Genomic DNA, 111,995 nt, shown 5'->3' with positions numbered 1-111,995 from the left:
CAAGATTACGTTTCGTGATTTCCTGCAGTCCCCTGCTATCACTCGGGTGAACAATAACAAGGGGTTGCAGGTTGCCCGTACTCGCCTGAGCCGCCAGCTCGGGGTGCAGCTCTATGACCTCGACCGGATGGATCTGACCGCCGATACCAGCCTCAACATGCCGCTGCAGAACGAAATCTCCCGTTATCTGCAACAGCTGGCCGACCCGACGTTTGCCGCCCAGGTAGGGCTGTTTGGTGAGCGCCTGCTCTCGCCAGAGAAGACCGGCGATGTGCGCTACAGCTTCACCTTGTTCGAGAAATCGCCGGAAGGGTTCAAGGTGCGGGTACAGACCGACAACACCGATCAGCCGTTTGATATCAATGAAGGCTCCAAGCTGGAGTTGGGCTCAACCGCCAAGTTGCGGGTGCTGACTACCTATCTGGAGATCGTAGCCGAGCTGCACGATAACTATGCCGGGATGCCGGTCGAGAATCTGCGTAAATTGGCTGCCGTCTCTCAGGACAACCTCAGCCGCTGGGCCATCTCCTATCTGATGACGGCTCAGGACAAGAGCCTGCCTGTGATGCTGGAAGCGGCGCTGGATCGCAAATACTCCGCCAGCCCCAATGAAGGGTTCTTTACCGGTGGCGGCATGCACACCTTCAACAACTTCCGCCGCGAGGATAACAATCGTATTCCGACGTTGCGTGACTCTCTGCGTGAGTCGATTAACTTGCCCTTTGTGCGGCTGATGCGCGATATCGTGCGCTACAGCCTCTACAAGGAGGGCAACCGTGCCCAGTTGCTGAAGGATGACAAGGATCCCCGCCGTCAGGAGTATCTGGCCAAATTTGCCGACAAAGAGGGCCAGACCTATCTGCTGCGCTTCTGGCGCAAATATCGCGGCAAGACTCCCGAGGAGCAGCTCGATACCTTCCTCGACGGTCTCAAGCCGAGTGCGGTACGTCTGGCGGCGGTTCACCGCTACCTGATGCCGGAAGCCAGCGAAGCGGCTTTTGCTGCCTTCCTGGCGGAGCGGTTGCCGCGGGAGAAGCTGAGTGCGAAGCGGGTCAATCAGCTCTATGTGAGCTATGGCCCGGGCAAGTATTCACTGCCGGATCAGGGCTACATCGCCCGGGTTCACCCGCTGGAGCTGTGGTTGCTGGCCTATCTCAAGGAGTTCGACAAGGCGACCTTTGCCGACGCTGTGGCAGCCAGTCGTGACGAGCGGCAGGAGGTCTACAGCTGGCTGTTCAAGACTCGCCATCGCAGTGCCCGTGACAGCCGGATCCGCACCATGCTGGAGGTTGAAGCCTTCCTCGATATCCATCAGCGCTGGGCCAAGCTCGGTTATCCGTTCGACCATCTGGTGCCTTCGCTGGCGACCGCGTTGGGTAGCTCCGGCGATCGTCCGGCTGCACTGGCCGAGCTGATGGGGATTATCCAGAATGGCGGTGTCCGCTCGCCAACTTTGCGTATCGAGCATCTCTCGTTCGCCAAGGGGACGCCCTTCGAGACTGAGTTTGAGCCGCAGCACACCGAGGGAACCCGGGTGATGCCGGCAGAGGTGGCGGCAGCCCTGCGCAGTGCGCTCTCCAAGGTCGTTGAAGGGGGCACGGCAAGACGTATCGCCGGTGCCTTTACCCTGCCGGATGGCACTGTGCTGCAGATGGGGGGCAAGACCGGGACCGGGGATAACCGGATTGAAACAGTGGGCCGTTATGGCAACGTGACCAGCTCGCTGGCGCGCAACCGCACCGCAACCTTCGTCTTCTATCTGGGTGAGGATCACTTCGGTACCCTGACCGCCTATGTACCGGGTAGCCAGTCTGACAAGTTCCGTTTCACCTCGGCGCTGCCGGTACAGGTGCTCAAGGGGATGGCTCCTCTGCTGACGCCTTACCTGCAACCGGGCTCCCATACCCAGTGTCTGGCGAACCAGTGATACGCACGAATTACCGCTCATCACGCAGATAACTAACCAGAGAAAAAACGGGGAGGCTGACAGCCTCCCCGTTTTTATTTCCTTATCGGACGCAGGGGCGCTCGATTGCGATCAGGCATTCAGTACGAACTGCTCGATCACCTGAGCCACGCCATCTTCATCGTTGCGGGCAGTGGTGTGCTGGGCGAGAGCCTTGATCTCGTCGGTGGCATTGCCCATCGCCACACCGAGGCCAGCGTACTCGATCATGTGGCGATCGTTGCCGGCATCCCCGACGCAGATCACCTGAGCGGCGGTCAGGCCCAGGTGCTCGGCCAGTGCGGCCACGCCTGTTCCCTTGTTGCTCTGCTTGTTCATGAACTCGAGGAAGAAGGGGGCGCTCTGTACCACGGTATAGCGCTCATAGAGCTCAGCAGGCAGTCGCTCGATGGCGCGGGAGAGCTGGGGCGGCTCGTCGATCATCATCACCTTCATGATCTGCTCGTCGGCAGGCAGGGTGGCGAAGTCGATCAGATTGATCGGCATGCCGATCAGGCGAGATTCGTGCTCGGTGTAGGTACTGACACGGGGGCTGATCAGTCCACGGGTGACCGAGAAACCATGGACGTTCACCTCCAGCTCATCAGCCAGTTTGGCGACGGCGCTGGCGTCACTGCCGGTCAGCAGCTGGCTGCGGATGATGCGCTGATCGGCCACCTGTTGCACCAGAGCGCCGTTGTAGCAGATGACGTAGTCATGCTCTGTGGTGAGGCCGAGTTCTTCCAGATAGCGGCTCATCCCTTCCAGCGGGCGGCCGGAGGCCAGCACAACGGTTACCCCTTTGGCGCGCGCGGCGCTGATGGCGGCGTGGGTGCGGGGAGTAATCTGGCCCTGCGGGTTGAGCAGGGTGCCATCCATATCCAATGCGATCAGCTTGTACATCTCTCACTACCTGAGTCTGGGTGGCCCGCCCGGTGGGGCCAAGGAAGTGGCGAGTGTAGCGAAAATCGGCGGCGGGATCACGGACGATACAGCGAGCAGTCCGTGCCGGTTGAGCTATTTGTGTCCCTCGTAAGGGGTCATCTCCAGGGTTTCATCATGGATGGTCAGACGGGTAGGGCCTCGGGTGATGGTAACCTTGCGTTTGAAGCTGGCCATCTCGACCTCGATGCCGGAGTAGAGGTGTTGGGTGGCAATGACCTCCATCTGAGCCATCAAGTTTCGCAGCTCCTCCTGGTTGGCGGTGAGCTGCTCATCGAGCTGGGCCAGTTCGGCCAGCTGATGGTCCCGGATCGGTTTGAGCTTGCGCAGGGTATCCGGATTGCGCTTGTCGCTGGGCAGTTGCAGCAACTTCATGACCAGCTCCTTGATTTTCTCCAGCTGGGCCTGACACGCCTGCTGGCGCAGCTTGAGCTGGTGTTCCTGCTCCTTGTGGGTGAAGTAGCCGCCGAGGATCTGCAGCCGGGTATGGTTGGCGGCCTCGGCCCCCAGGCTGGGGGCCATGATCAGGCGATTGGCAATGCTGGTGCCCCCCAGCAGAGTGCCTTTGCGCATGTTGCTATCACCCACCTTGATATCTTGTCCGCTGCGGGAGTAGCAGTGGCTGAGCTGGCTCTGGATCTGGATATCCCCCCCCGCTTCCAGCTGGGCATACTGGGCGTAGCTGGCGTGGATCTCCCCCTGCGCATTGAGTTGGCAAAGGTACTCCCCCTGCTCGTTGCGGCGGCCAATGATGCCGTGGCGTACCGTAATACTGCCCCCTGCCTCAATCCAGCCCCCTTCGATAAAGCCGCCAATCACGATGTCACCGCTGACCCGGATCTTCATGCCCGGGTTGACGTCGCCGCTGACGATTAAGCCTCCTTCAAAATCAATGTGGCCGTGGCGGGCATCAACCTGTTTGACGCTGAGCACCTCGTCCACCTTCATGCCCGCTTTCTCCTGACAGGGCAGGCCAGCCCGACCGGCAATCAGCAGGTCGGGATCATCGGGGGAGATGAAGGTGCCCTCGCCAGCACTCATCGGGCTGTCTTTGCCATCTTTGGCGGGCAGATCCTGACCGGTCACGGTAAAACCGGGTACCCCGACGGTGGCCGGATGACGGCGCATCAGCGGAGCGCCTGCCTTGACGGTGACGATGGAGCCGAGATCCCGCAGGTCGACCTTGCCATGACCCAGCTCCTGCGGTTTGAGGATCCGTTCGGCCGGGGTCTCCACCAGCCGCTCATAGCGAGTGTCCTGACCATTGACGGCAGGCTGGCCGTTGGCAATCACCAGCTTGAGCTGACTGCCGGGGGCGGCCTCCTTGGCTGACTGGATGGCAGCGGTGAGCAGTTGCTCACTCACCCCCTGTTTGATTTCGCTGATGGCGATCGCCTCTTTCAGCTGTTCCAGCGTCACATACTTGCCACCCCAGTCGGCAGTGATCTGGGCGATGGCGCTCATGCGATCCTTCTCCACTATTACGGCGAGTCGGGCATCCTGACGCTTGCCGATGGGGATGGGGTTGGCAGGGACGGGGGCGGCAGGGTTGGTGAGCAGGGTATTGAGCAGGCTGATGGCCTGTTTGATCCCCTCGGACAGCGGCTGATAGCGGCGACAGTTGGAAGCGAGCAGCAGAGCCTGCACATCCTGTTCCGTGACAGGCTTGGTGAGACCGGCGGCAATCCGCAGGCAGACCAGTTCCATATCGCTTGATAGCAGCAACCACTCTTTGCTTAACACCGCATCTCCTTGCTGGATGAGAACGGAACGATCGGCTCGCTCCTCTACTGTCATTTAATCTCTCAATGATTAATAAAGCGAGTCACCAACCCTGAGAGTGGGCAGTATTCAGATATTTCTTCTGAATGGTCAATGAATTGAAGTCAAATCGGTGATGGCGGCCGGATAAATATGGGTGCTGTTTGGCAACGGCGTGAAAAGGCGGATCGCAGCGCCAGCGACATAGGGTCGCTGGCAGGGGCGGTAGTTATCAGCTGCGCTGGGCTGTTCTGGCCAGGGTGAGGTAATCTCCGAGTACCGGCTCACCCAGCATATGGCGGCGCAGCATGTCGAGGGCGGCAAAGGCGAGGATCTTGCGGCGGCTCTCCGGGTCGGGATGGCTGACCTTGACCGTCTGACCGAGGTGTATGCCATCGGCGCTGAGCAGCAGTGGCACCCCCTCTGTCCCCTCTCGCCCTATGGTCAGTTGCAGGCCCGCATCGGCGGTCGGCAGTTGCGCCAGCTCATCGGCCAGTAGCGTACTGAAGTTGGCCTCCAGCCGGGAATGGCCGTGACAAAGCGCCAGCAGAGCGCCGCCACTCTCTCCCTCCAGCAGAGCCAGCGGTTTGCCTTGCAGCAGCGCGAGGATCTGCTGCGCCGGTTCCGTATCTCCGCTGCCAACCAGCCAAGGGCGGATCGTGTTGAGCAATCTGCTCTCGGCGCTCTCCATGTCAGCGGCGCTGGCGCCGTGGCCGATCAGTTTCAGCTCGATAAGGGGCATGGAGGAGCGGTAACCCAGCTCAATACCAGCTGGCCAGGGGTCGGCATCCAGCATATCGCTGAGCGCCGACTCCGAGACGCCGAAGGTGTAAAAGCGACGCAGCTCGGTATCGATCTGCGCACCGGCCAGCTGTTTGAGGCGCGGCAGAATTTGCTCGCGCACCATCTGCTTGAACTCGAACGGCACGCCCGGGGTGAAGAAGAGCTGACTCTGGCCATTTCGCACCACAAAGCCGCAGGCGGTGCCAACCGGGTTGTCGAGGATCTCACTCCCCTGCGGCAACCAGGCCTGTTTGGCATTGCTTTGTGCCATGGAGCGGCCACGGCTGGCGTAGCGCGCTTCGATGGTAGCGAGCCATTCGGGGAAGAGGGTGAGCGGTTGTTCAAAGGCTTCAGCGGCTGCCTGAGCAGTGAGGTCGTCGGCGGTGGGCCCGAGCCCGCCACACACCAGCACCACCTGGGCGCGGCTGGCACTCTCTTGCAGCACCGTTTTCAGGTCGGCGAGGTTGTCACCCACCGTCAGGCGACGGCGCACCTGCCACCCCTGTTCCAGCAGCAGAGCGCTGAGCCAGGCCGCGTTGGTATCCACCACCAGGCCCGTCACTATTTCGTCTCCGGTACTGATGATCTCGATACGCATGGCAGGCTCCTTGGATTAAACGGGTGGCAACGGTTGGCCTCGAGCCAACACAATCAGGCTTTGTTGTGCTCGAAGTAGTAGCTGATCCGGGTACGCGGATTGAGGTACTCGAACACGGCGGGTGGCAGCCGTTTGGGGTGGATCACCTTGGCGATCGACAGTTCGGCTTGCTGCAGGTCGATGATGGCCGCTTCCTGACGGGGAATGCGCGGATCGTAGACCAGCACCGAGGGGTAGAGCAGGCGGGAAGCGTTGACCGACATCACCAGCCCCACCTGACCGTTGGAGAGTTGCACCACGCTGCCGGGGGGGTAGATCCCCATCAACCGGATCAGCATGCTGAGGTACTCCGGATTGAACTGCGCCTTGCGCTGCTTGTAGAGGCCGCTCAGGGCCGAGTAGGGCACCTTGGCCTGCATGTGGCAGAGGTTATCGTACTCGTTGATCAGCGACACCATCTGGGTCAGCGGATCGAGCTGGCCACCCTTGAGCCCTTCCGGCCCGCTGCCATCGAGATATTCGTGGTGATGGAGCACGATCCCCTTCGCCTCGGCCGGGAAATCTTTGGCCAGATTGAGCAGATCCAGCCCGTAGCGCGGGTGCTGGGCCATCAGGTTCTGCTCCGGCTTGGTCAGAGGCTCGGTCTTGCGCAGGATCTGGCTCGGGATCTTCAGCTTGCCGATATCGTGGAACAGCGCCCCCATGCCGACCTGACGGATCTCGTCAGCCGTCATGCAGCACTCCTTGGCCAGCAGCATGCTGAGAACGCTCACATTGAGGGAGTGGAAGTAGAGGTTGTTGCCATCCTCGCTGTCGGAGACTAGGTGCAGCACCATCTCGTCCACCGAGAGCAGCTGTTCTGTCATTGCATTGACCAGCTCCTGCGCCTCGCCGATGGCATTGAGGGGGCGGGACTGGATCTTGCTCATCACGCTGCGCACCTGCGCCAGCGACTGCTGGAACTGCTTCTCGCACTGCTGTAGGTTGCGGCGATAGAGTTGCAACTGTTCGATGCGGCGATCTTTCTCCTGCTGCATCTGGGCCTGACGCTGGGCGGCGTCTGCGCTCTCTTGTTGCTGAGGCTGTACCTGATTGAGGGGCTTGGGCGGAACGTCGCTCTTGTCGGGAATGATGGTGACCAGTTTCAGGCCGAGACGGCGGATCAGCTCGATCTCTTCTTCACTTTTGATCTTGAAGCTGGAAAACAGGAACGGGTGTTCGCGCCACCCCAGTGGCAGGGATACATAGTTGCCGACTTGCAGTCGATCTACGGAAATCTTGATACCGGTCATTATCTTGGAAGCAGGAGACACACTGAGCCGTATGCTAGTCAAAGGCGGGGGTGAATACAAAAGGTATCTGATGACAGGGCAGGAGCTTTATTATAGGCTTCTGGATGTCCAGACATATTTACCGATGCAGTACAGGGAGTAAGCATGCCGATCAAGATCCCGGATCAGTTACCCGCCGCCGAAGTGCTGGGGCAGGAGAACATCTTCGTGATGACGGAATCCCGGGCCGTCACCCAGAACATCCGTCCGCTGCGGGTGCTCATCCTCAACCTGATGCCAAAGAAGATTGAGACCGAGATCCAGCTGATGCGGATGCTCTCCAACTCGCCGCTGCAGGTGGATGTGGATCTGCTGCGCATCGATGACAGGGAGTCAAAGAACACGCCGCAGGCCCATCTGGAGAACTTCTATCACGACTTCGAGCAGGTGCGTGGCAACAACTATGACGGCATGATCATCACAGGGGCGCCGCTCGGGCTGGTGGAGTTCGAGGAGGTGGTCTACTGGCCGCGCATCGTCGAGATCATCGAGTGGTCCCATCAGCATGTCACTTCCACCCTGTTCCTCTGCTGGGCGGTGCAGGCGGCGCTGAAAGCCTTGTATGGTATGGAGAAGCAGACCCACGGCGAGAAGCTCTCCGGGGTTTACCGCCACCATCGCCTCGATGAGCACGAGCCGTTGCTGCGCGGTTTCGATGACGAGTTCGTCGCCCCGCACTCCCGTTACGCGGCGTTTGATGGCGATCTGATCCGTGCCCAGACCGACTTGCAGATTTTTGCCGAGTCAGAAGAGGCGGGAGTCTATCTGGCGGCGACCAAGGATTGTCGTCAGGTGTTTGTCACCGGGCACCCGGAGTACGATGCCCTGACGCTGGACGGGGAGTATCAGCGGGATCTGGCGGCAGGGCTCGACCCGGCCATTCCGGTCAACTACTACCCGAATAACGATCCGGGCAAGACGCCGCGCGCCAGCTGGCGCAGCCATGGTCATCTGCTGTTTGCCAACTGGCTCAACTACTACGTCTATCAGCTCACCAGCTATCGGGTGGAGGATATCGGCAAGGTCTTCACCTATGACCAAGGAGGCAAGTAGTCAGTCGCCCAGCTCCAGCCGCTCGGCCAGCTGGTCGAGCCATTGGCGGTGGCAGGCCAGGGTAAACGCCTTGGGTCTGTGAGCTTTGACTGCGGTCATCGCCTCTTGCTGCGGCTGGCCGAGGGTCATCAGCAGCGCGACGGCGACCAGACCGGTACGACCGCTGCCCCCTTTGCAGTGGATGACCAGATGTTTGCCATCCCCCAGCAGCTCGCGCAGCTGTGGCAGCGCCTGTTGCCAGGCAGCCTCGAAGTCGGTGTCGGGGGCCAGATCATCCTCGATGGGCAGATGGAACCAGCGCATCCCTTCGTGTTCGACCTGCTGGCCGAGCTGCGCCAGTTCGAGTCGGATCAACTCGGCGCGCGTCATCAGGGTCACCACTCCGTGGGCACCGGCCAACCGCAGTTGATCGAGCGCCAGGGTCAGCGGCACCTGCTGGGTGCCGGGGCAGGGGGTCAGCAGCAGCTGACCGTCGACACGGGGAACCTCAAGGCTCCAGAAGGGGTGATACGGGTGCATGGCGGATCCTCGCGTGGTGGCCGCAGGGCTGCGGCCGGTGAATGGCGCCAAGGATAGGCGGGGCAGGGGGGATGTCAATGGCCGTTGTGTTTGCCCCGGTTTACGGGCAGAGTCTAAAAAATTGAGCGGTTCAAGGAGTTAAGATGAGAAACCTGGATCAACTGGATTTGGATATCCTGGCCCATCTGTTTCGGGATGCGGGCATGACCAACAAGGATCTGGCCGCGCTGGTGGGCGTTGCCCCCTCCACCTGTCTGGAGCGGGTGCGCAAGCTGCAGCAGGATGGCGTGCTCAAGGGGGCGCACTGCGAAGTGGATTATCAGGCCCTCGGTGGCCACATTCAGGCCATGGTCTCCCTGCAGCTGGCCCGCCATAGCCGTCAGATCATCGATGCTTTCCGCGATGCCATTCTGGCGCTGCCCGAAGTGATCAGCCTGTTCCACATGGGGGGCAAGGATGATTTTTTGGTGCACCTCTGTGTCTCCGATACCGAGCACCTGCGCAACTTCGTCTTCGATCACTTCACCTCCCGCGAAGAAGTGGTGCACCTCGAAACCTCGCTGGTATTCGAGCACAAGTTCAGCCGCTCCCTGCCCTGCTTTCCCCAGCCATAACGGCCTGTGGGCCGACGGTATGGATAGATGGAAAAACCGCCAGCTGGCGGTTTTTTCCATTCTGCTATGGGTTGAAGCAGCACGAGCGGCTCAATTGGCGGCGGTGCGTTCATCCTTGGCCGTCTGATAGAGACTCTTCTGATAGGCCATGCTGCCCCACAGGGCAAGACCAAGCGCATCCTCCTTCAAGGCGTCCGGCTGCGCTGCCAGGGTCAGCTTCTCGTTGGCATTGTCGTAGACATAGCCCTCTGCCGCCCGTTCCGGTTGCAGGATCACCACATCCTTGCCGCGCATCAGGGCGAAGTTCTTGTCGTACTGCATGATGGCCCGACCCGGCCAGTCGGCGGGCATGCGGGTCAGATCCTTGCCGAGCATGGGGTAGTCGGCACTGATCCCCATCAGGGAGAGCAGGGTCGGCGCCATGTCGATCTGGCTGACGATGCGCGGATCCTTCCTCGGTGCAATGCCGTCACCCACAATGACGCCGGGGATATGGAAGCGGGGAATGGGCACCAGACTGGCGCCACCGACCCGGCTGTCGTGATCGGCGATGACCAAGAACAGGGTGTCCTTCCAGTATTCGGACTGTTTCGCCTTCTTGAAGAACTCGCCGATGGCGTAATCCGCATACTTGGCCGCGTTGTTGCGGGTCTGCTTGGGCTGCTCGAACAGTTCGATGCGGTTGTCCGGGAATTCAAACGGATCGTGGTTGCTGGAGCTGAACACCAGGCTGAAGAAGGGCTTGCCCTCTTTGTGCAGCGCTTTGAAGGTCTCGTCGGCCTTGGCCATCAGATCCTCATCGGATGCGCCCCAGGAGCCCTTGAACACCGGATTGTCGAAATCCTTCTGCTCGACGATGGTGGTGAAGCCGTTGCCGAGGAAGAAGCTGCGCATGTTGTCGAAGTGGCTCTCGCCGCCATAAATAAAGCTGGTGTCGTAACCCCGCTGTTTGAGCAGATCCGCGATGGTGAAGAAGTTGGTCTGGCTCTTGCCGAGTTTGACCACCGCCTGTGCCGGGGTCGGCGTGAAGCCGGTCAGTACCGCCTCGATACCGCGTACCGAGCGGGTGCCGGTGGCGTAGAGCTGCTCGAACGCCCAGCCCTGCTGCGACAGCGCATCAATGTTGGGGGTGAGCGGCAGGCCACCGAGGGAGCCGACAAACTGGGCGCCCAGGCTCTCCTGCAGCAGGATCACCAGATTCTTCGGTTTGCCCTGGAAGCTTGCCTCGTTGAAGGTCTGGCTGGGCAGCAGATCGGAGTTGAAATCACTGGCCGGACGGCCACTCTCCTTGCGCATGATGTCGAGCACCTTCTGCTCGGACATCTTGCCGTAAAACTGGCTGGCATCCTCCTCGGCACCCATCTGCTTGATGGCAAAGAAGAGGGAGTAGGCGGAGTTGACGGTGAGCGAGTTGACCAACGGATCCTCGGCAAAGGCGACCATGGCCGGGTTCAGGGCGCGGTGGCCGAGACTGGAGCGGGCACCGAGAAAACCGATGGCCAGGATCAGCAGGGCGAAGGCCGGACGCAGATACCAGCGCGGGAAGCTGAGGCCACGCACCAGACGGCCGCTCAGCCACCAGCCACCGGCCAGCACGGCACCACTGAAGAGCACCGCCAGCAGCAGCTCGGCTTTGCGGCCCGCCCACAACATGGAGAGCACCTCTTTCGGATAGATGAGGTACTCCACATAGAGGCGGTTGGGGCGCACGCCATATTCGGTGACAAATGAGGGGGTGGAGATCTCGAGGAACAGCATCAGCCAGAGTCCGACGGTCAGCCACACTCGCATCAATTGCAGCCAGCCGCGACCGATGGCGTGGGGGCCTGCCAGCAGCTGGGTGAGCATGGCGGGGACGCCCCAGACCCAGCAGAGGGTCGCAAAATCGACCCGGATCCCTTGCAGCAGCATCTCCTGCCAACCGGCCACGGCATCCACCCGTTCCAGTTGCCAGACACCGAGGGCAATTCGACTGAAAGAGAGAGAGAAGAGCGCGAGCGCGCAGAAGATGGCGAAGGGCCAAAACGGGCCGAGTCGCTGTTTTAGAGCTGTCATGTTTGTTCCTGATTGGGCCTGTAAGCGTCTGTCCACAGACGCTTTTTTATTTGTTGTGCTTTTATGACAGGCAGATGTGGATAAGGTTGCACTCTATCTTGCCAAAAGAGGCAATTAACATATCGCTTATCTAAAAGTGTGAACTCGACCGGTTACTGAGTGCAGAATAAGCTGCTGGATAAAATGTGAGCCGCAGCGCGAATGGAAGGGGGGACTCCATTTATAATTGCCGCGAATTATCTCAATCGGAGCCGAAGGGATGCCGGTCTTTATCGATGTCGAGTATGTGCAGGGATGGCGCCTGTTTGTGGTGTTATCGGATGGCACCACGGGCGTGCTGGATCTGACCCCCTGGCGAGGTCAGCTGCTGTTTGCAAAGCTGGAGAGCGAACGCCACTGCGCCCGGGTCTTTATCAACCGTCACCACCAGCTGGAGTGGCCCGTCGGATGCACCTTGTCTGCCCACGAGGTTTATCACCTGATCTCCCCCATCGATGAACGGGAAGCCTTCAGCTAATCCGTGCTTTTTGTGAGCCAACGCCAGATTCCTGTTACTGGAATGTTTGTCCGTTTGCCTTTATGAATGAACTTGGGTAAAACCTGCGCAACATTTTGCCAACCTGCCTTCGCTTTCCCCCGACAGAGGCTTGCCGCTTTCACGCCGCAGGCCTTTTTTGCGGCCTGATGGCAAACCTTTCCCCTGCTGAAAGGTTTGATTGGTTGAATGAAAAAAACAAAATAAACAAATACATAAGGAAAATGTATGGCTTGTCATATGCGCACTCCTCTTGCCCTGCTGGTGGGGGGGCTCGCCTGTCACGGCGCCGCCGGTCAGGAGCCGGTTCAACAGCTGGATCCCATGGTGGTGGTAGCAACCCGCCCGGCCAGCACACTTGAAGTGACGCTTGATCCCAAGAAGCCCGGTTCCCCCATGCCCGCTGCCGACGGCGCCGGTTATCTGAAGAATGTCACCGGCATGAGCATGGTGCGCAAAGGGGGGCTTGGCGGCGATCCCGTGCTGCGGGGGATGGGGATGTCCCGCCTCAACGTGCAGATGGATGGCGGCATGCTGGCTGGCGGCTGCGGCGGTCGCATGGATCCACCCACTGCTTACGTCTTCCCCCAATCTTTTGACCGGATCCGGGTGCTGAAGGGGCCGCAATCCCTCGAGCAGGGGGCCACGCTGGCAGGCACTGTGCTGTTCGAACGGGACAGGCCCGAGTTCACCGCGCCGGTTCTCAAGGCCGATGCCTCGGCCCTCTTTGGCAGCTTCGGCCGCGATGATCAGATGGTCGACATGACGGCAGGCTCGACCGATGGTTATCTGCGCGGTCAGTTCACCCACTCCGACAGCGATGATTACCGCGATGGCCACGGTGACAAGGTGCGATCCTTCTATCGCCGCGAGAACGGCACCGCCCAGCTGGGCTGGACGCCGGGGGAGCACACCTGGCTGGAACTGACCGCCGAGCGCAGCAATGCCCGCGCCGCCTATGCGGACCGCACCATGGATGGCCCCATGTTTGATCGCGAATCCTTCGGGCTGAAGCTCAAGCAGGAGCAGATCACCACTCACTGGCAGCGCAGCGAGCTGACCCTGTGGGACAACTACATAGACCACATCATGGACAACTTCAGCCTGCGGCAAAACAGCGGCATGAAGATGCTCTCCAACCCGGATCGCCGCAACACCGGCGGTCGCTGGGCCAACGACATCGTCTTGCCAGCAGACTGGCTGCTGACCGCCGGGCTCGACAGCAACCGGGATCAGCATCGCAGTCGGAGTGGGGTCGACTATGCCACCAAGGATCGTCAGCGCACCCTGCGTTTCGAGCAGCAGGGCGGCTTCGCCGAACTGGGTCGTCAGCAGGGAGCCCACAGCTACAAGGGCGGTTATCGTCAGGATAGGGTCGAGACCACCCGCTATGGCGCCGGTGAACAGACCCTCTACAGCGATACCCTGAGTCTGAACAGCGGGTTTGGTCGCTACGAGTACCAGTGGTCGCCCCGCTGGTCCAGCTATCTGGCCTGGGGGCAGGCGGAGCGGGCGCCGGACTACTGGGAGCGCAGCAAGGACAGCACCCCGTTCACCCTCAACCCGGAGCGCAGTCGCCAGTGGGATGCTGGGTTGGCTCTGCGCAGCCGCGAGCTGGACCTGACCCTCTCCCTCTTTAGCGCCGACATCAAGGACTACCTGCTCTACAACAGCAAGTCGAACAAGGTGCGCAATATCGATGCCCAGACCCGGGGTGGCGAGTTGGAAGGGCGCTGGCAGTTTGCCGAGCAGTGGCGTCTCGATGGTGGTCTGGCGGTGGTCTACGGCGAAAACCGCAGCGACAACAAACCGCTGGCCCAGATGCCACCGCTCGATGGCAAGCTGGCGCTGGGCTGGCAGCCGGACGAAGCGCTGAGTTTCACCCTGCTGGGGCGCGCCGTGGCGGCGCAGGATCGGGTGGATGTGGGCTCCGGCACGGTCGCCGGTCAGGATCAGGGCGAGACCCCTGGCTTCTTCACCATGAACCTGAGCGGCGCCTGGCAGTTTGCCAAAGGGTGGCAGCTCTCGGCCGGAGTGGACAACCTGTTCGACACCTTCTACTACGAGCACCTCTCCAAGTCGGTGCACAGCAGTCAGGCCGGGCTGGGCTACGAGCAGAGCGGCCGCATCCCCGAGCCGGGCCGTTCCTACTGGCTCTCGCTCAACTACCGTTTTGCCTCGGCAGGGGTGCTCTAACCAGTTGAGTCAGATAACGTTTTCAGTCACAGACACCGCTGTGTGAGCATCGCTATCATGGTGAAAAACAGGCGTATCAGACGCCTGCTCTCACAGCGGGAACATAACAATGAAACAGGGAACGTTACGCTATGGCGGCCTGCTCGGGGCCGCCCTGTTACTTGCGGCTTGCGGCGGCAGCGGTAGTTCAGGTGGGGAGAGCGCTCCCCCCGTCGTCAATCCGCCGGTCACTCACCCTCCGGTCGCTACGGCCAGTCGTGCCTGCTATGGCGACGATCAACCCGCCTGCAACCTGCGCATCTATCAGGTAATGGTGGAGTCGTTTGCCGATGGTGACGGCAGTGCCAACTACGGCGTCGGCTATGGCCCCTCCCAGCACAACGGCGATCTGCAGGGGATCATCGACAGTCTCGACCACATCAAGAGTCTCAACGTCAACGCCATCTGGCTCACCCCGGTGTTCGACTCCTGCGCGGGGCAAGGCGGCGATAACAAGCTCGATGCCACCGGCTACTTCGCCTGCGACTTTTTTACCGTGGATCCCAACTTTGGCAGCAATGCCAAGCTCAAGCAGCTGGTGGACGGGGCGCACCAGCGCGGCCTCTACGTCTTCCTCGACGGGGTGTTTGGCCACGTCAACAAGGTGGGGGTGAGCAAGCCCTCGCCAGAGGGGCGTCTGCCAGCCCTCACCAGCGGCGGTGCGGGTTATCCCGGCCAGCTGGTGGATTACAGCAAGCCGGAGAGCCTCGCCTACTTCAAGGAGGTGGCCCGCTATTGGGTCGAGCAGTACGGCATCGACGGCTGGCGCCTCGATCAGGCCTATCAGCTTGGGCTGGATGATTGGCGCGCCATTCGCAGCGAGGTGGAGCAGGCCAGCGCAGCGCGCAAGGCCGCCGGTCAGCAGTGGGGCACCCTCGGCTACATGGTGGCCGAGGTGTGGAAGGGGGCTGACGATATTCGCGCTCAGGCTTATGGCAGCAGCGACAATCCGGCGCTCTCCTCGGCGTTCGACTTCCCGTTGCGCTACGGCATCGTGCAGGCACTGGCGGTGGAGGAGTCCGGCAAGGGCGGCCAGGGGGCCAGCGTGCTTGACGCCAGCTGGAACAAGGTGGAGAACTACCCGAATCATGCCATGCCGAACCTGATGCTGGGCAACCACGATCTGGTGCGTTTCGGTGATCTGCTGGAGCGTGGCAACTTCAAGTCGACCGAGTACTGGCAGCGCCACAAGGCAGCCTTCAGCTTTATGGCGGCCCGCTCCGGCCCCATCACCTTCTACTATGGCGAGGAGTTTGGCGACGAGGTGCCGGGCTTTGCCGCCAAGGTCGGTGGTGACTGTGCGGCGCAGGGCTTGTGCGACGATCATGTGGCCCGCAGCGACGGCAAGGTGCCCGCTGTCACCGGCTTTGTGCCAAGTAGCGAACAAGCCGAGCTGAAAGAGTGGCTGGCCCAGTTACTGGCGATGCGTGCCGCCCACCCCGCTCTCTATCAGGGAGAGCGAGTCAAACTGGTGGCCGAGGGCAGTCTCTATGGTGACATCAAGCAGACGGCGGGGGAGCAGATAGTCTACCTGCTCAACCTCTCCACCACGGCGCTCAGCTACAACCTGCCGACGGGCAAACTGCGCAGCGGCAGTGCGCTGGTGGATCTGCAAAGCGGCGAGAGTCTGGCCATCGGCGGCAGCAGCGTAACGGTGGAGATACCGCCCTTGAGCGGGCGTTTCCTGCGTCTGCAATAAGACAGCCGCAGCACGCTTTGATATGAGAGAGGGCCCCTTCGCGGGGCCCTCTCTGTCATTGTGGGTGACAAAGTTATGGTGGTTATACGGTGCTCTGGCCCCGGTTTTCCAGCCGCTGGCGGAAGGCGCGGGCCAGTCGCTCGTAGAGATCCTGCGCCTCCTTGTCTTCGATATCACCGCGGATCCAGGGGTTGTCGACGATCTCCAGCAGCACGCAGTCACGCCCTTGCTGGCGCAAATCGAGCCCGTAGAGGCCATTGCCGAGCTGATGCACGGCGCGGCGGGCGGTCTGCAGTACCCGTTCCGGCACCTCGTTGAGTGGAAGCGCCTCGATGCGGCTCATGTCGAGGGGGTGCTTGCGGCGGCGAATGCGGTTGCCCGGTTCGGGCCGGTAGCGGCGGCAGGCAAACAGCGGCGAGCCGTCGAGAAAGCCGATGCGCCAGTCGAACTCGGCGGGGATCCGGCTCTGCACCAGCAGCAGGGCGGAGCGGCCCAGCCCCTCGTCCAGCAGGCGGGCCAGCTGTTGCTCGTCGCTGGCCATGGCGAGATCGCGCCCCTGTGCCCCGTCGGGCACCTTCACCATCAGCGGCAGGCCGAGCCGTTGTACCAGTTCGTCCACGTGGTGGCGGCCGCGGCGGGTCACCACCATGGTGGGCGGCATGGGCACGCCGCTACGCACCATCAGCTCGTAGAGGTAGAGTTTGTTGCTGCAGGCGAGGATAGCGCGGGAGCTGTCGATCACCGGCATCTTCAGCTGCTCGGCACGGTGGGCAAATTCGAAGGTGTAGTGGCCGACTGCGGTTTCGGCACGCAGCCAGAGGGTGTCGAACTCCTGCAGCCGCTCGATGGCTGACGGTGGCAGGATCTCGGCCCGGATGCCCTGGACGGCTGCAGCACGGATAAAGCGCTCCAGCGCCAGCCCGTCACTGCTGGCACGGCCATCATCGGGGTCGACCAGAATGGCGAGCTGGTAGAGCGGCGCCGCCTGCTCCTCATCACCGGTCCCCACCAGCGCCTGAGCGTGGTGCAGCATTAACTCTTTCTCGCTTTGGCTCAGTTCCAGCGGTGACCGGCTCTGCTGCTGGCGGACCGACCAGCCGTGGCGGCCGCGCTTGAGGGTCAGCTCCTGCAGCGGCAGCTGGCTCAGGCCGTAGTAGTAGCGGGCCAGCCCCGCCAGTTCGCTCTGTTCACACTGGCCGAAGATGGCACGTACCCGGATCCGATCCTCGCTCTGCTGGGCCAGCCACCCTTGTGCCTTGCGCCACAGCTTGGCCGGTGGCTGCTGGGGTTGCAGTCGGCTGATGGCCTGCAGACCCGGCAGACAGTGGTGGCCGCGTGCCTGGGCCAGCAGCGAGCAGTAGTAGCCTGCGCTAAGGTGTTCCAGATTGCGGCAGAGGTTGATGATGCGGGGTCGGCCGCCGGTGGTCGGCACGCCATGTTGCAGATAGGTGCGGGCGGTCAGCAGATAATCGGCATGGCAAGGCCAGTCGCCCAGCTCTTCGACGATGACATAGGTACTCATATTTTCGGCTCCACAGATCAGACTGCCTGAACAGGCAGGATCCCCAGTGGGCTTCGATGCACCGACAAGCACGACAATGGCGCGAGGGGAAACAAGAGGTTACAGTGCCTAATATGACGCCTTGGTAACTTGTGATACAAGTCGCATTTTTGGTGCTGAGGATAAATAACCGAACAAGGACTCCCCGTGTTGACCGTACGTGCTGCCCGAACCGATGATCTGGGCGCCATCGTTAATCTGGAACGCTACTGTTTTCCCCCTGAAGTCGCCTTTGGCCGCAGCCGCTGGCACTATCTGCTGGCCCACGCCAAGGGGCGCACCCTGTTGCTGCTGGACGAGAAACATCAGCTGATGGGCTATCTCTGCCTGCTGGAGCACAGAGGCTGGGATCGGCTGGTCATTCAGGCGCTGGCCATCCGCTGGACGGTGCGCCGTCTGGGCTGGGCCCGTCGTCTGCTGGAGCAGGTGATCCGCGAGGGCAAGGTCGCTGGCTGGGGGGCGATTCGCCTCGAAGTGGGGGACGCCAACGAAGAGGCGCTGGCGCTCTATCAGGGATTGGGATTTCGTCCCCAGCAGCGGCTGGCGGACTACTATGGCCGCGACCAGCACGCCCACCGGCTGGTGCTGCCGCTGGTGAGCGACGAGGAGCGTGAGCGGCGCAGAGTGGCTCGCACTCAGGCTCGTAAGCCGTCTTCACGGGCCAACTGATCATGTTGCACGAGCAGAATCGAGGAGCAGGATGAGCTGCGACAACTGTCTTGCCACCGCCATCAGGGCCAAGCTGGGGCGCTGTCCGGTCTGCGCCATCCAGACTTTCATCATCGGTCTGAGTGGCTGGCTGGTCTGGTGGTGGTGTGGTGCCGACACCTCGGTCAACGCCCTCACCGGCCTGCTGTTTGCGCTGGGTGGCTCGGGTCTGCTGCTGCTCCATCTGGTGGTATTTGTCTGGCGCAAGGCGACCGGACGTGAATTGAGCGATGAATAAATCAGATTGCTTTCAACAACATAAATAACAATATCGGTTGAGATAATGGAGGTTCAGATGATTGCAATGGTAACGGGCGCCTCGTCCGGTTTTGGTGAGTCCATCAGCCGCCAGCTGGTGCAGGCGGGCTACAAGGTGATCGGTACCGGTCGCCGCGCCGAGCGGCTGGCCGCGCTGGCTGACGAGCTGGGTGCGCAGTTCCTGCCGCTGGCGTTTGACGTGCAGGACAAGGCGGCCACCCGCGCCGCCATCGCCGCTCTGCCAGCCGAGTGGAGCGAGGTGGAGCTGCTGGTCAACAACGCCGGTCTGGCGCTGGGGCTGGAGCCGGCCCACAAGGCGGATCTGGAAGATTGGGAGCAGATGATTGCCACCAACATCAGCGGCCTGACCCTGCTCACCCGCTTGCTGCTGCCGGGCATGGTGGCGCGCAATCGCGGCCATGTCATCAACATCGGCTCCATCGCGGGTACCTACCCCTATCCGGGCGGCAACGTCTACGGCGCCACCAAGGCGTTTGTGAAGCAGTTCAGCCTCAACCTGCGCGCCGATCTGGCTGGCACCGCCATCCGCGTCACCAACGTGGAACCGGGCCTGTGCGGCGGCACCGAGTTCTCCAACGTGCGCTTCCACGGTGACGATGCCAAGGCGGCCTCCGTCTATCAGGGGGTGGAGGCGATCCAGCCGGAAGATATCGCCAATACCGTGCTCTGGGTGAGCCAGCAACCGGCCCACGTCAACATCAACAGCATCGAGATCATGCCGGTGGCGCAGACCTTCGGCCCGCTCAATATCAGCCGTCGCTGATCGCTGCATTGGTTGAAACAAAAGAGGCTCCCTTGGGAGCCTCTTTGTGTTGGCGAGCCGATTACAGGCTCATGATCTTCTTGAACTGCTCCTCCGAGTACTTCTTCTCGCTGCTCTTGGTCAGATCCGTCATCAGCTTGTAGCGCAGATCTTTGGCCATCTGGTAGGTCTTCTCTAATTGGCCATAGGAGTAGTCGGCGGCCAGCCCGATGGCGGTAGCCTTGTCGTTGGCATAGGCCTGCTTAAGGCTCTTGTCGAGCAGCGCCACCTCCTTGTAGAGCTTGGTGCTCTCCTTACTCCAGACGTTTCGCAGCAGCGGCAGGTACTTGTCCGGATCGGCGCTGGCCAGCGCGGTCAGGCTGCGGAACTGCCAGTAGGCAGAGTCATCGGAGTAGCTGTCGCTGCCGGTGCGATAGGGCAGGGGATAGTTTTCCAGCGTGTTGTAGAGCGGCACCATCACAGATTCGGCCAGCACGCCGTAGCTCTGCCAGATCAATCCCTGCAGCTCTTTGGGCATCTCCTTGCGCAGCTGGATGACGTGGGATTCCAGCTGGCGATCGATGCGGATCGGCCGCTCCGCCTTGCCCGCCAGCGGCGTGCCCTCATAGGTGGCGCTCAGCAGCCTGGCCACGTCCGGCACGGCGATGGGGGCATCCGGCTTCATAAAGAGCGGATATTGCGCCTGCCGGGTCGGCTGCGGGTGGCTGGCGGTCAGCATTTTCTGGCCGAGCCACTCCCGATCCACGTTATACGGGTCAGCGATGACCCCGAACGCCTTGGCGAAGTTGAACTCTTTCGGGTCGGCGTTATCCAGCAGTTTGTGTTCGCGTACAAACTCCAGCAGCTTGGGCGAGTGCAGCACATCGGCGCTGTCGAGATTGACGCCGTGGATGCGCAGGCCGTTGGCCACCATGGCGTAGTTGTCGTCCGGCACCCGCACTGCGATCCAGTGGTGGCCGGAGCCAATCTCCATCAGCCAGGCCTCGTTCACATCAGCTAGATAGAGGCTGTTGCCCTCACCGGCGCCATATTGCTCCACATAACGGCCGAGCAGTGCGACCCCCTCTTTGGCCGTTTTGGCCTGCGGCAGGATCAGGGTGGGGATGATGGCCTCGATGACCCCCTTCTCGATCAGCGGATCGGCTTTTTGGGCCTTGTCGTTGACCTCGGCACTGGTGGTGGCCGAAATGGCGACGTTGAACTCGTTGATGCCGCGCTCCTCGTAATACTTGCCGTCCGGGTCGCTGGCTGTGGCATCCCAGTCACGAATGGCTGAGTAGGCGAAAAACGCCTTTGGCATCGGCACTTCCAGTCCGTTGCCCAGTTTCCAGAGTTTGCCCTCGTTCTGCTGCGCAGGCCGGAAGGCGAGGTATTTGTTCCAGTTGTTGACGCCAAAATCCTCGTTTCTGGCGATCATCACGCTGCCATCGGCACTGGCCCCCTTGCCGACGATAAGGCCGGTACAGGCGTCGGCACTGGTGCCAAGCAGGGTGAGCAGGGTGGCGGAGAGAAGACTCAAGGTGTGTTTTTTCATAGTTATGCCCGAAAGGTTGCGGTGAGTGAGAGTCAGACGAGGGGATGAGGTGTGGGGAGGCCGCAACTCCGAACTGGCAGCGGAGCGAGCACGGCAGATTGGTCTGCCTGTTATTGGTTTGACGAACAGATCATCCATGACACGGCTGGCTGGTTGTGATGTGCGCCAAAATTGTATTCCCGAGTGGTTGTTTATTTTGTGATCGAACGACTGTTCCTGACTTTTCTCTGGCATCGTGGCGCGTGGACGGCAAAATGTGCCAAAACAGCGTGAGCTGGCAGCAGATGAGTCATGATTCTGACGCCTGCTTGCGTGGGATGCGTGGTGAGATCCGCCATATCTCTGGATCTCGCACTATCTGACAAGTTGGCCTGTAACTTGCTGGTTTAATTGATAATGGTGGGGCCTGACGCCCCATGTGATCGGATCAGCCTGTGCCCATTGCCGCAGATGCGCACTGAATTGGAGCCCCCCATGGATATCAAACCCTACAGCCAGCAGCTTGCCCAGAGCGCATCCAACAACCGCGCCCTCGCTACCCTCAACAGTGCCAGTAGCGGCGGTCAGGGTGGTGGCTGGGAGGAGATGGTCAGCCTCTCCACCCAGCGCATGACCGGCCAAGCCCAGCAGGTGCTGACCTACGAACATCTGGCCAAGAACAACAAGCTGCCGCCGGCGCTGGATATGAGCTCTGACAAGGGGGGCGTGGTGCAGCAGCTGGTGGACAAGGCGCTTGGTTTCGATCGCAAGAAGTTCAACGAGATCGAAGAGAAGCTCAAGACCATCGCCGATAACAAGAAGCTGACGCCGGAAGAGCGGGCGGAGCAGAGCAAGCCGCTCAACGAACAGCGAGAGGCGATGCTCAAGGAGGCGATGGATCGCCTGACCGGTAAGAAGAGCTCATCCAAAGATGAGGCCAAAACTGCCTGATCCTGCCGCTGTTCTGAGATCTACCCGGTCGGCACCGATGGGCCAGTGTCGACCGCCGATGGGCAAGCTTCTGCCACCTCTTTTGACCTCACCTCCCCACAGGCGCACAATGTCCGCGCATTGAGCCAGTCGAGGAGTCCGCCGTGTACAACTTCCAATATGCCAATCCGACCCGCATCTGTTTCGGTGAGGGGCAGATCGCCAGCCTGCCCGACCTGATCCCGCCCGGCAGCCGGCTGCTGGTGCTCTACGGCGGTGGCAGCATCAAGCAAAACGGCGTCTATGAGCAGCTGACCCGGGCGCTGGAAGGGGTGACGTGGCAGGAGTTTTCCGGCATCGGCGCCAACCCCAGATTCGAGCTGTTGATGGAGGCGGTGGCGCTGGTGAAGCGCGAGCGCATCGACTTCCTGCTGGCGGTCGGCGGTGGCTCGGTAGTCGATGGCACCAAGTTTGTTGCGGCGGCCGCCTGCTATGAGGGGGATGATCCCTGGGATATCTGCGGTAAACAGGCGAGCGTGCACAAGGCGCTGCCGATGGGCTGTGTGCTGACCCTGCCGGCGACCGGCTCCGAGAGCAATCCCACCTCGGTGGTGAGCCGGGGGGATGTGAAGATCTCCTTCAGAAGTCCGCTGGTGCAGCCGCAGTTTGCGGTGCTCGACCCGACCACCACCTACAGCCTGCCTGCCCGCCAGACCGGCAATGGGGTGGTGGATGCCTTCGTCCATATCGCCGAGCAGTACCTCACCTTTCCGGTGGGAGGCGAGGTACAGGATCGGCTGGCGGAAGGTTTGCTGCAGGTGCTGGTGGAGAACGGCCCCAAGGCGCTGGTGGAGCCGACCAACTATCAGGTGCGGGCCAATCTGATGTGGGCCGCCAGTCTGGCGCTCAACGGCCTTATCGGTTGCGGGGTGCCACAGGATTGGGCCTCTCACGCCATCGGCCATCAGTTGACGGCGCTCTACGGGTTGGATCACGGCCAGAGCTTGGCTGTGGTACTCCCCTCACTGCTGCGTGAGCGGGCGAGCCAGAAGCAGGACAAGCTGGCCCAGTTTGCCGAACGGGTGTGGCATTCGACCCGCGAGGACAAGGCCCTGCGCATCGAGGAGGCGATCATCCGCACCGAGCAGTTCTTCCAGAAGATGGGACTGGGTACCCGGCTGGCCGACTATGGCCTCAGCGAAAGTTGCATTCCGGCGGTCTGCTCCAATCTCAAGCGGGTGGGGCGCACCGCGCTCGGTGAGCAGCAGGATATCGACCCTGATCGGGTGGCGCGCATTCTCGCCCGGGCGCTATAAGCCGGCATCGGTTTGTTTCCTAATAAAGAGAGCCGCTTGTTGCGGCCCTCTTGCATGACGGGTTAGCCGATCACTCGGTACGCGCCTTCAGATAACCGGCGTAATCCGGGATCTGTACGCTGAACGCTTGCCGCATATGGGGGCTGTCCATGATGAAGTCGGCGGTCGCTTCGTTGGTGGCGACCGGGATGTTCCAGACTGCCGCGAGGCGGAGCAGCGCCTTCACGTCCGGATCGTGGGGCACCGCATTGAGGGGATCCCAGAAGAAGATCAGCACATCGATCTTCCCTTCGGCGATCAGGGCGCCGAGCTGCTGGTCGCCCCCCATGGGGCCGGAGAAGAGGCAGGTGATGGGCAGTTGCGCCTTCTTGCCGAGCATGGTGCCGGTGGTGCCGGTCGCATAGAGATGGTGGAGCTTGAGCTCCTCCTTGCGGCGCATTACCCAGTTCAGCAGAGGGGTCTTCATGTTGTCGTGAGCCACCAGTGCCACCCGTTTGTGGGGTGCCATCTCGCGTGCAATCTGTTCCATGGAAATCGTCCGTAGCATTGTTATTGGAAGAGAGTCGTATCCTAATCGAAAGCCATGACAGATGCTGTGTCGGGCGTATTAACTGTGATCCTGTCGAAAAGTTTTCGGGTCATGGCTGCTCAAATGAAGAGACCCGCGCTGGCGGGTCTCTTTGCTTGCTGGCCTGCTGGCTCAGGAGCCGTGGTGCAGTTGCGACTGCTGGTAGTTCTCCAGCCCGATGCGATCGATAAGGTCTAGCTGGGTCTCCAGCCAGTCCACATGCTCCTCCTCATCCTCCAGGATCTCCTGGAACAGGTCGCGGCTGATGTAGTCTTGCACCGACTCGGCGTAGGCGATGGCCACTTTCAGGTCGGGAATGGCATCCATCTCCAGCGACAGGTCGCAGCGCAGCATCTCTTCGACGGTCTCGCCGATGCGCAGCTTGCCCAGATCCTGCAAATTGGGCAGCCCTTCGAGAAACAGCACGCGCTTGACCAGCTCGTCGGCGTGTTTCATCTCATCGATAGACTCGTGATACTCCTTGTGCCCGAGTGCCTTGAGGCCCCAGTCATCGTAGATGCGGGCGTGCAGGAAGTATTGGTTGATGGCAATCAGTTCATTGGCCAGCACCTTGTTGAGGTGGGCAATGATCTTGGGATCTCCTTTCATCGACAGTGCTCCTTGGTTCGTGCCTGAGGCTCCGATCGTTAGAGCTTAGTCCAGAAAAGTGACAACAAGAGGTCTGGCGAGCCAGCTCGCCTGAGAAAAGGGGTGACCCTGTTGGCGGGTCGCATCAGAAAAGAGGTGTCCGGATCAGGCCACCTCGTAGTAGAGCGCGGGTTGCTCCTGCTCCATCTTGTCGAGTTCGGCGGCGATGATCTCCATGGTCATGCGCACGCATTTGCCACATTGGGCGCCCACCTCGAGCGACTGCTTGAGCTGGCGGAATTCGCTTTTACCTGACTGCACCGCTTTGCGGATCTGGGTATCTGTGATGCCGCGGCACAAACAGACGTACATGATGGTCACCTCTTGTGGAATGAGATGAAATCTAAATGAGAATGGTTCGTAGTGCAAATAACCATTGGTAATAAGATCCCCTGCTTGCCACTGTGTAACCCCTTGGGGACAATGCTGGCAACCAGAGGAGATCACCATGCTCAAGAAACTGTTCAGCGCCCTGTTCGGGGGCGAGCCGACCAAGGCGCCGGAAGTCACTCCCACCGAATATGCCGGCTATCTCATCTATCCGGAACCCATGGCCGAAGGTGGCCAGTACCGACTGGCAGGGCGGATCACCAAGGAGCTGGACGGCGTGTTGCAAACTCACCGTTTCATCCGCTCCGATCTGTTTGTCAATCCGGCCGATGCCGAGCGTTTCATGGTGCAGAAGGCTCACACCTTTATCGATCAGATGGGAGATCGCATGTTCGAGCCCCGCAAACCGGCTGACAGCCAAGCTTCATGACACAGCAAGAGGTCACCCTGCTGCGCGAGGCGCTGGCCCGCGCCGGTGAGCGGCGCATGATCTGGCTGGAGGGGGAGGAGTCCGAGTGCATTGCCCGCGCCCAATCCCTGCTCGGCGAGACCGTCTTCTGGCTGGGTGCCGGGCCCGAGAGTTATGCCCCGCAACCCGCCGCCAAGGCGCTGCAGCGGCTCGGTCAGGAGTGCGACACGCTGGTGTTCAACGCCTTCAGCGGCTTTCATCCCGACGCCTTCGGGGCGCTGGCGGGCACTCTATGCGCCGGTGGCTTGCTGTTGCTGCTGACGCCGCCCAGAGTAGAGTGGCCTTCATGGCCGGATCCTGACCGGATCCGGCTGGTGGCCCAGCCGGAGGAGGCGGGCCGGGCCGGCCACGGCTTTATCGCCCGGCTGGTACGGTTGCTGGAAGGTGATCCTGCCCTCTCTCTGGATCCGCCGGTTTGCTCGCAGCCGTGGCAACCGATTGGGCCGGAGCGCAGGCTGAGCAGCGATCAGACACGGGCACTGCCCGCTATACACAAGGTGTTGCACGGCCATCGTCGTCGGCCGCTGGTGCTGAGCGCCGACCGCGGTCGTGGCAAGAGTGCGCTGCTGGGGCTGGCTGCCGCCGAGCTGCTGCGCCAGCAACCCGCGCTGAACATAGTGGTGACGGCCCCCTCGCAGGCAACGGTAGCGACCCTGTTTGCCCACGCAGCTCGCGGGCTAGATACCACGCCTGAACAGCTGACCGGACTGAGCTACTGCTCGCCGGATCGGCTGGTGCACGAGGCGATGAATCCCGATCTGCTGCTGGTGGATGAAGCGGCTGCCATTCCGACCCCGCTGCTTGAGGCTATGCTGGCCCGCCACAGCCGCATTGTGTTTGCCACCACCGAGCACGGTTACGAAGGGACGGGGCGCGGTTTTCACCTGCGTTTCAAGCGGGTGCTCGATAGCCAGACCCCGGAGTGGCAGGAGATCCACCTCTCTGAGCCCATTCGCTGGAGTAAGCGCGATCCGCTGGAGCCGCTGATTTTCCGCCTGCTCGGCCTCAATGCCGAAGTGGCAACTCCCTTGCCGCCGACCAGCCCGAGCTGGCGTCTGGTCAGTCAGGAGGCGCTGGCGAGCGACGAGGAGCTGCTCAACCAGCTGTTCGGCCTGCTGGTGCTGGCTCACTACCAGACTACGCCGAGCGATCTCAGATCCCTGCTGGAGAGCCCGGATCTCGACATCCATCTGCTGGAGCAGGATGAGAGCCTGCTGGGTGTGGCGCTGGTGGCGCGGGAAGGGGAGATAGAGCCCGAACTGGCCGAGGAGATCTGGGCCGGTCGCCGCCGTCCGCGCGGCCATCTGCTGCCCCAGTCGCTGCTGGCCCACGCTGGTTTTAAAACGGCGGGGGGGCGCAGCTACGCCCGGGTGATGCGTATCGCCATCCACCCCGAGCTGCACCGGCACGGACTGGGTTCGCTGCTGCTTGGCAAGCTTGAGGAGCACTATCGTCAGATTGGCATCGACTACCTCGGCTCGGCCTTTTCGGCCAGCGCCGACCTGCTCCCTTTCTGGCGCAAGGCTGGATTGACGGTACTGCGCATCGGCCTGCAGCGGGATGCCGCCAGCGGCTGCCACGCAGCCCTGCTGCTAAAGGCGCTGAAACCCGAACATGAGCCCGAGTTGGATCAGTGGCAGCAGCGTTTCATTCGCCAGTTGCCGACCTTGCTGGCGGGTGAACTGAAAGGATTGGATCCCGAGTTGGTATGGCAATGTTTGCAAGGCAGCACCGTCACCGCGGCTGAGCTTGGCGAGTTCGAGCGTGATGAGGTTGAGTGCTTTGCCCTGCATCACAAGCCGTTTGAACTGAGCCAGTCGAGCCTGCAGTTGTGGCTGGCGCGCAATCTGGATGTGCTGGCTTCGCTGACTCCTGACGAGCGTTATCTGCTGATCGCCACCATCTGGCAATATGCTGACTGGGGAAGACTGGCTGCGAGGTTGCAACTGGCGGGCAAGCCCGCCGTGATCAAGAGGTTGCGGGCGCTGCTGGCGCGTCTCTTGAGTTCCTCTACCACTCGATAGGTTTACCCTGCCAGTCGAGAAAGCTCAGCTCGCCATCCGGTTGCAGCCGGTTCATCAGGTTAATCAGATGGTCGGCTACCAGCTCGGGACTCTGCATATTTCCTGGCGGTACATTGGCGTGAAACGGGCGGGAGAGTTGGGTATCCACTGTGCCGGGATGGAAGGCCAGCAATTTGATGCCTGGGGCCCGCCGGGCCAGCTCGATGGCGGCACACCTGAGCAGCATGTTGAGGGCGGCCTTGGATGCACGATAGCCATACCAGCCGCCCGCTCGGTTGTCGCCAATGCTGCCGACACGAGCGCTGAGAACGGCCAGAGTGCAAGGCTCGCGGCCAAACAGCGGTAACAACTGGCTGATCCAGCGCAGTGGCAGCAAGGCATTGGTCTGGTAGAGGCGGGTCATGGCATCGAGATTGATTGCTTCGAGTCGCTTCTCTGGCTGGATCTCCCCCTGATGCAGGATGCCATTGCAGATCACCACCCGATGCGGTCTTGGTGCTAACTCCGCGATGCGGGCCACCACTTCAGTCATCTGCTCATCGCTGTAATCACAACATAGCCAGTGCAGACCCGGCGATGAGAGGCCCGCAGGTGCGTGCTGACGACTGATGGCAATCACTGGCCCGACACCCGCCGCCAACCAGTGTGTCACCAGAGCCGCCCCGATACCGCCAGAAGCGCCAATCACGACGATACCTTCACTCATCTCAGGCTCCTTGTGAGTTCATGATGGATTTCACCATCCGCCAATGCTGTCCTGATTGGCAGATACGCTCCCGCCAGTCTGCGGGATCAAGCGGTTAACGCTGCAATCTTGCCGAGATCCGAGCCGCTGGGTGAATTCCATTCCTATACTGAGGGAAAACCGCAGCGGTCTGCTGCCCGCGCAACCAGAATGAGAGTCACCATGATGTCCAAAGATGGGGAAGAGCGTAAATCTATCCTGACCGAAAGTGGCACCAACGAGCTTGAGATCATCGAGTTTCACCTCAAGAAGCAGCTACCGGACGGTCGTGAAAAAACCGCTTATTACGGGATAAACGTCGCCAAGGTGCGCGAGGTGATCCGGGTGCCGGAGACCACAGATTACCCCAATGCCCAGCGTCATATGGTGGGGGTATTCTCCCTGCGGGATCGGCTCATCCCGCTGGTGGATCTGGCGGGCTGGCTCGGCATCAAAACCAACCCTGACCCCAGCCACAAGGTGGTGATCGTCACCGACTTCAACAAGATGGCCAACGGCTTTTTGATCGATAGCGTCAGCAGGATCCACCGGGTCTCCTGGGAGGATGTGGAATCCCCCAGCCAGTTTCTGGAGGCGGGGGAGAACGACTGCGTGGTGGCCGTGGTCAGGCGCGATGGCAACCTCATCATGATCCTCGATTTCGAGAAGATCATCGCCGATATCAACCCCGAGCTCAGCATGGAGAAGTACGACGTCACCCAGGATCGCAAGGTGCTCATCGACGATCGCATGATGGCGCTACGCCAGGGTAAGACCATTCTGGTGGTGGACGACTCGGCCTTTATCCGCAAGATGATCGAGACCACCCTGCGCACAGCTGGCTACAACGTGATCACGGCCAAGGACGGGGGAGAGGGGCTGGAGATGATGACGGATTTCGATCGTCTGGCCCAGGAGGAGAGAATGCCGGTGACCGGCTTCGTCAATGCGGTGATCACCGATGTGGAGATGCCGCGCATGGATGGCATGCACCTGCTCAAGCGGCTGCGGGACACCCCCTCCTACAAGGAGATGCCCATCGTGATGTTCTCCTCCCTGATGAGCGATGATAACCGCCAGAAAGCACTGCAACTGGGGGCCAACGATACCATCACCAAGCCCGAGATAGGGCGCATGGTGGGGATGATGGATCATATGCTGCTGGGGATTGCCCCGCCTTCGCCCGCCAACAACATCTGACCTGCCATTAACTTCCAATTGGTCGGTCGAATTCACTGACCGGTTACCTCAAGCGGCCACTCCTTGCCAAGGAGTGGCCGCGCTGTTTTGGCTGTTTACTGCGATCCCGACACCCCTTGTCTCCCGGATATGATTCATGTAATGATAATTATTATCATTCGTTGGTGTGAAGCATATGACAGCAACCTGGGTGAAGGGGTGGGTCGAGTCGACCGAAGGTGGCAGCAGCATGAGTCACTGGAAACAGCAGACCCGAGAGGGCAACCGGCTGTTTGACTGCGGCGAGTATCATCAGGCGTTGGCCCATTATCAGCAGGCGCTCTGGCTGGCTCGTCAGCAATTGGTGCAGTGGCACGACGCCGATGAGGCGGTGGCTGCGCTGGTTGTGGCTCACCACAATCTGGCTGATCTGCTGGTGGCCATGACTCTGCCCGATCGCGCCGCCGACCTGCTCTGCTATGTGCACGACTGCCTGCTGGCGACCTGTCATTCCCCCGCTTGCTCCTCTCGCCTGCGAGAAGCCGCGTTGCGCCATACCCGTACAACCCGTGCCGAGTTGCTGACGTTCGTACAGCGCCACGGCAGCCACGCCGGGATCATGCGTTCGCTCGGTCACTGCCTGTGTCAGAGTGAGCCCTCATCCCGGCTCCATTAATCCGAACAGAGGTCATCATGAGCCATACCCTGCCAGCCCTGAACTATGCCTACGACGCACTGGAACCCCATATCGATGCCTTGACCATGGAGATCCACCATAGCCGTCATCACCAGACCTATATCAACAACCTCAACGCCGCACTGGAAGGAGCGCCCGAGCTGGCCGCACTGCCGGTTGAGGAGTTGCTGCGCCGCTTCGATACCCTGCCTGCCACCTTGCAGGGGGCGGTACGCAACCATGGCGGCGGCCATGCCAATCACTCCCTGTTCTGGCTGGTGATGAGCCCGCAGGGGGGCGGTGAGCCGGGTGGTGAGCTGGCGCTGGCCATCGAGCGGGAATTGGGGGGATTCGATGCCTTCAAGCAGGCCTTCACTCAGGCGGCCCTGAGCCGCTTTGGTAGCGGCTGGGCCTGGCTGGTGGTGGACAAGGCGGGCAGATTGCAGGTGGAGAGCAGTGCCAATCAGGATAGTCCCCTGATGCATGGCCATACCCCGATCCTGGGGCTGGATGTGTGGGAGCACGCCTACTATCTCAAGTACCAGAACAAGCGTCCTGACTATATCGCTGCCTTCTATCAGGTGGTGGATTGGGCCGAAGTGGCCCGCCGCTATCAGGCGGCGCGAGGCTGACCTGTCGCTGGGTATGGGTGTGCAGGCTCACCGCCACAACCCGCGCTGTAATACCAAGACCCGCCAGTTGGCGGGTCGTCTGTTTATGGTGTGGCTGTGCTGGCGCTGGCGGTTGAAGAGGACACCGGCAACGTGGGCAAGGCCGCGCTGGGCATCTCGGCGGCGGTTTCTGCCGCGGATTTGGCGGGAGTGACCGGCTCAGTCGTTGCCGCTGCGGATAAAGCAGGAGTGACTTGTTCAGTCGTGGCCGAGGCAGACGAAGTTGCTGACTCGGTGGCAACCGCGGCAGAGACTGCCGCTGGCTTGGCCTCATCCACCGCCGGTTTGGGTTGTTTGAGGCAGGGTTGCAGACTGCCGATGGTACTTAGTGATTGGCAAGGCACAGGCAGACCGATGGGCACAGGAGCGCCGAGGAACTTGGGCCCCTTGTCCAGTACATAGAGGTCGAGCAACCCCATCAGGCGGGCAAAGACTTCCCTCACCCGGGTGCGGATCCCCTGATAGGCGCTGGGATCCTCGGCATTGAAGCCGACCGCATCGATACCGAAATGGCGGGCGATGAAAATGGCCCGCTCGTTATGAAAGCCCTGGGAGACCACGGTAAAGCGCTCCTGGCCGAACACCTCCTTGGCGCGAACCACAGAGTCGAGGGTGCGGAATCCGGCAAAATCCATATAGATGGCGGAGGCGGGGATACCCGCCTTGATCAGGGCGCGGCGCATCTGGCGCGGCTCGTTGTACTGCACGGTGGCGTTGTCACCGGAGACGATGATGAAGTCCACCTTGGCATTGTTGTAGAGCTCGGCCGCCGCCTTGATACGGTATTTGAAGTAGTGGTTGGGGCCGCCACCGGAGAGATATTTGGAGGTACCCAGCACCACCGCAACCCGGTTGTAGGGCACCTTGTCCACCTGATCGTAGGTGTAGTGACGGGCATCCGAGACGATCCACTCGCTGTAGCCCAGCAGCATGGCAATCAGGGCCAGCAGCAAAACGAGGCAGGCGAGGAGGATCTTGGCAAACTTCTTCATGCGCGGTGCGGTCAGGGTCTGAAGTTGGGAGTGGCTATCGGCATTCTATTACAACTCGGCCGCCGGCGTCAGGCTTGATAACGGGCGGGTACCTCATTCGGGCAGAGGTTGTCGCAGCAGAGGCTGGGAGAGCGGGAGGATAAAGCGAGGGGCTGCGGCGGCAGCCCCTCTGTTGGGTGAAGGTCTATCAGTGGGCGGAGTCGTTACCCTTGCAGGCGTCTGACTCCTTGTTGGCTTGCCACCAGGGCAGCAGATCCCGGGCGAGCCACGCCTGATAGGCGTCGCTGTCGTTGGCGATCAGCCGGTCCAGCTCCCCTTCGAAGTCGCTCATCGCCTGCTGCCGATCCGGATTGCGCAGCGCCTGTGCCAGCGCCAACCAGCTGGCGCCGCGACCGGTATCGTTGAGGAAGCGGTGCACGGTATAGGACCAGGAGTAGACCATCTCGCCACCCTGGTCGTAGTCAAGGTGGAGGATCGCCGCCAGTGTCGGACGCTGGTTGGCGGGGCGGTTTGCCACGTTATCCAGACCACGGGCAAAGCACTGGCCGTGGGCGATGTACTCTGCAATCCCCTCTGCCCACCAGGTGGTGCGGTTGAGCGGATAGTGTCCGAAGCTGCCGTACTGGTTGAAGCGACCATCCAGATAGTGAACGTACTCGTGGCGCAGGTTCCACACCTGGAAGGCGGGGCGTTTCCACTCCGCCTCATAGGCGAAGAAGCGGGCCTGATTGCCGGGCCGAGCCGGATCCCCCTCGATATAGATGCCGCCATTGTCGGTGGAGACACCAAACAGCGCGCTGCCGTAGCGGCCCCAGTCGGCGGAGGAGTTGAAGATCACCAGCTCCAGCGCCTCGTTGTGATCATCGGCCACCGGTTGCCAGCCTGTCTCCATCTGCTGGTGGAAGCGCTGCTCTTCCTCACCCAGCTCGCGGCAGATCCCTTCGGCCTGAGCCTGGGTCAGATCCTGGGCGCGCAGACGCAGGGTGGGTGAGCAGGTGTGCTCGAACGGCAGAATATCTTCCATGCGGATCGGTGTGCAGAGCCCGGCGAACTCACCGCTGACACAGGCTTCGCTGGTGCGATCCGTGTAGGTGAGGTAGTAGCTGGAGAGGGTCAGGGAGACCTCTTCCAGCATGGCAGCCGGATGCTGGCCGCCCGGGATCAGCCCTTGCTGGCGCATGATGGCGATGACATCGCGATCCAGCTGTTGGCGGTAGGCGATCGCCTTATCCGGGCTGGTGTGATGGAGGTAGCGCATCATCTGGTAGAGACGGCTATGGGCATCGAGGATATTGTTGAAGATAAACAGATCCCGTGAGCCATCGCGCTGTTTCCAGAGGGCCAGCTCGCTCAGGCCCAGTTGCAGCAGGCTCTGGCGCAATGCCGCCTCCTGTTGCAGCACAGCTGCGCTGAAGTCAGCCTGCTGACCGTAAGAGGCGCTCTGATCGACCAGATTGAGCAGCTCGAACAGGCCATCGGCCCAGGGTTTGTGGCCATTGATCTGCGCCGCATGTTGCACCGCATAGCCGAGCGCCTGGTTGAGCTGGGCCAGCATGGGAGCAGCACTCTGGCGGAAGGCGGCTTGGCCAAGTTGTCCTTGTGCCGCCACGCTCCAGGCTTCCAGCACTGTGCCAGCCTGATCCTGCGGTTCAGCTCCCAGCAGCAATGGGTGGTTGAGCAGATCAATCATCACCCCGGCCAGTGCCCGAGCGACCTGATCACTCTCTTTGCCAACGCCGCCGTGGTAGTTGTGGGCGCGCACATAGTAGAGCAGCTTGTCCATTGCCGGATGGGTCGGTTGGTTGGCCGCCAGCAGGGCACGCATGCCGCGCACCACCGCCATCAGCTTGGCGTCATCGTGGCCGTAATCCGCCTGCCAGGCAGGACTGTTCTGGCCGCTCACGTCGGCCACCAGTTTGGCGGCATCGCTGTCGAGCAGCTCCACATCGGGCTGCTCGGGCTCGGAGCAGAGACTACCGTTGGCGCGGCGGCACTCCAGCTGCTCCTCCTTGCTGGCCAGCACGATGGGGCGATTGAGCACCCGACTCTCCTGCCACTCTTTGCTCTCTGGCAGGGGCTGCCACTCGCCGCCGGCGACCGGGTATTGGTAGCCGCTATCTTGCAACGTTACCTGAACCTCGCTGCCAGCGGGGATCACCTGACGACAGATGCGATAGCGGATGGTGTTGCTCCCCTCCTTGCGCTCCTGCGGCTCATCACACTCCTGCTGAGGCGTGAGCTGATCCAGCTGCCACTGATAACGGCGCCAGACATGGATCTCGCTGACCTGAGCGGCTGCCTGACTGCCTGCCACCGGTTGCAGACGGAAGAAGATCTGCTCCAACCGGCCATCCCGCTCACTCGGGGTCTCTTCAAGTACCTGCAACTGCTGCCAATCCTGCGGCTGATAGTGCCACTCCGACTCGGCGCAGCGGCCCTGCGCGTTGAGTTCGCAACGATCCAGTTCCCTTTCGCTCTGACCCAGGATGATGGCTTGCGGCAGCGGCAGGCGATCCTGCCGTTGGGCGGTCGGCGTGCCCGCCAGCTGCTCCCAGCGACCCTGCTTGAGGCCATAACCAAAGTCATAACTGCTGGCCGGGATCAGCTTGCCCGCCGGAATCCGATCTTCACAGCGCACGAAGCGGATCTGCCAGCCCGCATCTACCTTGAGCTGCTGCTCGCCACACTGCTGTTCGGCCAGTGCGGCGAGATCGCTACTCTGCCAGTCGAAGCGACGGTAGACCCTGAGCTGCTGGTAAGGAGCATTGCTGCTGCGCGCCTTGAGCTCGTAGGTGATCTCGGTGATGCGCGCGGCCAGTTGCCGGCTCGATTCGCCAGTCAGCTGATACTGTCGCCAGTCATTGGGGGAGTAGTTGGCTTGCGCCGAGGATGTAGCCAAAAGCAGGGGGCCTGCCAGCAGCATCCACCCGGTACCTGAACGGTTCATTTTTATCCCTTTGTTCTTGTTTGTGTATTGTCTTGCGAGTAATCGCAAGGCAATTTAACCAGTTCCAAAGGGATATCAATTGCCAATTAAAAATCAGATAAATCAATAAGATGGTGACTTTTTGAGTCTGATCGAGATATCGTGGGTTGGCGCCGCAGTAAGGACTCACATGTTTCTTTTTTTGTTTTCAAAGAAGATCGGTAAATTGTGAGTCCGATCTCATTCAGCTTGTTGTGACAAGGTGGTCAGCTGTCGGGCAATCTTGCCCAGTCGTTGGCGGGAGGGTTTGAGATTGCCGCCAAGATCGGGCCAGGAGAGCCAGTGGTCGGGCACCATAAAGCCGGGCAGGGTGCTGCGGATCCAGGCAGCCAGTTCGGAGTCGGGAACCGGCTCGCCGTGCCAGTCGATAAAGGCGGCGGGGCGTTGCCCCCACTCGTCGCTCGGCACCGGAACCACCAGCGCCTGGGCGATGGCGGGATGATCTACCAGTCGCTGCTCTATGGTTTCGGGCTGGATGTTTTCGCCACCCGAGATAAAGAGGTTATCGAGCCGCCCCTCTACCAGCAGTTCCCCTGCCGCAGTGAACCTCCCCTTGTCGCGGGTATGAAACCAGCCTTCGTTATCGAGCGGCAGTTCCAGCTCGCCATCTCGGTAGTAACCGGTAAACAGGGTGGCGCCGCGCACGCAGATCTCCTGCTCCCTGATGCACACCTCCCGTCCCGGTAGCGGTTTGCCAACTACACCAGCATCGCCGGGGATAGCGGTGCAGACCTGACTGCCCATCTCGGAGAGACCATAGCTCACCTTGGGTTCGAGCCCCATGGCGCAGAGGCGGCTCACCAGCGGTTGCGGGATGGCGGCGCCACCGAGCAGCAGCTCGCGCAGGCGGGTACGGGTGGGGTCAAAGCCCTCTGCCAGCAGGCGCCAGAGCTGGGTTGGCACCAACGAGAGGTGAGTGATGGGCTGGCACTCCAGCCGCTCCTTGAGGGAGCGTTCACGTTGATCCAGCACCAACGTGGCACCCGCCAGAAAGACCCGAAACAGGATGGCGTAGCCGCCCACATGGAACAGCGGCAGGGAGAGCAGCCAGCCACAGGCCTCATCGAGGGGTATGAGGGTGGCAGAGCCGCGTGCCGAGGCCAGGTGGTTGCAGAGCCGGTGCACCACCGCTTTCGGCGTGCCGCTGGAGCCGGAGGTGAGGATCATGTTATTGAGCTGGGTCGATTCCAGCGGCCACGCTTCCTCGCTTGCTGGCAGTTCGCGCGCGAAGTCGAGGCACAAGGGCTGCCAGTTGCCTGCCGGGATCTCCCCTGCTGACCAGAAGGCATCAGCATCGAGTTGTAACGCCAGCTCGCGCTGCTTTTCGAGAGGAAAGGCGGGGTTGAGCGGGCAGAACACCACGCCGCTGCGCACGCAGGCCCACGCCAGCAGCACATCTTCCAGCGCACCACGCACCACCGCTGTCAGATGATCGCCACGATGCACTCCGGCTTGTTCCAGCTGTTGGCACAGGCTGTTGAGGCGGGCATCGAGTTGGCGGTAACTGAGAGGCGAGGCGGTGTGGATGGCAATGCGGTTCGGGGCTGAGATTGCCCGGTGGCGTACCGGGCAAGGTGTCTGTGCGGGTGAACGGGAGGGGTCAATCATGGTAATACAGTTGCTCCAGTCGACTCAGATCCGGTTTGCCATCTTCCCCCAGCAGATTGCCCGCCATCCAGCGGCGGGTATCCAGCCCCGGAGCCTGTTCGGGAGCCCATTCGCCCGCCAGATGAAAGAGCTGGTTCAGGCCCAGATCCGATTCGAAGCAGGAGGAGATGATCACCTTGAGCCGCAGTTCGCGGGCGCGGGCGATCAGCGCTTCGCAGTTGGCGAGTGAACCGAGCAGGGTAGGCTTGAGCACCAGCGCGCGCAGTTGCGGGATCGGCTCCCACGGCTTGCCCTGCGCCAGCAGCTCGTCCAGCGCCACCGGCATGCCGGTGCGGTTGGCGACAAAGGCGATGTCGGCAAAGTCGGCGCAGGGGTCTTCCAGATACTCGATGCGATTCGGGTCGAGGTGGCCGCAGAAGGTCCACGCCTCCTCGCGGGTCCAGCCCTGGTTGGCATCCAGCACCAGCTTGAGGGAGGGAAGGCGGTCGCACAGCAGGCGGATCAGCGCCAGCTCGTCACGCATCGGGTAGCGCGCCACCTTCAGCTTGGCCTTGCCGGGCGTGCGGTGCAGCCACTCTTTCCAGTTGCGCAGCAGCTCCTGGGGGGAGCCTTGAATGAGGGGATAGGGCTCCGGCAGCGGGTTGCGCTGCTCGGGCCATGTCCGGCGCGCGCAGTCGAGGCCAAATTGCACCGACGGCAGCACGGGGTTCGGGGTGTCGCCGGCGGCCAGTGCTGCCAGCGTGGCGAGGGCTTCTGCCTCTGCCTGTTGCAGGCTCTCTTTCGAGAAGCCGGGCAGGGGGGCAATTTCCCCCCAGCCGTCGTTGATGCGCACCAACAGCCCCTCTCGCGCCACCTCCACCTTGCCGTGAAAGGTCAGTGGCTGGGTAAAAGGCAGTTGATAGCGATACAGGGCTAGTGTCATCAGGGGTTCCGCTTGTATTTGGAGAAGTCGGGGCGACGCTTTTCGTTGAAGGCGTTGCGGCCTTCCTGACCCTCTTCGGTCATGTAGAACAGCATGGTGGCATTGCCCGCCAGCTCCTGCAAGCCCGCCTGACCATCACAGTCAGCGTTGAGGGCGGCTTTCAGGCAGCGCAGCGCCATAGGGCTGTTTTGCAGCATTTCGCGGCACCAACGCACGGTTTCACGCTCCAGTTCGGCCAATGGTACGACGGTGTTGACCAGACCCATGTCGAGGGCTTGCTGGGCATCGTACATGCGGCAGAGGAACCAGATTTCGCGGGCCTTCTTCTGGCCGACGATACGAGCCATGTAGGAAGCACCCCAACCGCCGTCGAAGGAGCCCACTTTCGGGCCGGTCTGGCCAAACTGGGCGTTGTCGGCGGCGATGGTCAGGTCACACATCATGTGCAGCACGTGGCCGCCACCGACCGCGTAACCGGCCACCATGGCAACCACAGGTTTCGGACAGGTGCGGATGTCGCGCTGGAAGTCGAGCACGTTGAGGTGGTGAGTCCCCTCGTCATCGCGATATCCACCGTAGTCGCCACGGATCTTCTGGTCGCCACCAGCGCAGAAGGCTTTCTCGCCAAAACCGGTCAGGATGATGGTGCCGATCTGATCGTCATAACGGGCATCGGCCAGCGCCTGCAGCATCTCTTTGACGGTGCGGGGGCGGAAGGCGTTGCGCACCTGGGGACGGTTGATGGTGATCTTGGCAATGCCATCGTTGGACTTGTGATAGAGGATGTCCTCGTAACCGGCGGAGCAATCCTGCCACTCAACCGGAGCGTACAGTTCCGCTTCCGTCATTGCTTCAATCATGGTTTTTTCCTTCTGATCTGGGAGAGTGCAGTTGAGCACCGAGTTGAACACAGAGTTGAGCAATCCCGGCATGTTGAACTGGTGCATACAGTTCAGCTTCCGTCATTGCTTCAATCATGACTCGTCTCTTCTTGTTGGTTGACCCACTCCGCGAGGAGTCGGGCAAAGTTATCAGGCTGATGGGCGTGCAGATTATGGCCGCCATCCAGCACCAAGTGGTTGATTCTGCGATTTTGGTTCGCCAGCTGGCAAGCCAGCTGATGGAATTTGTGATCCCGCTTGCCACTCACATAAGTAACCGGCAGCTGGCTCGCCATGAGCCAGGGGGCGAGATCCGGCTGCTTGCCTAGCGAGGTGGCGCGCAGCATGGTGGCGATGCCCTGACCGTCGTTGCCAAGGCGGCGGGCGATCTGGCTGGCCCGGGCCGCATCGTCAAGATCGGCAAACACCCCTTGCCGGTACCAGTCTGCCAGCACGTCAGCCAGCGGCTCCTGCTCAAAGCGCCGCGCCCACCGTTCATCGTGCTGGATGCGGGCGGCCCGTTCACTGGCCGGTAGTCCCAGGTGGCAGTTCTCCAGCAGCAGCCCCCGCAGCCCGGCGGGCTCGCGGCTGGCGTGATAGAGGGCCAGTCGCCCACCCAGCGAGTAACCCGCCAGCAGATAGCGTTCAATGTTGCGGCTGGCCAGCTCGGCGACCAGCCACTGGTGGCTCTGCTCAAAGTCGCTGACGCTGAGAGCTCGATGCTGACCATGACCCGGCAGATCGAGGGCGATGCAGCGGATGGCGGGCAGCCGGTCGATCACCGGTTGCCAGTCGCCGCTATCCCCCAGCAGGCCGTGCAGCAGCACCAGCGGCACATGGGCATTTTTATTTGCCACGGATGGCGGCCCCCAGCGCCTTGAGATCATCGGCCACCTGCTCGTTCGGTACCCGGATCTCGATCAAGGTAACGCCATGTTTGAGGGCGGCGCGGTAATCGTGCTCGAACTCGGGCAGGGTGGTTGGCGCCCGATAGGCGAGGCCAAACATGGCGGCGGCATGTTCAAAGCCGAGACCGTGGGGCAGTCGGTAGTAGCTCTCCAGCAGCTCCCCTTCGGTGGGCACCGGCAACATACGGAAGATGCTGCCGCCATCGTTGTTGAGCAGGATCACCACCAGCGGTCGGCTCGCCTTGCTGAGCAGGGCGAGGCTGTTGAGATCGTGCAGGGCGCTGAGATCCCCAAGCAGCAGGGTGGTGGGCTCATCACTGTCCTGCTCGATTGATTGGGCAAACCCGTAGGCGGTGGCGATCAGGCCATCGATGCCGGAGGCGCCACGGTTGGTCATCACCCGGCTCGGTCCCTTGCCCGTTTCGCCGAGCATATCCATCAGTCGGGCTGGCATGCTGTTGCCGACAAACAGTTGGCCTTCGATCAGGCGGTTGAGGCGATGGCAGACCCCAAGCTCGGAGAAGTACTCGCAGGCGGCGGCGATCTGCTGGCTGGCGTTGTGTTGCAGCTCGGCCAATGTGTGCCAAGGGGCCCGGGTGGTGACCGGATGGGCCGCAGCAAAGGCGCTGGCGCTGCACAGCAGCCGGTTGCGCAGCCGGTAGTCGGGATCGAGCCGCGCCGGTTGCGGATCCACCAGCCAGTAATCCTGCCATGAATGGTGTTTGATGAACTGGCCAAGCCGCTTGGAGACAAGCCGCGCGCCAAATTGCAGCAGCACCTCGGCGCGGCCGAGCTCGGCGACGAATTCAGGGTCGTTGAGCGCCAGATCTATGTGGATGAGGTTGCGACTATCGAAGCGGATCTGGCTCTGCAGATCCGCCAGCAGCGGCCAGCCGAGTTGCTCCGCCAGCGCGGCGGCGGCCTGTGCCTGCTTCGGGTCGGTAATGCGGCCAGCTACAACGATACCGCGCTGTTGGCGAAAGGTTTCCCACTCCGCCTGAGGTGGGCAGCTCGGCTCGTTTTGCTGCCACGGGCTCCATGGCTTGCGCGAGCAGAGCCAGTCACCGAGAGGGGCCAGATAGTCGGAGAAATCCTGATAGTGCTCGCCCGGGTAGAGGGGCTCGGGGTACATGCAGTTGAAGTGCACCACCCCGGGGGTGAGCGCCTGTTTGGCCAAGGCTTGGTCCACCGAACTCAGTACAAACGCCGCCGGAATGGTCGGGGTGGGGCTCGGCAGGTTCTGCTGATAGACGGGGTAGCGGCCGAAGATCCCTTGCTGGTCGATCGCCTGATTGGCGCCGTTGTCGATAAGTTCGTGAGGACGATCGGCGGAGAGAATAATCAGCGGCACGCCGGTGAGCTGGGCCTCTGCCACGGCGGGCCAGAGGTTGGCTACCGCGGTGCCCGAGGTCATGATCACCGCCACCGGCCGGTTGCTCCCCTTGGCTAGCCCCAGCGCCATAAAGCCGAGGCCGCGCTCGTCAAAGTGCAAGTGACGACGAAAGCCCTGATGGGCCGCGGCGGCCATGGTCAGCGGCGCAGAGCGGGAGCCGGGGGCCAGCGCGATGTCGCGCACCCCGAGGCGAAAGAGCTCCTCCAGCAAGAGGGAGGACCAGACGTGGTTGAAGGTGGCGTGCTGGCTCGAAAACGGGGGGCAAGCAAACTCTTCGCTGGCAGGCTCTTTACGGGTGGGCATAGGGGCTCTCGTAGCGTGAAAAGGGTGAATGACTATCCCAGCAGGGAGAGCACATTGGCGATCTTGTTGTCGAGTTCGGCCCACTCTGCGGCAGGCTCGGAACCGGCGACAATGCCGGCACCGGCAAACAGGGTGACGCTTCCCGGCTGAATGCGGGCGCTGCGAATGGCGACCGAGAACTCGGACGTCTCCCTGCTCAGCATGCCGCAGGCACCGGCGTACCAGCCCCGATTATAGGGTTCGAACTCGCGGATAAAGGCGAGCGCTGCCTCGCGCGGGGCGCCGCCCACCGCCGGAGTCGGGTGGAGGGCGTCGAGCAACTGCCAGTCGCAGACCCCGGGCTTGAGCTCGGCTTCGATATCGCACTTGAGGTGTTGCAGCAGCCGCAGTTTGAGAATGCGCGGCTCGGTCAGGGTGGCATCGTGGGTCAGTGGCGCCAGACGGCTGAGTATGTCGGCGTGTACCAGCCGGTTCTCCAGCCGGTTCTTGCTGTCGGCCAGCAGCTCGGCGGCAAGTTGGGCATCGACCTCTTCATCGCCGGAGCGGCGAATGGTGCCCGCCAGCGCCTCGGTAAAGAGGTGGCGATCTTCCCGGCGGTAGAGCCGCTCGGGAGAGCAGGCGATAAAGGCCTGTTCGGGGGAGAATTGAAAACCGAAGTGGAAGCAGTCCTGGGCGTGGCGGGCCCACTGGTCGAGCATGGCCCAGGGATTGATGTCTGCATCATGGTTCGGACTGGTCAGCATACTCTCCCGCGACAGCACCACCTTGGGAGTGTGGGCCTGAAAATCGGGGGCAGTGACGCGCTCTACCAGCGTTTGCCACTGGGCGGGGCCGGGGCAATCCTGTCGCTGCCAGGACTGCTTTTGCAGGGCGGGCAGCGGGTCTTCCGGGCGCAGGGCATCGAGGGCGGCTTCGGCCGCCTGCAGTTCGGCCTCGAGATTGTTTTCATCCAGCCAGAGGTTGAGGCAGAGGCTGACGCATTCGCCACGGCGCACCAGCTCGATGCGGGGCAGCACGAAACGGCAGGGGCCAAACCCTTGCCAGCCGGACTGGGCCGGATCGAACGCCAGTCCACCATAGTAGCGAGGGCTGTCGTCATGATGCTGGTTGGCTGTGTTAGTGCACACCTGCTTGATGGCGTGCGGTTCGGTCAGTTCATGGATGGCGCCTAGCGCGACATACTCGGGACGAGCCTCTCCACGGGCCTGCCAGTAGATGCGGGGATAGAGGGTTTGCGCCGCGAGCCAGCCCAGAAAGGAGCGGATTTCGATCGCCACTCGCAACCGTACGAAGCCGCTGACGTTGCTGTGACGCAGGGCGTCCAGTTGTTGCTTGATATGGGTCTGAGCCAACATGGATTCTTGTCTGAGCCGGGTAGTAACGAGCGATCCGGTAGCTGGATGCCGTAGGTTTATGCCAAAGGGCGATGATTTCCTATATATTATCTGCCCATTCGTCCATGTAAATCGCCCGCGGGAGCTTCACTCTCCGGGGCCAAGTATACCCAAATCCGGTTCGATAACCCTTAACACGATCAATATCCGATTGTTTGGCCATCACAAAATGACAAATACCTTCTCTGTTTGGTTGCTGGCGGCGCGTTTGCGAACATTGCCGCTCGCCTGCTCTTCCATCCTGCTGGGCTCGGGGCTGGCAGCCAGTCGTGGTGCCTTCGATGGCACCATCATGGCGCTCTCCCTGCTGACCGCCATCTTGCTGCAGATCCTCTCCAATCTGGCCAACGATTACGGCGATGCGGTTTCCGGCGCCGACAACGGCGAGCGGATCGGCCCGCAGCGGGCAGTGGTCTCCGGTCTTATCACCAAAAAGCAGATGTGCGTGGCGATGGGGCTGACCGCGCTGGCGGCGGTGGCCAGTGGCCTGCTGCTGCTGGGCTGTGCCTTCGGCGGCCAGTGGCTGCAGATTTTGGCATTTGTGGTGCTGGGTGGTGCTGCCATTGTCGCGGCGGTGACCTACACCGTCGGCAAGACTCCTTACGGCTATCGCGGGTTTGGCGATATCTCTGTGTTCCTCTTCTTCGGCCTGCTCGGGGTGCTCGGCTCCTACTACCTCTTCACCAAGAGTCTGGAGTGGGATCTGCTATTGCCTGCCACCGCCTGTGGCCTGCTGGCCACCGCCGTGCTCAATATCAACAATGTGCGCGACATCGAGACCGATGCCGCCAGCGGCAAGATCACTCTGGCGGTGCGCCTTGGCCGCAACCGCGCCATCGCTTATCACTGGGTACTGTTGGGGGCGGCGTTGCTGGCAACCATCGCCTTTATCCTGATCCAGCCCGCCAGTTTCTGGCCGTGGATCTTCCTACCCGCCATGAAGACTCTCAGCGATGCGGCCAAGACCCTTCGCGAAAGCTACGATGGCGAGGTGCTGACCGGTGCCCTCAAGAAGACCGCCATCAGCGCCTTTCTGTTCAGCCTGCTGCTCTCCATCGGGTTGGCGCTCTCCTGACAGCTGGTCGCAGCGCGCCAAGGTGAACAATACAAAGGGCTCCCGAGATGGGAGCCCTTTTTGGTTTTGGCCGGTTTAGCTGGCTCGAGCCACTTTGAGCGTGCGGCGGGAGAATAGCAGAGTATCCAGCAGCCAGATGGCGACCATGGAGGCGCCCACCAGCGGGAAGGCGATCCCCAGCAGGATCAGCAGGGCGATGGCACCGCGCATCGGCGGGAGTTTGGCAGGCAGCGGCGGCGCGGCGAGACGGCCCTGCGGACGGCGGCACCACCAGATCCAGAGGCCGCTCACGGCGCTGGCCAGCACCATCAGGCAGATAAGCAGCATGGCGAGCTGATGGGGCCAGCCGTAGAGCTTGCCCATGTGCAGCATGACGCCACTCTCTACCGTCTTGGCGACCGGGCCGTAATCCTGCCAGCGCACATCGGCCAGCACCTTGCCGCTGTATTGATCGATATGCAGGGTGGCGTCGTTGCGCGGATCGTCGGCAAACAGGGCGATGGTGTAGACGCCAGTGGCGCCGACCGGCGGGGTGATGCTGTAACCCGGTTGGACTCCCCGCTCATGGGCGATCTCGACCACCTGTTGCAGCGGGATCCGCTGGCTGGCCATCACCACTCCCTCGTGCTCGCCGTGGTTCATGGCGCCGTGATCGTGCGCTTCATCGATCGGCTGCGAGCTGGGCATGGGGGTATTCTCCACCGCCCAGGGGACGGTCTGCTCGTGAGCCTGATTGAGGGTGCGGGCCAGTGGCGCCGATTTGGGCACCTCGTTCCACATGGCGGCCGGGAAGCGGTTCCAGACCGCGGCAAACTGATCGCCCCAGAAACCGGTCCAGGTCATGCCACTCAAGAGCAGCAGCAGCAGGAAACCAGCGCCCCAGAAGCCGACCACGGCGTGCAGATCCCGCCACCAGAGGCGGCCACGCAGGCTCACTCTGGGCCAGAGGATGCCGCCCACCCCGGGCCCCTTGCGTGGCCACCAGAGGTAGAGACCGCTCAGCAGCAGCACTATCCCCCAGCCGGCAGCCAGCTCGATCAGCCGATCCCCCGTGGTACCGAGCAGCAGGTCTGCGTGCAGGGAGCGAGCCACCGCTTGCAGATTCCACTTGTTATCCATGGTGCCAAGCAGGGCGCCGCTGACGGGATCCATAAACAGAGTCAGCTCGCGATCCCCCTGATTGACGATGAACTGGGCGCTGGCATCCGGGCTGGCTGGCGGCAGGTATTTACGCAGGCTGGCATCGGGCATGGTCATCATCGCCTTGGCCAGCAGCTGGTCGGCACTCAGGGTCTGGCTGGCGGGGGTGACCTTCATCAGCTCTGGGTACATCAGGTTGTCGAGCTGGGGTTTGAACAGATAGACGATCCCGGTCAGTGACAGCAGGATCAGGAAAGGGGCGACAAAGAGACCGGCGTAGAAGTGCCAGCGCCAGATCCGTTGGTAATGACTCGAGTCCCTGTTTTTCATTGCACATCCTTGTTGAGGTGCCAAACCTTTCGGCAGGTGGAATGTTTGTGGCGGCGCGGATAATAGCAGTAACGTTTCGTTAACTGCAATCGCACATCTTGATATCGATTCCGTGCGGGATGTGGGTAACATGAGGTGCCGACGGTTTGCTGGATAGGATGAGCACGCTTTGGGAAAAGCCTGTTTGCTGCTGGACTTTTCCTTATAAATTATTACCTTGTGGTAACAATTTGCAGGCGATGGTGGTGGTAACGGAATGGGAGCAGTCATGCAGCCACATGGGCAATTTGACATGGAGCGCAGGGGCCAGATGCTGATCTGCCGCCCGAGTGGCCCCTTCAATCTGGCTGGTGCCATGGCCTATGAGGCGCACTTTCGTCACGAACTAGCCGGATTGATGGATGGCCCCTGGGGGATTGTCGAGGTCGCGACCGAGTTTGAAGCGGCCGGGCCCGAGGTGCTGGCCCGTTTTCGTCGCCAGTTTGGCTGGTGTGCCGAGAGTGGCTGTCAGTTTCTGGCGGTGGTTTTCGTAGGGGGCTTCAAGCGCTATCTGGCGGATAACATCTTCAAGGGATTACCCTTTCGGGCGGTACGTTACTTCGAGCAGGAGGCAGCGGCCATCCAGTGGCTGGGGGAGCAGCTCAACATCGCTCCCTGTGAACCTGCGAGCGCTTGACCACCCCGCTCACCGCGTGGACGGGTTTTACTCCAGCTTGATAAACCACTTGTCCCGCTCGTCAACGCAGTCGGGTTCACCCATTTCGAATTCACGGCAGATCAGCGGTCGCACCTCGTAGATACGGCACATCATGGTGTTGCGGTCGAGGGCGGCGCACCAGCCATCGTCGAGCCGGCGCATGACCGGTATCTCGCCTTCCCGTTCCAGTACATAACGGTCCGGCACGCCGGTATCGGTAAAGAGCATCACTTCGAGGCGGCAGCAGCAGGCTTCGCAGTTCTGGCAGCTCACATCGGTTTGGATTGCTTGGGTCATGGTGCCTGTCTTGCCGCATGGCGGCATCGGAGATATGAAACAGGCGCCTGTCAGGCGCCTGTGGTCTGGCTAACGGCTTGCAAAAAACCTTAGCCCAGTTTGCGGGCGCGGTAGCTGCGACCCTTTATCTTGCCTTCCTGCAACCGCTTGAGGGCGGCGCTCGCCACGCTGCGCTTCACGGCGACGTAGGAGTACTGCTCGGAGATCTGGATCTTGCCCACATCGGCGCCGGCAATGCCGCCTTCACCGGTCAGGGCGCCCAGAATGTCACCGGCCCGCACCTTGGTCTTGCGGCCTGCATCGATGGAGAGGGTCACCATCTGCGGGGCGATCGGCTTGATGTCGCGGCCGATGCTGTCGAGATCACCCTGCGGCATCGGAGCCTGCTGGTACTCTTCGATAAAGTTGACGCGCTGGGCTTCGTTCGGCTGATAGAGGCTCAGGGCCAGACCCTGCTGGCCGGCACGACCGGTACGGCCGATGCGGTGCACGTGCACTTCCGGATCGTAGGTCAGCTCGTAGTTGATGACGGCGCCCAGCTCCTTGATGTCGAGGCCGCGGGCCGCCACATCGGTGGCCACCAGAATGGTGGCGCTGCCGTTGGCAAAGCGCACCAGCACCTGATCCCGCTCGCGCTGTTCCAGATCGCCATTCAGCGCCAGCGCCGAGAAGCCCTTGGCGGCCAGATGGTCGGCCACGTCGTTACAGGCGCGCTTGGTGTTGCAGAACACCACGCAGGAGCTTGGCTGGTAGTGACTCAGCAGCCAGGTGAGGGCGTCGAGGCGCTGACCGGCCGGCACTTCATAGAGCTTCTGTTCGATGGCGCTCCCCTCGTGCAGGGACTCCACGCTCACCTCGACCGGATTGCGCTGCACGCCGCGGCTCATCTGGGCGATCCCTTCCGGATAGGTGGCGGAGAAGAGCAGGGTCTGACGCTGCTGGGGGGCATAGCTGATGACCCGGTTGATATCTTCGCCAAAGCCCATGTCCAGCATGCGATCCGCTTCATCCAGCACCAGCGTCTTGAGGCCGGAGAGCTCCAGCGTGCCTTGCTCCAGATGTTTGAGAATGCGACCCGGGGTGCCGACGGCGATGTGGGCACCAAAGCTCAGGGTGGCGGACTGCGGTGCGGTCGGGGTGCCGCCGCACAGGGTCACCAGCTTGACGTTGGGCAGGGCGCGCGCCAGACGACGGATCTCCTGAGCCACCTGATCCGCCAGTTCGCGGGTCGGGCAGAGCACCAGCGCCTGCACTTCAAGGCGGTTTACGTTGAGCTTGGCCAGCAGGCCGAGGCCGAAGGCGGCGGTCTTGCCGCTGCCGGTTTTTGCCTTGGCGATCAGGTCTTTGCCATCGAGCACCAGGGGCAGGCTCTGGGCCTGGATCGGGGTCATCTGCAGGTAACCCAGGCTGGTGAGGTTCTCTTGCAGGGCGGGGGAGAGATTGAGGCTGCTAAATTCGCTGTTGTTCACAAAAGGACTCTATTTCGGAGAAAACGGGGATGCGCGAGCGCTAAGGCCGCGCATCATACCAGAATGTGGCACCGGATGTGGCGGATTTTTGAACGGCTGGCCACGAGGGGCCATGAAAGGTTCATTTGTTGCCAAACCAATCGCGGGCGAGCACTGACAATGTAATAAGGACTATTTTTCAAACACTCATCTAATTATTTATCATGGATAAACGTTTTCTATTTTCAGTATTTTAATATAATGGTTGGAAAATATTCTGCGAGTAGTTACTGCGCCACAAGGAATGTTGCGAAAATGCTGATTAAATATTTTCAAAGAATATGAAAACGGCGCCGCCACTACTCAACATTATGTTTTAAAAGGATTTATGTTATCTGTGTTGCGCGATTAATATTAGTTCATTGCACAATTAATTTAAAAACGTTTGTATTATCCTGCCTCCATAATATTGCGCGGGATTGTGATGGCTATCTGATTTTTAAATGTGCAAATGTCTATGATGGCGCCGGTCAAAAATTACAATTTACTCAGGTGCTACAGGTATGGAATACGTTCACTTTGTGCTCGGACTGGTGATGGTCCTCGCTCTCTCTCTGCTGGCTAACCGCCACAACTGGAAACAGATTAAACTGCGTTATATCGGCCAACTGCTGGTAGTCGAACTGGCGCTGGCCTGGTTCATGCTGAACTCCGAAGTGGGTCTGGCGGTGGTGGGTGGCTTCGCGGCCGGCTTCACCAAGTTGATGGAGTTTGCCAAACAGGGTACCGACTTCGTGTTCGGTGGTCTGGTCAACGAAGGAGCCTTCTCCTTCTTCCTGATGGTGCTGATGCCCATCGTCTTCATCTCCGTGCTGATCGGTATTCTGCAGTACATCCGCCTGCTGCCGCTGGTGATCCGCGGTATCGGTACCGTGCTGGCCAAGATCAACGGCATGGGCAAGCTGGAGTCTTTCAACGCCATCAGCTCGATGATCGTCGGCCAGTCCGAGAACTTCATCGCCCTCAAGAACATCCTGCCGCACCTGAACGAGAAGCAGATGTACACCCTGGCGGCGACGGCCATGTCGACCGTCTCCATGTCCATCGTCGGTGCCTACATGCAGCTGATCGAGCCGCGCTACGTGGTTGCCGCGCTGGTGCTCAACATGTTCAGTACCTTCGTCGTGCTCTCGCTGATCAACCCCTACGAGCCGGATAACTCCGTGACCGACATCAAGGCCATTGCCGAAGGTGACGAGCACCACACCCCGAAGAAAGAGAACTTCTTCGAGATGCTGGGTGAGTACATCATGGCCGGTTTCACCGTTGCCGTGATCGTGGGTGCCATGCTGGTGGGCTTTATCGCCCTGATCGCCCTGATCAACTACCTGTTCGAGATGGCATTTGGCGTGAACTTCCAGTTCGTCATGGGCTACCTCTTCTACCCGATCGCCTGGATCCTGGGTATCCCGAGTGGTGAAGCGCTGCAAGCGGGCTCCATCATGGCGACCAAGCTGGTGACCAACGAGTTCGTGGCGATGATGGATCTGGGCAAGGTGGCTGCCGAGCTCTCTCCGCGCACCGTCGGCATCCTCTCCATCTTCATGGTCTCTTTCGCCAACTTCAGCTCCATCGGCATCATCGCCGGTGCGGTAAAAGCGCTGAACGAAGAGAAGGGCAACATGGTTTCCCGCTTCGGCCTGAAGCTGGTCTACGGTTCTACCCTGGTCAGCCTGCTCTCTGCCGTTATCGCAGGCATCATGATCTGATCCTCTGGCGGCACCCGCCACGGTTTGAGCCCCTGACCTCGTCAGGGGCTCTTTTGTTTCTGGCTCACAGCCGCCAGCCGCACCACCAGCCGGCGACCAGCAGGGTGAGGGTGCAAAAGCCGGTTTCGATGGCACCGCCGCTGCGCAGCGGCCAGCCCGGCAGGCGGTAACGGCGCTTGATGGGCCAGAAGAGCGGAATGCCCGCCGGGGTGAGCCAGTCCCCCAGCAGATGGCTGAGGTAGCCGACGATCAGGGCATCCTTGACCCCCATGGGCAGAGTGCCCGGCGGCAGACTCTGGTTCAGCCCCCAGACAGCGGCGGCGACTGCCAGCAGACTGTGGGTGAAGCCGCGATGGCCGAACAGCCGCGACAGAGGTTTCGAGATCCACGGCAGGCGCTGCCCCAGCACCGATTTGGGGTGGTCGAGGTCGGGCAACAGGGCGCTGGCCAGCGCGGCAGGGATGGTCTGCCACAGGCTGGCATCGGCCAGCGCCGGAGTGAGCTGCAGTTTGTGGGCGATCAGGGTGCAGGTAACGGAGAAGAGCAGGTGCCCTTGGGCGGTCATGATGATTACGGCGTGGACAAGATGGCGGCGCATCTTACCAGCCTGACGGTTGTGGTCAGCTCTTATTTTAAAAATCAGGATGTTACGGCGAAAAAGCGCCCATATTGGGCGCCTTTAGGGTCTCTTTACAGCTTGCCTTTGACCAGCCACTTGTCGAGGGCATTGGCAAAACGCTGTTTGTCAGCGGCATTGAAGGGGGCCGGGCCGCCGGTCTGCACGCCGGCTGAACGCAGCTCTTCCATAAAGTTGCGCATGCCGAGCCGCGCCTTGATGGTCTCGCGGGTGTAGATCTCGCCGCGGGGATTGAGTGCCTCGCCGCCAGCATCGATCACCCAGGAGGCGAGGGGAATATCGCCGGTGATCACCAGATCGCCGGGCTGAACCTGCTGGGCGATGACATGGTCTGCCACATCGAATCCCTTTTCCACCTGCTGGGTTTTGATGAAGGGCGAGGGGGGCACCCGCAATCCCTGATTGGCCACCAGGGTGGTGACGACCTGGGCGCGGTGGGCGGCGCGGTAGAGGATCTCCTTGACCGGAATGGGGCAGGCATCGGCATCAACCCAGATGGGCATGGCATGTTTTCCTGTAGTGAAAGCGGATAAAAAACGAGAGCGGCCATGTTAACACAGGCCTCCCTTCCCGGCGCGGGGCTGAGTCGGCCCAACCTTTGGTGTAAGCTGGGGCCAGCACATGAAACGAGAAGGAGACGAGATGGATCGGGTGCCCGGTGAAGTGATTTATGCCCTGACCCTGGATGGCAAGGGTGGCATGGCGCCGCTGACGGCGGGAAGTGAAGTCCCGGCGGCGCATCCCGGCTGGCTGCATCTGGATTACGGCAATCCCGATTCGGCGCGCTGGCTGTTGCAGACCCCCTTGCTCAGCGAGGCGGCCAGGGAGTCGCTGCTCGGCCAGAGCAATCGTCCCAAGCTGGTGCGGATGGGGGAGACGGTGCTGCTGATCCTGCGCGGCATCAACCACAACAAGGATCACAGGCCCGAAGAGATGGTGGCGCTGCGCATCTTCATCACCCCGGATCTCATCATCAGCAGCCGTCGTCGTCCGCTGCTCTCCGAGCAGGATGTCTTCAACCAGCTCAAACTGGGTGGTGGCGCCGATACCCCGGCCGACTGGCTGGTGGAGATCTGCGATGCCCTGACCGATCGGGCGGGGGAGTTTGTCGAGGAGCTGCACGACAAGATCCTCGATCTGGAGGAGATGGTGCTGATGCGCGACATGCCCGCCAATGGCCGACTGGCGCTGATCCGCAAGCAGCTCATTATGATCCGCCGCTACCTCTCGCCGCAGCGGGATCTGGTGGCGCGCCTTGCCAACGAGAAGATCAGCTGGCTGGATGAGGATGACCGCCGTCGCCTGCTCGATATCGCCGATCGGCTGCGGCGCTGGCTCGATGACCTCGATGCGGGAGTGGCACGCACCGCCGTGCTGGCGGACGAGATCAACAATCTGATGGCGGAGGCGACCAACCGCCGCGCCTACCAGATGTCGGTGATGGCGCTGCTCTTTTTACCTGCCAGCTTCCTGACCGGTCTGTTTGGCATCAACCTCGGTGGTATCCCCGGGGCCGAGAATCCGACCGCCTTCTGGGTCTTCTGTGGTTCGCTGGTGGCGCTGGCCAGCGGGCTGGCTATCTGGCTCAAGCATCGGCGCTGGTGGTAAGGAGGCATAACCCATGTGGCAATCAATTGGCCTGACCCTGCTGCTGTTGCTGGGTCATACCCTGATCCGGCGGCTGATTCACAAGAGCCTGCTGGCGCTCGGTCAGAGCAGGCAGGTGAGCGAGAACCGGGTGCTCTACGTGGCCCATGTGTTCCACTTCCTGCTCGGCTGCGCCACCTTGCTGGTACTGGCCGGGGTGTGGGGGCTCGACTTCTCCCGACTGGTGGTGCTCGCCTCCTCCTTCTTTGCGGTATTGGGGGTCGCCATGGTCGCCCAGTGGTCGATCCTCTCCAACATCACCGCCAGCATCACCATCTTCTTCGCCTTCCCCTACAAGATTGGCGACCGGATCCGCATCCTCGACAAAGATGATTCGGTCACCGGCGTCATCACCGAGATTGGCTTGTTCTACGTGCGGGTGCGTGATGACAACGGCGATCTGGTCACCTATCCGGCCAACCTGATCCTGCAAAAGCCGGTCAGGAAGCTGGAGGGCAAGGTGGCGGAACCGCTGCAACCGGAATAGAAAGCAACCGGAATAACAAAAGGCTCCCTCGGGAGCCTTTTTACTGTGCGGTGGTTGGCGCTAGCGTTCGAAGAAGCGGTAGAGGTGCTCCACCTGAACCGGGCAGTCGGCCACCTGATGCAGATGTTCGCGGGCCTGCTCGACGGTGCCGAAACTGACCGGGCAGCCGAGGGTGTCGGTCAGCTCGTAGAGGGCGCCATCCTTGCCTCTGAATTCGATGATCCAGCCGGGAATGGCCACGTCGTGGAGTATTTCGGCCTCTTGCAGGATCTGTTGCTGATAGAGCTTACGAAGTTCACTGACTGTCATGATGCTCTCCTGTGGGGAATATCCAGCTTCAGTCTATGCCTGCCCTTTATGTGCGGCAACAGTGGTGCGGCAACGGGATCATCCCCGCAGGACCTCCCATGCCCAGCGGATGCGGACAAAAGTCTCGGCATTGCCGCCCCGATCCGGATGGTGTTGCAGTGCCAGCTCCCGCCAGCGGCGGCGGAGCGCCTCCTGACTCGCCCCCTCATTCAACTCGAACAGGGCCAGCGCCTCGGCTTTGTGCCCCTCACCGTCATAAGCGCGCCAGAAGCGGTTGAGCAGGGCCTCCACTTCGGCACGGTCGGTCTGCCAGAACACCTGCCAGTCGAGATAGTAGCTACGCAGATTTTCGCCAAGGGCAAAGCCGTGACTGGCCTCCGAGCTCCCGACCAGCGGTTCGAGCCGGATATCCAGGGGGCTGATCACCAGCCACCATCCCTCTTGCCAGAGCTCGGCCTGCAACTGGTAGAGGGCGTTCATGATCAGGAAGTTGACCCGAAACAGCTGCAGCTGCTCATCGTCGGCCAGTACCGGAATTGCCCCCTGCTGGCGCAGAGCAGCCATCAGTTCATGCACCTTGTAGCTGCCCGCCGCCTGTTGCAATAGCACCAGCAGAGGGGCGATCAGCGGATTGTGGTTGGATTCGTTCATTCGGCGCCCTGCTCCCTGGGCGGCTGCAGGGCTATCAGCAGCTCACCCGCTTGCGGAGTGACGGGGCCGGTAACGATCTGGGGCTTGCCCTTGCCATCCATGATGAAGAGCGGGATGGCGCCGGGATTGGCGGTCTGATACTGGGCCCAGTCGAACGCCTCGCTCAGGCGGGTCGCCTTGATCTGGCCACCCCGGCTCAACAGGCCGCTCAGCTTGGCATAGTTGATGTCGGGACCGAACAGGTTCTGGCGAGCGCGAAAGGTGGCGCTCTCCCGGTTGGCCTTGCCGTGCTGCTCGCTGGAGCGCAGGGAGTAGACCTGCTCCTCGCCGTAGAGGTGGGCAAAGTGCAGCACCCCGAGGGCGTTGTTGTGGCGGTTGGGGGAGAGCGCCAGCACGGTACTGATGCTGGTAAGCGGCAGGTGCAGCTCGGCATGTTCCGACTGGGGGTTGCCGAAATAGCAGGGGAGGTTGCTCATCCGCGCCTGTTTGCAGAACTCCCAGGCGGGATCGCAGAGTTGCACCGGCACACCCTGATCCGCCAGCGCCCGGCCTATGGCTCGCGCCACCGAGTTGGCCCCTATGATGAGCCAGGTGTTGGGGGCGCTCTGGCGCATCTTGAGCAGGCTGGCCAGCGGTGCAGAGGTGAGGCTCTGCAACACCACGGTGGAGATGATCACCGCAAATACCAGCGGCACCAGCTTGTCGGCATCGGGGATCTCGGCCTGATGCAGGCTGATGGCGAACGAGGCGCTGACTGCCGCCGCGACTATGCCGCGCGGGGCGATCCAGCTTAGCAGGGCGCGAGCTCGCCAGGAGAGATCCGAGCCCCAGGTCGAGACCAGAATACAGAGCGGGCGCGCCACGAATTGCACCACGCACAGCAGCGCCAGCACCATGGGGCCGAGCTGCCAGAGCTGTGCCAGATCTAGGCGGGCCGCCAGCAGGATAAACAGGCTGGAGATAAGGATGACCGCGAGATCCTCCTTGAACGCCAGCACCTCCTCCAGATCCAGCCCCTCCTGATTGGCGAGCCAGATGCCGAACACGGTCACCGCCAGCAGGCCCGATTCGTGGCTCAGCCAGTTGGAGAGGCTGAAGGTGACCAGCACCAGCGCCAGCACCCCGAACTTGTGCAGACTGACCGGCAGCCAGTCATTGCGAATGAGCAGGGTGGTGAGCCAGCCTGCCGCCACCCCGATCAGGGAACCGACCAGCACTGTCTTGCCCAGCGCCAGCAGGGTATGGCTGATGAGATCCCCCTGACTGCCGAGGCGTACCGCCTCGAACACCAGCACCGCAAACAGGGCGCCGATGGGGTCGATGACGATCCCCTCCCAGCGCAGGATACGGTCCACCTCCCGGGTGGGGCGGATCACGTTGAGCATGGGGGCGATCACCGTCGGGCCCGTTACCACCAGTACAGCGCCGAGCATGGTGGCGACCCGCCAGTCCAGCCCCAGCAGGAAGTAACCGGCGCTGCCGATGACGGCGAAACTGACCAGCATGCCGGTGGAACAGAGATTGCGCACCACCTTGCCGATCCCCTTGAGCTCGGCGAGATGGAGGGTCAGCGCCCCCTCGAACAGGATGATGGCCACCGACAGGGAGACCAGCGGAAACAGCAGCTCCCCGAGCAGGGCATCGGGGTCGAGCAGGCCGCTGACCGGGCCCAGAGTCAGGCCGGTGAGCAGCAGAAACAGGATGGCGGGTACCCGCAGCGACCAGGCAAGCCATTGGGCCAGCACGGAGACCAGGGCGATCCCGGCCAGAGAGAGGGCAATCATGCAGACCTCGATTCAGGCAGTGAGTATGGAGCTAGTGTAGTGGCTAAGTTGGTCAGATTGACACCCGAAGGAGCGGGCGTCATGGCCGGGATGGGGAGATGTGCGACAGTCGGCGTCATGGTGGCTGGCGGTGTTGTGCAGGGCGCCAGCCAGACGCCAACCGTGGTGATGGGGTGGCCTTGGGGCCGGATTAGATGGGGCTCTCCTTGTGGAGCTCGCCGACACAGTCGGCCAGCGCCAGTACCAGTGCGGAGCGCACCATCTGATCGAGCCGGTTGAGCTGCATCTGGTAGAAGGCCCAATCCTCTTCGCTGGCGGGGGGCTCCAGCTTCATCATGCCGCCCTGATTGACCCCGTGCAGGCGGTCGAGCAGATCGCGGATCGGCTTGTCGCTGAAGCGGTAATCCTTGGGGTCGCGCACCAGAAAGTCGCGGATCTTGAGATAGGCTTCCAGATCCTGATAGCGCTCAAGGGAGATGAGGCCGAGGGCGAAGATGAGCTTGAGGCGCACCTCCAGCTGGCCGAGGGGGCCGCTCTGGTTGAGCAGGGGTTCGATGGCGTATTTGACGGCATACTCCTCCTGACGAAAGGCGCGTCGCATCAGGGAGTCGACCGCTTCTTCCAGGATGGTCACGGCTTCGAGAAAGAAGCCGCGGGGGCCATCCTGCTCGTTCAGTCGTTCCAGTACTTCATCTTCCTGGTGTGTGGTCATAGGTGCATTGGGTCCAGCTGACAGGGAGAGAGTCAGCCTCTCTCCCGGTTTTTATCATATGGGGCGCATTTCCTTGCGATTCAATCAATTGGAGCATCCGGTCATGCGCCGCCAGCAGGGTATTACAAGGTCTCGTAACGAGCCACTATGGTGCGGACGATCTCGCTCTCTGCATCCAGTCCGGTGACGCGGGCCAACGCTTTGGCCGGGCCAAGCTCCGCCAGCAGCTGTTGCAGCTCGACCGCCTGCGGATCATCGGCATTGCGATAATGGAGCGCCGCGGCGATCCCCTCCTGCAACTGCTCGTTAGGCAGGCCGTACTCCAGGGTGCCGAGCAGCGGCTTCACCAGTCGATCCCCCGCCGCCAGCTTGCGCAGCGGCTGACGACCGACCCGGTCAATCTCGTCCACCAGATAGGGGTTGGCGAAGCGGGCCAGGATCTTCTCGATGTAGGCGGCGTGCAGGCGCGGGTCGAAGCCGTAGCGTTTCACCAGCACGGCACCGCTCTCCTCCATGGCGCGGCGCACCTTGCTGCGGATCACCGGATCTTCGATCGCCTCGCGCACTGTGCGGTAGCCCCGCAGTTTGCCGAGGTAGGCGGTGACGATGTGGCCGGTGTTGAGGGTGAACAGCTTGCGCTCGACGAAGGCCATCAGGTTGTCGGTGGGTTCCATGCCCGCCACCTGTGGCAGCTCTCCCTTGAACTGGGTCTGGTCGACGATCCACTCGCTGAAGCTCTCTACCGTCACTTCCAGCGGATCATCGTTGGCAGCCGCGGCGGGCGGCACGATGCGATCCACCGCCGAGTCGACGAAGCCGATGCAGGATTCGAGCGTGGCATGATACGCGACCGGCAGGTACTTGAGTACCTCCCGCTTGAGGTGGCTTGTGCCGCGCACCATGTTTTCGCAGGCGATCACGTTGAGCGGAGTCAGGTTGCCAGCATCGAAACGGGCTTGCAGCCCCTTGGCCAGGGTGCTGGCAATCTTGTCCAGAATGTTGGGGCCGACGGCGGTGGTGACCAGATCGGCGGTGATGATGCGGGCGATCACCTCGTGACCGGCGGAACTGACCGCTGCCACGTTGCGCACCACGTCCAGCTTCTGATCCGCACCTACCACATGGACCTTGTACTCCTGACGGTGGTTGAGCTGGTCGATAAGAGTGTCGTTGACGTCGGCGAAGGTGACCTGATGACTGGCATCCGCCAGCACTTTTCCGATAAAGCCGCGACCGATGTTACCAGCACCAAAATGCAATGTTTTCATGATATTAACCTCTTGAACCAAAGACGATGAAAGATGATTACGCAGCCTGTTCGGCACCCAGCAGATCCAGGAAGGCCTGGGGATCCGTGGTGCTGGCCAGCCGGTCGATGAGACCGGGTTCATCCAGTGCATTGGTCAGGTGGGCTATCACCTGCATGTGTTCGTCGTTGCGGGCAGCGATGCCGATCACCAGCCGCGCTACCTCATCGGCAGCTTCGCCAAAGGCGACCCCGGCCGGGTACTGGCAGATGACGATGCCGGTCCGCTTCACAAACTCCTTGGCGGCGATGGTGCCGTGGGGCACGGCGATGGATTCGCCGAGGTAGGTGGAGACCAGCTGTTCCCGCTCCAGCATGGCGTTGACGTAGTCGGGTGCCACATAGCCGCGCTCTGCCAGCAGTCGGCCAGCGGTCAGGATGGCGGCCTCCTTGTTGTCGGCTTTCAGTCCCAGATGCACGTCATGACGGCTCAGGGTAAAGACTTCGGCCGCTTGCGGCTCGTAGCTGTCGTCGTTGGCCGCCACCAGCAGTTGCGGGTTGGCGACGTCATCGTTGGCGGCCTGAGTCAGGCTCTGTACCAGCTCCTGATAGAGACTGTTGTCGAGGAAGTTGGTCAGTGAAATATGGTGGGCATGCGGCGCATGGCGACGGGCCCGCTCGGTCAGATCCTTGTGGGTGATGACCCAGTCCACCTGATCGTCGAGCTGATCGATGGCGCGGTTGGTGACGCTGATATCGAGGCCAGCGGCCTGTACCCGCTTGCGCAGCATGCCGGCGCCCATGGCGCTTGAACCCATGCCCGCATCGCAGGCGACCACGATATTGCGCACCGCCATCAGTTCACCGCCCGGCTTCTTGGCCGCTGCGGTTTCGGGCTTGCCGCCCTTCATGGCTTTCATCTTGCGGGTGGCTTCACCGAGCGCATCGGCCTCGTCAGCCTCCGGCTGCTGGGCGCGGACGAACACGGCGGCGACCAGGAAGGAGACCAGAGTAGCGCTGATGATGGAGAGGGCGACCCCGATCAGGGAGGCTTTCGGCGTCATCAACAGCACGGCGAAGATGGAGCCCGGTGAGGCAGGGGAGACCAGACCGGCGTTGAACAGGGTCAGGGTAAAGACCCCGGTCATGCCGCCGGCGATCACCGCCAGAATGAGGCGCGGGTTCATCAGCACATACGGGAAGTAGATCTCGTGGATGCCGCCGAAGAAGTGAATGATGGAGGCGCCAGCCGCGGACTGCTTGGCCGCACCACGACCGAACACCATGTAGGCCAGCAGTACGCCCATGCCCGGGCCCGGGTTTGCTTCAATCAGGAAGAAGATGGAGCTGCCGTGCTCGGTCGCCTGCTGGATCCCCAGCGGCGAGAAGATGCCGTGGTTGATGGCATTGTTGAGGAACAGGATCTTGGCCGGTTCGACAAAGATGGAGGTGAACGGCAGCATATGGTTATCCACCAGGAAGCCGACGCCACCGGCCAGTACGCCGGAGAGCACCTTGACGAAGGGGCCGATCACGAAGAAGGCGAGGATTGCCAGCAGCATGCCGATAAGACCGGCGGAGAAGTTGTTGACCAGCATCTCGAAGCCGCTTTTGACGCGACCGTCCATCGCCTTGTCGAAGCGCTTGATTGCCCAGCCACCGAGCGGGCCGACCATCATGGCGCCCATGAACATGGGGATATCGGTTCCCACGATGACACCCATGGTGGTGATGGCACCGACCACGCCGCCGCGCTCACCGCCCATCAGTTTGCCGCCGGTGTAGCCAATCAGCAGCGGCAGCAGGTAGGTGATCATGGGGCCGACCAGCTTGGCCAAGGTTTCATTGGGCAGCCAGCCGGTGGGGATAAAGAGGGCGGTAATAAAGCCCCAGGCGATAAAGGCGCCTATGTTGGGCATGACCATATTGGACAGGAAGCGTCCAAAATTCTGTATCTTGACTTTGGTATCCGGTGATAACATGTCGGGACCCCGTTTTAAGCCTGTTTGATTAAAAGTGGTAGTTCGGGATGGCCGGTTTTGCCGAACCTCCATCCCTGTCGTCTAAGCAACTTCAATCTACCAGCTTGATATCAAATTAGGCTGAAAACGGGGTGTCTTGTGATCCAGCTCTCAGATACCCAGCGATACCCCCTCCATAACCAGTGACCCACATCACATTCCCATGCTGTAATTCGGCTACATTTCGATCTTTTCTGTTTTGCATGGTCATTTTTTGTGACTTAAATCACTAAAGTTGCTTTGTGGCTCCCTTGTAGAATGGTGATTGGCGTCACAAGTTCGATTTTTGTATTCGAATGGGACAAATTACTCAGTCACTCATCAGCGGGTGGTGACGATGGATCTATCGAAACACTCCATTGCTTATCAATGAATCAATAAATTTGTAACCCGCTTTCAGTTTTTACGGTCGGCGGTTAGGACTCTTTTGCGGCTGATTGATGGGAATGGGCGCCAACATGCAGAATGTTATCGAGCGGCAGATGTTCGGGGCGCTTGCTTGCCGCGCAGGGCTGATAGCAGATAAAAACAAACCGCCAGCAGGCGGTTTGTCGGTTTTTGCGATCTGAGCCCTGTCGGGGCTGCGGCTCAGTAGAAGCCGGCATCCTCGGGAGAGGGGCGGGTCTTGAAGCGGCGATGGAGCCACATGTACTGCTCCGGCGCCTTGCGCACGGCGGCTTCAATCTCGCGGTTGGCGCGGGCGGCATCAACCGTGTCATCCCCGCTGGGGTAGTCGGCAAGGGGCGCGCCGATATGCAGGGTGTAACCCTCGCTGGTGCGGATGTTGTAGCAGGGCAGGGTAACGGTGTTCTTCACCCGCGCCAGGGTGGCTGTGCCGGTGATGGTGGCGGCCTGCTCCACCGCGAAGTAGGGCACGAACACGCTGGCGTGGCTGCCGTAGTCGTGATCCGGTGCATACCAGAGGGCGTCACCGTTGCGCAGCGCCTTGATCATCCCCTTCACATCCATTCGGTCCACCAGATATTTGTTGGAGGCACAGCGCCCGTGGTACTGGGCATACTCCAGCACCGGATTGGTGTTGGGGCGATAGACCCCCACGCCGGGGCGCACCAGCCCGAAACAGCGGGCGTTGAGTTCCAGCGTCAGGAAGTGGCAGGAGAGCAGCAGCATGCCCTGCCCCTTTTCCATGGCGGCGATGACATGCTCTTCCCCCTCCACCTTCATCAGATTGCGCATCCGCCAGTCTGGCCAGAACCAGGCGATACCCACCTCGAACACGGCGCAGCCCACGCTCTCGAAGTTTGCCTTAAGCAGTTTCTCCCGCTCATCCCGGGTCAGTTCGGGCATCGCCAGCTCCAGATTGCGACGGGCAATCTTGACCCGGGACTTCAATATCCTGGCGGCGAGACGACCGAGCTGACGGCCCAGCCACATCTGGCTACGCCACGGCAGCAGGGTCAGCAGCCAGAGCAGGCCGAGGCCGAACCAGCTGGCCCAGTAACGGGGATGAAACAGGCGGGGCTCCAGGCGGGGAGCGTTGTCGTGGGCCATGGCTAATCTCTTATTCGCAAACACAATCGGGGGATTCTAGCCGAAAAGGGGGGGCGGGGGCGAATGGCTGTATGCTGGTCAGAGGGGCTGATTGTGGTTCACTGGTGTTACGGGAATCCTAACTATCGGTTTCCTTTAAATGGAAACCGCAGGTTTGCTTTTTCTCCCTCAAATAAAAGAGTGTGATAAAATCGGCGACTGATTTTTCAGGTTTTGAGAGTCGATACAGATGAAGATCACCCTGCCCGAGTTTGAAAAAGCCCGCGTTCTGGTCGTTGGCGATGTCATGTTGGACCGTTACTGGCATGGCCCCACCGGCCGGATCTCCCCCGAGGCGCCGGTGCCCGTGGTCAAGGTTGAACACATTGAGGAGCGCCCGGGTGGCGCGGCCAACGTGGCCCTCAACTCCGCCGCCCTTGGCGCTCACGCTGTGCTGCTTGGCCTGACCGGTCAGGACGAGGCAGCCGATGCCTTGGCTGGCCAGATGGCTGGCGTCAAGGTGGCCTGTGATTTCGTTCGTCTGGCCGACTTCCCGACCATCACCAAGCTGCGGGTGCTGTCCCGCAACCAGCAGCTGCTGCGTCTGGACTTTGAAGAGCCCTTCCACTCCGTCGATGCCACCCTGCTGATGAGCAAGGTCGAGCAGGCGCTGCCGAATAGCGACGTGATGATCCTCTCCGACTACGGCAAGGGTGCTCTCAACGACGTGCCCGGCATGATCGAGCGCGCCCGAGCCGCCGGTATTCCGGTGCTGGTCGACCCCAAGGGGACCGACTTCGAGAAGTACCGCGGCGCCACCCTGCTGACCCCCAACATGTCCGAATTCGAAGCCGTGGTGGGCAAGGTGAAGAGCGAAGAGGAGCTGGTCGCCAAGGGGCTGGATCTGGTCAAACGCTTCGAGCTGGATGCTCTGCTGGTCACCCGTTCCGAGAACGGCATGACCCTGATCCGCGAAGGTCAGCCGGAGCTGCATCTGCCGGCTCAGGCTCACGAGGTTTATGATGTGACCGGTGCCGGTGATACCGTGATCTCCACTCTGGCTACCTCGCTGGCGGCAGGCAAGAGCCTGGACGAAGCCTGTGCGCTGGCCAATACCGCAGCCGGTATCGTGGTCGGCAAGCTGGGTACCTCCACCGTCAGCCCGGTCGAGTTGGCCAATGCCCTCTACACCGAGCAGGAGACCGGCTTCGGCGTCATGTCCGAAGCCCAGCTGAAAGTGGCGGTTCGTGCCGCCCGTCTGCGCGGCGAGAAGGTAGTGATGACCAACGGTTGCTTCGATATCCTGCATGCTGGCCATGTCTCCTATCTGGCCAACGCTGGCAAGCTGGGGGATCGCCTGATCGTGGCGGTCAACACCGACGAGTCGGTTCGCCGTCTGAAAGGGCCGGGTCGTCCGGTCAACCCGACCGAGCGTCGCATGGCCGTACTGGCTGCGCTGGGCGCGGTGGATTGGGTAGTGCCGTTTGGTGAAGATACCCCGCAGCGCCTGATTGCCGAGATCCTGCCGGATCTGCTGGTCAAGGGGGGTGACTACAAGCCGGAAGATATCGCCGGTTACGCCGAGGTGACCGCCAACGGCGGTGAGGTGCGCGTTCTCAACTTCGAGGATGGCTGCTCCACCACCGACATCATCAAGACGATCCGCGAGCGCGGCTAACGTTCTGCTGGCCCCGCAATCTGGCGGAGCTCATTATCGGCGGTAGCAAGCCGGCAGAAAGACGGATAACAAAAAGGCGACCTTGCGGTCGCCTTTTTCATGCCCGATAGCGGCTATTAGCCTTTGGCTTTTGCCGTGGCAGGCATCAGACCCTGGTTCACTTCCACTAGGTCCTGCGCTTCCAGAATACCGGCAGCCTGTTTCAGGCTCAGGATATTGAGGATGTAGTTGTAACGGGCTTCGGAGAGCTTCTGCTTGGCCTCGTACAGCTTGCGAGTGGAGTCCAGCACGTCGACGATGGTACGGGTACCCACTTCGTAGCCGGCTTCGGTCGCCTTCAGGGCGCTGTCGGCGGAAACCACAGACTGGCTGTAGGCGCGAACCGAGCCGATGCTGGCGTTCACGTTGTTGTAAGAAGAGCGCACTGTGCTCTGCACCGAGCGGAAGTTCTTCTCCAGCAGTTCGCTGGCCGCTACGTAGTTGTATTGAGCCTGCTTCACCTTGGAGCTGGTAGCACCACCGCTGTAGATGGGCAGCTTGAAGGTCAGACCGATATTGGCCTGATTGTCATTGCCGCCCGGAATGCTATCCAGCTTGTAATCGGTATTGCTGGTTTGCAGTCCGGCACCCAGATCCAGAGTCGGCTCATGGCCGGTCTTGGCCAGATCGATCTGTTCCTTGGCAATGTCCTTGCTGATGCGGGCACTGTGCAGTTGCAGGTTCTTGTCCAGCGCCAGCTCCAGCCACTTGTCGGAACCGAAGGCAGTCTTCTGCGGGCTGAAGCGATCGGTGTTGAGGATGTCCAGGTTGCGGTGATCAACACCGGTCAGCTCGCGCAGGGTCTCGTAGCTGTTATCCAGAGTGTTCTCGGCATTGATCTCGTCAGCCAGCGCCTGGTCGCGGGAGGCTTCGGCTTCATGGACGTCGGTGATGGCGGTCAGGCCCACTTCGAAACGCTGCTGGGTTTGCTCCAGCTGACGCTCTACCGCAACCTTGTTGGCACGAACGAACTCCAGGGTATCCATCGCCTTGAGCACATCAAAGTAGGCTTTGGCGGTGCGCACCATCAGGTTCTGGATCTCGAGGTTGTAGGCGACATCTGACTGAGTGGCCTGCTTCTCGCTGATATCCAGATTGACCCAGTTACTGCGACGATAGAGGGATTGCGACAGCGTCACCTCGCCCTTGGCGTTGGTATTGCTCTGGGTATCGTTCTTGTTTTGCAGATAATTGAACCCGGCACCCAGATCGATCTGGGGCAGCAGAGGGGCACGGGATTCGTTGATCTTCTCGAAGGCCTGGTCGCGAACGGCTTTGGACTGCAGCAACTGCGGGTCTTTGATCTGGGCTTGCTGGTAGATGTCGAGCAGGTTTTCGGCATGGGCACCGGCACTGACGCCCAGCAACACCATGACTGACAAAAGTGTTCTTTTCATAGATCGTTTTAACCTTATGTAGTAACCCAAACTGGTTGCTGGAGAGGCAAATATTGTCACCGACCAAGCTTGATTGCAGCTTAATCACTCTACTATAAGCAAAATTTAATGCTAAGAGTCTCAGGTCCGGTGACGGGAACGTCAAGAACCGGACGCAGTTTTCTCCCCGCGCGCCTAGCCAAATGGTCTGTGGCTGCTAAAATCCACCCCTCATTACCATGGCACGCCGAGTGAATGAACGTTCATTCATGTTCCTCGGATTTTATGGTCAAACTGATACAAGTCAAGCTGACGGGAGCCCCGGATGTCGCAGCAACCCTTGCCGCAAGATCGGCATTACGCCGCCGATGATGTGAAAATCATTGAAAAATCAGCTGGATATAACGGCTTCTTCAAGGTGAATGTCTATCGTCTGCAGCATCGGTTATTTGCTGGCGGCTGGAATCAGCCCATCGTGCGCGAGCTGTTCGAGCGGGGCCATGCTGCCGCGCTGCTGCCCTATGATCCGGTGCGCGACCAGATCGTGTTGGTGGAGCAGTTCCGTATCGGCGCCATGGAGACCAGCCCGACCCCCTGGTTGCTGGAGCTGGTGGCCGGCATCATAGACCCAGGCGAGGTCGCTGAAGACGTGGTGCGCCGGGAAGCGGTGGAAGAGGCCGGGATCGAGGTTGCCCGCTGCGAGCATGCCATCAGCTATCTGGTGAGCCCGGGCGGCAGCACCGAGCGGATCGAGGTCTTTGTGGGCGAGGTGGATGCCAGCAAGGCCGAGGGGCTGCACGGTCTGGCTGATGAGGGCGAGGATATCCGGGTGCACGTGGTGAGCCGCGAGCAGGCCTATGCCTGGCTCAAAGAGGGACGCATCGATAATGCGGCCTCGGTCATTGCTCTGCAGTGGTTGGCCCTCAACCATGGCGAGCTGCGCGCCCGCTGGCTGGCGGATCGCTGAGGTGGCGCTGACCCTGCAACAGAGCAGGCGCTATGTGCCTGATCTGATGTCCTTACAGCGTACCTGCGAGGTCAACTACTCACGGGTTTTGATTGATGGAGCTTTGCGATGCCGTTAGTTCAATCCCGGACCAAACGTTATGTGCCGGATTTGATGTCTTTGCAGAGAACCTGCGAGGTCAACTACATGGCATTGATGAAACTGCTGCCGCCAGATGGGGAGGTGGGAGCCGAGCGCCGCTATCGGGTCGGCAACGATCTGCAGTTCCAGCTCACCATCATTGGCGAGAGCCGCTTCACCAATCAGGTGATCCTGAGCCAGCACAACCCCGAATTGCCCGAATATTTACAAGCTCAGATAGAGATTCGTTTGTATCATGATGTGCGGATGGCGGAAGTGTGTGCAGCGCAACAGATTTCCCGTTTGCAACCACGTTATGATTATCCCAATAAAAAGATGCACCAGCGGGACGAAAAGGAGCAGGTAAATCTGTTTCTGGCCGAATGGCTAAAATTTTGTCTCAGACATGGTACCAGCCCGATCAATATCTCCAGTTGAACAAATAAAAAGAAGCGTGATTTTGGAAACAGAGCTCCCCCAGGCGCAGGACAGCAGTGTGCGCCTGTTGCAAATTACCGACACCCACCTCTTCGCGAGTGCCGAAGGGCGGCTGTTGGCTGTGCGCACCGCAGAGAGTCTGGCCGCCGTGCTGGAACAGGTGCAGGCCAATGAACACCCCTACGAGGTGATTCTGGCGACCGGCGATCTGTCGCAGGATCACAGTCCGGAATCCTATCAGCGTTTCGCCTCCATGATGGCGCCCCTGGGCCGCCCCATCTACTGGCTGCCGGGCAATCACGATGACAGCCCGCTGATGACCGAATATCTCCATGCCGCCGGGATCAGCGAATCCAAACAGCTGGTGGGCGACCACTGGCAGGTGATCCTGCTCGACACCCAGGTGCGCGGCAAACCCCACGGCATGATTGGCGATCACCAGCTGGCTGCCCTCGACCGTGCCCTGCGTCAATATCCTGATCGCCACGCTCTTATCACCCTGCACCATCAGGCGGTGCCGGTGGGCTGCGCCTGGCTGGATCAGCACAATCTCAAGAATGCCGATGACCTGTTCGCCGTACTGGCCCGTCATCCGCAGCAGAAGACCATCCTGTTTGGCCACGTTCATCAGGAGTTTGACGAGGTGCACCGCGGGGTGCGGCTGATTGCCAGCCCATCGACTTGCATCCAGTTCAAACCGCTCTCTGATGGCTTTGCGCTGGATGAATCCGGCCCGGGCTGGCGCTATCTCACCCTCTATCCGGATGGGCGGGTGGCCAGCGAGGTGTGGCGCCTGCCGGTGGGGCAGTTTGTGCCCGACCCCAACGCCACCGGTTATTGAGGAGAGCATTCCATGAAGTCGGTTCTCCTTTATCTGCACGGTTTCAACTCCTCACCGGGCTCCGCCAAGGCGCAGCAGATGGCTGCCTGGGTGGCCGCCAACCGGCCCGACATCGAGGTGATCATTCCGGCCCAGCCCAATACGCCAGCGGCGGCCTGGGCGGCTATCGAGCAGACTATCGCCGATCTGCAGGGTCGTTATGGTAGTGAATTCAAGCTCGGCGCCGTGGGCAGCTCCCTCGGCGGCTTTATGGCGACCCGAGTGAGCGAGCAGTACGGTTGCCGCGCCGCGCTGATCAATCCGGCGGTGCGCCCGCACGAGCTGCTCTGTGATTACCTCGGCCCCCAGACCAATCCCTATACGGGTGAGCAGTACGAACTGCTGCCTGAACATATGGACGAGCTGCGGGCACTGGCGGTACCGGTGACGGCGCCGGAGCGACTCTGGATCCTGCAACAGCAGGGGGATGAGGTGCTCGATTATCGTAAGGCGCTGGATGAATACCGCTTTGCCCGCCTCTCGCTGGAGTGCGGCGGTAACCACGCCTTTGTGGCGTTCGAGCGTTACCCCGCCCAGATTATCCGTTTCCTCGGGCTTTAATCATGCAACCGCCGTTGGCCGCCTTTCTGGAACAGGTACTGGCCACGGCGCAAGCGGGCCTCACCTACTCCAAAGACCCCTTCGATATCGGCCGTTTCGAGGCGCTGCGCGCGGCCACCGTGGCCCTTATCGCCAACCAGAGCGAGCTGGCGCCGGAAGCCATCAGTGACTGGATTGCTCTCGATCGCGGTTATCCCACCCCCAAGCTCGACGTGCGGGCCTTCATTCAGAACGATGCGGGCCATATCCTGCTGGTACAGGAGCGCAGTGACGACTGCTGGACTCTGCCCGGTGGCTGGTGCGATATCGGTGACTCGCCGGCGGATGCTGTGGTGCGTGAAGTGGTGGAGGAGACCGGCCTTGAGTGCCGTGCGGTGCAACTGCTGGCATTGTTCGACAAGCTAAAACACCCCCATCCGCCCCAGCTGCCTCACGCCCACAAGGCTTTCTTTCTGTGCGAGGTGACCAGCGGCCAGCTGCCGGGCGAAACCGATGAAACCAAAGGGGCGGGGTATTTCCCCATCGACGACTTGCCCCCGCTCTCCCGCCATCGGGTGGTGGCCTCCCAGTTGCGCACCCTCCATGAGCGCTTGCAGCAGGGGCGGCGCGATACCCTGTTTGATTGACATCAGAGGACGTGAACCTGTTCGAGCTGGGCGAGGTGCCGACGCGCGATGGCGTGCACCATCCAGCGGATCGACAGGTCTGAACAAAAGGGGCTCATATGTTCCTGTTGCGCCCTGCGGGGCAGTGTTAATCTTTAGCGGCCTGTTTACTTTGCCTCGCCCGGGGCAGGGGATGGCCGAACTCTTCTGAACTTCACTGCCAACAGGGAGCACGTTTGTGACAACTCCTTCTGCGCTGCCGGATCTGGTACTGGGCGCCTCTCTCTACTTTCCGCCGCTGTTCAAGGCGGTGCTGCTCGGCCTGCTCTGCTGGCTGCCGGTGCACCATCTGCTGCGTGACTGGCTCTATGGCGGGGATGTCTGGCACCCCTTGCTGATGGATCTCTCCCTCTTTATCCTCGCCGTCAGCGGCGCTCTATGGATGCTGTTACATGGCTAAATCACCTCTCGCGACCCTCAAATACTTCTCCACCCTGCTGGTCTGCGCGCTGGCGCTGGCGGCGGGCTGGTGGCTGTGGAACTACTACATGCAGGGGCCCTGGACCCGGGATGGCAAGGTGCGCGCCGAGCTGGTCAGCATTACCCCCGAGGTGTCGGGCAAGATCATCAAGATCGCGGTGAAGGACAACCAGCTGGTGAAGGCGGGGGAGGAGATCTTTACGCTCGACCCCGAGCCCTACCGGATCGCCCTCGATAATGCCCGGGCGGCGTTGGCCAAGGCGAAATCGGATCTCGACAAGGCCGAGCACGAGGCGAACCGCCGTAGCGGCCTATCGCGTAGCGTCATCTCTGCCGAGACGATGGACGAAGCGCGCCTCAATGCGCAGGCGATGCAGGCGGCCTATCAGGTGGTACAGGCCAATCTGGAGAAGGCGGAGTGGTCGTTGGCCAAGACCCGGGTGCATGCCGCGAGCGATGGCTACATCACCAACCTGCAGACCCGGGTCGGCAACTATGCCAGTGCCGGCGTGCCGCTGGTGGCGCTGGTGGATACTCACTCCTTCTATGTGCAGGGTTACTTTGAAGAGACCAAGCTTGGCCACATAGCGCCGGGAAAACCGGCCGAAGTGGTGCTCTACAGCGGTGAACAGCGGTTGCGTGGCGAGGTGGAGAGCATAGGGCGCGCCATCCACGATCAGAGCGTCGATGGCGGCAACGGCCTGCTGATCGACGTCAAACCCAACGTGCCCTGGGTGCGGCTGGCCCAGCGGGTGCCGGTGCGGATCAAGCTGCTGGATGTGCCGGCGGATGTGACGCTGATCGCCGGCACCACCTGCACCATCACCATTGGCGAGTAGGGTGAGCGAGTCGTTCTGGCTGCGCACCCCCTGGGGGAGGGCGACAGGGGGGCAGTGGCGCTATGCCCTGCGCAATGCGCTGGCCATGTGCCTGTCGCTCTGGCTGGCCTTCGTGCTGCAGCTCGACTCTCCCTACTGGGCCATGAGCTCGGCTGCCGTGGTGAGTTTTCCCACCGTGGGCGGGGTGATCAGCAAGAGTCTGGGGCGGGTGGTTGGCAGCTTGATGGGGGCGATGGCGGCGGTGGTGATCACCGGTCTTGGCATCAGCGATCCTTGGCTGTTCAGCTTCCTTATCGCCCTCTGGCTGGGCTTGTGTACCTACATCTCCAACCACTATCAGAACAACGTCTCCTACGCCTTCGCCCTCGGCGGTTACACTGCCGCCATCATCGCCTTCTCCTGCGTCAATGTGGCGGATCCCCACCATATCTTCGATATTGCCCAGGCGCGGGTGAGCGAGGTGATCATCGGTATCCTCTGCGGCGGTCTGATGATGATGATCCTGCCCAGCACCTCGGATAGCGAAACCCTGCTGGACTCCCTGCGCAAGAGCCAGACCCGCCTGCTGGAACATGCCCAGCTGCTCTGGCTGGGGGAGATGACGCCCGAGGTGCGCAGCTCCCACGAAGGGCTGATCGGCCAGATCCTCACCATGAACGTGCTGCGCATACAGGCGGTCTGGAGCCATCATCGGTTGCGGCGCCAGAACCGGCTGCTCAACTTCCTGCTCCATCGCCAGCTGCGGCTCATCAGCCTTATCTCCAGCCAGCGCCGCATGCTGCACAACTGGCCGGAACAACCGGAAGGCATTCAGGCGCTGCTCGCCACCCTGCTGGCCGAGCTTGGCAAGCCGGAGTGCGACAAGTATCGGGTTGCGAGGTTGCTGGCTCCCCTGATGCCGACCAGCGAGCATGATTACCGGCTGCGCACCTTTTTGCTGCGGCTGCGCCATTTCTGCTGGAGCTATCTGGAGTGTCAGCGCTGGCTCGACCGGTTGACCCGCTACGACGATCAGGAGTGGCCGGCGCCGCCCCGTCACACCTCCCTCACCAGCCATACCGACACGCTGGAGGCCGCCTACAACGGCGGGCGCACCTTCCTCTGCGTGCTGCTCGGCTGCACTTTCTGGATCAACAGTCAGTGGGATGCGGGCAGCTCGGCGCTCACCATGCTCTCCATCTGCTGCGTGCTCTACTCGGCGACCCCGGCGCCGGCTCAGGGGGCCAACACCATGCTCAGGGCGATCCTGCTGCTCAGCCTCATCTGCTTTGCGGTCAAGTTTGGCCTGATGATCCGCATCGACGATTTCTGGGTCTTCTGCCTCTTGCTCTTTCCGGCGCTGCTCTCCATGCAGCTCTGCAAACAGCAGCAGGTGCGGCAGGCGGGCCTCTGGGGCCAGATGATCGTGCTGCTCGGCTCGTTTCTCGCCATCACCAATCCGCCCAGCTACGACTATCAGCAGTTCATCAACAGCAGCCTCGCCCAGATGATGGGGGTGATGAGCGCCGCGCTGGCGTTTCAGCTGTTGCGACCCAGCTCGGATCGGCGCAAGAGCCGCCGCATTATCCGCTCCCTGCGCCGCCACTTCATGGATCAGCTGGAGCCGGCCCCGCGCCAGAGCGAGAGCCAGTTCGAGTCGCTGATCTACCACTGCATCAGCCAGCTCGGTCAGAGTCAGGAGCAGACCGCCCGTATGTGGGTATTGCGCTGGGGCGTGGTGCTGCTCAACTGCAGCCATATCGTCTGGCAGCTGCGCCAGTGGCGCGGTGACGAGCATCCTCTCTATCTGGTGCGTGACAACTGTATCCGTAGCCTGAAGGGGATCCTCACCGAGCAGGGGGTGCAGCACGCCTCCCTCGACCGCACGCTGGCCGAGCTGCAGCGGATCAGTCAGGGGCTGGCCAACCATGGCGATGGCACGGCGCGAGAGCTGGCAGGCATGGTGTGGCGGCTGCAAAGTTCGCTCTCCCAGCTGCAACAGGCGCTGCCTGGCCCTGCCGAGGGGAGCTGAAATAGCCTTGGGAGGGGCGCAATCCCCTCCGGATCACCCTTTCCCGCAGCCAAGTTTGTCCAATACCCTCCCAACGAGTAAGATTCTCCCCAAACGTCAATTCGCAAGGCCCTCCATGTCTACTCAATACAATGCGGATGCCATTGAGGTCCTCAATGGCCTTGAACCGGTGCGTCGCCGCCCCGGCATGTATACCGACACCACCCGGCCCAATCACCTCGGCCAGGAGGTCATCGACAACAGCGTCGATGAAGCGCTGGCAGGTCACGCCCGCAATCTGGAGGTGATCCTGCATGAAGACCAGTCCCTCGAAGTGATCGACGACGGCCGCGGCATGCCGGTCGATATCCACCCGGAAGAGGGTGTCAGCGGGGTGGAGCTGATCCTCTGCAAGCTGCACGCGGGCGGCAAATTCTCCAACAAGAACTACCAGTTCTCCGGCGGTCTGCACGGGGTGGGTATTTCGGTAGTAAACGCCCTCTCCGATCGGGTCGAGGTGACGGTGCGTCGCGACGGTCAGGTCTACGACATCGCCTTCGAGCGCGGCGAGAAGGTGCAGGAGCTGACCATCACCGGCACCTGCGGCCGTCGCAACACCGGCACCCGGGTGCGTTTCTGGCCGCAGGCGAGCTACTTCGATTCGCCCAAGTTCTCGGTCACCAAGCTGGAGCACCTGCTCAAAGCCAAGGCCGTGCTCTGCCCCGGCCTCACCATCAAGTTCCTCGACAAGAACACCGGCATCAAGCTGGAGTGGTGCTACGAAGATGGCCTCAAGGATTATCTGGTTGACGCGGTCAAGCAGTACACCTGCCTGCCGGAGCAGCCCTTTATCGGCTCGTTCAGCTCCGAACAGTCGGCGGTGGACTGGGCGCTCTGCTGGTTGCCGGAAGGGGGCGAATGCCTCGCCGAATCCTATGTGAACCTCATCCCCACTGCGCAGGGCGGTACTCACGTCAACGGTCTGCGTCAGGGGCTGCTCGACGCCATGCGCGAGTTCTGCGAGTTCCGCAACCTGCTGCCGCGCGGGGTCAAGCTGACTCCGGAAGATATCTGGGATCGCTGCGCCTACATCCTCTCCATCAAGATGCAGGATCCGCAGTTCGCCGGTCAGACCAAGGAGCGCCTCTCCTCCCGCCAGAGCTCGGCGTTTGTCTCCGGCGTGGTGAAGGATGCCTTCAGCCTCTATCTGAACAGCAACACCGAGCTGGCGGAGCAGATCGCCGAGCTCTGCATCTCCAGCGCCCAGCGCCGGATGCGTGCCGCCAAGACGGTGGTGCGCAAGAAGATTACCCAGGGCCCGGCGCTGCCCGGCAAGCTGACCGACTGTAACTGCGCCGACCCCATGCAGGGCGAACTGTTCCTGGTGGAGGGTGACTCCGCGGGCGGCAGTGCCAAGCAGGCGCGGGATCGCGAGTTTCAGGCCATCATGCCGCTGCGCGGCAAGATCCTGAACACCTGGGAGGTGGAGGCCGGTCAGGTGCTCGCCTCACAGGAAGTACACGACATCTCGGTCGCTATCGGGCTCGACCCCGACTCCGAGGATCTCAGCGGCCTGCGCTACGGCAAGGTGTGCATCCTCGCGGATGCGGACTCGGACGGTCTGCACATCGCCACTCTGCTCTGCGCCCTGTTTGTGAAGCACTTCCGCACGCTGGTGGAGAAGGGTCACGTCTACGTCGCCATGCCGCCCCTCTACCGGATCGATATCGGTAAAGAGGTCTACTACGCCCTCGACGAGGACGAGAAGAACGGCGTGCTGCAGCGGGTTGAGGCCGAGAAGAAGAAGGGCAAGGTGATGGTGACCCGATTCAAGGGGCTGGGTGAAATGAACCCGAAACAGCTGCGGGAAACCACCATGGATCCCAACACCCGCCGTCTGGTGCAGCTCACCATGGAGCCGGCAGGAGAGAGCGAAGGGGATGCGGCTGACGAGACCCTGCAGCTGATGGATATGCTGCTGGCCAAGAAGCGGGCGAGTGATCGCCGCGAGTGGCTCGAAGAGAAGGGCAACCTCGCCATCATCTAAGCCGTCGGTCACCTGCCGACCCGCATTTCAGGCGTGCCCTCCTGGGGCGCGCCATAGCAAGAGAAAAACATATGAGTGATGCTATCGAGCTCAGTCTGGACGGGGTAGAGCGCCAGCCAATGCGCACCTTTACCGAACAGGCTTACTTGAACTACTCCATGTACGTCATCATGGATCGGGCCTTGCCGCATATCGGCGACGGCCTCAAACCGGTGCAGCGGCGCATCATCTACGCCATGAGCGAGCTGGGTCTGTCGGCCCTCTCCAAGCACAAGAAGTCCGCCCGTACCGTGGGTGACGTGTTGGGTAAGTACCACCCCCACGGCGACATCGCCTGTTATGAAGCCATGGTACTGATGGCCCAGCCCTTCTCCTACCGCTACCCGCTGGTGGACGGTCAGGGTAACTGGGGTGCGCCGGACGATCCCAAGTCCTTCGCTGCGATGCGTTATACCGAGGCGCGGCTGTCCCGCTTCTCCGAGCTGCTGCTCTCGGAGCTGGGGCAAGGCACGGTGGAGTGGACGCCGAACTTCGACGGCACCATGAAGGAGCCGGTGGTGCTGCCCGCCCGCCTGCCACACATCCTGCTCAACGGGGTGACCGGTATTGCGGTGGGCATGGCGACCGACATTCCGCCCCACAACGCGCGGGAAGTGGCCTACGCCTGTGCCGAGCTGCTCGACAACCCCAATGCGGGGCTGGATGCATTGATGCAGCACATTCAGGGGCCGGACTACCCGACCAATGCCGAGATCATCACCCCGCGCGACGATATCCGCAAAATCTACGAGACCGGCAAGGGCTCCATCAAGCAGCGGGCGGTCTGGAGCGAGGAGGATGGCGACATCGTCATCACAGCGCTGCCCCATCAGGCCTCCGGCGCCAAGATCATGGAGCAGATCGCCGCCCAGATGGTGGCGAAAAAGTTGCCGATGGTCACCGACCTGCGGGATGAATCGGACCACGAGAACCCGACCCGTCTGGTGATCGTGCCGCGCTCCAACCGGGTGGATGTGGAGGGGCTGATGGCCCACCTGTTCGCCACCACGGATCTGGAGAAGAACTATCGAGTCAACCTTAACATCCTCGGCCTCGACAACCGGCCGCAGGTGAAGTGCCTTAAGACCATCCTCAGCGAGTGGATCCAGTTCCGCCGCGAGACCGTGCGTCGCCGTCTGCAATTCCGCCTCGACAAGGTGCTGGCTCGCCTGCACATCCTCGAAGGCTTGCTGATCGCCTACCTCAACATCGACGAGGTGATAGAGATCATCCGCACCGAGGATGAGCCGGGCAAGGTGATGGTGGAGCGCTTCAACATTACCGAGACCCAGGCCGAAGCGATCCTCGAGCTGAAACTGCGCCATCTGGCCAAACTCGAAGAGTTCAAGCTGCGCGCCGAGCAGAACGAACTGGCCGAAGAGCGCGACAAGCTGGAGCTCATTTTGGGCTCCGAGCGTCGCCTCAACACCCTGCTCAAGAAAGAGCTGCTGGCCGATGCCGAGAAGTACGGCGACGATCGCCGCACCCCGCTGGTGGAGCGGGCCACCGCCGTGGCGCTGACCGAGAAAGAGCTTATTCCCAGCGAACCGGTCACCGTCATCCTCTCCGACAAGGGGTGGGTGCGCGCCGCCAAGGGCCACGACGTGGATGTGGAAGGGCTTTCCTACAAGGCGGGGGACAGCTATCTGGCCCACGCCTGTGGCCGCAGCAACCAGCAGGCGGTGTTCCTCTCCACCCTGGGGAGAACCTACGCCCTCGAATCTCACACCTTGCCATCCGCCCGCAGTCAGGGCGAGCCGCTCACCGGCCGCTTTGCGCTGGGTGCCGGTGAAGAGGTGCGTCATCTGGTGATGGGCAACGAGGGCGAGCCCTACCTGATCGCCAGCGATGCCGGTTACGGCTTTGTCTGCACCTATGACGACCTCATCGGCAAGAACAAGAACGGCAAGGCGCTGCTTACCGTGCCGGAAGGGGGTCAGGTGATGGCACCCCAGAAGATCGGCTCGCCGGAGACCGATCTCTGCATGGCCATCTCCAACGAAGGGCGCATGCTGCTGTTCCCGCTCAACACCCTGCCGGTGCTCGGCAAGGGCAAGGGCAACAAGCTCATCAGCATTCCGTCGGCTCGGGTCAAGGCGCGGGAGGAGTTTGTGGTGATGGCCGCCGTCATCCCGCAGGGTCAGTCGGTCACCCTGTTTGCCGGCAAGCGCAAGCTCACTCTTAAGCCATCTGATCTTGACTACTATCGCGGCGAGCGCGGCCGCCGTGGCGCCAAGCTGCCCCGCGGTTTGCAGCGGGTGGATCGCATTGAGATTGAACCCGCCGCCGGTGCCGAACCGGTAGCTGGGGAAAATCAGGAAGGGTAATTAATATAGAAGGGCGCGAAAGCGCCCTTATTATATGTACTAAAACAATGTAAAAGAGAAAGTGATGGACTGTAATGAAATATATGTTTCAAATGTAAAAGATGCCAATATAAATTCTCAGCGAGGAGTATATATCGGGCTGGTTATTTCTTTGATAGTAAACCTATTAATGGAGAATAGCTATATTTCTTTGTCTATTCCATATGCTCAAACATTAGAAATGCTCTCTTATAAAGAAAAAGTGTATTGTCTTGGCGGGGTTTATTTTTTTCAGTGGACTTTACACTGTTTATAACTACAATTGTGCATATAATTCATTTGTTAATATAAATGATGATGAAATTAAAATTGCTGTATCATACTATCCATCATTAATGACTATTAATTGGTTTGTCAAAGCGATGTTAGCAGGCTGCATTGGTGTCTGGTATGTAGTATTTTTTGATTCAAAAATAGCTCAGTCACTATATATGTCATCTTTTATGGGTACTTTAATCTCGTTTCCGTACATGTATGTATTGCAAAGTTCCTCTAGAGATAGGCGTTCTATTATTTCATTGCGAAATAAAAAACTGTAGTAAAATAACTTGGTTAAGTTTTTAGTGGGCATGGAAATCTACAGTCATTATTGGTGGTTGATTCACATATGATATTTGGAGAAAGGTTGGTTTTGTGAAATTCAAATTTTTGATATCTTGAAAATTTATATTTACCTGTTGAGGCGTTACCAATATTAGCTACTGATGATTTATCATATTTTCCCGTACGAACTCAATAAATTCGCGAGTTTTAGCAGGAAGATATTGGCGGTTCGCATAAACAGCAAACAACTGCAATGGGGCGGCGGGTAACTCAAGTTCAATTTCAACCAAGCTGCCATCATCAATAAACTCTTGGCAAGATACCTTGGCAAGAATGGCAAACCCTACACCAGCTATGGCTGCTTTTAACGCCAGTTCACCACTATTGACCCGGTAGTGTTCATTCACCTGGATGGTGGAAAATTCACTGCTCGTGCGAGTAAATTGCCAAGGCATCCCTTTCAGAGCGCTCACCGTAGTTATGCAGGGGAGAGTTTTGAGTTGTGATGTGTGGTTGGGAAGCCCCCACTGCTGGATCAATGAAGGGGAGCCAACAACAGTACAGGGAATGGTGGTCAAATGGCTGGCTATGTAATCGCAATCATCCATCTTGCCTCTGTGAATGATGATTGCCATATCCAAATCCTCTCTTAATGATTCAAGTCCGGAGAGATTGGTAATGCAGCTGATCGTTATTTCAGGATGTTGGCAGGCAAAGTCGGCAATGGCAGTACCGAGCAGTTTTGGCCCAGCCTCATTGGGGATGCAGATGCGTAATGGCCCTTTCAGCTGAATCTGCTGTGATGTCAATTCAGCCTCGGTTTGCTCCAGTGATTCCAGCAGTGGTTTTACTCGGGTATAGAGCAGTTGCCCTGACTGTGTGAGCTTCATATGGCGGGTTGAGCGTTCAATCAGTTGAAGGTTCAAGGCTTCTTCCAATTGAGAAATACTGCGGCTCACATTTGAGGTGGGGATTTGAAGGGTTTTAGATGCCCCGACAAAACTGCTGTTTTCAACCACTGCAATGAAAATCTTCAGCGCATTCAATTCCATGCCGGTACGCATTGATTATCCCTAATCTGATAACAATCCATGCCATTTTAACGAATAAAATTAAAATGTGATAGTGGGTATAGTTTTTATCTCTAAAGATTGAGAGTAAACACTATGATGCTAGATGAAAATAATATGGGTGAAAGAACTCACCATAATCGTTCGGTTATGGATTTTAACGTTGTCTGGTTGGCGGCATTGATTCAATTGGTCAGTGCGCTTGATTTCATGATGATTATGCCGCTTGGGCCTGATTTATCTCGCACACTAAATATAAGTCCAACCTATATAGGATATTTAGGAGGCGGGTATGCACTGGCAGCCGCACTATCATCGTTGTTATGTGCCAGATATCTCGACCGATTTGATAGAAAGCATGTTGCACTGCTCACACTGTTGGGTATCACGCTATCCACTTGGGCCTGCGCTTTGGCATGGGATATGGAAAGTTTATTCTTTACCCGCTTGCTGGCCGGTATGTTTGCCGGTCCAGCAACATCCATTGCTCTGGCGATCGTTGTGGATGCCACGCCTGTACAGCAACGTGGCCGAGCGATGGCCATCGTGATGGGGGCGTTTTCGTTGTCAGCGATTGCCGGTGTGCCGTTGGGATTGGAGCTGGCAATGTTAAAAGGATGGAGTGCACCTTTCTATGTTTTAGGTGGCTTGGGATTGTGTGTTTGCGTGGCGGTATATACAAGGTTGCCTGGAATGACGGCCCACTTGGGATTGAACCAGAAAGCTTTTTCATCCATTGAAATGTTGAAGCGACCTGTGGTGTTGAATGCGTTTATGGCAATTGGGTTGGCAATTTTCAGCACCTTCCTTATTGTTCCCAACATAGCTGCTTATTTTCAATTTAACCTTGATGTCCCTCGCGGCGATATGAGTCAGTACTATGTCATGGGCGGCATTTTTAGCCTGTTTTCAATGCAGCTTGGCGGATTATTTATTGACCGTTTTGGCGCAATGAAAGTGACGATTTTGATGGGGGCATTGACGATAGCGGTTGTTTGGGATGGCTTCTTGCGTGCCCCTTGGTTGCCGACCATAGTGATTTTCACGTTATTCATGGTGGTTACATCGACCCGAACGATCACCGTAGCTGCTGTTAATAGTCAAGTAGCAGCGCCTTGGGAAAGGGCGGGATTCATGTCATTGCAAAATGTTTTTCAACATATATTTAGTGGCTCGGCTGCCATCGTCTCTTCGATGATTTTAACAAATGTCGATGGTCACCTTGGCAACATAACTCTATTGGCTTGGCTAACCATAGTGGTGACGATTATTCAGCCACTTTTTCTATATCGATTGCTCAAGCTGCTGCGTTTGGGAACCCCAAAATCGGATGTTTGAGAAACGAGATCTGTGGGGACATAGGCTTGATTGACGAAGCCTAAACGGGGGCTCGGCAGCCAGACGCGGGTCATCCATCCCACCAAAAGAGAAGGGCCCCGCCATCCATGATGGCGGGGCCCTTCGCATTATCAGCTGCATTGCCGATTCAACCGTTCGCGCTGGCAGGGGCCAGTGAAATGGCTGGCCCGAATCCAATTAGACAGGAATGGCTGTCGCCGCCGGTTGCGGGGTGATTTTCGAGGCGATCAGCAGGCGCAGGCGGGGCACCAGCAGCAGCAACACCACGCCGCCCGCCAGCGAGCCCCAGCCGAGCATATTGAACACCGAGCTGTAACCCGGATTGGTGGCGACCGGGGTGCTGCCGATATTTTGCGGCATGGCGCCGGAGACATAGCCCGCCAGCACCGAGGCGATGCCGGTCACCATCATCCAGCAGCCCATCATCAAGCCTTGCAGGCTGGCGGGGGCCAGCTTGCCAATCATGGCGTAGCCGATGGGGGAGATCAGCAGCTCGCCAAAGCTCTGCAGCACATAGCTGATGGCGATCCACTTGAAGGCGACCAGCCCGTCGGCCCCCGCCAGATGAATGCCGATCGGCAGCACCAGCATGCCGAGCCCCATGCAAAACAGGGAGGCGGCAAACTGGGAGGGGATATCGATATTCCACCCCTGTTCGCGCAGTCGCTTGAACAGCAGCGCCATCAAGGGGCCACCGATAACGATGACGAGGGTGTTGATGTTCTGGATCCACTGGGGGGCGACCCGCAGCCCGAACACGTTGAGGTTGATGTTGTGCTCGGAGAAGAGCATCAGCCCCATGGGCGCCAGCTGGTAGAGCGACCAGAAGATGAGGGAGCCAAGGGCGAGGATCAGGTAAGCCACCATGCGGCTGCGCTCGGCGGCGTCCGGATGGCGGGCGGTCATCACGCAGAGCAGCACCAGCACCACGGCGCCCAGGATCAGCACGAAGCTGCCGCTGAAGCTGGCGTGGGTCAGCAGCAGGCGCAGCGCCGGCACCAGCATGGCCAGAATGGCGAGGCCACCGAGCATTCGCAGATAGAAACCGCGCCCCTTGATATGGCGCAGCGGGGTGCTGATATCCGCCAGAATCGGCCAGCAGGCGAAGGTGGCGATGATGGCGATGATGTTGCCCAGCGTCGCAAACAGGAACAGGGTGCGGTAATCCTCGGTGAGCTGGAAGTAGCCCGCCACCGTGAAGCCGATAAAGAAGCCCAGATTCATCCCGGCGTAGTTCCACAGGAAGGCGCTCTCGCGGCGGTGATCATCCGGGGCGAAGCGCTGGGTCAGCATCATGTTGAGGCAGGTGACGTTGAGGCCGCTGCCGGTAAGGAACATGGCGAGCCCCCAGTAGAGGCCGGTGATCCCCATCTCGGCGATGAAGTAGCAGCCGATCACCTGCAGCACCATCCCCATCACGAACAGGTTGCGGTTGCTGAGGTAGCGCCCGCCGAGATAACCGCCAAACAGGTGCAGGCCATAGTTGAAGGCCCCGAAGACCCCCATCATGGCGTTGGCCTGGGATTCGCTGAAGCCGAGTCGCTTGGTGGCGTAGAGCACCAGCGTGGAGTAGAGCACGGCAAACCCCAGGGTCGAGAAGGTCTGGATAAAGAACAGCGCCCCGGAGCCGGGGGGAATGGTGGGGTGTTGATTCGAAGCGCTCACGGTCTGTCTCCTGTGAGAGAAGAAAGTCATAACTCGTCCTGAGAGCGTACCGGTCTGCTGCCGGCTAGCCTTGTGCGCTTCCATGCTGGTCTGAAGGCCGGTCTGTCATTTAGCGGCCAAGCGGTGCAAATAGCCATACCTGAAATTTAATCTGGCGAGATTAATTGTCTTTTATTGATCTATTCCGGTTTTTTATGCAGTTTTGGCTGCTGAAAAGCTGGCGCTGGCCGGGTAGGTATCAGAGTTGTCGGGGTTGAATGGAGCCTGTTTTGGCCTGAACTGATTTGATAGTGAGATCGCCATCCCGCTTTTGGCTGCTCTTTCGCCATCGCCGCCGGCATGTTGAGTGGCAGCTTATTTATTCAGTTTCACTCTTTGAATGAATAATTATCCGGGATTGGCGTATGGCCCTGCGCAGTGACAAGAGCCACAGAGGGCAATGAACAGAGTGAATTGCACCACTGAGCTGTTCCCCAGATTGCCGGTGCAATGCGCGGTGCTTGGTGTGCCCCATGTGTTGCTCGGCGGCCCGAGGGGACTTGCGTATTTTCCCTCTCCCTTTGGGAGGGGGTTAGGGTGAGGGGACATCCCGGATATAACAACGCCCGGCGGGCCGGGCGTTGGGTTATCCCACATTGGGGGCAACAAAAGAGGCGGCGAAAGCGGCCTTAGAAGTCGTGGTAGAGCGGCCAGCCGAGCAGCGGGTGCTTGAGACCGGCGCGCATCTCGATGTTGTCGAGCTTCTCCGGCGAGGCGTTCTCTTTTTGCAGCAGCTGGTACTGGCGGACAAAGCCGAGGGTGTGCAGCAGGTTGGGCACAAAGCCCGGGCTCAGCTCCTGACGCAGGGCGGCGGCCATGTCGGCGGGCAGCGCGCTTAGCATCAGGGCCAGCTGGGCGGCGAGGTAGTCGGTGTCGTACCAGCTCTCGTCGAGCTCAATCTCCCGCGCCAGTTTGCGCTTGAGATCCTGCTTCACCTTGAGCGGGGCGGCACCACTGCCCTTGCCGCAGAGGATGCGGTAGAGCAGCGCTTCGGCCAGCTTGTCCTCCATGGTGGGGTGGTCGCTCTCGCAGGCGAAGAAGTGCTGGTCGATGAGCTCCATCAGGCGGCTCTTGTTGTGCTCGGTCAGCGCCTTCTCGTACTCCTGCCACCCTTGCCACTCCTCCACATCGGGCGGGCTCGAGATCTTGTCCAAGAGCCGCGCATCCACGTCACCGTAGAGGCTGTTGCCAACCTGCTTGGGGCTGACGGTAATGAGCATCGACCAGCCCTTCTGGAACGGCTTGATGGGGCCTTCCGGCGCCTGCAGCAGCGCCAGCGCCTTGGCCGGATCCCGCGCCGAGAGCTCCTGCAGGCCGAGGCTCACCACGCCGATGACGTCGTGGGCCGCCTGCTCCAGCAGGTGCATCTTGTACTTGTTGTAGTACTTGTCGGCGAATTTGAGGCTCATCAGCACCGCCTTGCCCTTGATGGCGGCGAGCTGTTGCTGACTCAAGAGTTCGTTGTCGCGGCCAAAGCGCAGCACCTGGGTCAGAAAGGGGCCCTGGTTGGCATCGCGAATGACTAACTGCATGAATGGGCTCCTTAATCCAGAAAGCTGAACATGTCGTCGACGTCGCCGTACTCGTCTTCCTCGACCTTGTTCTTCTCTTTGGCTTGCATCACCAGCTCGGCGGCAAACTTGTTGATGATGCCGTCCCAGGTGGAGTGCTCGTTGCGCAGCAGCGCCTTGATGGCTTTTTCCACCTCGGGGGCCAGCTCGCGAATGAGCATCAAGAGGCTGCGCGGGTCATCCAGCGCGTAGTCGTGGACATCCTCGCTCTGCTGGCGCTCGCTGTAGCGCAGGGATTCTTCGAGATCTTCCTCTTCGGCGTGCAGCACGTCGCGATAGCCTTCGTCCTCTTCATAGCGATCGCCGCGATAGAACTCGATAAAGGGGATGGCGAGGTAGAAGAGACCGGCCGGATCTTCGGCCACGCACTCGAGGATCTCGCGCTGCTTGGCTTCGCTATCCTGGGTGCGGATCAGGTAGTTGAGGAAGTCGAAGGTGTGCTGTTGCAGCTCGTCGGCGTTGTTCTTGATCGCCTCTTCCCAATAGAGCGGCTGCTGGCAGACGATGTCGCGGATCCGCTCCGGGGTCATCAGCTCGGAGATGATGGAGGGGAAGGAGATATCGTGCTGGCCGTTAATCTGGGTCAGGGTAACGATATCAATGTTTTCAATCACTTCTGCCAGCTGGTCGTCAGACATGGTCTTGGCGATCAGCTCGAACTTCTCGCTGGCCTGCTTCGGCTCGATAACGGCCAGCTCTTTGATCTCGATGGCGGTAATTTCTATCAGACTGTTGCTCATGCCTTGCCCCAATTAGAAACGGACTTCGTCGTACATATCCTGATCGCCGTCGTCATCACCATAGCGGTCACTGCCGCCATGGTAGTCGGCGTCGGCATCTTCCCCGTCTTCATCTTCTTCGTCGCGCAGCTCATAGTCGTCATCGCCGCGGTGGCTGCCGCGCGGCAGCGGGTTGTCGAGCAGGAACAGCACGGCGCAGGCTTCCATCAGCTGATCTTCGCTCTGGGCCCGCACCGCCTTGACCAGCGGCAGGGCGGCGTTGTTGAAGCCGACGCTCACCTTGAACTCGTCCCAGCTTGGCTGCTGGCCGCTGGCGAGCCACTTGTTCCACTGCGACTTGGCCTTGGCCGGGAACTGCACCCGGCCATAGAGGGCCAGCGGCAGATACTCGGGCATAAACTCCAGCATGCTCATATCGGCCAGCAGCAGGCTTTTCATCTGGTCGGTGAACTGTTCCAGCCCCTTGGGGTCGTCCTGATCCCGGTAGGATTCGATGTTTTCGCTGGCATCGCTTTGCAGCGACTTGAGCCGCGCCTGGTCCCATCTCTTTTGCATAGTTGCTCTTTCTGCCTGCTGTTTCAGGGGTAGAACTGATCCCACATCTCCTGCATGGCGGAGGCTGGGTCGGTCACGATGACGTTGTTGAAATCCTTGATAAAGGCGGCCCGCTGTTTCGGATCGGACAGCACTTCATAGGCCTGCTTTACCTGGTGCAGCTTGATGGCTGCCTGCTCTTTCTCTTCTTCACTGGCCCCGTGCAGCTTGTCGGGGTGGTACTGGTTCGACAGCCGACGATAGGCTTTCTTGATGTCGTTTTCGCTGGCGTTGGACTTGACGCCCAGCACCCGAAAGTAGTTGTTCATGGCAGATCCTGCATCACTGGCATCATAGGATTCACGCTGCGAGTGCCTGATGGTGGGGATTGGCAAACCAGGCACGGCAAAAACCCGTCATTTTAACGGAAACAGCCCGCCAACGCGATGAGTTGGACGATCAATTAACGGGCGAAATGAAGAGGTGTCAGTTGAGCGTCTATTGTTGCCAGTCGGTCTGGCCAGTGCAAGGGGCGGGCACGGGAAGGCGATGAAAAAATGGTCAGGGGCTAGTGTGGGATGAGATGGCGGCGGCAGCGCAAATCGGGCTGCCGCCGCAGAGGTTACTCCTCCCAGAAGGAGGCGGAGGTGTGGTAGATCATCTTCTTGCTCATCCCGCCATCGACCACCAGATTGGCACCGTTGATAAAGTCGTTGCGAGGATCGGCCAGAAAGAGGCAGGCGCGGGTGATGTCGTCGGGGCGACCGACCCGGCCACTCGGGTGCTGGCGATGATCCGCCTCGGTCAGGGTGTGGTAATCCTCCGCCTGGATCCAGCCCGGACTGATGGCATTGACCGTGACGGGGTAGTCGGCCAGCGAGTTGGCGAGGGACTGGGTGAGGGCGACCAGCGCCCCTTTGGAGGCGCCGTAGGCATCCCAACCCGGTTCGTTCTGCTGCCAGCGGGTGGAGGCGATATTGATGATGCGACCATAGGGCAACCCGCGGTTGGCCTGCACAAAGGCGCGGGCACAGAGCATGGCGCCGCGCACATTGACCGTCATCACCTGATCGAACTGGGCTGCGCTCAGATCCTCGAAGCGGGTGTGGAACTTGCTGATGGCGCCGTTGTTGATCAGCAGATGGATGCCGCCGTGCTGCGCGTGCACCTCGGCAAAGAGGCGTTCGATGGCCTGCTCATCGCACAAATCGAGCGGACGAAAGTGGATTTCGGGATGGTCGAAAGCGTGAGGGGCCAGATCGGTGGCGATCACCCGATAACCTGCCTCGGCCAGCCCGATACAGAGCTGGCGGCCAATCCCGCCAGCGGCGCCGGTGACCAGTGCAATTTGGGGTTGGTTGGTCAGCTCGTTCATTGTGCCGCTCCATTGCGTGCCCGCAGCACCTTGATGAGGGCTGACACCTCCTGCTGACCAAACCCTTGCGCTACTCCTTCCTCAAACAGATCGGCGGCAAAGCGCGGGAAGCGGTTGTCGATCCCGGCGTCGGTGGCATGACCGGCGAGGCGGCTGATGGCGGCGCTCCAGGTTTTCAGGCTGGCGTAGGGGTGATCGAAATCGCCGCTCGCCAGCGTCTTGCCAAGGTGGGCCACATCGCCACCGAGAATGGGGGAGAGCTCGCTGAACTGGGCGCACACCTTGGCCACCGGTAGCCCTTCCGCCTCGCAGATCAGCGCGCCGTGCAGAGCTCCGAGCAGACCACCGGCAAAGTAGGCGGCGACGGCGCAATCTTGCGCCGCGGCGGCGCCCACCGCCTCGGCCACATGGTCGAGGGTAGGGGCGAGCAGGCGCAGTACCGGCTCGGCGTCGCTAAAGGCAGCGCTGGCTCCCGAGCAGATGATGCTGGCATCAGTGGTGCCGATCTGATCCGGGAAGCAGAGGATGGCGCCATCGAGATAACGGGCGCCGCGGGCGTGGCTCCAGTTCTCCAGCGCTCTGGCCCCCTGCGGACTGCCGGTGGAGAGCTGCACCAGCAGCTTGCCCGCCACCACATCGCTCGCCTCATCCAGCAACTGCTGGCTGACGGCGTAGTTATCGACGCAGACAAGGGTGATATCGCTTGCGGCGATGGCCGCGCCAACCGAGGGGGCGAGTGTCGCACCCAGCGCTTGCAGCGGGGCCGCTTTGGCGGCGCTGCGATTCCAGACTGTGACCGGATGGCCCGCCTTGAGCAAGGTGGTGGCGAGGGCGGAGCCCATGGCCCCGAGGCCGATGACAGAGAGATGGCGCATGATGGCTCCTGACGGTGTTGATAAACGCTGATATAGAAAATTGGGATGCCTTGTGGCAGTTAAGCCACTATATTTGCCCCGTGTCGCCGTGAAAAATGGCTTTTATGACTGTCTGGTATAGGTGAATTCTATGGATGTGCGAACCCTGCGTGCGTTTGTGGCTGTCTTCGAGGAGCGCAACATCACGGCGGCTGCCACCCGCCTCTTCATTACCCAGCCCACCCTCTCCACCACCATCAAGACGCTGGAGGATGAGCTGGGGGTGACCCTGTTTGTGCGGCAGGCGCGCGGGGTGGAGGGGACCGAAGCGGCGCACCGGCTCTATCCCCGCGCCAAGCGGCTGATCGCCGACACCGACTCCCTCGCCCGCGAGTTTCGTGAAACCTCCCCCTGCCTCGAGCTGACGATGGGAATTGAGGCGGATCTGGGTGATGGCGTGGTGGGGGCGCTGGTGCAAGGTGCGCTCGCCCACGAGGAGATCCTGCTGACCCTGGAGGAGGGCTGCTGTGGCGATGTGCGGTTGGGGTGTGAATCCCTGCGCTGTGGTGACGAGCTCTTTATCCCCCTGCTGGAGGAGGAGTTTGTACTGGTGCTGCCGCCGGATCACCCGCTGGCGGGCAAGGGATCGCTCACCCCGACAGCGTTGGCGGATGAACCCTGGGTCACCTGCCCGCGCCACGACTCCCACCTGCGGCTGATCGCTATTCTCGGCAATCAGGCGCCGCTCTATCCACGGCGGGCGGGGTCGCTGCGACTGGCGGCGACCATGGTGGCCGCCGGGGCGGGGATTGCCTGGTTGCCCCGTTCGCTTTGTCCGCCCGGTTGTTCGGTCGCCGAGCTGGCGGTCTCTTCCTTCAAGCGGCGGGTGGGGCTCTGCTACGCCCCCGATGCGTTGCGATCGGTGGCGGTGACCGCCCTGCTGGAGCAGGTGCGCGGGATGCAGCTCCCCGCCTGATGTCGGCATAAAAATGTCGGGCATAAAAAAGGGCCATCAAGTTGGGATGGCCCTGTTGCAGGCAACGAAGGTGCGTGGCTAGAGCGACGCCCACCAGAGCCGCAGTTGCAAGCCCCACTTCGAGCTCCAGCCGGTGGTGCTGCTCACCAGCTTGCCATCCTTGATAACGAGGAAAGTCGGGGTGACCCCCACCTGCCACTGGGCTGCCAGCGCTCCCGACTCGTCGTTGTGGGTCGGGAAGGTGAGCCCCTTCTTGCTCATTCCCTTGGCTAACTGCTCCGAATTGCCGGAGCGCAGTGCCACCGTCAGCACGTTTTCCCCCTCTTGCCAGAGCTGCTGCACCGCCGGGGTGGTGAAACGGCAGACACCGCACCAGCTGGCCCAGTAGTAGACCAGCAGCGGATTGCCCTGACTTAAGGTAGCGAGATCCGTGCTGCTGCCATCCTGCAGGGTGACGGGGGCGCTCATCGCCCCCTCTGGCAGGGTCGGGCTGCGCCACAGATCGAGCAGGGTCGAGATGACCAGCGCCATCAGCAGCAGCCAGAGCGCCTCCTTGCCCCAGCGGCGCCAGCGGGGTTGAGGGTTGGTAGTCATCCCTTACCCCTGCTTGGCCAGTTCGGCCTTCACCAGTTGCTCCAGCTCCTCATAAGGAATGGCGCCAGGTACCAGCTGGTTGCCAATCAGGGTCGCCGGAGTGCCCTGTACCCCGAGGATGGTGCCGATGCGCAGGCTGTTGCGCAGCTCCTCGGTCGCCTTGGCGGCCGGTTTGAGCGCGGTATTGCCGGTGGCGGCCAGCGCCTTGTTGATGTCCGCCTCGGTCAGCATCCCCTGCTTGCTCATCAGCTTGTCATGCAGGGTGAGGAAGCGGGCGGGATCTTGCTGCCACAGGGTCAGGCTGTATTGGGCCGCCTTGGCGGAGGTCTGCCCCTTGAACGGCAGCAGCTTGATCACCAGCCCCAGATCGTCCGGATAGGCCTTGAGCAGCTTGGTCAGCTGGGGATCGAACTGCTTGCAGTAGGGGCAGTTGTAGTCGGTGAACAGCACCAGCGTCAGCTTGGGGTTCTTGGCGCCGAGGCGCGGGCTGGTGGCGCTGTTGAACAGCACATCCTTGTTGCCCTTGATGAAGTTGCCAAGCTGCGCCTCCTGGGCTGCCGCGTTCTGCTTCTCCCAGGATTCGGCGGCCTCATCGAGGATCTTGGGGTTGGCGATCAGGGTCTCGCGGATCAGCTCCTTGATGCGCGCCTCCTGCTCCGGGGTGAAAGGGGCTGCGTGCAGGGCCGGAGCCAGCAGGGTTGCGGAAAGGGAGGCCAGCAGGGTCAGGGCGCTAAGAGTCGGTTTCATGGTTGCTCCTTAAAATCGGGTGGTGCCAGCCTGAAGCAGCCCAGCCTTGTGCAATGTGGTCAGCAGATCGTCCTTGTCGAGCAGGGGGGACAGCGTGATCCCCTGCGGCAACTCCGGGCCGTAAATCTGGTTGAAGGGGACGGCCGCCGCGCCCCGCTTACGCAGGAAGGCGGCGATGGTGTCGCTTGGTTTGCTCCAGTCGCCGCGCAGGGCCACCACATCGCGGGCCGAGAGGGCCTGTTGTACCTCATCGCGCAGCAACACGTTGTATTTGTTGGCCTTGCAGGTAACGCACCAGTCGGCGGTGACATCGATAAAGACCCGTTTGTTCTGGGCCAGCGCATCTGTGATGGCGCGTTCAGAGAGCGGCTGCCAGACCACCTTGTCAACACTGGCCGAGCCCTGCGCGCTAAAGGCGCCACTCAGCAGCAAGGGGCTGCCAATCAGGGCGGTAAGGGCGATCGTCAGCGTGAAGCCGCGCATGCCGTAACGCCAGATGATGCCAGTCAGCAGCGCCAGCAGCATGGCAACCATCAGCCAGCCGGTGGCATAGCTGCCGAGATGGTTGTCGAGCAGGCTGGTGAGCCAGAGGCTGGAGCCCAACATCATCAGGCCGAGCAGGATGCGCAGATGGTTCATCCAGCGCCCCGGCTTGGGCAGCCAGAGGGCGAGCCGTGGCAGGGCCGCCACCAGCAGCCAGGGCAGGCTCATGCCAATTCCGAGCGCGGTGAAGATCAGCCAGAGCTGGCCGAGCGGTGCCGCCAGCGCAAAGGCCACTGCCGTGCCGAGAAAGGGTGCCGAGCAGGGGGTCGCCAGCAGAGTGGCGAAGCTCCCCTGCAGGAAGTGACCGCCGAGGCCGTTGCCGCCGCTGGTGGCGAGGCGGGTGCTGAGGGCGCTGGGCAGGCGGATCTCGAACAGCCCCAGCAGGTTGGCGCAAAACAGCAGGGTGACCAGCACCATCAAGCCGATAAAACTGGCGCTCTGGAACTGGATGCCCCAGCCGACGGCCCCTTGCGTGGCGCGTAGCAGGCTGCTCATGGCCGCCAGCACCCAGAAGGAGGTGATGATCCCGGCGCTGGCGGCGAGGAACTGCTTGCGTACCGCGCCCTGTTCACGCTCCTGATGTTGCAGCACAGTTCCCAGCTTGAGCGCCAGCACCGGCAGCACGCAGGGCATCAGGTTGAGGATCAGGCCACCGAGCAGCGCCGCCCCCAGCAACCAGAACAGCGAATGGCTCTGGTTGGGCAGCGCGAGTGGCGCGCCGATTGTCCCCTTGCCCTGCCACGCCTGTTCGCCACTGGTGAGCAGCAGGCCGAGGGATTGGCCGCGCAGATCCGGCGCATCCCCCTGCCAGCCATCGCTCACCGGCACCCGGGCGATCAGGGTGTTGCCCTCGACCTCAAGCGCCGGTTTGCCAAACTCGGCCCCCTCCAGAGCGTCGATGAAGAGCGCTGGTGATTGCCAGCCCTCTGCCCGCTCGGCGCGCAGTTGCAGCTGGTTGTGCTGATAACCGAGCTCGACCCGGGCTTCGGCAGGCAGCGGTTGGGGCAGGTTGCTGATGGCCTTGGCCCAGCCGAAGTCGAAACCGGCTGGCGCTCGCCCATCCACCGCCAGGGTGAAGGGAAAGTCGGTCAGGATGCAGACATTGCTGCAGGTGGAGAGGCGTAGAGTTCCCTTGAGCGGTTGCCCTGCGGGATAGTTGAGGCTGAGGGGGAAGGTCACATCTCCCTGATAACCCTGGGTGCTGAGCCCGGCTACCTCGAAGTGGCGTGGCACCGGCCAGCGCCACTGAAAGTCACCGACCGGTTCGTCCCACAGGATCTGGGGAGCAATCCCCCCTTCTCCCGGACTGTGCCAGTAGGTCTTCCAGCCCGACTCCAGCTCCACATCGAGCAGGATGCGGGTCTGATCTGCCGTGCTGCGGTCGGCCTGCAGCCGTACCCGGGCGTGATCATTCTGTGGGCTGGTGAGCCAGCCCGTGTCGCTGGCCAATCCCATGGATTGCCACAGCAGACCGCCCAGTAGCAGGGCCGCCTTGAAGAGATTCGACATCTTTTTGGTCTCGCAAAAATTGAGTGACAGCTAACGAAAGAACGCTGCCGAACTCATTCCCGCCAGACGCAGAGGGTGAGGTGCAAACGCCGCTCGGGCGGCGAGATGACTCTGGGAGGGGGCAGTGGCGGTGTGTAGCGCCAAAGGGGGGCCAGCAGGGCGATCAGTACGGCCACGGCAAAGAAGAGCTGTTCGACGCAGAGCAGGGTGGCGGCGCTCAGCCACTTGCCGTTGAGCTGGCAGCTGGTGGGCTGCGGGCTGGCCGGTTTGGCATCCTCTTGAGCCGTTGCCGAGCCTGGAACAGGCAGTGCCTGACAGCTGAGGGCGTGATCGAGCAGGGCAAGCCGGGCCAGCGGCTGGGCCGCACAATTGAGCACCAGCAGGCAGACCAGCAGCAGGAGATGTTTCGCTACCCGTTGTTGCAACATCATGTTCGCCCCGTCCATCAAGATGGGGCCATCCTAACGACCAATGGCGGGTGGGGCAAGTCGGCGGCGTATTGATGAGCAGCACTGTGGGTGGCGCGATGGGGAGGGTGGTCGGTTCTGTTTGGCGAACGCTTGTTCGCTAAAAGGGGGATCAGTATACTGCGCCGAGTTAAAACTCGAGGTGTTCGATGCTCAAAATTGCCCGTGTGCTGCTGCTTGGTCTGCTGCTCATTTTCTGGTTCCTGTTCGGCCTGCTGCTCTGTCTGGTTCGTCCGCGCCATCCCAACAACGTCTATGTCTTCGCCCGCATGTATCACGCGGTCTGCCCGCTGATCGGGCTGCGAGTCAAGGTGACGGTGGCCGACGAGGTCAAATCGGTCGGCCCGGCGGTCTATGTCTGCAACCACCAGAGCAACTTCGACATCTTCACCGTGACCGGTGCGGTGCAGCCTGGCGTGGTGGCCGTGGGCAAAAAGAGCCTGCTCTGGTTGCCGCTGTTCGGCCTTATCTTCTGGCTCTCCGGTAACGTGCTGATCGACCGCTCCAACCGCTCCCGTGCCATCGGCACCATAGGTCAGGTGGTGGATCGCATCAAGAACCGCGGCACCTCCATCTGGATGTTCCCGGAAGGGACCCGCTCCCAGGGGCGCGGCCTGCTGCCGTTCAAGGCGGGCGCTTTCCACACTGCGGTACAGGCTGAAGTACCCGTGGTGCCCATCGTCTGCTCCAGCTACTTCGGTCAGGTCGATCTCAATCGTTGGGACAACGGCGAAGTGCTGGTGGAAGTGATGGCGCCGGTCTGCAGCAAGGAGCACGGTGCCAGCGGCATTCGCGATCTCTCCGACACCTGCCGCGCCCGGATGGAGGCCAAGTTGGCCGAACTGGACAGCAAGCTGGGCCACAGCCACGCCGCCTGACGGATATCGCAGCTGAATCGACAAGGGAGCCAGAGGCTCCCTTTTTTGTTGGTGAAAATCACCACTTGGTTGGCTATTCTCACCAATAAGCCCTTCTTGAATTTCCTCAGTAAATTCCCATCTATATGTAAAACAACAATAATTTTTCTTGGCACGGCTCTTGTAATGCAATGGGAAGAGATAGCCATCCCATCAACAAGGAGCCAGACCATGAGCGTATTCAGCCGCCTGACCGACGTGATAAATGCCAACTTGCACAGCCTGCTCGACAAGAGTGAAGAGCCGGAGAAGATGCTGCGCCTGATGATCGAAGAGATGGAGCAGGTGCAGGTCGAGATGCGTACCCAGGCCGCCCGCGTGATTGCCGAACAGAAACAGCTGGAGCGTCACCAGCAGGCGCTGCAGGCGCAGATCCTGGAGTGGTCGGCCAAGGCCGAGCTCGCCATCCAGAAGGGACGTGAGGATCTGGCCCGCGCCGCCCTCACCGAGAAGCTGGCGGAGGTCAAAAAATGTGAACAGCTGGAGCAGGACAAGGCCCGGGTCGCCGAGGTGCTGGCCCAGCTTACCGCCGATAGCGAACGGCTGGCTGCCAAGCTGACCGAGGCGCGCGAGAAGCAGAAACTGCTGACCCTGCGCGAGCAGACCGCCCACAGCCGCATTCGTGCCCGCGCCCAGGTGGACAACCAGCGGATGCATGAGCTGATGGCACGCTTTGACGGTTTTCAGGGCCGGGTCGATCAGCTGGAAGCCCAGCTGGAGGCGGCCACCCTGGGGCAGAATCCCTCGCTGGAGGCCCAGTTCCGCGAGCTGGAGCTCAATGACGAGATCGAGCGCGAGCTGGCTCGCCTCAAAGGCCAGAAAGCGGAGGTGTAATCATGAGCCCCTGGCCCAAGGATCTGGTGCATCGCAAGCTGACCGGGGTCTGCGCCGGTATTGCTAGGCGGTTGGGGGTCTCCAGAGTCACGGTGCGGGTGGTGGCACTGCTCGCCCTGATCCTGATGCCACCGCTGGCACTGGCCGCCTATCTGCTGGCGGTGCTGGTGATGCCGCCCCGTTATGAATTGAAGCGCTGGCTGGATTGACCGCAGGGTTGCCAAGCCGGCAGACAAGGTACTGATAAGGAGCAAGTTATGCTGGAATTTTTCATATTGCTGGTGGTGCTGCTGGTCATGGCACTGACCGGTTTTACCCTGGTAGCCATGTTGCTGGTGAGCGGCCTGTTCGTGCTGCTTGGGGCACTGGGCGGCATGCTTGCTCTGATCATCAAGGTGGCCCCCTGGTTGCTGCTGGTGCTGGCGGTTTGCTGGCTGATCAGCAACCGCAGCAAGCGTTCCAATACCTACCTCTAACCCGCCTGAGGTTGTGCAAGACGTTGTGTGATGCTCCCTGATTTCCCCTTTCCGGCCACTCATCGAGTGGCCTTTTTTTGCCTGCACCCCTTAAGGCCGAGTCGTTTCGGTTAACCACTGGGGGCTCCAGCTCTGCCAGAGTGCCGGGCTTTTTATCAGCTGTTCCTTGAAGGATTTTGGCTGCTGTTTGAGGCGGTATTCGATGCGCAGGGCCGCCCCCTTCTCGCCGACTTCCTGTTGCCACGCCAGCGTCAGTGGCCCCTTGCCGCGCAGGGCGCGAGCGCCCTTGCCACTCTGGTGCTGGTGCAGACGGCGCAGCGGATCCGTGCTGATCCCGGTATAGAGCAGGCCGGTGGCAGTACGCACCATATAGACAGACCAGCGGGAAGGGGCGGATGGTTGCTGTGTCGGTGTGGTGGTCGCGGGTTCTCTCATTCAAATTCTCTGTGCCAAACTCAGAGGCAGCTCAAGGAGGTGCGATGAGAGTCTGGTTTTGGTTGTGGTTACTGTTGTCGGTCCCGGCTCTGGGGGAGACGATCCGTCTCTACGATTACCATCAGCATCCCCCCTTCAACACCGGAGTGGATGCAGGGCTGAGCCGCGAGCTGGTCAAGTATCTCAATGAAAAGCTGGGGGGTGAACCCAGAATCGAGCTCTGGCTGGTCAATCGCGCCCGACTGGCGCTGGAGATGGCGGATCCCGACTTTGACGGTCTGGTGGTCTGGGTCAATCCGGCCTGGGTGGGGGATCCCCATCGCGAGCGCTATCTCTGGACTTTCCCGGTGATGCGCGACACCAACGAGCTGGTCTCGAACATCGATAACCCAGTCACCTATCGCGGACCCGACTCCCTCAAGGGGTTGGTGTTTGGCGGGGTGGAGGGCTACCGCTATCAGGGGATCGATGATGCAGCTGGCCGCGGGGAGCTGGTGCGCCAGGATGCCAAGAAGGTGAAGACCAATCTTGAGCTGCTGGTGCGCGGCCGCATTGATGTGACGCTGGTGAGTGGTTCATCGCTGGGCTTTTTCATCGACGCACAGCACTATCAGGGCAAGCTGTTTATCTCACCCTTCCCCCAATCCAGCTATACCCGCCATATCCTGCTGCCCAAATCCCGTCCCGAGCTGCATGCCACACTCAACGACATCGCCGAGCAGATGGACAGGGATCCCCGCTGGCACAAGGTGTTGGAGTCCTATCGCGGTACGCCCTGAGGGCGGCGCTTGAGCCGATGCAGTGGCAACAGGCTCACCAGCAGACCTGCCCAGACAAAGGCGAAACCGACTGCCTTGATGGGGTCCGGCGCCTCACCAAACCAGTAGATGGCGAGCAGGAAGGCGAGGCTGGGCTCGATATATTGCAGCAGCCCCACAGTGCTCATCCGGGTTCTCGCCACTGCGTAACAGAACAGCCCCACCGGCAGCAGAGTAGCGGGCGCACTGCCCATCAGCAGCAGCTTGTCAGCCAGATCTCCGTTCACGAATGCCCCTTCCCCGTGCCACGCCAGCGTGCCGATGATGATCAGCGCGACGGGCAGTTGCACCATGGCTTCCAGATAGAGGCTGGTGCCGGTGTCGTAGTGGATCTTCTTCTTGATAAGGCCATAGCAGGCGAAGTTGGCCCCCATGATGAGGGAGAACCAGGGGAGCTGGCCGTAGCAGAAGAGCATGTAGGCGAGACCCGCCAGTGCCAGAGCGACTGCCAGATGCTTTTGCGGGGTGAGCCGCTCTTTGAGGAAGATGACAGCGAATACGATATTGAACAGCGGGGTCATAAAGAAGGCGAGGCTGGTTGTTAGCACCTGCCCGGTAGTGAGGCACCAGGTGAACATGCACCAGCTGATGGACATGACGGGGCCCGCCAGCAGAATGAGGCCGAGCTGGCGCGGCTCGCTGCGCAGTTGTGCCCAGGGCACTTTGTGGCCAAGCAGCAAAAACAGGGCACCCAGCAGCACCACAGACCAGAGCACCCGGTGGGAGATCAGCTCCCACATGTTGACCTCGGGCATGAATTGATAATAGAGCGGCAGCATCCCCCACAGGATGAAGGAGAGGGTTGCGGTGCCGGTACCTAGCCAGTTTTTCATTATTGTCCGTTTATTAAATTAAACATCCATGGCGATAGTAGGGGGAGAGCCCTGTTTCCACAAGAGGGAAAACAGGGAAATGCTGGTACTATCAACGTCATGCAGCGAATCGATAAGTTGTTTGAGCAAATCAGGGCCTGCCGTCTGTGCGAGGCTCATCTGCCGCTGGGGCCTCGTCCGGTGATCCGCGGGGCCGAGAGTGCCCGCCTGCTGATCATCGGTCAGGCCCCCGGCACTCGTGTGCATGCTAGCGGTATCCCGTGGGATGACCTCTCTGGCGATCGCTTGCGTCAGTGGCTCGGGGTCGATAAACCCACCTTCTACGACGAATCACGTATTGCGATTATGCCTATGGGGCTCTGTTATCCCGGCAAGGGCAAGTCGGGCGACCTGCCGCCCAGACCCGAGTGCGCGCCCACTTGGCATGATAAGGTGTTGATGCTGCTGCCTAATATCGAGCTGACCCTGCTAATTGGCCAATATGCCCAGCATCGCTATCTGGGCAAGGCGGCCAGAGGATCGCTGACCGAGACGGTGCGCAGCTGGGCCGACTATAGCCCCGGCTGGTTGCCGCTACCGCACCCTTCACCGCGCAACACCCTCTGGCTCAAAAAGAATCCCTGGTTCGAGCAGGAGATAGTCCCCTATCTGCAACAAAGGGTCGCCCCTTTGCTGGAACGACCCTGAGCGCTTAAAGCGCCGGTTCGGCCAGCGGTTTTGGTTTGCTGCGGGCCATGGCGATGAGCGGCAGGACGATGCAGATACAGCCCAGCAGCAGCGGCAGGCCCGGTTGCTCGTCAAACAGCCACACCCCAATGGCGACGGCCATCAGCAGACCGGTATATTCCGCCGAGGCGATCTTGCTCGCCTCCGCCTTGCGATAGGCCACTACGCACAATCCCGCATAGACCATGATCAGCGCCGACGAGCCGAAGGCGGGCCACCACATCTGCCACTGCCAGTCGCCCCCTTCCCACAATGCCAGCGCCAGAATAAAGGGCATGCTCAGCACGTTGGTAAAAAACAGGGTCTGGGCGATGGGCTGCTTGAGCGGGATCCGCTTGATCAGCAGGTTGTTGAGCGCCATCGACAGCGCCACCCCAAGCGCCGCCAGCGCGGCCCAGTTCACCTCGGTCGGGCGCAGCACGATCAAAACCCCGATAAATCCGATGACTGCGGTCAGCACCTTCTGGCGCGAGATCGCTTCCCCCGCCATCCACACCGCCAGCGGCACCATCATCAGGGGGGCGGCATAGAAGAGGGCATTGGCGGTAGCGAGTGGCAAGCGGGTGAGGGCCACCACCATCAGGCAGACGCCGACCGCCCAGATATGGGCCCGCAGCAGGTGCCACTTGATGGCCACCGGCGGGTTGCGGCGCCATGACCAGAGCAGCCAGGGCATCAGCAGAATGGCTGCCGAGAGCTGGCGGAAAAAGACAAACTGGAAGATGGGCTGATCCGGCTCCAGCACCTTGACCAGCGCATCGGAAAAGACCGCCACCATATTGCCCAGCACCAGATAAAGGATGCCGATCCCTACTGCATTCATACCACCTCCCACTTCAGATGGACGGAGGGTAGCGTGCCGGTTGATATCCAGTAAAATGATAAAAAATGACCACTCATGAGATATTTAGATAGTGAAGCTTCCTCCCCTGCGTGCGGTGCAATATTTCGAGGTAGTGGCCCGGCTGCTCAGCTTCTCCCGCGCCGCCCTTGAACTGAACGTCAGCCAGAGTGCGGTCAGCCACCAGATCCGCCTGCTGGAGGATTTTCTGGGTGAGCGCTTGCTGCTGCGTCAGGGGCGTCTGCTCTCGTTGACTCCACAGGGGGAGAGCTACTTCGAGGGAATTGCCGCCGGACTCAGCCAGATTGCCCAGAGCAGCGAACAGCTGCGTGGTGGTGGCGAGATGCGAGTCCGGCTCGCGGTCTACAGCTCGTTTGCGGTGAAGTGGCTGATCCCGCGGTTGGCCGGATTGCGCCAACTCTACCCCGAGTTGGATTTGAGTCTGGAGATGGTGGCGGAGGATCCCGAACTCTCCGATCGGGTGGCGGATTGCTTTATCACCGTCTCACCCCACGGACGGGGCTACTGTCACGATCTTATCTATCAGGAACGGCTCTTTCCGGTCTGTAGTCGCCGTCTGTTGCAGCAGATCAGCGGGGAGTGGCCCGAGGCCATCTGGCAGCTGCCGCTGTTGTCGGTGCAGTCCATCTACAAGGCGCGGGGGGAGGATTGGCAGCGCTGGGCCAAGGCGGGTGGGCTGGTTATTCCGGACGAGGCGCGGATGCACCATTTCAGCCATGTGCTGCTGGCGATGGAGGCGGCAGCCTGGGATCAGGGGGTGGCGTTCGTGAATGACTACATGCTGCGGCCCGATGATCCCCAGCTGGTGGCCTTGCCGGTACATCAGCTGGAGACGGGGGATGCCTTCTACTTTACCTGCAAGCGCTCGCGGGCCCATGAGCCCGCCATCAGCCGGTTGCGCCAGTGGCTGATGATGGAGACACGCCAGAGCATGCCGCTCTAGCCTGCACCGTTACGCTCTCTTGAACTGGCTCAGCACAAACAGGCTGGTGGCGCAGACGACGACCGAAGGCCCTGCTGGAGTATCCTGATACCAGGAGAGGGTCAATCCACCCAGCACGGCGAGACAGCCAATCAGCGCGGCAAAGCCGGCCATCTGCTCCGGCGTCTGGCTGAAGCGACGGGCGGTGGCGGCGGGAATGATCAGCAGGGAGGTGATGATCAGCGCCCCGACAAACTTCATCGCCACGGCAATCACCAGCCCGATCAGCAGCATCAAGACGCAGCGCAGCACATCGACCCGGATCCCTTCTACTCGTGCCAGCTCTTCCGAGATGGTCATGGAGAGCAGGGGATCCCACAGTCGCCACAGGGTGAGCAGTACCAGCGCGCCACCGCCGTAGATCCAGAGCAGATCCATCGGTTGTACCGAGAGCAGGTCGCCGAACAGGTAGGCCATCAGATCCACCCGCACGTTATCCATAAAACTCAAGGTAACCAGACCGAGGGACAGGGCGCTGTGGGCCAGAATGCCGAGCAGGGTATCGGTCGCGACCTGCTGGTTGCGACTCATGATCACCAATAGCATCGCCATGGCGAGGCAGCAGACCACTACAGCCAAGGTGAGATCGACCTGCAGCAGGATGCCCAGCGCGATGCCGAACAGACAGGCATGGGAGAGGGTGTCGCCAAAATAGGCCATCTTGCGCCATACCACGAAGCTGCCGAGGGGGCCGGCCAGCAGGGCGATGCCGAGACCGGCCGCGAGGGCGTATAACAGAAAGCTGTCCACTTGAATGTCCTGTTGCTTGCGCTATTTGCTGTGAGCGTTGTTGCGAGAGGGCAGGCGGATGACGGGAGCCTGCGGTTCATGATGATGGTGTTCGCCGTCGCAGTGGTGATGGTGGGTATAGACCGCCAGCACCTCCTGCTCCGGTCGCCCGAACAGGCGGGCAAATTCGGGATGGCGCGCCACGCTTTCCGGCTCGCCATGACAGCAGACGTGGCGATTGAGGCAGATCACCTCGTGGGTGCTGGCCATCACCAGATGCAAGTCGTGGGAGACCATCAGCACGGCACAATTAAATTCGGCGGCGAGCTGGCCGATGAGGGCGTAGAGCTCGATCTGGCCGGTGATATCGACCCCTTGCACCGGTTCGTCCAGCACCAGCAGCTCGGGCTTGACCAGCAGGGCGCGAGCCAGCAGTACCCGCTGCATCTCACCGCCGGAGAGCTTCTGCATCCGGTTTTCCAGCAATCCCTCTGCGCCCACCCGAGTTAGCGCCTCCTCGATGGAGAGGCGGCTATTTTTGCCCAGTTGCAGGAAGCGACGCACCGTCAGCGGCAAGGTGGGATCCAGATAGAGGCGCTGTGGCACATAGCCGACTCTCAGATCGCGGCTGCGGGTGATCTTGCCCGAGTCCGGGGTGAGCAGACCCAGCACCAGCTTGCTCAGGGTGCTCTTGCCTGCCCCGTTGGGGCCGACTAACGTGGTGATTTTGCCTTTATTGAGGGTAAAGGAGACCTTGTCGAGCACAGAGCGTCCATCAAACGAGAGAGAGACCTCTTTCAGCTCTACCAGTTGGCTCATGACAACTCCGGGGTTTACAGCCAGTGAGAGTTATAATATAACAAAAAGCGGCTGTTATATTATCACATACTCACCCCCTGACGAGATTCACCAATGAGAATTATTGCGCTTTTCACTGCCCTGCTGGCGGTGAGTTTGCCTGTTCGTGCCATTGAGGTACTGACCACCATCAAGCCGCTAGGCTTCATCGCAGCAGCGATCACTGACGGCGTGAGTGAGCCCAAGGTATTGTTGCCGACCGGCGCCTCTCCCCACGATTTTTCCCTGCGCCCTTCCGATATTCGCAGCATCAACAGTGCTGGTCTGGTGGTGTGGGTCGGCCCCGAGCTGGAAGGTTTTATGGCCAAACCGCTGGCCAACCATCCCCATGCTCTGACCCTGACTCAGGTTGAGGGGATGCCGCTGTTCAACTACGCGACTCAGGATAGTCACGATTCCCATGACCATGATGATCACGATCATGCTGCCCACGAGCACGGTGACCATGATGAAGGGCATGAGGGACATCATCACGAAGGGGTCGATCCCCATATCTGGCTTGGCCCGACGCAGGCCAAGGTGATTGCCAAGGCGATCGCAAGTGAATTGGGCAAGCTGGATCCGGCCAATCAGGCTCGCTATGACGCCAACCTCGCGGCATTTGATGCCAAGGTGGATGCCAAGGACAAGGTGATTGCCGGCCAGATGAAGGCAGTGAATGAGAAGGGGTACTTTGTCTTCCACGAGGCGTATGGCTACTGGGAGCGCCATTACGGCATGAGTTCAAAAGGTCACTTTACCGTGAGCCCTGAGCGTCGCCCGGGCGCCAAGACCCTGGTGGATATCCGCAAGGCACTGGAAGAGAAGCAGGCGAGCTGCATTTATGCCGAGCCGCAATTTTCACCGGCAGTGATCGAATCGGTGGCACGCAATACTGGCGCCAAGGTGCTGTTGCTTGATGAGGTGGGTGAACAGGTGCCGCTTGGCCCGGATGGTTATCCCCAATTCATGCAACAACTGGCAGACGCATTTGCCCAATGTCGCTGATTAGCGGCTGAGTCTCTCATCCGGACGGACTATACTGACCTCCAGCATCTGACATGGAGTGTCCGGTATGAAATGGTTGTTGATCCCGGCCTGCACGTTGGCGCTATGTTGCGCCAACGTGCAGGCTTCGCGTCTTTCCGAATATATTGCCAGTCCGGATCTGCGGGCCAAGCTGCAGGAAGTGTATGGTGGCCGGGCCATCCAGCGGGCCGAGGCATTTTCTCGCTTGCTCACCCCCAGAGCGGGTACAACCGACCAGCAGAAGATCGAGCTGGTGAACAACTACTTCAACAATCTCACCTACAGTGAAGACCCCAAGCTGTGGGGTGATGAGGATTACTGGGCCAATCCGCTGGAGTTCATCGGTGCCCGGGGTGGGGATTGCGAGGATTACAGCATCTCCAAGTACTACACCCTGATGGAGCTGGGGGTGGAAGAGAAGAAGCTGCGACTTGCCTACGTCAAGGCGGTGCGTTACAACCAGTTCCACATGGTGACACTCTACTTCCCGACACCCAAAGCTGACCCACTGGTGCTCGACAACATCAACAGCCGGATCCTGCCGGGTAGCAAGCGTACCGATCTCATTCCCGTTTACAGTTTCGATGCCAAAAGCATCTGGATCATGAAGTCACGGCGGGAAGGGACGCTGGCGGGGAGTGCCGATCGGTTGGCGCAGTGGACATCTATGAAGACCCGCTTCTCCAGCGAGCAACTGCGCTCTCCCCGTCGTCAGCTATAGCTTGCCCGCCGCCTTCAACTCATCGAAATATTTCGCCGCGCCCGGATGCTGTTCAATACTCAGCACCGGGCCGGTTTTATTGCGTGCCCGGTGAAACATATTGGCGTAGCCATAAGTCTGCTCATTGAACTTGGTCTGCTGGGTCAGCATGGCCTTGGTCAGACGATAGACAGACTCTTCCGGCATGTTTGCATTGGTGACCAGGGTGGCGGCAATGGCAAAGGTGGGAGTCGCCTTCAGATTGCCGGGGTAGATGCGGGCGGGCACCTGACTACGTTGGTAATATTTGACCCCTTTGAGTAGCTGATCACGGGTGGCCCCATCGATGGGGAGGAAACTGACCGCGCAACGTTTGGCGGTGTCGAGCACAATCCGGTTAGGGTGTCCCATCACCAGTGCAAATGCGTCGATCTGCTTGCTACAGAGCGCATCCGGCAGGTTGGCCATGCTCTTCAGATCGAGATCCTGTTCTTTCGCTCCCAAGATGTTGAACAGGGTCAGCGCCGTCTGGCGGGTTCCCGAGCTCTTCAACCCCATGTCGATGGGGGCGAGCTTGAGCTGTTCCAGTGACGTGATATCGCCATCGGCACGGATCACTATGGTGAAGGGCTCGGCATGGGTGGCAAACAGGGCGCGCAGCTCAGGTTGCGGCTGGGTGGTAAAAGGGCCCAAGCCCTTGCTTGCCTGATACAGCCAGTCTGATTGCACCATGGCGTAGGAGGTCTCGCCACTCTTCAGCCGCTTCAGGTTTTCTATTGAACCCGATGAGCTCTGCAATGTGCACGCAAGTTGCTCATCAACCTCATGGGCCAGACGGCAAAACTCTTTGGTTATCTGGTGATAAATCCCCTGCTCACCCCCGGTGGTGATAGTGACGGTTTCAGCCATCAGGTCGGATTGCCACAGCAGGGGCAACAGCATAGCGATCTTCTTCATGATTGCGTCTCCTTGGCATAACCATCGATACCCCACGTCCGCAGTTTGTCGATGTCGCGACACTCTCCCGATTCTGCCAGCAGGGTATAACCGGCGGCATGCATGGTTTGGGAGAGCAGATTCCAGTAGAGCGGTGCATCGGTCAGCTGACAGCTGATAAAGATGGGATTGAGCGGGTCAAGTTGATTGAAGGTATCCGCATTGAGGGGAATGGCGCTGAAGGCGAGCTCACACCCCTGTTCCTGTAGCGCGGCCAATGTGGCTTGGCCGTGGGCGGGGAATGTGGCGATATCCCAGCGCCAATCCAGTGTTTTGCCACGGCCCTGGCTTAGCAGAGGGGCGATTTCTGACCATTGCGGGTGATTGAGCAGGGAGAGGGGCAGCAAGACCCCCTCTATATTGGAGTGCTGCCACTGTTGCAGGGCACTCTGGACGGTCGCTAGATCGCTGTCGGCTCCGAGGGGCTGACTGGGCAAGAAACGCTGATAGAGGGCGATCTCCCCTTGTGTGGAGACAAATTTTTGCAGTTGCCCGCCTTCCGGTAGTGGGCTCACTCCTTGCAGCGGCTGTGGGGGCGTCAGTGGCAGCTGTTTTCCCAGCTGGGTGATTTTGAGTCGTTGTTGCAGCAGATCCCGTTTGCGTTCGGAGACCAGTTGGTTGATGGAAAGTGCTACTTCTTTGAGGTCTTGCAACCAGGGAGTGGGTAGGGTGCTGTTGAACTGGTGTTTGCGGATGCGGATCAGCTGCAGGTTGATCTGCTCCAGGGGCTGCAGCAGGCGTTGGCACACCAGGGAGATGATCAGAGTAAATACGACGAGGCCCGCCAGCAGTGCCAGACCGGTTCGGCTGATGGCATTCCACAGATGCTGATAGGCGTAGCCGCTATGCCCCTCAAGGGTCAGAGTGCCCAGCATGCGCCAGCCATCGGTCAACTCTTGCTCAATTTTGACGGGGGGCATGCCGATAACCGAGGGAAGCCAGCCGGGGACATTTTGCTGGGTAGAGTGGAAGACCTTCTGAAACAGCACCTGACCATCCGGATCCACCAGAATGACCGAGCTGACGAAACCGCCATCGAACATGGCATTGACGATGGTCTCGGCCAGCACATTGTCGTCATTAAGCAGGGTTCCTTGCAGTACCAGCCCGAGAGCGGTGATGGCGGTTTCCAGGTTGGCTGACATCTGGTCGAGGATGGATTGGCGGACCGTCGTGACTTCCAGTGCAAACAGCAGCGCTGCACCGATCAGGAACAGGACGACAATTATTCTGATTAACAGTTTTGCTAACGACATATCCACTCCATGGAAAAGTTATCGCAACATTTCAGGTTTCTATTCAGTATCGAATCCGACCCGGTTCTTAAAAATAGGAAAAAATGGTTAAAAAAGACGATCATTTCTGCCCATCCGGGCGGGTTATGCATAAAATGTGAGGTTCATGCAGATTGTGATGAACTATTTGTAACTATTTGTGTCCAACAAACAGTTTTATACGGTTTTGTCACAACTGACATCGCAACTCACACTCTTTAGATCTAAATACAGGATAGCGGATGAAACGTCTCCGTCCCTTGGTAGTACAGGCTGCCAATTGGGAACCACCGGTTCCCCGCAAACACTTTTACGCCATGCTGATGCTGACGGCCATGACCCTGTCAGCAGTGGCATTATTGCCAGCTCCGGGTGACATCCTCGAGCGGCCGCTGCGTCTTGAGTTGCCCATTGATACCGCAGGTACGGCAACCAACGAAAACAACACCGACTTTAACGAAATTCCCGATCACGAACTGGTTGATCAGAGTGCGCCGGATGACGACATCCCGGTTGACACCACACCCCAGTGGCAGGATTACCGGGTCCGCAACGGCGAAAACCTGACCGCCATTTTTAACAATCTCGGTCTCTCCACCACTACCCTCTACAAGGTGCTGGACGCGGACAACAAGAACTATCTGGCGCGCCTCAAGCCGGGCCAGAATATCGAGCTGCTGATCGATCAGGACAACATCCTGCAGCAGCTCAAAATCCGCCTGAACATCAAGCAGACGCTGGTGATGGCGCGCAGCGACGATGCCTATACCGCCTCCATGATCAATGAGAAGGTCGAGTGGCAACCGCAGCGTTACAACGGCGTGATCAACGGCAGCTTCTATGTCAGTGCCCGCAATGCGGGGATTCCGGCCAACCATATCCAGAAAATTGCCAACCTGTTCCAGTGGCGGATGAATTTCGCCAAGGATCTGCAGAAGGGCGACAAGTTCAAAGTGCTGGTACGCCAGGAGACGGTGGAAGGCAAGAGCACTGGCAACAGCCAGCTGCTGGGTGTGGAAGTGACCAGCCAGGGCAAGACGGTGTCGGCCTGGCTCTCCGATGACGGCAACTACTACGACGGTCAGGGCAACAGTCTGGAGCGCGGATTCCGCCGCTACCCGACCCACAGCCGCTACCGCATCAGCTCCAACTTCAACCCTGCGCGCAAACATCCGGTAACCGGTATGGTGCGTCCTCACGAGGGCACCGACTTCGCGGTACCGGTGGGCACGCCAGTGCTGGCGACTGGCGATGGTATCGTCCAGAAGGCAACCAGCCACCCGCTGGCGGGCACTTATATCGTCATCAAGCATGGCCGTACTCTCTCTACCCGTTATCTGCACCTGAGCAAGCTGCTGGTCAAAACCGGTCAGCGAGTGAAGATGGGCGACAAGATCGGCCTCTCCGGCAACACAGGTCGCTCGACCGGTGCTCACCTGCACTACGAGCTGCGGATCAACAACCGCCCGGTCAATGCCATGACCGCCAAGCTGCCTATGGCTGAACCCCTGAGCGGCAAGGAGCGTCGTCAGTTCCTTGCCAAGGTGAAGAGCTATCGCAAGGAGCTGGCCGCGGGTTGATTCCTGTCGTCACAGCCTGAAATGAAAGGCCCCGCCAGATTGGCGGGGCCTTTTTACATGCGCAGTGAGGGTCAATAACCCTTGTCGAAGTCGATTTTGCCATCCAGCGGCTGGCCATCGATAAAGCGGATGTAGTTGCGCACAAAGATCTGGGCCACATCATCCGGGAAGCTGTAGGCGCTGTTGTGGGGGGTGACGATGAGGTTGGGTTGGCCCCACAGTGGACTGTCGGCGGGCAGCGGCTCCTGCTCGAACACATCCAGCACCGCCATCGCCAGCTTGCCGGTACGCAGTGCGGTGAGCAAATCGCCCGAGTGCACGGCGCTGCCACGGCCGACGTTGAACAGGATGGCGCCCGGTTTGCAGTGTTCGAAGCGGGCGGCATTGAACAGATGACGGGTATCGCGGGTGGCTGGCAGCACGCTGACGATGACATCGGCCTGCGCCAGCATCTTGTTGATCGCAGGTAGCTGATAAACCTGATCAAACCCGGCCCGCTCCCGACCGCTGCGGCTGATGCCCAGCACCTTCATGCCAAAATGTTTGCCGGTGTGGGCAATATGCTGACCAATGCTGCCGGTCCCCAGTATCAGCATGGTGCGCTCCTTGAGGCCCTGATAGGGGTGGCTTTGCCACAGTCGCTGTTTCTGCTGTTCCCGATAAAGGGGAATTTGGCGCATCAGGCTGAGCAGATGACCAAAGACATACTCGCTCATCAGCGGGCCGAAGATGCCGCGGACATTGGTGAGCTGGTAGTCGCGGCGACTGTCAGGGTCGAGCAGCACATCGACTCCCGCATAGGTGGACTGGAACCAGCTCAGCTTGTTGGCTTTGGGCAGCAGCGGTTTGGCGCGGGCCGGTTCGGCCATCAGAATATGGGCTTCGCCAATCAGCTTTTCGGCATCGCTCTGGTTATCGGCCCGCAGAATGCGCAGATGGGGGAGGTTGGCGGCCTTGAGCAGCCGTTCGTAGTGAGCATTATCCTGGCTGAGCAAAAGAAGGGTACGTTGGCTCATACTCTTGTTCCTTATCAGAATTTGCGGCGCAACAAGATGCCGCTCTCGACCCATCTTACCTGACTTCATATCGCAACATAGCCGACCAGGGCGCTTTTTCGTTTTCGCCGCGCCCCTCGTGGGCTACAATCTGCCCCACATTTTGCAAAGGATCCGACTCCAGTGTTTGGTGACAAGTTTTATAAGCGACTGGCCGAGCTACAGCCTTGGCAACAGACCGTCTACACCCTGGCGCTGGCAGAGCGCATGTACCCCAACTATGCCCTGTTCTGTCAGGCTTCCGGCTTTGGCAATGCAGGCGCTTTCCGGCATGCGCTGGATCAGATGTGGGTCTACCTCACTGTCAAGGGATCCCGGGTCAATCTGGGTGCCATTCTCGAAGAGTTCGAGTCTCACATTCCGGATCCCCGCAAGTTTGAATCCTACGGTGCCTATCCGGCGCTTGATGCCTGTGTTGCGCTGGGCTGCGCCTATAACTCGGTGATCTGCCGGGTTGGCGAAGAGGCCAACGATGCCAGTCATGCCTCAGTCGGTACTGTGGCCGGTTTTATCGAGCTGCTGGAAGAGCGGGATCTGACCGAAGAGGAGCTCTACGAGCACGAGTACATGGAAGCCGAGCTGGAGTTCCAGGTTGAACTGCTCAAGCGGGTTGCTCATGAGCGCGACAGCGATCGTATTCTGGCCATCAGAGTATTCGCCTCTCAGGATGGCGTCTCCAATATCGGGATCAGCCTGGAAGAGTAATTCTCTGCGGCCCCTGATCGAAAAAAGCTCCCGTTCGGGAGCTTTTTTTATGCCTGAATGAAATTGTTCAGCAGCTTATGCCTGCTCTTCGGTGAGGGGTCTGACGCTCAGCACCGGGGCTGCGTCGATTTCGTCTGCATTCATCATGGAGGAGATGCGTTGCAGGGAAGAGAGCAGCAGCGTCTGCTCCCACGCTTCCAGTGCCTGAAAACGCTGGATGAAGCGCTCTTGCAGCGGGGTCGGGGCCTGAGCCAGCAGGGCGCGCCCTGCGTCAGTCAGTGTCGCGTGAACCTTGCGCTTGTCGGTATTGCTGCGAACGCGCTGCACCAGTTGGCGGCTCTCCAATCGGTCCATGATGGTGGTGGCGGTGGCCTGGCTCATGTTGGTGTGATCGGCCAGCTGGCGCATGGAGATCTGCCCCAGCTCATCGATCCCTTTGAGCAGCAAGAGTTGCGGGGAGGTTAGCCCGGCTTCTTTGATCAAGCGCCTGGAGTGCATGTCGATGGCACGAATAATCTGGCGCAGGGCGACCAGCACTTCATCATGTTTTTCCATGGGGTGTGCGTCATTGGAGGGCTATGGAGAGGGGCAAAATTTTCCGCCTAATTCGTCACAAGGTCAATATGGTTTTTGTTGTAATAATTTCTGCTCTAATCAATTTTGTGTTAGGTTGACGGACATTTCACGGAATTCACCCTGACATTTGAGGAGCTAAATGATGAATGACGAGCTGGATATCAAGTCTCTGGTGGCCGAGTTACGTGTGGTCAGAGTGCGCTATGAACTGCCGGATACCTCGGCTTTTGTGCGCTATCAGCCTGCCTATGATGAAGACCCCAACAACCTCAAAGTACACCACTATGATGGTGAGTTACCCCTCTCTTGCAGTGAGACAGGTACTTTCAACCTAAAGGAGTTGGTGAATGAATTGCGCTACGCCTATGTGCTGGTGCACCTCTTTCCTGACGAAAGTGCCATGAACTTCTATCTGACCGGCCTCGATACCGGCCTGGCCCAGCTGGAGTTCATCGGTGGCTCTTACGACTTCAATCGCCTCTGGATCACCAGCGGTATCTCCAATCTGGGTGTGCCGATGGCCATCTTCCTTGGCAAGCGTCACGCCGTGAATGGCCAGCCCTCGGTTTCACTGGTGGATCACCGCGAACATGCGGCCGGCAAGCTGGTCTATCGCGCCATCGGTGGTGCCGGTGATCACGTGGGCGAAGACTTTTTCAACAACGACTAAGGAGGCTGGATGCGAGCAAGCAAAGGGCTATTTAAAGGCCTCAACCCCACCATGGCCATGACGGCGTTGACCGTCATCACTCTGTTTCTGCTGTTCGGGGTCTTTGTCCCCGAAACGGCCGCCAGCTGGTTTGTCGGGGCCAAGGATCAGATTATTGCCGGGTTCAAGTGGTACTACATTCTGGTGGTCGCCCTGTTCCTGTTCTTCGCCGTCTACCTGATGTTCAGCCGCTTCGGCAACATCCGGCTGGGCGACGACGACCAGGTACCGGAGTTCGGCTACTTCGCCTGGTTCTCCATGCTGTTTAGTGCGGGCATGGGGATCGGGCTGGTGTTCTGGAGCATCGCCGAGCCGATGAACCACCTGCAGGGCAACCCTTTTATTACCGAAGGGATGACCCCGGAAGCGGCCCAGATTGCCATGCGCCTCACCTTTTTCCACTGGGGCCTCCATCCATGGGCAATCTATGTGATCGTCGGCTTGTCACTCGCCTTCTTCAGCTACCGGCGCAAGCTGCCACTGGCCATTCGTTCTGTGCTCTATCCGCTGCTCGGCGAGCGGATCTACGGCTTCTGGGGCCATGCGGCCGATGTGCTGGCGGTGTTCGGCACCGTGTTCGGGGTTGCGACCTCCCTCGGACTGGGGGTCTCCCAGATGAATACCGGCCTCAACCAGATGTTCGGTATGGACGTATCGCAAGCAAACCAGCTCTGGCTGATTGGCGGCATCAGCCTGATCGCCACCCTCTCGGCGGTCTCCGGGGTCGGGCGCGGGGTGAAGATCCTCTCCGAACTCAATATCTGGTTGAGCGTCTTCGTGCTCGCGCTCTTTCTGGTGCTGGGGCCGACCACCTATATCCTCAACGCCTACGTGCAGAACATCGGTGATTACCTGCAGAACATCGTCAAACTGAGCTTCTGGACCAACACCGAGGCCAACGGCACCTCGGCCTGGCAGTCGAGCTGGACGGCGTTTTACTGGGGCTGGTGGATTGCCTGGGCGCCGTTTGTCGGCATGTTTATCGCCCGCATTTCCAAGGGGCGTACTATCCGCGAGTTTGTGCTCGGTGTGTTGCTGGTACCCTCTCTGCTCGGCATGTTCTGGCTCACCGTGTTTGGCGGTACGGCGATGAATCTGGAGCTGTTCGGTGGTGGTGGCGTGGTCGCTGCGGTCAATCAGGATGTGACGCTGGCGCTCTACAAGACGGTCGAGCTGTTGCACTGGGATACCTTCGGCTGGATTGCCAAAGCTGTGCTGACCCTGCTCATCTGCACCTACTTCATCACCTCCAGTGACTCGGGCACGCTGGTCATCACCACCCTGCTCTCCATCGGTGATCAGGAGCCGCCGGTGCTGCACCGCGCCGTATGGGGTCTGGGGCAGGGGCTGGTTGCCGCTATCCTGCTGGTTTCCGGCGGCCTGGCAGCCTTGCAGGCGGCCAGCATCATAGCGGCGCTACCCTTCTCGGTGATCATGCTGGCGATGTGCTATTCGCTGATGCTGGGGCTCAAGCAGGAGAGCCAGCGCCAGTTCGAGTATCGTCAGAACCTCAAGCGCCACGATGGCTCATCCCATATGAGCCTGATGGAGCGAATTGGTCCGGCATAACGGCACCAGAAGAGGGCTGACTCCCCTTCCTATGTAAATCTGGATGCAAAACGGCCGCCCTGGCGATGCTCTCCTTGCGGAGCTCATCATCAGGGCGGCCGTCTGTTATGGGGCCGAGGTTACTCTTCGATAAAGGTCCACTCATCCTTGATGCGGCTGATGGCATCGGTCCGCTTTTTGGCCAGCTGCTCCTTGATCTCTTCCCCTTTGTAACCGGCCGCCACTATCTCTTTCACCGGCACTGCCTGGGCGGCAGCCAGCGCTTCGGCCACATAGTCCGGCTCGGCGTAGACCCGCTCCTCGAAACCGGTGCGGCCGTGGAAGTCGGCGCGGCAGGCATCCAGCAGCTGGGCAAAGCGCTCGGGGCGACGCCAGGCATCCGCCTTGTCGAACACCTTGAGCAGGGTGGCGGGTTTGAGCTCAAAGGCGATGTGGATGTGGGTATGCAGATCGCTCACCAGCAGCGCCAGATCCCGGCACTCGTTGGGTACCCGGAATCGCTCGCACAGGGCTCGTATCAGCGGCAGCCCCTTCTGGCCGTGACCGTGATGGCTTGGCCAGAACTCCTTGGGGGTTACTCCCTTGCCAAGGTCGTGGCAGAGGGCGGCAAAGCGGACGGTCAATTCCGGGGAGATCCGGCACGCCTGCTCCAGCACCATCAGGGTGTGGATGCCGGTGTCGATCTCCGGGTGCCACTTGGCCGGGGCGGGGACGCCAAACAGCGCATCAATCTCTGGGAACAGCGCCTTCAGGGCGCCACACTGGCGCAGCACCTCGATAAAGATCTGCGGGGTTGGCCCCAGCAGCACTTTTTCCAGCTCCTTCCAGACTCGCTCCGGCGTGAGGTGGGCCAGCTCGCCAGCGGCCGTCATCTCGCTCATCAGGGCGAGGGTTTCCGGCGCTATGGTAAAGCCCTGAGCGTGGAAGCGGGCGGCGAAGCGGGCGACCCGCAGGATGCGCAATGGATCTTCGGCAAAGGCGGGAGAGACGTGGCGCAGTAGCCGTTTTTCCAAATCCTCGATGCCACCGTAGGGATCGTGAAGCTCTCCCTGATCATCTTCGGCGATGGCGTTGATGGTGAGATCCCGGCGCAGCAGATCCTGCTCCAGCGTCACATCGGGGGCGGCGTGGCAGACAAAGCCGGTGTAGCCCTGACCCTGTTTGCGTTCGGTACGGGCGAGGGCATACTCCTGCTGGGTTTTGGGGTGAAGAAACACGGGAAAGTCGCGACCGACCTGGGTAAAACCCAACGCCAGCATCTGTTCCACGGTGGCGCCGACCACCAGATGATCCCTGTCGCCCTGCGGCAATCCCAGCAGGCGATCCCGCACTGCGCCCCCAACCAGATAAGTCTGCAAACCGTCTCTCCCGTCATCAATCGTGGGGCCGAGTATATCGTCTTTGTTACCGCTTTGCTGCTTGACCACCACCTGCCCGCAGCGCCAGTCAGCGCGGCTTTGACTTGGGCGTGACGAGGCCTTACGCTGCCGCACCAGACAGCTGGCACTGTGCTGCGGGATGACTTTATGCCCGCGCAGGCCAGATGAGCCGAAGGAACCGCAGAGTTCCCCTTATATCAACGACATGAGAACAACGTGAATCAATCAACCTTCGCAAGCCGGGTTCTGGAGTGGTACGAGCTTCATGGCCGCAAAACCCTGCCCTGGCAGCAGGAGAAGACCCCTTACCGGGTCTGGGTCTCGGAGATCATGCTGCAGCAGACTCAGGTCGCTACAGTCATCCCCTATTACCAGCGTTTTATGGCGCGCTTCCCCGATGTGGTGGCGCTGGCTGATGCCCCCGTCGACGAGGTGCTGCACCACTGGACCGGGCTTGGCTACTATGCCCGGGCCCGCAACCTGCACAAGGCGGCCCAGCAGATCCGCGATCACCACCACGGTCTCTTTCCCGAGCGCTTTGACGAGGTGATAGCGCTGCCGGGGATTGGCCGCTCAACCGCCGGGGCCGTGCTGTCGCTCTCTCTGGGTCAGCCCCACGCCATCCTTGATGGTAACGTGAAGCGGGTACTCACCCGCTGGCTGGCGCTGCCGGGCTGGCCCGGCCAAAAACAGGTGGAGAACGAGCTGTGGGAGATCGCCATCCGGCTGACCCCCAAGCTGGGGGTGGCGCAATACAATCAGGCGATGATGGATATCGGGGCCACTATCTGCACCCGCAGCAAGCCTGCCTGTGATCGCTGTCCGGTGCGGGCCGATTGCCAGGGGCTGTCGCAAGGCAACCCCACTGCCTACCCCAACAGCAAGCCGAAGAAGATCATTCCGGCCCGCGATGGCATCATGCTGCTGATCCGCCATGGTGATGAGTTGCTGCTGGAGAAGCGGCCGCCACAGGGGATCTGGGGCGGGCTCTACTGCTTCCCGCAGGTGGCCTCGCTGGCGGAGGTGGATGGTCTGCTGGCATCCCTCGGCCTGAGCCATCACGGTTATCGTGCACTGGCCGGTTTTCGCCATACCTTCAGCCACTTCCATCTCGATATTCAACCGCTGCTGATTGACATTGATGAGGCGCAGCCGCTGCGGCTCATGGAAGCAGATAACCGACTCTGGTATAACTTACGCCATCCTGCCGAGGTGGGGCTGGCGGCCGCCACGGCCCGTCTGCTCGCCTATCCAGAGTTACAACCATAGAGGTCAACATGAGCCGTACTGTATTTTGCCAACGCCTGAAAAAAGAGGGCCCGGGTCTGGATTTCCAACTCTATCCCGGTGAGCTCGGCAAGCGGATTTTTGACAACATCAGCAAGGAAGCCTGGGCCGAGTGGCAGAAGAAGCAGGTGATGCTGATCAACGAGAAAAAGCTCAACATGATGAATCTTGAGCATCGTCAGTTGCTGGAAAAAGAGATGGTCAGCTACCTGTTTGATGCAGGTGAAGTGCAGATCGAAGGTTACACCCCGCCTGCCCAGTAAGCTCTCCGGCTGTTGTACGTGTGAACAGGAGCGGGAATGGCGCCACACTGGCGTGACCGCTCCTGAAGTCGCAGCAAATGAATGATGGGCAGCTCTGCTGCCCGGTTTGAGGATCCTATGGGCCGAATTTTTTGGCTGCTGTGCACCCTGCTGTTTCTCTCTGCCTGCTCATCCTCCCCCAAGCCCAGCGGGAGTGAGGATGACGATCTGGTCAACGGCAAGGACATCCGCGGTTTTGAACACATGATCAGCGCACTCTCCCATAACGTGAACGAGATATGGGGGCGCGAGGCGCTGTTTGCGGGCAAGTTTGACTACGTCAAATACACGGATCAGTACAAGAGCCGGGCCCACATCGACTTCTCCAGCGGTCACATCATGGTGGAGACGGTCTCGGGCATCGATCCCCGCGCTCACCTGCGTCGCGCCATCATCGAGACCCTGCTGACGCCGGACGATCCGGCTGAAGTGGATCTTTACTCCGACCGGGAAATTCTGACCGGCGGCGAGCCTTTCCTCTATGGTCAGGTGCTGGACAATCAGCGCCAGCCAATCCGCGCCTCCTGGCGCGCCGAGCGTTATGCCGATTACCTGCTCAACACGGCGATGAAGAAGCGCACTCTGGGTATTCGCACCATCTTCTTCGTCGATATTCCCATGGTGGCCAACCATGAAGATCGACGGGGCTACAAGTATGCGGGGATCATCCGGGAAGCGTCGCGCAAATACGGCGTGCCGGAGAGCCTGATCTATGCGGTGATCAAGACCGAGAGCAGCTTCAACCCCTATGCGGTGAGCCATGCCAACGCTTATGGCCTGATGCAGGTGATCCCGGCCACTGCCGGTCGTGACGTCTATGTGCGGGTCAAGGGCAAGAACGGCCAGCCGACCCGGGAGGAGCTGTTCAATCCGGCCTACAACATCGATGTCGGTACCGCCTATCTGCACCTGTTGCAGACAGTCTATCTGGCGGATATTCAGGATCCGCGTTCCCGTCGTTATGCGGTGATCTCCGCCTATAACGGTGGTGCGGGCGGGGTACTCAATACCTTCTCCAGCGATCGCAAGGCGGCGCCGGGCCGGATCAACCGGCTCTCCCCCGAGGCGGTCTATCAGGTGTTGACCGAGCAGCATCCCAAAGAGGAGGCGCGCCGTTACCTCTACAAGGTCAATCAGGCCGAGAAGGGGTTCAAGAGAGCTTTTGCCAGTCGGGCCGGTTAAGCGGTGACGCTGGGTTAACCATGCAAAAGGGCGCTTGATATCAAGCGCCCTTTTAACGTCTGGCCCGTTCGTCGTTGAAGTGGCCTTATTTGGCGATAAAGCCGCCCTTGGTCTGCGGGGCCGCGCCCACTTTCTCCAGGGTTTTCACTTCCACTTCGGTCTTGTTCCAGCTGTGGTCCACTTCACCCCGGATACGGATCTGATCATCCGGGCCCACTTCGGTGCCACGCCACACATCCTGATCCACTTCGACCTCCACTTCACCGCTGGCATCGCGGAACAGATAGTTCTCGCCGCCCAGGTGCTTGACCAGTTTCCCTTCCAGGGTGGCCCAGCTGTCATCGGCCAGATCTTTCAGTTGAGCAACGGAAACCTTGTTCTGCTCTTGCGGGCCGGTATAGGCCGCCATGGCAAAAGAGGAGACAGACATCAGGGTCAACAGTCCGATTACGCTTGCGCTTGCCTTGTTCATTTCATACTCCTGTCGTTGGTATGAGGGCATTGTGCCGGGGGGGGCGTGAAACAAGCGTGAAAGAAATAGGCTGGTGTGATTGTCTGTTTTGTGAGCGCAAGCGATTTCATCGGTGGCGGAACATGTGTGATTTCATCTGGAACTGTAATCTGTCGCCTTCACC

At 60.5% G+C, this 111,995-nt stretch carries 107 protein-coding genes (1 of these 107 only partly in view); 51 read left to right on the top strand and 56 right to left on the bottom strand.

All coding sequences use genetic code 11. The features are described from left to right. On the top strand, positions 1–1,927 hold the 3' portion of the coding sequence (locus AB5Z02_RS05715; protein WP_075116006.1) for a transglycosylase domain-containing protein. It extends 1,157 nt beyond the left edge of the window; 1,927 of the gene's 3,084 nt are visible here — the last part of the coding sequence; the start codon falls outside the window, past its left edge; the stop codon is at positions 1,925–1,927. Between the two features lie 111 nt (positions 1,928–2,038). Here the strand turns inward: AB5Z02_RS05715 and yidA are convergent, their stop codons facing one another. The 4 genes from yidA to AB5Z02_RS05695 form a co-directional block, all read right to left on the bottom strand. After that, positions 2,039–2,848: a sugar-phosphatase gene (yidA, locus tag AB5Z02_RS05710; protein WP_113739910.1), complete on the bottom strand. Its 810-nt coding sequence runs from the start codon at positions 2,846–2,848 to the stop codon at positions 2,039–2,041. Between the two features lie 114 nt (positions 2,849–2,962). Beyond that, complete coding sequence (locus AB5Z02_RS05705) at positions 2,963–4,630, bottom strand: FapA family protein (RefSeq protein WP_368215541.1); 1,668 nt, start codon at positions 4,628–4,630, stop codon at positions 2,963–2,965. Positions 4,631–4,880: 250 nt separating this feature from the next. Continuing rightward, positions 4,881–6,029, bottom strand: coding sequence for a CinA family nicotinamide mononucleotide deamidase-related protein (locus tag AB5Z02_RS05700; protein ID WP_368215535.1), 1,149 nt, complete (start codon positions 6,027–6,029; stop codon positions 4,881–4,883). Between the two features lie 53 nt (positions 6,030–6,082). Beyond that, positions 6,083–7,321: a DUF3391 domain-containing protein gene (locus tag AB5Z02_RS05695; protein ID WP_005336014.1), complete on the bottom strand. Its 1,239-nt coding sequence runs from the start codon at positions 7,319–7,321 to the stop codon at positions 6,083–6,085. Between the two features lie 144 nt (positions 7,322–7,465). On the opposite strand from AB5Z02_RS05695, the gene metA reads away from it, so the two are divergent. After that, on the top strand, positions 7,466–8,413 hold the full coding sequence (gene metA / locus AB5Z02_RS05690) for a homoserine O-succinyltransferase (protein WP_019446225.1): 948 nt from the start codon (positions 7,466–7,468) through the stop codon (positions 8,411–8,413). On the opposite strand, the gene AB5Z02_RS05685 is transcribed toward metA, so the two are convergent. Beyond that, complete coding sequence (locus AB5Z02_RS05685) at positions 8,414–8,932, bottom strand: cyclin-dependent kinase inhibitor 3 family protein (RefSeq protein WP_231719937.1); 519 nt, start codon at positions 8,930–8,932, stop codon at positions 8,414–8,416. Between the two features lie 143 nt (positions 8,933–9,075). Here AB5Z02_RS05685 and AB5Z02_RS05680 point away from each other — a divergent pair, with 143 nt between their 5' ends. Beyond that, a complete protein-coding gene (locus tag AB5Z02_RS05680; RefSeq protein ID WP_005336001.1) occupies positions 9,076–9,546 on the top strand; it encodes an Lrp/AsnC family transcriptional regulator in 471 nt (156 codons plus the stop codon). Positions 9,547–9,636: 90 nt separating this feature from the next. Here the strand turns inward: AB5Z02_RS05680 and AB5Z02_RS05675 are convergent, their stop codons facing one another. Further along, on the bottom strand, positions 9,637–11,601 hold the full coding sequence (locus AB5Z02_RS05675; RefSeq protein WP_368215533.1) for an LTA synthase family protein: 1,965 nt from the start codon (positions 11,599–11,601) through the stop codon (positions 9,637–9,639). A 259-nt stretch (positions 11,602–11,860) separates the two neighbouring features. On the opposite strand from AB5Z02_RS05675, the gene AB5Z02_RS05670 reads away from it, so the two are divergent. The 3 genes from AB5Z02_RS05670 (at position 11,861) to AB5Z02_RS05660 (ending at position 16,070) form a co-directional block, all read left to right on the top strand. Then, positions 11,861–12,118 carry a DUF2442 domain-containing protein gene (locus tag AB5Z02_RS05670; RefSeq protein ID WP_368215531.1) on the top strand — a complete coding sequence of 86 codons (258 nt, stop codon included), beginning with the start codon at positions 11,861–11,863 and terminating at the stop codon, positions 12,116–12,118. Between the two features lie 246 nt (positions 12,119–12,364). Next, positions 12,365–14,332 carry a TonB-dependent copper receptor gene (locus AB5Z02_RS05665; RefSeq protein ID WP_368215530.1) on the top strand — a complete coding sequence of 656 codons (1,968 nt, stop codon included), beginning with the start codon at positions 12,365–12,367 and terminating at the stop codon, positions 14,330–14,332. A 109-nt stretch (positions 14,333–14,441) separates the two neighbouring features. After that, positions 14,442–16,070: an alpha-amylase family glycosyl hydrolase gene (locus AB5Z02_RS05660; RefSeq protein WP_368215528.1), complete on the top strand. Its 1,629-nt coding sequence runs from the start codon at positions 14,442–14,444 to the stop codon at positions 16,068–16,070. Positions 16,071–16,152: 82 nt separating this feature from the next. Here AB5Z02_RS05660 and AB5Z02_RS05655 read toward each other — a convergent pair whose 3' ends face one another. Further along, entirely contained in the window at positions 16,153–17,592 is a 1,440-nt protein-coding gene (locus AB5Z02_RS05655; RefSeq protein WP_368215526.1) for a RimK family protein, read from the bottom strand. Between the two features lie 186 nt (positions 17,593–17,778). On the opposite strand from AB5Z02_RS05655, the gene AB5Z02_RS05650 reads away from it, so the two are divergent. The 3 genes from AB5Z02_RS05650 to AB5Z02_RS05640 are packed head-to-tail and all read left to right on the top strand — an operon-like array spanning position 17,779 to position 19,381. Further along, the gene (locus tag AB5Z02_RS05650) at positions 17,779–18,300 is read left to right on the top strand and encodes an N-acetyltransferase family protein (protein ID WP_368215524.1); all 522 of its coding nucleotides are present in this window, start codon (positions 17,779–17,781) and stop codon (positions 18,298–18,300) included. A 31-nt stretch (positions 18,301–18,331) separates the two neighbouring features. Further along, on the top strand, positions 18,332–18,577 hold the full coding sequence (locus AB5Z02_RS05645) for a DUF3624 family protein (protein ID WP_042053656.1): 246 nt from the start codon (positions 18,332–18,334) through the stop codon (positions 18,575–18,577). Between the two features lie 57 nt (positions 18,578–18,634). Then, the gene (locus AB5Z02_RS05640) at positions 18,635–19,381 is read left to right on the top strand and encodes an SDR family oxidoreductase (RefSeq protein ID WP_279506049.1); all 747 of its coding nucleotides are present in this window, start codon (positions 18,635–18,637) and stop codon (positions 19,379–19,381) included. A gap of 61 nt (positions 19,382–19,442) precedes the next feature. Here AB5Z02_RS05640 and AB5Z02_RS05635 read toward each other — a convergent pair whose 3' ends face one another. After that, on the bottom strand, positions 19,443–20,915 hold the full coding sequence (locus AB5Z02_RS05635) for a C69 family dipeptidase (protein ID WP_368215522.1): 1,473 nt from the start codon (positions 20,913–20,915) through the stop codon (positions 19,443–19,445). Between the two features lie 474 nt (positions 20,916–21,389). Between AB5Z02_RS05635 and AB5Z02_RS05630 the strand changes: the two genes are divergently transcribed. After that, a complete protein-coding gene (locus AB5Z02_RS05630; RefSeq protein WP_019446593.1) occupies positions 21,390–21,845 on the top strand; it encodes a hypothetical protein in 456 nt (151 codons plus the stop codon). 143 nt (positions 21,846–21,988) lie between these two features. Next, positions 21,989–23,140 carry an iron-containing alcohol dehydrogenase gene (locus AB5Z02_RS05625; RefSeq protein ID WP_368215520.1) on the top strand — a complete coding sequence of 384 codons (1,152 nt, stop codon included), beginning with the start codon at positions 21,989–21,991 and terminating at the stop codon, positions 23,138–23,140. A 70-nt stretch (positions 23,141–23,210) separates the two neighbouring features. Here AB5Z02_RS05625 and AB5Z02_RS05620 read toward each other — a convergent pair whose 3' ends face one another. The 3 genes from AB5Z02_RS05620 to AB5Z02_RS05610 all read right to left on the bottom strand — a co-directional run bounded on the left by AB5Z02_RS05620 (position 23,211) and on the right by AB5Z02_RS05610 (position 24,668). Further along, positions 23,211–23,669: a methylglyoxal synthase gene (locus AB5Z02_RS05620; protein WP_005363178.1), complete on the bottom strand. Its 459-nt coding sequence runs from the start codon at positions 23,667–23,669 to the stop codon at positions 23,211–23,213. 171 nt (positions 23,670–23,840) lie between these two features. Continuing rightward, complete coding sequence (gene bfr, locus AB5Z02_RS05615) at positions 23,841–24,317, bottom strand: bacterioferritin (RefSeq protein ID WP_005354959.1); 477 nt, start codon at positions 24,315–24,317, stop codon at positions 23,841–23,843. 144 nt (positions 24,318–24,461) lie between these two features. Continuing rightward, positions 24,462–24,668, bottom strand: a complete 207-nt coding sequence (locus AB5Z02_RS05610; protein WP_159144412.1) for a bacterioferritin-associated ferredoxin — start codon at positions 24,666–24,668, stop codon at positions 24,462–24,464. Between the two features lie 136 nt (positions 24,669–24,804). Between AB5Z02_RS05610 and AB5Z02_RS05605 the strand changes: the two genes are divergently transcribed. Then, complete coding sequence (locus AB5Z02_RS05605) at positions 24,805–25,116, top strand: HlyU family transcriptional regulator (RefSeq protein WP_005335963.1); 312 nt, start codon at positions 24,805–24,807, stop codon at positions 25,114–25,116. Further along, positions 25,113–27,179 carry a tRNA(Met) cytidine acetyltransferase TmcA gene (locus tag AB5Z02_RS05600; protein WP_368215518.1) on the top strand — a complete coding sequence of 689 codons (2,067 nt, stop codon included), beginning with the start codon at positions 25,113–25,115 and terminating at the stop codon, positions 27,177–27,179. The genes AB5Z02_RS05605 and AB5Z02_RS05600 overlap by 4 nt, the downstream gene beginning before the upstream one ends. On the opposite strand, the gene AB5Z02_RS05595 is transcribed toward AB5Z02_RS05600, so the two are convergent. Continuing rightward, the gene (locus tag AB5Z02_RS05595; RefSeq protein ID WP_368215516.1) at positions 27,166–27,885 is read right to left on the bottom strand and encodes an SDR family NAD(P)-dependent oxidoreductase; all 720 of its coding nucleotides are present in this window, start codon (positions 27,883–27,885) and stop codon (positions 27,166–27,168) included. The genes AB5Z02_RS05600 and AB5Z02_RS05595 overlap by 14 nt on opposite strands. 201 nt (positions 27,886–28,086) lie before the next feature. Between AB5Z02_RS05595 and AB5Z02_RS05590 the strand changes: the two genes are divergently transcribed. The 3 genes from AB5Z02_RS05590 to AB5Z02_RS05580 all read left to right on the top strand — a co-directional run bounded on the left by AB5Z02_RS05590 (position 28,087) and on the right by AB5Z02_RS05580 (position 30,390). After that, positions 28,087–29,103, top strand: coding sequence for a chemotaxis protein (locus AB5Z02_RS05590; protein WP_005335957.1), 1,017 nt, complete (start codon positions 28,087–28,089; stop codon positions 29,101–29,103). Positions 29,104–29,278: 175 nt separating this feature from the next. Next, positions 29,279–29,758, top strand: coding sequence for a hypothetical protein (locus AB5Z02_RS05585; RefSeq protein ID WP_005354955.1), 480 nt, complete (start codon positions 29,279–29,281; stop codon positions 29,756–29,758). Between the two features lie 17 nt (positions 29,759–29,775). Next, the gene (locus tag AB5Z02_RS05580) at positions 29,776–30,390 is read left to right on the top strand and encodes a superoxide dismutase (protein WP_042053672.1); all 615 of its coding nucleotides are present in this window, start codon (positions 29,776–29,778) and stop codon (positions 30,388–30,390) included. Positions 30,391–30,473: 83 nt separating this feature from the next. Here AB5Z02_RS05580 and AB5Z02_RS05575 read toward each other — a convergent pair whose 3' ends face one another. From AB5Z02_RS05575 to AB5Z02_RS05540, 8 genes are all read right to left on the bottom strand, one after another. Then, the gene (locus AB5Z02_RS05575) at positions 30,474–31,421 is read right to left on the bottom strand and encodes a vancomycin high temperature exclusion protein (RefSeq protein WP_368215514.1); all 948 of its coding nucleotides are present in this window, start codon (positions 31,419–31,421) and stop codon (positions 30,474–30,476) included. 187 nt (positions 31,422–31,608) lie between these two features. Next, positions 31,609–34,368 (bottom strand): collagenase, encoded by a 2,760-nt coding sequence (locus AB5Z02_RS05570; protein ID WP_368215513.1) that lies wholly within the window; start codon positions 34,366–34,368, stop codon positions 31,609–31,611. A gap of 219 nt (positions 34,369–34,587) precedes the next feature. After that, on the bottom strand, positions 34,588–36,015 hold the full coding sequence (menE, locus tag AB5Z02_RS05565) for an o-succinylbenzoate--CoA ligase (RefSeq protein WP_368215512.1): 1,428 nt from the start codon (positions 36,013–36,015) through the stop codon (positions 34,588–34,590). After that, entirely contained in the window at positions 36,008–36,937 is a 930-nt protein-coding gene (gene menC / locus AB5Z02_RS05560) for an o-succinylbenzoate synthase (protein WP_368215510.1), read from the bottom strand. The genes menE and menC overlap by 8 nt, the downstream gene beginning before the upstream one ends. Then, positions 36,937–37,785 (bottom strand): 1,4-dihydroxy-2-naphthoyl-CoA synthase, encoded by an 849-nt coding sequence (gene menB / locus AB5Z02_RS05555; protein WP_197971580.1) that lies wholly within the window; start codon positions 37,783–37,785, stop codon positions 36,937–36,939. Before menB ends, menC begins: the two co-directional genes overlap by 1 nt. 122 nt (positions 37,786–37,907) lie before the next feature. After that, positions 37,908–38,705, bottom strand: a complete 798-nt coding sequence (menH, locus tag AB5Z02_RS05550; RefSeq protein WP_231719920.1) for a 2-succinyl-6-hydroxy-2,4-cyclohexadiene-1-carboxylate synthase — start codon at positions 38,703–38,705, stop codon at positions 37,908–37,910. Next, a complete protein-coding gene (gene menD, locus AB5Z02_RS05545; RefSeq protein ID WP_368215508.1) occupies positions 38,665–40,422 on the bottom strand; it encodes a 2-succinyl-5-enolpyruvyl-6-hydroxy-3-cyclohexene-1-carboxylic-acid synthase in 1,758 nt (585 codons plus the stop codon). Before menD ends, menH begins: the two co-directional genes overlap by 41 nt. A 32-nt stretch (positions 40,423–40,454) precedes the next feature. Then, positions 40,455–41,777 carry an isochorismate synthase MenF gene (locus AB5Z02_RS05540; protein WP_368215506.1) on the bottom strand — a complete coding sequence of 441 codons (1,323 nt, stop codon included), beginning with the start codon at positions 41,775–41,777 and terminating at the stop codon, positions 40,455–40,457. Positions 41,778–41,985: 208 nt separating this feature from the next. Here AB5Z02_RS05540 and AB5Z02_RS05535 point away from each other — a divergent pair, with 208 nt between their 5' ends. Further along, on the top strand, positions 41,986–42,891 hold the full coding sequence (locus tag AB5Z02_RS05535) for a 1,4-dihydroxy-2-naphthoate polyprenyltransferase (protein WP_368215504.1): 906 nt from the start codon (positions 41,986–41,988) through the stop codon (positions 42,889–42,891). A 75-nt stretch (positions 42,892–42,966) separates the two neighbouring features. Here AB5Z02_RS05535 and AB5Z02_RS05530 read toward each other — a convergent pair whose 3' ends face one another. Further along, positions 42,967–44,361 (bottom strand): PepSY-associated TM helix domain-containing protein, encoded by a 1,395-nt coding sequence (locus AB5Z02_RS05530; RefSeq protein WP_368215502.1) that lies wholly within the window; start codon positions 44,359–44,361, stop codon positions 42,967–42,969. 268 nt (positions 44,362–44,629) lie between these two features. Between AB5Z02_RS05530 and AB5Z02_RS05525 the strand changes: the two genes are divergently transcribed. After that, entirely contained in the window at positions 44,630–45,037 is a 408-nt protein-coding gene (locus AB5Z02_RS05525) for a hypothetical protein (RefSeq protein ID WP_058059359.1), read from the top strand. Between the two features lie 27 nt (positions 45,038–45,064). Here AB5Z02_RS05525 and AB5Z02_RS05520 read toward each other — a convergent pair whose 3' ends face one another. Together AB5Z02_RS05520 and dbpA are read right to left on the bottom strand one after the other, a co-directional pair. Continuing rightward, complete coding sequence (locus AB5Z02_RS05520; protein WP_058059358.1) at positions 45,065–45,355, bottom strand: YkgJ family cysteine cluster protein; 291 nt, start codon at positions 45,353–45,355, stop codon at positions 45,065–45,067. A gap of 89 nt (positions 45,356–45,444) precedes the next feature. Next, entirely contained in the window at positions 45,445–46,824 is a 1,380-nt protein-coding gene (gene dbpA, locus AB5Z02_RS05515) for an ATP-dependent RNA helicase DbpA (RefSeq protein WP_058059357.1), read from the bottom strand. A gap of 542 nt (positions 46,825–47,366) precedes the next feature. Between dbpA and AB5Z02_RS05510 the strand changes: the two genes are divergently transcribed. After that, positions 47,367–48,572: a NupC/NupG family nucleoside CNT transporter gene (locus AB5Z02_RS05510; protein ID WP_005363118.1), complete on the top strand. Its 1,206-nt coding sequence runs from the start codon at positions 47,367–47,369 to the stop codon at positions 48,570–48,572. Between the two features lie 64 nt (positions 48,573–48,636). Here the strand turns inward: AB5Z02_RS05510 and AB5Z02_RS05505 are convergent, their stop codons facing one another. Both AB5Z02_RS05505 and AB5Z02_RS05500 read right to left on the bottom strand, forming a co-directional pair. Then, positions 48,637–49,137, bottom strand: coding sequence for a metal-dependent hydrolase (locus AB5Z02_RS05505; protein WP_031227918.1), 501 nt, complete (start codon positions 49,135–49,137; stop codon positions 48,637–48,639). A 125-nt stretch (positions 49,138–49,262) separates the two neighbouring features. Then, the gene (locus tag AB5Z02_RS05500; protein WP_005335916.1) at positions 49,263–49,712 is read right to left on the bottom strand and encodes a YaiI/YqxD family protein; all 450 of its coding nucleotides are present in this window, start codon (positions 49,710–49,712) and stop codon (positions 49,263–49,265) included. A gap of 139 nt (positions 49,713–49,851) precedes the next feature. Between AB5Z02_RS05500 and zntB the strand changes: the two genes are divergently transcribed. Beyond that, positions 49,852–50,817, top strand: coding sequence for a zinc transporter ZntB (gene zntB / locus AB5Z02_RS05495; RefSeq protein ID WP_005341467.1), 966 nt, complete (start codon positions 49,852–49,854; stop codon positions 50,815–50,817). Positions 50,818–50,830: 13 nt separating this feature from the next. Then, positions 50,831–51,343: a mechanosensitive ion channel domain-containing protein gene (locus AB5Z02_RS05490; protein WP_005354921.1), complete on the top strand. Its 513-nt coding sequence runs from the start codon at positions 50,831–50,833 to the stop codon at positions 51,341–51,343. Positions 51,344–51,403: 60 nt separating this feature from the next. Here AB5Z02_RS05490 and AB5Z02_RS05485 read toward each other — a convergent pair whose 3' ends face one another. The 7 genes from AB5Z02_RS05485 to lpxL all read right to left on the bottom strand — a co-directional run bounded on the left by AB5Z02_RS05485 (position 51,404) and on the right by lpxL (position 59,578). Beyond that, positions 51,404–51,652 (bottom strand): hypothetical protein, encoded by a 249-nt coding sequence (locus tag AB5Z02_RS05485; protein WP_005354919.1) that lies wholly within the window; start codon positions 51,650–51,652, stop codon positions 51,404–51,406. A 78-nt stretch (positions 51,653–51,730) separates the two neighbouring features. Further along, on the bottom strand, positions 51,731–52,303 hold the full coding sequence (locus tag AB5Z02_RS05480) for a DNA-J related domain-containing protein (protein WP_368215500.1): 573 nt from the start codon (positions 52,301–52,303) through the stop codon (positions 51,731–51,733). Beyond that, entirely contained in the window at positions 52,300–54,087 is a 1,788-nt protein-coding gene (locus tag AB5Z02_RS05475; RefSeq protein ID WP_368215498.1) for a cation:proton antiporter, read from the bottom strand. Before AB5Z02_RS05475 ends, AB5Z02_RS05480 begins: the two co-directional genes overlap by 4 nt. Positions 54,088–54,277: 190 nt before the next feature. Continuing rightward, entirely contained in the window at positions 54,278–54,799 is a 522-nt protein-coding gene (locus tag AB5Z02_RS05470) for an MltR family transcriptional regulator (protein WP_005354914.1), read from the bottom strand. Positions 54,800–54,921: 122 nt separating this feature from the next. After that, entirely contained in the window at positions 54,922–56,067 is a 1,146-nt protein-coding gene (locus AB5Z02_RS05465; protein WP_042032672.1) for a mannitol-1-phosphate 5-dehydrogenase, read from the bottom strand. A 37-nt stretch (positions 56,068–56,104) separates the two neighbouring features. Further along, positions 56,105–58,027, bottom strand: coding sequence for a PTS mannitol transporter subunit IICBA (locus AB5Z02_RS05460; RefSeq protein ID WP_368215496.1), 1,923 nt, complete (start codon positions 58,025–58,027; stop codon positions 56,105–56,107). A gap of 627 nt (positions 58,028–58,654) precedes the next feature. Next, positions 58,655–59,578, bottom strand: a complete 924-nt coding sequence (gene lpxL / locus AB5Z02_RS05455) for an LpxL/LpxP family Kdo(2)-lipid IV(A) lauroyl/palmitoleoyl acyltransferase (protein WP_064341620.1) — start codon at positions 59,576–59,578, stop codon at positions 58,655–58,657. Positions 59,579–59,807: 229 nt separating this feature from the next. On the opposite strand from lpxL, the gene hldE reads away from it, so the two are divergent. Next, complete coding sequence (hldE, locus tag AB5Z02_RS05450) at positions 59,808–61,235, top strand: bifunctional D-glycero-beta-D-manno-heptose-7-phosphate kinase/D-glycero-beta-D-manno-heptose 1-phosphate adenylyltransferase HldE (RefSeq protein ID WP_368215495.1); 1,428 nt, start codon at positions 59,808–59,810, stop codon at positions 61,233–61,235. A gap of 116 nt (positions 61,236–61,351) precedes the next feature. Here the strand turns inward: hldE and tolC are convergent, their stop codons facing one another. Beyond that, positions 61,352–62,671 (bottom strand): outer membrane channel protein TolC, encoded by a 1,320-nt coding sequence (tolC, locus tag AB5Z02_RS05445; protein WP_368215493.1) that lies wholly within the window; start codon positions 62,669–62,671, stop codon positions 61,352–61,354. Between the two features lie 304 nt (positions 62,672–62,975). Between tolC and nudF the strand changes: the two genes are divergently transcribed. From nudF to AB5Z02_RS05390, 11 genes are all read left to right on the top strand, one after another. After that, positions 62,976–63,617 carry an ADP-ribose diphosphatase gene (gene nudF / locus AB5Z02_RS05440; RefSeq protein WP_058057940.1) on the top strand — a complete coding sequence of 214 codons (642 nt, stop codon included), beginning with the start codon at positions 62,976–62,978 and terminating at the stop codon, positions 63,615–63,617. A gap of 108 nt (positions 63,618–63,725) precedes the next feature. Continuing rightward, positions 63,726–64,175, top strand: a complete 450-nt coding sequence (locus AB5Z02_RS05435; RefSeq protein WP_042052480.1) for a DUF1249 domain-containing protein — start codon at positions 63,726–63,728, stop codon at positions 64,173–64,175. Between the two features lie 22 nt (positions 64,176–64,197). Beyond that, the gene (gene cpdA, locus AB5Z02_RS05430) at positions 64,198–65,016 is read left to right on the top strand and encodes a 3',5'-cyclic-AMP phosphodiesterase (protein WP_368215492.1); all 819 of its coding nucleotides are present in this window, start codon (positions 64,198–64,200) and stop codon (positions 65,014–65,016) included. 12 nt (positions 65,017–65,028) lie between these two features. Further along, complete coding sequence (locus tag AB5Z02_RS05425; protein WP_058057941.1) at positions 65,029–65,616, top strand: YqiA/YcfP family alpha/beta fold hydrolase; 588 nt, start codon at positions 65,029–65,031, stop codon at positions 65,614–65,616. 2 nt (positions 65,617–65,618) lie between these two features. Then, the gene (locus tag AB5Z02_RS05420) at positions 65,619–66,242 is read left to right on the top strand and encodes an NUDIX hydrolase (RefSeq protein ID WP_368215490.1); all 624 of its coding nucleotides are present in this window, start codon (positions 65,619–65,621) and stop codon (positions 66,240–66,242) included. Positions 66,243–66,438: 196 nt separating this feature from the next. Then, positions 66,439–66,681 (top strand): DUF1656 domain-containing protein, encoded by a 243-nt coding sequence (locus tag AB5Z02_RS05415; RefSeq protein WP_033113020.1) that lies wholly within the window; start codon positions 66,439–66,441, stop codon positions 66,679–66,681. Further along, positions 66,674–67,540, top strand: coding sequence for an efflux RND transporter periplasmic adaptor subunit (locus AB5Z02_RS05410; protein ID WP_368215489.1), 867 nt, complete (start codon positions 66,674–66,676; stop codon positions 67,538–67,540). The genes AB5Z02_RS05415 and AB5Z02_RS05410 overlap by 8 nt, the downstream gene beginning before the upstream one ends. Before the next feature lies 1 nt (position 67,541). Further along, the gene (locus AB5Z02_RS05405; RefSeq protein WP_368215487.1) at positions 67,542–69,551 is read left to right on the top strand and encodes an FUSC family protein; all 2,010 of its coding nucleotides are present in this window, start codon (positions 67,542–67,544) and stop codon (positions 69,549–69,551) included. A 115-nt stretch (positions 69,552–69,666) separates the two neighbouring features. After that, positions 69,667–71,577 (top strand): DNA topoisomerase IV subunit B, encoded by a 1,911-nt coding sequence (parE, locus tag AB5Z02_RS05400; protein WP_236302263.1) that lies wholly within the window; start codon positions 69,667–69,669, stop codon positions 71,575–71,577. 71 nt (positions 71,578–71,648) lie between these two features. Beyond that, positions 71,649–73,943, top strand: coding sequence for a DNA topoisomerase IV subunit A (parC, locus tag AB5Z02_RS05395; RefSeq protein WP_368215485.1), 2,295 nt, complete (start codon positions 71,649–71,651; stop codon positions 73,941–73,943). A gap of 64 nt (positions 73,944–74,007) precedes the next feature. Further along, positions 74,008–74,238 carry a hypothetical protein gene (locus AB5Z02_RS05390; RefSeq protein ID WP_368215484.1) on the top strand — a complete coding sequence of 77 codons (231 nt, stop codon included), beginning with the start codon at positions 74,008–74,010 and terminating at the stop codon, positions 74,236–74,238. A gap of 442 nt (positions 74,239–74,680) precedes the next feature. On the opposite strand, the gene AB5Z02_RS05385 is transcribed toward AB5Z02_RS05390, so the two are convergent. Continuing rightward, positions 74,681–75,589, bottom strand: a complete 909-nt coding sequence (locus AB5Z02_RS05385; RefSeq protein WP_368215482.1) for a LysR family transcriptional regulator — start codon at positions 75,587–75,589, stop codon at positions 74,681–74,683. Positions 75,590–75,676: 87 nt separating this feature from the next. Here AB5Z02_RS05385 and AB5Z02_RS05380 point away from each other — a divergent pair, with 87 nt between their 5' ends. Further along, positions 75,677–76,933, top strand: coding sequence for an MFS transporter (locus AB5Z02_RS05380; protein ID WP_368215480.1), 1,257 nt, complete (start codon positions 75,677–75,679; stop codon positions 76,931–76,933). Positions 76,934–77,131: 198 nt separating this feature from the next. On the opposite strand, the gene AB5Z02_RS05375 is transcribed toward AB5Z02_RS05380, so the two are convergent. The 7 genes from AB5Z02_RS05375 to AB5Z02_RS05345 form a co-directional block, all read right to left on the bottom strand. After that, positions 77,132–78,619: a peptide MFS transporter gene (locus tag AB5Z02_RS05375; RefSeq protein ID WP_368215478.1), complete on the bottom strand. Its 1,488-nt coding sequence runs from the start codon at positions 78,617–78,619 to the stop codon at positions 77,132–77,134. Positions 78,620–79,287: 668 nt separating this feature from the next. Further along, on the bottom strand, positions 79,288–80,190 hold the full coding sequence (locus AB5Z02_RS05370; RefSeq protein WP_201988022.1) for a hypothetical protein: 903 nt from the start codon (positions 80,188–80,190) through the stop codon (positions 79,288–79,290). 11 nt (positions 80,191–80,201) lie between these two features. Next, positions 80,202–80,969, bottom strand: coding sequence for a hypothetical protein (locus tag AB5Z02_RS05365; protein ID WP_005335887.1), 768 nt, complete (start codon positions 80,967–80,969; stop codon positions 80,202–80,204). 12 nt (positions 80,970–80,981) lie between these two features. Next, on the bottom strand, positions 80,982–81,524 hold the full coding sequence (locus AB5Z02_RS05360) for a hypothetical protein (RefSeq protein WP_368215476.1): 543 nt from the start codon (positions 81,522–81,524) through the stop codon (positions 80,982–80,984). A 23-nt stretch (positions 81,525–81,547) separates the two neighbouring features. Further along, positions 81,548–81,832: a DnaJ domain-containing protein gene (locus AB5Z02_RS05355; protein ID WP_005343121.1), complete on the bottom strand. Its 285-nt coding sequence runs from the start codon at positions 81,830–81,832 to the stop codon at positions 81,548–81,550. 293 nt (positions 81,833–82,125) lie between these two features. Continuing rightward, positions 82,126–82,878 (bottom strand): SDR family NAD(P)-dependent oxidoreductase, encoded by a 753-nt coding sequence (locus AB5Z02_RS05350; RefSeq protein WP_368215474.1) that lies wholly within the window; start codon positions 82,876–82,878, stop codon positions 82,126–82,128. Then, the gene (locus AB5Z02_RS05345) at positions 82,875–83,753 is read right to left on the bottom strand and encodes an NAD(P)-dependent oxidoreductase (protein ID WP_368215473.1); all 879 of its coding nucleotides are present in this window, start codon (positions 83,751–83,753) and stop codon (positions 82,875–82,877) included. Before AB5Z02_RS05345 ends, AB5Z02_RS05350 begins: the two co-directional genes overlap by 4 nt. 130 nt (positions 83,754–83,883) lie before the next feature. Between AB5Z02_RS05345 and AB5Z02_RS05340 the strand changes: the two genes are divergently transcribed. After that, positions 83,884–84,708 carry a LysR family transcriptional regulator gene (locus AB5Z02_RS05340; protein ID WP_368215471.1) on the top strand — a complete coding sequence of 275 codons (825 nt, stop codon included), beginning with the start codon at positions 83,884–83,886 and terminating at the stop codon, positions 84,706–84,708. A gap of 78 nt (positions 84,709–84,786) precedes the next feature. Here the strand turns inward: AB5Z02_RS05340 and AB5Z02_RS05335 are convergent, their stop codons facing one another. The 4 genes from AB5Z02_RS05335 to AB5Z02_RS05320 are packed head-to-tail and all read right to left on the bottom strand — an operon-like array spanning position 84,787 to position 88,532. Beyond that, entirely contained in the window at positions 84,787–85,302 is a 516-nt protein-coding gene (locus AB5Z02_RS05335) for a protein disulfide oxidoreductase (RefSeq protein WP_368215469.1), read from the bottom strand. Between the two features lie 3 nt (positions 85,303–85,305). Further along, positions 85,306–86,049 carry a DsbA family protein gene (locus tag AB5Z02_RS05330; RefSeq protein WP_005354886.1) on the bottom strand — a complete coding sequence of 248 codons (744 nt, stop codon included), beginning with the start codon at positions 86,047–86,049 and terminating at the stop codon, positions 85,306–85,308. 9 nt (positions 86,050–86,058) lie between these two features. Beyond that, entirely contained in the window at positions 86,059–88,101 is a 2,043-nt protein-coding gene (locus AB5Z02_RS05325) for a protein-disulfide reductase DsbD family protein (RefSeq protein ID WP_368215467.1), read from the bottom strand. A 53-nt stretch (positions 88,102–88,154) separates the two neighbouring features. Beyond that, the gene (locus tag AB5Z02_RS05320) at positions 88,155–88,532 is read right to left on the bottom strand and encodes a hypothetical protein (protein WP_236322783.1); all 378 of its coding nucleotides are present in this window, start codon (positions 88,530–88,532) and stop codon (positions 88,155–88,157) included. Between the two features lie 185 nt (positions 88,533–88,717). Here AB5Z02_RS05320 and AB5Z02_RS05315 point away from each other — a divergent pair, with 185 nt between their 5' ends. From AB5Z02_RS05315 to pspG, 4 genes are all read left to right on the top strand, one after another. Next, positions 88,718–89,446, top strand: coding sequence for a 1-acylglycerol-3-phosphate O-acyltransferase (locus AB5Z02_RS05315; protein WP_019446682.1), 729 nt, complete (start codon positions 88,718–88,720; stop codon positions 89,444–89,446). Between the two features lie 210 nt (positions 89,447–89,656). Then, positions 89,657–90,319 (top strand): phage shock protein PspA, encoded by a 663-nt coding sequence (pspA, locus tag AB5Z02_RS05310; RefSeq protein WP_019446683.1) that lies wholly within the window; start codon positions 89,657–89,659, stop codon positions 90,317–90,319. A gap of 2 nt (positions 90,320–90,321) precedes the next feature. After that, on the top strand, positions 90,322–90,528 hold the full coding sequence (locus AB5Z02_RS05305) for a PspC domain-containing protein (RefSeq protein WP_005335873.1): 207 nt from the start codon (positions 90,322–90,324) through the stop codon (positions 90,526–90,528). A gap of 48 nt (positions 90,529–90,576) precedes the next feature. Next, positions 90,577–90,795 (top strand): envelope stress response protein PspG, encoded by a 219-nt coding sequence (pspG, locus tag AB5Z02_RS05300; RefSeq protein WP_103251896.1) that lies wholly within the window; start codon positions 90,577–90,579, stop codon positions 90,793–90,795. Between the two features lie 90 nt (positions 90,796–90,885). Here the strand turns inward: pspG and AB5Z02_RS05295 are convergent, their stop codons facing one another. Further along, positions 90,886–91,230 (bottom strand): GIY-YIG nuclease family protein, encoded by a 345-nt coding sequence (locus AB5Z02_RS05295; RefSeq protein WP_368215465.1) that lies wholly within the window; start codon positions 91,228–91,230, stop codon positions 90,886–90,888. A 44-nt stretch (positions 91,231–91,274) separates the two neighbouring features. On the opposite strand from AB5Z02_RS05295, the gene AB5Z02_RS05290 reads away from it, so the two are divergent. Further along, entirely contained in the window at positions 91,275–92,009 is a 735-nt protein-coding gene (locus AB5Z02_RS05290; RefSeq protein WP_005363058.1) for an ABC transporter substrate-binding protein, read from the top strand. Here AB5Z02_RS05290 and rarD read toward each other — a convergent pair. Continuing rightward, positions 91,991–92,881, bottom strand: coding sequence for an EamA family transporter RarD (rarD, locus tag AB5Z02_RS05285; protein ID WP_042052465.1), 891 nt, complete (start codon positions 92,879–92,881; stop codon positions 91,991–91,993). The two genes, AB5Z02_RS05290 and rarD, sit on opposite strands and share 19 nt — an antisense overlap. A 99-nt stretch (positions 92,882–92,980) precedes the next feature. Between rarD and AB5Z02_RS05280 the strand changes: the two genes are divergently transcribed. Next, complete coding sequence (locus AB5Z02_RS05280) at positions 92,981–93,568, top strand: uracil-DNA glycosylase family protein (RefSeq protein WP_231719897.1); 588 nt, start codon at positions 92,981–92,983, stop codon at positions 93,566–93,568. A 4-nt stretch (positions 93,569–93,572) separates the two neighbouring features. On the opposite strand, the gene AB5Z02_RS05275 is transcribed toward AB5Z02_RS05280, so the two are convergent. Continuing rightward, positions 93,573–94,430, bottom strand: a complete 858-nt coding sequence (locus AB5Z02_RS05275) for a DMT family transporter (protein ID WP_005335858.1) — start codon at positions 94,428–94,430, stop codon at positions 93,573–93,575. Between the two features lie 91 nt (positions 94,431–94,521). Here AB5Z02_RS05275 and AB5Z02_RS05270 point away from each other — a divergent pair, with 91 nt between their 5' ends. Continuing rightward, positions 94,522–95,412: a LysR substrate-binding domain-containing protein gene (locus tag AB5Z02_RS05270; RefSeq protein WP_042052463.1), complete on the top strand. Its 891-nt coding sequence runs from the start codon at positions 94,522–94,524 to the stop codon at positions 95,410–95,412. 9 nt (positions 95,413–95,421) lie between these two features. Here the strand turns inward: AB5Z02_RS05270 and znuB are convergent, their stop codons facing one another. Beyond that, a complete protein-coding gene (znuB, locus tag AB5Z02_RS05265; RefSeq protein WP_005354863.1) occupies positions 95,422–96,201 on the bottom strand; it encodes a zinc ABC transporter permease subunit ZnuB in 780 nt (259 codons plus the stop codon). A gap of 21 nt (positions 96,202–96,222) precedes the next feature. Further along, on the bottom strand, positions 96,223–96,999 hold the full coding sequence (gene znuC, locus AB5Z02_RS05260; protein ID WP_005363049.1) for a zinc ABC transporter ATP-binding protein ZnuC: 777 nt from the start codon (positions 96,997–96,999) through the stop codon (positions 96,223–96,225). Between the two features lie 93 nt (positions 97,000–97,092). On the opposite strand from znuC, the gene znuA reads away from it, so the two are divergent. Next, complete coding sequence (znuA, locus tag AB5Z02_RS05255; protein ID WP_368215462.1) at positions 97,093–98,025, top strand: zinc ABC transporter substrate-binding protein ZnuA; 933 nt, start codon at positions 97,093–97,095, stop codon at positions 98,023–98,025. Positions 98,026–98,092: 67 nt separating this feature from the next. Further along, the gene (locus AB5Z02_RS05250) at positions 98,093–98,767 is read left to right on the top strand and encodes a transglutaminase-like cysteine peptidase (protein WP_139707995.1); all 675 of its coding nucleotides are present in this window, start codon (positions 98,093–98,095) and stop codon (positions 98,765–98,767) included. Here the strand turns inward: AB5Z02_RS05250 and AB5Z02_RS05245 are convergent. Both AB5Z02_RS05245 and AB5Z02_RS05240 read right to left on the bottom strand, forming a co-directional pair. Then, positions 98,762–99,703 (bottom strand): TAXI family TRAP transporter solute-binding subunit, encoded by a 942-nt coding sequence (locus AB5Z02_RS05245; protein ID WP_231719893.1) that lies wholly within the window; start codon positions 99,701–99,703, stop codon positions 98,762–98,764. The genes AB5Z02_RS05250 and AB5Z02_RS05245 overlap by 6 nt on opposite strands. Then, complete coding sequence (locus tag AB5Z02_RS05240) at positions 99,700–100,998, bottom strand: LapD/MoxY N-terminal periplasmic domain-containing protein (RefSeq protein ID WP_231719892.1); 1,299 nt, start codon at positions 100,996–100,998, stop codon at positions 99,700–99,702. Before AB5Z02_RS05240 ends, AB5Z02_RS05245 begins: the two co-directional genes overlap by 4 nt. A gap of 260 nt (positions 100,999–101,258) precedes the next feature. Here AB5Z02_RS05240 and mepM point away from each other — a divergent pair, with 260 nt between their 5' ends. After that, positions 101,259–102,596, top strand: a complete 1,338-nt coding sequence (gene mepM, locus AB5Z02_RS05235) for a murein DD-endopeptidase MepM (RefSeq protein WP_005354854.1) — start codon at positions 101,259–101,261, stop codon at positions 102,594–102,596. Between the two features lie 71 nt (positions 102,597–102,667). Here the strand turns inward: mepM and AB5Z02_RS05230 are convergent, their stop codons facing one another. Beyond that, complete coding sequence (locus AB5Z02_RS05230; RefSeq protein WP_231719891.1) at positions 102,668–103,612, bottom strand: D-2-hydroxyacid dehydrogenase; 945 nt, start codon at positions 103,610–103,612, stop codon at positions 102,668–102,670. A 162-nt stretch (positions 103,613–103,774) separates the two neighbouring features. Between AB5Z02_RS05230 and AB5Z02_RS05225 the strand changes: the two genes are divergently transcribed. Further along, on the top strand, positions 103,775–104,356 hold the full coding sequence (locus tag AB5Z02_RS05225) for a YjaG family protein (RefSeq protein ID WP_005335839.1): 582 nt from the start codon (positions 103,775–103,777) through the stop codon (positions 104,354–104,356). A gap of 75 nt (positions 104,357–104,431) precedes the next feature. Here the strand turns inward: AB5Z02_RS05225 and AB5Z02_RS05220 are convergent, their stop codons facing one another. After that, complete coding sequence (locus tag AB5Z02_RS05220) at positions 104,432–104,911, bottom strand: MarR family winged helix-turn-helix transcriptional regulator (RefSeq protein WP_013723454.1); 480 nt, start codon at positions 104,909–104,911, stop codon at positions 104,432–104,434. 163 nt (positions 104,912–105,074) lie between these two features. On the opposite strand from AB5Z02_RS05220, the gene AB5Z02_RS05215 reads away from it, so the two are divergent. Both AB5Z02_RS05215 and AB5Z02_RS05210 read left to right on the top strand, forming a co-directional pair. Continuing rightward, complete coding sequence (locus tag AB5Z02_RS05215; protein ID WP_213387783.1) at positions 105,075–105,602, top strand: hypothetical protein; 528 nt, start codon at positions 105,075–105,077, stop codon at positions 105,600–105,602. Positions 105,603–105,611: 9 nt separating this feature from the next. Continuing rightward, positions 105,612–107,210: a BCCT family transporter gene (locus AB5Z02_RS05210; protein WP_368215459.1), complete on the top strand. Its 1,599-nt coding sequence runs from the start codon at positions 105,612–105,614 to the stop codon at positions 107,208–107,210. A gap of 119 nt (positions 107,211–107,329) precedes the next feature. Here the strand turns inward: AB5Z02_RS05210 and AB5Z02_RS05205 are convergent, their stop codons facing one another. Then, the gene (locus AB5Z02_RS05205) at positions 107,330–108,568 is read right to left on the bottom strand and encodes a multifunctional CCA addition/repair protein (RefSeq protein ID WP_076495798.1); all 1,239 of its coding nucleotides are present in this window, start codon (positions 108,566–108,568) and stop codon (positions 107,330–107,332) included. Between the two features lie 237 nt (positions 108,569–108,805). Between AB5Z02_RS05205 and mutY the strand changes: the two genes are divergently transcribed. From mutY to mltC, 3 genes are all read left to right on the top strand, one after another. Next, positions 108,806–109,858 (top strand): A/G-specific adenine glycosylase, encoded by a 1,053-nt coding sequence (mutY, locus tag AB5Z02_RS05200; protein WP_368215457.1) that lies wholly within the window; start codon positions 108,806–108,808, stop codon positions 109,856–109,858. 8 nt (positions 109,859–109,866) lie between these two features. Then, on the top strand, positions 109,867–110,139 hold the full coding sequence (locus AB5Z02_RS05195) for an oxidative damage protection protein (RefSeq protein ID WP_005335828.1): 273 nt from the start codon (positions 109,867–109,869) through the stop codon (positions 110,137–110,139). Positions 110,140–110,256: 117 nt separating this feature from the next. Continuing rightward, positions 110,257–111,360: a membrane-bound lytic murein transglycosylase MltC gene (mltC, locus tag AB5Z02_RS05190; protein WP_005354839.1), complete on the top strand. Its 1,104-nt coding sequence runs from the start codon at positions 110,257–110,259 to the stop codon at positions 111,358–111,360. An 85-nt stretch (positions 111,361–111,445) separates the two neighbouring features. Here the strand turns inward: mltC and AB5Z02_RS05185 are convergent, their stop codons facing one another. Further along, on the bottom strand, positions 111,446–111,832 hold the full coding sequence (locus AB5Z02_RS05185) for a YgiW/YdeI family stress tolerance OB fold protein (RefSeq protein ID WP_005335826.1): 387 nt from the start codon (positions 111,830–111,832) through the stop codon (positions 111,446–111,448). Between the last annotated feature and the right edge of the window lie 163 nt (positions 111,833–111,995).

This window comes from Aeromonas sp. R2-3 (genome assembly GCF_040908375.1).
Lineage (GTDB): Bacteria > Pseudomonadota > Gammaproteobacteria > Enterobacterales > Aeromonadaceae > Aeromonas > Aeromonas veronii.
Note: the sequence above shows the minus strand (reverse complement) of the source record. Positions and strands in the feature narration are given on the sequence as shown.

Bases quoted from the DNA above. Each gene is read 5' to 3' on its own strand.
- AB5Z02_RS05475 (WP_368215498.1), bottom strand. From the start codon at position 54,087: ATGATTGCCCTCTCTCTGGCCGGGATCGCCCTGGTCTCCGTGCTGGCC.
- pspG (WP_103251896.1), top strand. From the start codon at position 90,577: ATGCTGGAATTTTTCATATTGCTGGTGGTGCTGCTGGTCATGGCACTG.
- rarD (WP_042052465.1), bottom strand. From the start codon at position 92,881: ATGAAAAACTGGCTAGGTACCGGCACCGCAACCCTCTCCTTCATCCTG.
- AB5Z02_RS05485 (WP_005354919.1), bottom strand. From the start codon at position 51,652: ATGACAGTCAGTGAACTTCGTAAGCTCTATCAGCAACAGATCCTGCAA.
- AB5Z02_RS05480 (WP_368215500.1), bottom strand. From the start codon at position 52,303: ATGAACGAATCCAACCACAATCCGCTGATCGCCCCTCTGCTGGTGCTA.
- menD (WP_368215508.1), bottom strand. From the start codon at position 40,422: ATGCCCACCCGTAAAGAGCCTGCCAGCGAAGAGTTTGCTTGCCCCCCG.
- AB5Z02_RS05370 (WP_201988022.1), bottom strand. From the start codon at position 80,190: ATGCAGTTAGTCATTCGCGATGCCAACCAGGGCCCCTTTCTGACCCAG.
- AB5Z02_RS05675 (WP_368215533.1), bottom strand. From the start codon at position 11,601: ATGACAGCTCTAAAACAGCGACTCGGCCCGTTTTGGCCCTTCGCCATC.
- AB5Z02_RS05365 (WP_005335887.1), bottom strand. From the start codon at position 80,969: ATGAGCAACAGTCTGATAGAAATTACCGCCATCGAGATCAAAGAGCTG.
- AB5Z02_RS05505 (WP_031227918.1), bottom strand. From the start codon at position 49,137: ATGACCGCCCAAGGGCACCTGCTCTTCTCCGTTACCTGCACCCTGATC.
- AB5Z02_RS05540 (WP_368215506.1), bottom strand. From the start codon at position 41,777: ATGTTGGCTCAGACCCATATCAAGCAACAACTGGACGCCCTGCGTCAC.
- AB5Z02_RS05635 (WP_368215522.1), bottom strand. From the start codon at position 20,915: ATGAAAAAACACACCTTGAGTCTTCTCTCCGCCACCCTGCTCACCCTG.
- AB5Z02_RS05185 (WP_005335826.1), bottom strand. From the start codon at position 111,832: ATGAACAAGGCAAGCGCAAGCGTAATCGGACTGTTGACCCTGATGTCT.
- parE (WP_236302263.1), top strand. From the start codon at position 69,667: ATGTCTACTCAATACAATGCGGATGCCATTGAGGTCCTCAATGGCCTT.
- AB5Z02_RS05465 (WP_042032672.1), bottom strand. From the start codon at position 56,067: ATGAAAACATTGCATTTTGGTGCTGGTAACATCGGTCGCGGCTTTATC.
- AB5Z02_RS05510 (WP_005363118.1), top strand. From the start codon at position 47,367: ATGGAATACGTTCACTTTGTGCTCGGACTGGTGATGGTCCTCGCTCTC.
- AB5Z02_RS05460 (WP_368215496.1), bottom strand. From the start codon at position 58,027: ATGTTATCACCGGATACCAAAGTCAAGATACAGAATTTTGGACGCTTC.
- AB5Z02_RS05630 (WP_019446593.1), top strand. From the start codon at position 21,390: ATGGATATCAAACCCTACAGCCAGCAGCTTGCCCAGAGCGCATCCAAC.
- AB5Z02_RS05590 (WP_005335957.1), top strand. From the start codon at position 28,087: ATGATGTCCAAAGATGGGGAAGAGCGTAAATCTATCCTGACCGAAAGT.
- AB5Z02_RS05500 (WP_005335916.1), bottom strand. From the start codon at position 49,712: ATGCCCATCTGGGTTGATGCCGATGCCTGCCCCATTCCGGTCAAGGAG.
- AB5Z02_RS05355 (WP_005343121.1), bottom strand. From the start codon at position 81,832: ATGAACAACTACTTTCGGGTGCTGGGCGTCAAGTCCAACGCCAGCGAA.
- AB5Z02_RS05250 (WP_139707995.1), top strand. From the start codon at position 98,093: ATGAAATGGTTGTTGATCCCGGCCTGCACGTTGGCGCTATGTTGCGCC.
- AB5Z02_RS05435 (WP_042052480.1), top strand. From the start codon at position 63,726: ATGCCGTTAGTTCAATCCCGGACCAAACGTTATGTGCCGGATTTGATG.
- mltC (WP_005354839.1), top strand. From the start codon at position 110,257: ATGGGCCGAATTTTTTGGCTGCTGTGCACCCTGCTGTTTCTCTCTGCC.
- AB5Z02_RS05390 (WP_368215484.1), top strand. From the start codon at position 74,008: ATGGACTGTAATGAAATATATGTTTCAAATGTAAAAGATGCCAATATA.
- AB5Z02_RS05685 (WP_231719937.1), bottom strand. From the start codon at position 8,932: ATGCACCCGTATCACCCCTTCTGGAGCCTTGAGGTTCCCCGTGTCGAC.
- AB5Z02_RS05195 (WP_005335828.1), top strand. From the start codon at position 109,867: ATGAGCCGTACTGTATTTTGCCAACGCCTGAAAAAAGAGGGCCCGGGT.
- AB5Z02_RS05640 (WP_279506049.1), top strand. From the start codon at position 18,635: ATGATTGCAATGGTAACGGGCGCCTCGTCCGGTTTTGGTGAGTCCATC.
- AB5Z02_RS05305 (WP_005335873.1), top strand. From the start codon at position 90,322: ATGAGCCCCTGGCCCAAGGATCTGGTGCATCGCAAGCTGACCGGGGTC.
- AB5Z02_RS05490 (WP_005354921.1), top strand. From the start codon at position 50,831: ATGTGGCAATCAATTGGCCTGACCCTGCTGCTGTTGCTGGGTCATACC.
- AB5Z02_RS05530 (WP_368215502.1), bottom strand. From the start codon at position 44,361: ATGAAAAACAGGGACTCGAGTCATTACCAACGGATCTGGCGCTGGCAC.
- AB5Z02_RS05570 (WP_368215513.1), bottom strand. From the start codon at position 34,368: ATGAACCGTTCAGGTACCGGGTGGATGCTGCTGGCAGGCCCCCTGCTT.
- yidA (WP_113739910.1), bottom strand. From the start codon at position 2,848: ATGTACAAGCTGATCGCATTGGATATGGATGGCACCCTGCTCAACCCG.
- AB5Z02_RS05340 (WP_368215471.1), top strand. From the start codon at position 83,884: ATGGATGTGCGAACCCTGCGTGCGTTTGTGGCTGTCTTCGAGGAGCGC.
- AB5Z02_RS05655 (WP_368215526.1), bottom strand. From the start codon at position 17,592: ATGAGTACCTATGTCATCGTCGAAGAGCTGGGCGACTGGCCTTGCCAT.
- AB5Z02_RS05610 (WP_159144412.1), bottom strand. From the start codon at position 24,668: ATGTACGTCTGTTTGTGCCGCGGCATCACAGATACCCAGATCCGCAAA.
- AB5Z02_RS05595 (WP_368215516.1), bottom strand. From the start codon at position 27,885: ATGAGTGAAGGTATCGTCGTGATTGGCGCTTCTGGCGGTATCGGGGCG.
- AB5Z02_RS05315 (WP_019446682.1), top strand. From the start codon at position 88,718: ATGCTCAAAATTGCCCGTGTGCTGCTGCTTGGTCTGCTGCTCATTTTC.
- AB5Z02_RS05410 (WP_368215489.1), top strand. From the start codon at position 66,674: ATGGCTAAATCACCTCTCGCGACCCTCAAATACTTCTCCACCCTGCTG.
- AB5Z02_RS05290 (WP_005363058.1), top strand. From the start codon at position 91,275: ATGAGAGTCTGGTTTTGGTTGTGGTTACTGTTGTCGGTCCCGGCTCTG.
- parC (WP_368215485.1), top strand. From the start codon at position 71,649: ATGAGTGATGCTATCGAGCTCAGTCTGGACGGGGTAGAGCGCCAGCCA.
- AB5Z02_RS05360 (WP_368215476.1), bottom strand. From the start codon at position 81,524: ATGCAAAAGAGATGGGACCAGGCGCGGCTCAAGTCGCTGCAAAGCGAT.
- AB5Z02_RS05620 (WP_005363178.1), bottom strand. From the start codon at position 23,669: ATGGAACAGATTGCACGCGAGATGGCACCCCACAAACGGGTGGCACTG.
- AB5Z02_RS05295 (WP_368215465.1), bottom strand. From the start codon at position 91,230: ATGAGAGAACCCGCGACCACCACACCGACACAGCAACCATCCGCCCCT.
- AB5Z02_RS05535 (WP_368215504.1), top strand. From the start codon at position 41,986: ATGACAAATACCTTCTCTGTTTGGTTGCTGGCGGCGCGTTTGCGAACA.
- nudF (WP_058057940.1), top strand. From the start codon at position 62,976: ATGTCGCAGCAACCCTTGCCGCAAGATCGGCATTACGCCGCCGATGAT.
- metA (WP_019446225.1), top strand. From the start codon at position 7,466: ATGCCGATCAAGATCCCGGATCAGTTACCCGCCGCCGAAGTGCTGGGG.
- AB5Z02_RS05210 (WP_368215459.1), top strand. From the start codon at position 105,612: ATGCGAGCAAGCAAAGGGCTATTTAAAGGCCTCAACCCCACCATGGCC.
- AB5Z02_RS05525 (WP_058059359.1), top strand. From the start codon at position 44,630: ATGCAGCCACATGGGCAATTTGACATGGAGCGCAGGGGCCAGATGCTG.
- pspA (WP_019446683.1), top strand. From the start codon at position 89,657: ATGAGCGTATTCAGCCGCCTGACCGACGTGATAAATGCCAACTTGCAC.
- hldE (WP_368215495.1), top strand. From the start codon at position 59,808: ATGAAGATCACCCTGCCCGAGTTTGAAAAAGCCCGCGTTCTGGTCGTT.
- AB5Z02_RS05345 (WP_368215473.1), bottom strand. From the start codon at position 83,753: ATGCGCCATCTCTCTGTCATCGGCCTCGGGGCCATGGGCTCCGCCCTC.
- AB5Z02_RS05420 (WP_368215490.1), top strand. From the start codon at position 65,619: ATGCAACCGCCGTTGGCCGCCTTTCTGGAACAGGTACTGGCCACGGCG.
- znuC (WP_005363049.1), bottom strand. From the start codon at position 96,999: ATGAGCCAACTGGTAGAGCTGAAAGAGGTCTCTCTCTCGTTTGATGGA.
- AB5Z02_RS05230 (WP_231719891.1), bottom strand. From the start codon at position 103,612: ATGAGCCAACGTACCCTTCTTTTGCTCAGCCAGGATAATGCTCACTAC.
- zntB (WP_005341467.1), top strand. From the start codon at position 49,852: ATGGATCGGGTGCCCGGTGAAGTGATTTATGCCCTGACCCTGGATGGC.
- menB (WP_197971580.1), bottom strand. From the start codon at position 37,785: ATGACGGAAGCGGAACTGTACGCTCCGGTTGAGTGGCAGGATTGCTCC.
- menH (WP_231719920.1), bottom strand. From the start codon at position 38,705: ATGATCTCAAGGCGCTGGGGGCCGCCATCCGTGGCAAATAAAAATGCC.
- AB5Z02_RS05700 (WP_368215535.1), bottom strand. From the start codon at position 6,029: ATGCGTATCGAGATCATCAGTACCGGAGACGAAATAGTGACGGGCCTG.
- AB5Z02_RS05645 (WP_042053656.1), top strand. From the start codon at position 18,332: ATGAGCTGCGACAACTGTCTTGCCACCGCCATCAGGGCCAAGCTGGGG.
- menE (WP_368215512.1), bottom strand. From the start codon at position 36,015: ATGATTGACCCCTCCCGTTCACCCGCACAGACACCTTGCCCGGTACGC.
- AB5Z02_RS05575 (WP_368215514.1), bottom strand. From the start codon at position 31,421: ATGAAGAAGTTTGCCAAGATCCTCCTCGCCTGCCTCGTTTTGCTGCTG.
- AB5Z02_RS05425 (WP_058057941.1), top strand. From the start codon at position 65,029: ATGAAGTCGGTTCTCCTTTATCTGCACGGTTTCAACTCCTCACCGGGC.
- AB5Z02_RS05350 (WP_368215474.1), bottom strand. From the start codon at position 82,878: ATGAACGAGCTGACCAACCAACCCCAAATTGCACTGGTCACCGGCGCC.
- menC (WP_368215510.1), bottom strand. From the start codon at position 36,937: ATGACACTAGCCCTGTATCGCTATCAACTGCCTTTTACCCAGCCACTG.
- AB5Z02_RS05665 (WP_368215530.1), top strand. From the start codon at position 12,365: ATGGCTTGTCATATGCGCACTCCTCTTGCCCTGCTGGTGGGGGGGCTC.
- AB5Z02_RS05470 (WP_005354914.1), bottom strand. From the start codon at position 54,799: ATGACCACACACCAGGAAGATGAAGTACTGGAACGACTGAACGAGCAG.
- tolC (WP_368215493.1), bottom strand. From the start codon at position 62,671: ATGAAAAGAACACTTTTGTCAGTCATGGTGTTGCTGGGCGTCAGTGCC.
- znuA (WP_368215462.1), top strand. From the start codon at position 97,093: ATGAGAATTATTGCGCTTTTCACTGCCCTGCTGGCGGTGAGTTTGCCT.
- AB5Z02_RS05335 (WP_368215469.1), bottom strand. From the start codon at position 85,302: ATGACTACCAACCCTCAACCCCGCTGGCGCCGCTGGGGCAAGGAGGCG.
- mepM (WP_005354854.1), top strand. From the start codon at position 101,259: ATGAAACGTCTCCGTCCCTTGGTAGTACAGGCTGCCAATTGGGAACCA.
- AB5Z02_RS05215 (WP_213387783.1), top strand. From the start codon at position 105,075: ATGAATGACGAGCTGGATATCAAGTCTCTGGTGGCCGAGTTACGTGTG.
- AB5Z02_RS05330 (WP_005354886.1), bottom strand. From the start codon at position 86,049: ATGAAACCGACTCTTAGCGCCCTGACCCTGCTGGCCTCCCTTTCCGCA.
- AB5Z02_RS05695 (WP_005336014.1), bottom strand. From the start codon at position 7,321: ATGACCGGTATCAAGATTTCCGTAGATCGACTGCAAGTCGGCAACTAT.
- AB5Z02_RS05580 (WP_042053672.1), top strand. From the start codon at position 29,776: ATGAGCCATACCCTGCCAGCCCTGAACTATGCCTACGACGCACTGGAA.
- AB5Z02_RS05660 (WP_368215528.1), top strand. From the start codon at position 14,442: ATGAAACAGGGAACGTTACGCTATGGCGGCCTGCTCGGGGCCGCCCTG.
- AB5Z02_RS05240 (WP_231719892.1), bottom strand. From the start codon at position 100,998: ATGTCGTTAGCAAAACTGTTAATCAGAATAATTGTCGTCCTGTTCCTG.
- AB5Z02_RS05275 (WP_005335858.1), bottom strand. From the start codon at position 94,430: ATGAATGCAGTAGGGATCGGCATCCTTTATCTGGTGCTGGGCAATATG.
- bfr (WP_005354959.1), bottom strand. From the start codon at position 24,317: ATGAAAGGAGATCCCAAGATCATTGCCCACCTCAACAAGGTGCTGGCC.
- AB5Z02_RS05605 (WP_005335963.1), top strand. From the start codon at position 24,805: ATGCTCAAGAAACTGTTCAGCGCCCTGTTCGGGGGCGAGCCGACCAAG.
- AB5Z02_RS05600 (WP_368215518.1), top strand. From the start codon at position 25,113: ATGACACAGCAAGAGGTCACCCTGCTGCGCGAGGCGCTGGCCCGCGCC.
- AB5Z02_RS05320 (WP_236322783.1), bottom strand. From the start codon at position 88,532: ATGATGTTGCAACAACGGGTAGCGAAACATCTCCTGCTGCTGGTCTGC.
- AB5Z02_RS05245 (WP_231719893.1), bottom strand. From the start codon at position 99,703: ATGAAGAAGATCGCTATGCTGTTGCCCCTGCTGTGGCAATCCGACCTG.
- lpxL (WP_064341620.1), bottom strand. From the start codon at position 59,578: ATGGCCCACGACAACGCTCCCCGCCTGGAGCCCCGCCTGTTTCATCCC.
- AB5Z02_RS05325 (WP_368215467.1), bottom strand. From the start codon at position 88,101: ATGTCGAATCTCTTCAAGGCGGCCCTGCTACTGGGCGGTCTGCTGTGG.
- AB5Z02_RS05680 (WP_005336001.1), top strand. From the start codon at position 9,076: ATGAGAAACCTGGATCAACTGGATTTGGATATCCTGGCCCATCTGTTT.
- AB5Z02_RS05585 (WP_005354955.1), top strand. From the start codon at position 29,279: ATGACAGCAACCTGGGTGAAGGGGTGGGTCGAGTCGACCGAAGGTGGC.
- AB5Z02_RS05670 (WP_368215531.1), top strand. From the start codon at position 11,861: ATGCCGGTCTTTATCGATGTCGAGTATGTGCAGGGATGGCGCCTGTTT.
- AB5Z02_RS05280 (WP_231719897.1), top strand. From the start codon at position 92,981: ATGCAGCGAATCGATAAGTTGTTTGAGCAAATCAGGGCCTGCCGTCTG.
- AB5Z02_RS05385 (WP_368215482.1), bottom strand. From the start codon at position 75,589: ATGCGTACCGGCATGGAATTGAATGCGCTGAAGATTTTCATTGCAGTG.
- AB5Z02_RS05220 (WP_013723454.1), bottom strand. From the start codon at position 104,911: ATGGAAAAACATGATGAAGTGCTGGTCGCCCTGCGCCAGATTATTCGT.
- AB5Z02_RS05520 (WP_058059358.1), bottom strand. From the start codon at position 45,355: ATGACCCAAGCAATCCAAACCGATGTGAGCTGCCAGAACTGCGAAGCC.